Annotated in this window: 103 protein-coding genes, 2 pseudogenes, 2 riboswitches and 2 other annotated features (2 of these 109 cut by a window edge); of the genes and pseudogenes, 23 read left to right on the top strand and 82 right to left on the bottom strand. The window is 37.5% G+C overall.

The features are described from left to right. The 6 genes from AC4D4B_RS04885 to adhE form a co-directional block, all read right to left on the bottom strand. Positions 1-64, bottom strand: the 5' end (the start) of a protein-coding gene (locus tag AC4D4B_RS04885) for an HD-GYP domain-containing protein (RefSeq protein ID WP_490994785.1). The gene continues 1,049 nt to the left of window position 1, outside the view; 64 of the gene's 1,113 nt are visible here — the first part of the coding sequence; the start codon lies at positions 62-64; the stop codon falls past the left edge of the window. A gap of 181 nt (positions 65-245) precedes the next feature. After that, complete coding sequence (locus tag AC4D4B_RS04880) at positions 246-545, bottom strand: YunC family protein (protein WP_490994786.1); 300 nt, start codon at positions 543-545, stop codon at positions 246-248. Between the two features lie 64 nt (positions 546-609). Then, positions 610-1,977 carry a bifunctional metallophosphatase/5'-nucleotidase gene (locus AC4D4B_RS04875; protein WP_490999308.1) on the bottom strand — a complete coding sequence of 456 codons (1,368 nt, stop codon included), beginning with the start codon at positions 1,975-1,977 and terminating at the stop codon, positions 610-612. 10 nt (positions 1,978-1,987) lie between these two features. Then, the gene (locus AC4D4B_RS04870) at positions 1,988-2,812 is read right to left on the bottom strand and encodes a sulfite exporter TauE/SafE family protein (protein WP_490995193.1); all 825 of its coding nucleotides are present in this window, start codon (positions 2,810-2,812) and stop codon (positions 1,988-1,990) included. 248 nt (positions 2,813-3,060) lie between these two features. Continuing rightward, entirely contained in the window at positions 3,061-3,906 is an 846-nt protein-coding gene (locus AC4D4B_RS04865) for a DUF72 domain-containing protein (RefSeq protein WP_490994788.1), read from the bottom strand. Positions 3,907-4,046: 140 nt separating this feature from the next. After that, entirely contained in the window at positions 4,047-6,650 is a 2,604-nt protein-coding gene (gene adhE / locus AC4D4B_RS04860) for a bifunctional acetaldehyde-CoA/alcohol dehydrogenase (RefSeq protein WP_490999307.1), read from the bottom strand. Between the two features lie 363 nt (positions 6,651-7,013). Between adhE and AC4D4B_RS04855 the strand changes: the two genes are divergently transcribed. Further along, a complete protein-coding gene (locus tag AC4D4B_RS04855; RefSeq protein ID WP_066106511.1) occupies positions 7,014-7,319 on the top strand; it encodes a c-type cytochrome in 306 nt (101 codons plus the stop codon). Positions 7,320-7,417: 98 nt separating this feature from the next. Here the strand turns inward: AC4D4B_RS04855 and AC4D4B_RS04850 are convergent, their stop codons facing one another. From AC4D4B_RS04850 to AC4D4B_RS04780, 15 genes are all read right to left on the bottom strand, one after another. Continuing rightward, on the bottom strand, positions 7,418-8,299 hold the full coding sequence (locus AC4D4B_RS04850) for a mechanosensitive ion channel family protein (protein WP_490999306.1): 882 nt from the start codon (positions 8,297-8,299) through the stop codon (positions 7,418-7,420). Positions 8,300-9,121: 822 nt separating this feature from the next. Then, positions 9,122-9,472: a DNA/RNA helicase domain-containing protein gene (locus AC4D4B_RS04845; RefSeq protein ID WP_490999305.1), complete on the bottom strand. Its 351-nt coding sequence runs from the start codon at positions 9,470-9,472 to the stop codon at positions 9,122-9,124. A 112-nt stretch (positions 9,473-9,584) separates the two neighbouring features. After that, positions 9,585-10,442 (bottom strand): HNH endonuclease, encoded by an 858-nt coding sequence (locus tag AC4D4B_RS04840; protein ID WP_490999304.1) that lies wholly within the window; start codon positions 10,440-10,442, stop codon positions 9,585-9,587. Between the two features lie 502 nt (positions 10,443-10,944). Then, complete coding sequence (locus AC4D4B_RS04835) at positions 10,945-11,136, bottom strand: hypothetical protein (RefSeq protein ID WP_490999303.1); 192 nt, start codon at positions 11,134-11,136, stop codon at positions 10,945-10,947. 278 nt (positions 11,137-11,414) lie between these two features. After that, positions 11,415-12,017 (bottom strand): Eco29kI family restriction endonuclease, encoded by a 603-nt coding sequence (locus tag AC4D4B_RS04830; RefSeq protein WP_490999302.1) that lies wholly within the window; start codon positions 12,015-12,017, stop codon positions 11,415-11,417. An 18-nt stretch (positions 12,018-12,035) separates the two neighbouring features. Further along, entirely contained in the window at positions 12,036-13,214 is a 1,179-nt protein-coding gene (locus AC4D4B_RS04825; RefSeq protein WP_490999301.1) for a DNA cytosine methyltransferase, read from the bottom strand. Positions 13,215-13,436: 222 nt separating this feature from the next. Continuing rightward, entirely contained in the window at positions 13,437-14,114 is a 678-nt protein-coding gene (locus AC4D4B_RS04820; RefSeq protein ID WP_490999300.1) for an endonuclease domain-containing protein, read from the bottom strand. Between the two features lie 222 nt (positions 14,115-14,336). Further along, the gene (locus tag AC4D4B_RS04815) at positions 14,337-14,651 is read right to left on the bottom strand and encodes a hypothetical protein (RefSeq protein WP_490999299.1); all 315 of its coding nucleotides are present in this window, start codon (positions 14,649-14,651) and stop codon (positions 14,337-14,339) included. 484 nt (positions 14,652-15,135) lie between these two features. After that, positions 15,136-15,534, bottom strand: coding sequence for a hypothetical protein (locus tag AC4D4B_RS04810; RefSeq protein WP_490999298.1), 399 nt, complete (start codon positions 15,532-15,534; stop codon positions 15,136-15,138). Positions 15,535-15,582: 48 nt separating this feature from the next. Continuing rightward, entirely contained in the window at positions 15,583-15,954 is a 372-nt protein-coding gene (locus AC4D4B_RS04805; RefSeq protein WP_490999297.1) for a hypothetical protein, read from the bottom strand. Positions 15,955-16,054: 100 nt separating this feature from the next. Continuing rightward, positions 16,055-16,276, bottom strand: a complete 222-nt coding sequence (locus AC4D4B_RS04800; protein WP_490999296.1) for a hypothetical protein — start codon at positions 16,274-16,276, stop codon at positions 16,055-16,057. A gap of 113 nt (positions 16,277-16,389) precedes the next feature. Then, complete coding sequence (locus AC4D4B_RS04795; RefSeq protein ID WP_490999368.1) at positions 16,390-16,917, bottom strand: ERCC4 domain-containing protein; 528 nt, start codon at positions 16,915-16,917, stop codon at positions 16,390-16,392. A gap of 398 nt (positions 16,918-17,315) precedes the next feature. Further along, on the bottom strand, positions 17,316-18,665 hold the full coding sequence (locus AC4D4B_RS04790) for a virulence-associated E family protein (protein WP_490999295.1): 1,350 nt from the start codon (positions 18,663-18,665) through the stop codon (positions 17,316-17,318). A 329-nt stretch (positions 18,666-18,994) separates the two neighbouring features. Next, entirely contained in the window at positions 18,995-19,255 is a 261-nt protein-coding gene (locus AC4D4B_RS04785; RefSeq protein ID WP_490999367.1) for a CHC2 zinc finger domain-containing protein, read from the bottom strand. 163 nt (positions 19,256-19,418) lie between these two features. Next, on the bottom strand, positions 19,419-19,721 hold the full coding sequence (locus AC4D4B_RS04780) for a helix-turn-helix domain-containing protein (RefSeq protein WP_490999294.1): 303 nt from the start codon (positions 19,719-19,721) through the stop codon (positions 19,419-19,421). 304 nt (positions 19,722-20,025) lie between these two features. On the opposite strand from AC4D4B_RS04780, the gene AC4D4B_RS04775 reads away from it, so the two are divergent. Continuing rightward, on the top strand, positions 20,026-21,003 hold the full coding sequence (locus tag AC4D4B_RS04775; RefSeq protein ID WP_490999293.1) for a hypothetical protein: 978 nt from the start codon (positions 20,026-20,028) through the stop codon (positions 21,001-21,003). A 63-nt stretch (positions 21,004-21,066) separates the two neighbouring features. Then, entirely contained in the window at positions 21,067-22,227 is a 1,161-nt protein-coding gene (locus AC4D4B_RS04770; protein WP_490999292.1) for a tyrosine-type recombinase/integrase, read from the top strand. Between the two features lie 88 nt (positions 22,228-22,315). On the opposite strand, the gene sufB is transcribed toward AC4D4B_RS04770, so the two are convergent. The 17 genes from sufB to AC4D4B_RS04685 all read right to left on the bottom strand — a co-directional run bounded on the left by sufB (position 22,316) and on the right by AC4D4B_RS04685 (position 40,242). Continuing rightward, on the bottom strand, positions 22,316-23,713 hold the full coding sequence (gene sufB / locus AC4D4B_RS04765; protein WP_490994792.1) for a Fe-S cluster assembly protein SufB: 1,398 nt from the start codon (positions 23,711-23,713) through the stop codon (positions 22,316-22,318). A gap of 64 nt (positions 23,714-23,777) precedes the next feature. Further along, positions 23,778-24,212: a Fe-S cluster assembly sulfur transfer protein SufU gene (gene sufU, locus AC4D4B_RS04760; protein ID WP_066106504.1), complete on the bottom strand. Its 435-nt coding sequence runs from the start codon at positions 24,210-24,212 to the stop codon at positions 23,778-23,780. Further along, positions 24,202-25,431 carry a cysteine desulfurase gene (locus AC4D4B_RS04755; protein ID WP_490999291.1) on the bottom strand — a complete coding sequence of 410 codons (1,230 nt, stop codon included), beginning with the start codon at positions 25,429-25,431 and terminating at the stop codon, positions 24,202-24,204. Before AC4D4B_RS04755 ends, sufU begins: the two co-directional genes overlap by 11 nt. Further along, a complete protein-coding gene (sufD, locus tag AC4D4B_RS04750; RefSeq protein WP_490999290.1) occupies positions 25,431-26,735 on the bottom strand; it encodes a Fe-S cluster assembly protein SufD in 1,305 nt (434 codons plus the stop codon). Before sufD ends, AC4D4B_RS04755 begins: the two co-directional genes overlap by 1 nt. 17 nt (positions 26,736-26,752) lie before the next feature. Then, positions 26,753-27,538 (bottom strand): Fe-S cluster assembly ATPase SufC, encoded by a 786-nt coding sequence (gene sufC, locus AC4D4B_RS04745; protein WP_490994795.1) that lies wholly within the window; start codon positions 27,536-27,538, stop codon positions 26,753-26,755. Positions 27,539-27,897: 359 nt separating this feature from the next. After that, positions 27,898-28,050, bottom strand: a complete 153-nt coding sequence (locus tag AC4D4B_RS04740; protein WP_175354290.1) for a YuzK family famiily protein — start codon at positions 28,048-28,050, stop codon at positions 27,898-27,900. Positions 28,051-28,345: 295 nt separating this feature from the next. Then, on the bottom strand, positions 28,346-29,179 hold the full coding sequence (locus AC4D4B_RS04735) for a MetQ/NlpA family ABC transporter substrate-binding protein (protein ID WP_490999289.1): 834 nt from the start codon (positions 29,177-29,179) through the stop codon (positions 28,346-28,348). Between the two features lie 12 nt (positions 29,180-29,191). Further along, positions 29,192-29,860 (bottom strand): methionine ABC transporter permease, encoded by a 669-nt coding sequence (locus tag AC4D4B_RS04730; protein ID WP_490994797.1) that lies wholly within the window; start codon positions 29,858-29,860, stop codon positions 29,192-29,194. Continuing rightward, positions 29,857-30,888, bottom strand: a complete 1,032-nt coding sequence (locus AC4D4B_RS04725) for a methionine ABC transporter ATP-binding protein (protein WP_066106481.1) — start codon at positions 30,886-30,888, stop codon at positions 29,857-29,859. The genes AC4D4B_RS04730 and AC4D4B_RS04725 overlap by 4 nt, the downstream gene beginning before the upstream one ends. Before the next feature lie 113 nt (positions 30,889-31,001). Beyond that, positions 31,002-31,114: riboswitch (SAM riboswitch) on the bottom strand. Between the two features lie 95 nt (positions 31,115-31,209). Next, a complete protein-coding gene (locus tag AC4D4B_RS04720; RefSeq protein WP_490999288.1) occupies positions 31,210-32,529 on the bottom strand; it encodes an O-acetylhomoserine aminocarboxypropyltransferase/cysteine synthase family protein in 1,320 nt (439 codons plus the stop codon). Between the two features lie 88 nt (positions 32,530-32,617). After that, a riboswitch (SAM riboswitch) is annotated at positions 32,618-32,726 on the bottom strand. A 286-nt stretch (positions 32,727-33,012) separates the two neighbouring features. Continuing rightward, a complete protein-coding gene (locus AC4D4B_RS04715; RefSeq protein ID WP_490994799.1) occupies positions 33,013-33,294 on the bottom strand; it encodes a thioredoxin family protein in 282 nt (93 codons plus the stop codon). Continuing rightward, the gene (locus tag AC4D4B_RS04710; RefSeq protein WP_490994800.1) at positions 33,269-33,664 is read right to left on the bottom strand and encodes a toprim domain-containing protein; all 396 of its coding nucleotides are present in this window, start codon (positions 33,662-33,664) and stop codon (positions 33,269-33,271) included. The genes AC4D4B_RS04715 and AC4D4B_RS04710 overlap by 26 nt, the downstream gene beginning before the upstream one ends. Positions 33,665-33,838: 174 nt before the next feature. Further along, a complete protein-coding gene (gene gcvH, locus AC4D4B_RS04705) occupies positions 33,839-34,222 on the bottom strand; it encodes a glycine cleavage system protein GcvH (RefSeq protein ID WP_490994801.1) in 384 nt (127 codons plus the stop codon). 72 nt (positions 34,223-34,294) lie between these two features. After that, complete coding sequence (locus AC4D4B_RS04700) at positions 34,295-34,678, bottom strand: arsenate reductase family protein (RefSeq protein ID WP_490999287.1); 384 nt, start codon at positions 34,676-34,678, stop codon at positions 34,295-34,297. 107 nt (positions 34,679-34,785) lie between these two features. Continuing rightward, positions 34,786-36,570: an acyl-CoA dehydrogenase FadE gene (locus AC4D4B_RS04695; RefSeq protein WP_490999286.1), complete on the bottom strand. Its 1,785-nt coding sequence runs from the start codon at positions 36,568-36,570 to the stop codon at positions 34,786-34,788. 65 nt (positions 36,571-36,635) lie between these two features. Then, on the bottom strand, positions 36,636-37,814 hold the full coding sequence (locus AC4D4B_RS04690) for an acetyl-CoA C-acetyltransferase (protein WP_490994804.1): 1,179 nt from the start codon (positions 37,812-37,814) through the stop codon (positions 36,636-36,638). 37 nt (positions 37,815-37,851) lie between these two features. Next, positions 37,852-40,242: a 3-hydroxyacyl-CoA dehydrogenase/enoyl-CoA hydratase family protein gene (locus tag AC4D4B_RS04685; RefSeq protein WP_490999285.1), complete on the bottom strand. Its 2,391-nt coding sequence runs from the start codon at positions 40,240-40,242 to the stop codon at positions 37,852-37,854. A 179-nt stretch (positions 40,243-40,421) separates the two neighbouring features. Between AC4D4B_RS04685 and AC4D4B_RS04680 the strand changes: the two genes are divergently transcribed. Further along, a complete protein-coding gene (locus tag AC4D4B_RS04680) occupies positions 40,422-40,550 on the top strand; it encodes a YuzL family protein (protein ID WP_490994806.1) in 129 nt (42 codons plus the stop codon). 101 nt (positions 40,551-40,651) lie between these two features. Here the strand turns inward: AC4D4B_RS04680 and arcC are convergent, their stop codons facing one another. The 5 genes from arcC to argR form a co-directional block, all read right to left on the bottom strand. Beyond that, on the bottom strand, positions 40,652-41,614 hold the full coding sequence (gene arcC / locus AC4D4B_RS04675) for a carbamate kinase (protein WP_490999284.1): 963 nt from the start codon (positions 41,612-41,614) through the stop codon (positions 40,652-40,654). A gap of 44 nt (positions 41,615-41,658) precedes the next feature. Continuing rightward, a complete protein-coding gene (gene arcD, locus AC4D4B_RS04670; protein WP_490999283.1) occupies positions 41,659-43,074 on the bottom strand; it encodes an arginine-ornithine antiporter in 1,416 nt (471 codons plus the stop codon). Positions 43,075-43,142: 68 nt separating this feature from the next. Next, entirely contained in the window at positions 43,143-44,153 is a 1,011-nt protein-coding gene (gene argF / locus AC4D4B_RS04665; protein WP_490999282.1) for an ornithine carbamoyltransferase, read from the bottom strand. 45 nt (positions 44,154-44,198) lie between these two features. After that, a complete protein-coding gene (arcA, locus tag AC4D4B_RS04660; protein WP_490994809.1) occupies positions 44,199-45,431 on the bottom strand; it encodes an arginine deiminase in 1,233 nt (410 codons plus the stop codon). Between the two features lie 230 nt (positions 45,432-45,661). Next, entirely contained in the window at positions 45,662-46,117 is a 456-nt protein-coding gene (argR, locus tag AC4D4B_RS04655; protein WP_490994810.1) for an arginine repressor, read from the bottom strand. Between the two features lie 143 nt (positions 46,118-46,260). Beyond that, positions 46,261-46,471 (top strand) — a binding site (T-box leader). 52 nt (positions 46,472-46,523) lie between these two features. On the opposite strand from argR, the gene argS reads away from it, so the two are divergent. Next, positions 46,524-48,209: an arginine--tRNA ligase gene (gene argS, locus AC4D4B_RS04650; RefSeq protein WP_490999281.1), complete on the top strand. Its 1,686-nt coding sequence runs from the start codon at positions 46,524-46,526 to the stop codon at positions 48,207-48,209. A gap of 85 nt (positions 48,210-48,294) precedes the next feature. Here argS and AC4D4B_RS04645 read toward each other — a convergent pair whose 3' ends face one another. The 4 genes from AC4D4B_RS04645 to rodA all read right to left on the bottom strand — a co-directional run bounded on the left by AC4D4B_RS04645 (position 48,295) and on the right by rodA (position 52,664). After that, a complete protein-coding gene (locus AC4D4B_RS04645) occupies positions 48,295-48,918 on the bottom strand; it encodes a hypothetical protein (RefSeq protein ID WP_490999280.1) in 624 nt (207 codons plus the stop codon). Between the two features lie 84 nt (positions 48,919-49,002). Continuing rightward, the gene (locus tag AC4D4B_RS04640; RefSeq protein ID WP_490994813.1) at positions 49,003-49,689 is read right to left on the bottom strand and encodes a Crp/Fnr family transcriptional regulator; all 687 of its coding nucleotides are present in this window, start codon (positions 49,687-49,689) and stop codon (positions 49,003-49,005) included. Between the two features lie 426 nt (positions 49,690-50,115). Continuing rightward, on the bottom strand, positions 50,116-51,243 hold the full coding sequence (locus AC4D4B_RS04635; protein ID WP_490999279.1) for a GGDEF domain-containing protein: 1,128 nt from the start codon (positions 51,241-51,243) through the stop codon (positions 50,116-50,118). A gap of 245 nt (positions 51,244-51,488) precedes the next feature. After that, positions 51,489-52,664 carry a rod shape-determining protein RodA gene (gene rodA, locus AC4D4B_RS04630; RefSeq protein ID WP_490999278.1) on the bottom strand — a complete coding sequence of 392 codons (1,176 nt, stop codon included), beginning with the start codon at positions 52,662-52,664 and terminating at the stop codon, positions 51,489-51,491. Between the two features lie 346 nt (positions 52,665-53,010). On the opposite strand from rodA, the gene AC4D4B_RS04625 reads away from it, so the two are divergent. Together AC4D4B_RS04625 and AC4D4B_RS04620 are read left to right on the top strand one after the other, a co-directional pair. After that, complete coding sequence (locus tag AC4D4B_RS04625) at positions 53,011-53,862, top strand: MBL fold metallo-hydrolase (protein WP_490999277.1); 852 nt, start codon at positions 53,011-53,013, stop codon at positions 53,860-53,862. Positions 53,863-54,504: 642 nt separating this feature from the next. Continuing rightward, positions 54,505-55,086 (top strand): YdcF family protein, encoded by a 582-nt coding sequence (locus AC4D4B_RS04620; RefSeq protein ID WP_490999276.1) that lies wholly within the window; start codon positions 54,505-54,507, stop codon positions 55,084-55,086. Between the two features lie 69 nt (positions 55,087-55,155). Here the strand turns inward: AC4D4B_RS04620 and AC4D4B_RS04615 are convergent, their stop codons facing one another. Continuing rightward, positions 55,156-55,668: an acyl-CoA thioesterase gene (locus AC4D4B_RS04615; RefSeq protein WP_066106417.1), complete on the bottom strand. Its 513-nt coding sequence runs from the start codon at positions 55,666-55,668 to the stop codon at positions 55,156-55,158. A 204-nt stretch (positions 55,669-55,872) separates the two neighbouring features. On the opposite strand from AC4D4B_RS04615, the gene AC4D4B_RS04610 reads away from it, so the two are divergent. Then, entirely contained in the window at positions 55,873-57,999 is a 2,127-nt protein-coding gene (locus AC4D4B_RS04610) for an MMPL family transporter (protein ID WP_490999275.1), read from the top strand. Between the two features lie 177 nt (positions 58,000-58,176). Further along, the gene (gene helD / locus AC4D4B_RS04605; RefSeq protein ID WP_490999274.1) at positions 58,177-60,510 is read left to right on the top strand and encodes an RNA polymerase recycling motor HelD; all 2,334 of its coding nucleotides are present in this window, start codon (positions 58,177-58,179) and stop codon (positions 60,508-60,510) included. Between the two features lie 56 nt (positions 60,511-60,566). Here the strand turns inward: helD and AC4D4B_RS04600 are convergent, their stop codons facing one another. The 7 genes and pseudogenes from AC4D4B_RS04600 to AC4D4B_RS04570 form a co-directional block, all read right to left on the bottom strand. Further along, complete coding sequence (locus AC4D4B_RS04600; protein WP_490994820.1) at positions 60,567-61,826, bottom strand: ATP-binding protein; 1,260 nt, start codon at positions 61,824-61,826, stop codon at positions 60,567-60,569. Between the two features lie 109 nt (positions 61,827-61,935). Further along, positions 61,936-64,149, bottom strand: coding sequence for an alpha-galactosidase (locus AC4D4B_RS04595; RefSeq protein ID WP_490999273.1), 2,214 nt, complete (start codon positions 64,147-64,149; stop codon positions 61,936-61,938). Positions 64,150-64,321: 172 nt separating this feature from the next. Next, positions 64,322-65,770, bottom strand: a complete 1,449-nt coding sequence (locus AC4D4B_RS04590) for a S1C family serine protease (protein WP_490999272.1) — start codon at positions 65,768-65,770, stop codon at positions 64,322-64,324. 563 nt (positions 65,771-66,333) lie between these two features. Then, positions 66,334-67,812, bottom strand: a complete 1,479-nt coding sequence (locus AC4D4B_RS04585) for a HAMP domain-containing sensor histidine kinase (protein WP_490999271.1) — start codon at positions 67,810-67,812, stop codon at positions 66,334-66,336. Then, on the bottom strand, positions 67,799-68,488 hold the full coding sequence (locus tag AC4D4B_RS04580) for a response regulator transcription factor (protein WP_490999270.1): 690 nt from the start codon (positions 68,486-68,488) through the stop codon (positions 67,799-67,801). Before AC4D4B_RS04580 ends, AC4D4B_RS04585 begins: the two co-directional genes overlap by 14 nt. An 83-nt stretch (positions 68,489-68,571) precedes the next feature. Next, a pseudogene (locus AC4D4B_RS04575) lies at positions 68,572-69,269 on the bottom strand (ABC transporter ATP-binding protein). A gap of 15 nt (positions 69,270-69,284) precedes the next feature. Continuing rightward, a pseudogene (locus AC4D4B_RS04570) lies at positions 69,285-69,385 on the bottom strand (hypothetical protein); the annotation flags it as partial. Positions 69,386-69,676: 291 nt separating this feature from the next. Here AC4D4B_RS04570 and AC4D4B_RS04565 point away from each other — a divergent pair. The 3 genes from AC4D4B_RS04565 (at position 69,677) to dnaN (ending at position 74,017) form a co-directional block, all read left to right on the top strand. Continuing rightward, the gene (locus AC4D4B_RS04565) at positions 69,677-70,843 is read left to right on the top strand and encodes an MFS transporter (protein ID WP_490999269.1); all 1,167 of its coding nucleotides are present in this window, start codon (positions 69,677-69,679) and stop codon (positions 70,841-70,843) included. A gap of 574 nt (positions 70,844-71,417) precedes the next feature. Further along, positions 71,418-72,620, top strand: coding sequence for an MFS transporter (locus AC4D4B_RS04560; protein ID WP_490999268.1), 1,203 nt, complete (start codon positions 71,418-71,420; stop codon positions 72,618-72,620). Positions 72,621-72,886: 266 nt separating this feature from the next. Continuing rightward, on the top strand, positions 72,887-74,017 hold the full coding sequence (dnaN, locus tag AC4D4B_RS04555) for a DNA polymerase III subunit beta (protein WP_490999267.1): 1,131 nt from the start codon (positions 72,887-72,889) through the stop codon (positions 74,015-74,017). Positions 74,018-74,073: 56 nt separating this feature from the next. Here dnaN and AC4D4B_RS04550 read toward each other — a convergent pair whose 3' ends face one another. Next, the gene (locus tag AC4D4B_RS04550) at positions 74,074-74,316 is read right to left on the bottom strand and encodes a YkuS family protein (protein ID WP_066106389.1); all 243 of its coding nucleotides are present in this window, start codon (positions 74,314-74,316) and stop codon (positions 74,074-74,076) included. A gap of 209 nt (positions 74,317-74,525) precedes the next feature. Between AC4D4B_RS04550 and AC4D4B_RS04545 the strand changes: the two genes are divergently transcribed. After that, entirely contained in the window at positions 74,526-74,804 is a 279-nt protein-coding gene (locus AC4D4B_RS04545; RefSeq protein ID WP_490994829.1) for an AbrB/MazE/SpoVT family DNA-binding domain-containing protein, read from the top strand. A 294-nt stretch (positions 74,805-75,098) separates the two neighbouring features. Here AC4D4B_RS04545 and AC4D4B_RS04540 read toward each other — a convergent pair whose 3' ends face one another. From AC4D4B_RS04540 to desA, 10 genes are all read right to left on the bottom strand, one after another. Next, positions 75,099-76,838, bottom strand: a complete 1,740-nt coding sequence (locus AC4D4B_RS04540) for a glycine betaine ABC transporter substrate-binding protein (RefSeq protein ID WP_490994830.1) — start codon at positions 76,836-76,838, stop codon at positions 75,099-75,101. Next, the gene (locus AC4D4B_RS04535) at positions 76,835-78,043 is read right to left on the bottom strand and encodes a quaternary amine ABC transporter ATP-binding protein (RefSeq protein WP_490994831.1); all 1,209 of its coding nucleotides are present in this window, start codon (positions 78,041-78,043) and stop codon (positions 76,835-76,837) included. Before AC4D4B_RS04535 ends, AC4D4B_RS04540 begins: the two co-directional genes overlap by 4 nt. A gap of 172 nt (positions 78,044-78,215) precedes the next feature. Then, positions 78,216-79,130 (bottom strand): UDP-N-acetylmuramate dehydrogenase, encoded by a 915-nt coding sequence (gene murB, locus AC4D4B_RS04530; RefSeq protein ID WP_490994832.1) that lies wholly within the window; start codon positions 79,128-79,130, stop codon positions 78,216-78,218. 313 nt (positions 79,131-79,443) lie between these two features. Next, positions 79,444-80,106 (bottom strand): amino acid ABC transporter permease, encoded by a 663-nt coding sequence (locus tag AC4D4B_RS04525; protein WP_490999266.1) that lies wholly within the window; start codon positions 80,104-80,106, stop codon positions 79,444-79,446. 12 nt (positions 80,107-80,118) lie between these two features. Further along, the gene (locus AC4D4B_RS04520) at positions 80,119-80,754 is read right to left on the bottom strand and encodes an amino acid ABC transporter permease (protein ID WP_490999366.1); all 636 of its coding nucleotides are present in this window, start codon (positions 80,752-80,754) and stop codon (positions 80,119-80,121) included. 62 nt (positions 80,755-80,816) lie between these two features. Beyond that, positions 80,817-81,626 carry a transporter substrate-binding domain-containing protein gene (locus tag AC4D4B_RS04515; RefSeq protein WP_490999265.1) on the bottom strand — a complete coding sequence of 270 codons (810 nt, stop codon included), beginning with the start codon at positions 81,624-81,626 and terminating at the stop codon, positions 80,817-80,819. A gap of 15 nt (positions 81,627-81,641) precedes the next feature. Next, positions 81,642-82,370, bottom strand: a complete 729-nt coding sequence (locus tag AC4D4B_RS04510; protein WP_490994835.1) for an amino acid ABC transporter ATP-binding protein — start codon at positions 82,368-82,370, stop codon at positions 81,642-81,644. Positions 82,371-82,865: 495 nt separating this feature from the next. Next, complete coding sequence (locus AC4D4B_RS04505; protein ID WP_490994836.1) at positions 82,866-83,465, bottom strand: response regulator; 600 nt, start codon at positions 83,463-83,465, stop codon at positions 82,866-82,868. Beyond that, entirely contained in the window at positions 83,462-84,595 is a 1,134-nt protein-coding gene (locus AC4D4B_RS04500; protein ID WP_490999264.1) for a sensor histidine kinase, read from the bottom strand. The genes AC4D4B_RS04505 and AC4D4B_RS04500 overlap by 4 nt, the downstream gene beginning before the upstream one ends. A 93-nt stretch (positions 84,596-84,688) precedes the next feature. After that, entirely contained in the window at positions 84,689-85,699 is a 1,011-nt protein-coding gene (gene desA, locus AC4D4B_RS04495; protein ID WP_490999263.1) for a Delta(5) desaturase DesA, read from the bottom strand. A 438-nt stretch (positions 85,700-86,137) separates the two neighbouring features. Between desA and rsgA the strand changes: the two genes are divergently transcribed. Together rsgA and AC4D4B_RS04485 are read left to right on the top strand one after the other, a co-directional pair. Next, positions 86,138-87,175 carry a ribosome small subunit-dependent GTPase A gene (rsgA, locus tag AC4D4B_RS04490; protein ID WP_490999365.1) on the top strand — a complete coding sequence of 346 codons (1,038 nt, stop codon included), beginning with the start codon at positions 86,138-86,140 and terminating at the stop codon, positions 87,173-87,175. Positions 87,176-88,213: 1,038 nt separating this feature from the next. Next, positions 88,214-88,858: a DUF4272 domain-containing protein gene (locus tag AC4D4B_RS04485; RefSeq protein ID WP_490999262.1), complete on the top strand. Its 645-nt coding sequence runs from the start codon at positions 88,214-88,216 to the stop codon at positions 88,856-88,858. A gap of 62 nt (positions 88,859-88,920) precedes the next feature. Here the strand turns inward: AC4D4B_RS04485 and AC4D4B_RS04480 are convergent, their stop codons facing one another. The 4 genes from AC4D4B_RS04480 to AC4D4B_RS04465 all read right to left on the bottom strand — a co-directional run bounded on the left by AC4D4B_RS04480 (position 88,921) and on the right by AC4D4B_RS04465 (position 92,961). Then, on the bottom strand, positions 88,921-89,829 hold the full coding sequence (locus AC4D4B_RS04480) for an SDR family oxidoreductase (protein WP_490999261.1): 909 nt from the start codon (positions 89,827-89,829) through the stop codon (positions 88,921-88,923). 167 nt (positions 89,830-89,996) lie between these two features. After that, positions 89,997-91,253, bottom strand: a complete 1,257-nt coding sequence (gene cypC, locus AC4D4B_RS04475; protein ID WP_490999260.1) for a CYP152 family fatty-acid peroxygenase CypC — start codon at positions 91,251-91,253, stop codon at positions 89,997-89,999. A gap of 147 nt (positions 91,254-91,400) precedes the next feature. After that, the gene (locus AC4D4B_RS04470) at positions 91,401-91,799 is read right to left on the bottom strand and encodes an acyl-CoA thioesterase (RefSeq protein WP_490999259.1); all 399 of its coding nucleotides are present in this window, start codon (positions 91,797-91,799) and stop codon (positions 91,401-91,403) included. Beyond that, positions 91,792-92,961 carry an iron-containing alcohol dehydrogenase gene (locus tag AC4D4B_RS04465; protein ID WP_490999258.1) on the bottom strand — a complete coding sequence of 390 codons (1,170 nt, stop codon included), beginning with the start codon at positions 92,959-92,961 and terminating at the stop codon, positions 91,792-91,794. Before AC4D4B_RS04465 ends, AC4D4B_RS04470 begins: the two co-directional genes overlap by 8 nt. A gap of 227 nt (positions 92,962-93,188) precedes the next feature. Here AC4D4B_RS04465 and AC4D4B_RS04460 point away from each other — a divergent pair, with 227 nt between their 5' ends. Further along, positions 93,189-94,016 (top strand): PRD domain-containing protein, encoded by an 828-nt coding sequence (locus AC4D4B_RS04460; RefSeq protein WP_490994845.1) that lies wholly within the window; start codon positions 93,189-93,191, stop codon positions 94,014-94,016. Positions 94,017-94,236: 220 nt separating this feature from the next. Here AC4D4B_RS04460 and nagE read toward each other — a convergent pair whose 3' ends face one another. From nagE to AC4D4B_RS04430, 6 genes are all read right to left on the bottom strand, one after another. Continuing rightward, a complete protein-coding gene (gene nagE / locus AC4D4B_RS04455) occupies positions 94,237-95,691 on the bottom strand; it encodes an N-acetylglucosamine-specific PTS transporter subunit IIBC (RefSeq protein ID WP_490994846.1) in 1,455 nt (484 codons plus the stop codon). 142 nt (positions 95,692-95,833) lie between these two features. Continuing rightward, positions 95,834-96,304, bottom strand: a complete 471-nt coding sequence (locus tag AC4D4B_RS04450) for a PTS sugar transporter subunit IIA (RefSeq protein ID WP_490999257.1) — start codon at positions 96,302-96,304, stop codon at positions 95,834-95,836. A 224-nt stretch (positions 96,305-96,528) separates the two neighbouring features. Then, a complete protein-coding gene (locus tag AC4D4B_RS04445) occupies positions 96,529-97,971 on the bottom strand; it encodes a PH domain-containing protein (protein WP_490999256.1) in 1,443 nt (480 codons plus the stop codon). Beyond that, positions 97,968-98,486 carry a PH domain-containing protein gene (locus AC4D4B_RS04440; protein WP_490999255.1) on the bottom strand — a complete coding sequence of 173 codons (519 nt, stop codon included), beginning with the start codon at positions 98,484-98,486 and terminating at the stop codon, positions 97,968-97,970. The genes AC4D4B_RS04445 and AC4D4B_RS04440 overlap by 4 nt, the downstream gene beginning before the upstream one ends. Before the next feature lie 156 nt (positions 98,487-98,642). Then, entirely contained in the window at positions 98,643-99,488 is an 846-nt protein-coding gene (locus AC4D4B_RS04435; RefSeq protein ID WP_490999254.1) for an aldose epimerase family protein, read from the bottom strand. Between the two features lie 138 nt (positions 99,489-99,626). Continuing rightward, positions 99,627-102,725, bottom strand: coding sequence for an efflux RND transporter permease subunit (locus tag AC4D4B_RS04430; protein WP_490999253.1), 3,099 nt, complete (start codon positions 102,723-102,725; stop codon positions 99,627-99,629). Positions 102,726-102,836: 111 nt separating this feature from the next. On the opposite strand from AC4D4B_RS04430, the gene AC4D4B_RS04425 reads away from it, so the two are divergent. Then, a complete protein-coding gene (locus AC4D4B_RS04425; RefSeq protein ID WP_490999252.1) occupies positions 102,837-103,673 on the top strand; it encodes a TetR/AcrR family transcriptional regulator in 837 nt (278 codons plus the stop codon). 174 nt (positions 103,674-103,847) lie between these two features. Beyond that, the gene (locus AC4D4B_RS04420; RefSeq protein WP_490999251.1) at positions 103,848-104,480 is read left to right on the top strand and encodes a YesL family protein; all 633 of its coding nucleotides are present in this window, start codon (positions 103,848-103,850) and stop codon (positions 104,478-104,480) included. 138 nt (positions 104,481-104,618) lie between these two features. On the opposite strand, the gene AC4D4B_RS04415 is transcribed toward AC4D4B_RS04420, so the two are convergent. From AC4D4B_RS04415 to AC4D4B_RS04405, 3 genes are all read right to left on the bottom strand, one after another. After that, positions 104,619-105,440 carry a carbohydrate ABC transporter permease gene (locus tag AC4D4B_RS04415; RefSeq protein ID WP_490994854.1) on the bottom strand — a complete coding sequence of 274 codons (822 nt, stop codon included), beginning with the start codon at positions 105,438-105,440 and terminating at the stop codon, positions 104,619-104,621. Positions 105,441-105,456: 16 nt separating this feature from the next. Continuing rightward, the gene (locus tag AC4D4B_RS04410) at positions 105,457-106,335 is read right to left on the bottom strand and encodes a carbohydrate ABC transporter permease (protein WP_066106306.1); all 879 of its coding nucleotides are present in this window, start codon (positions 106,333-106,335) and stop codon (positions 105,457-105,459) included. 70 nt (positions 106,336-106,405) lie between these two features. Beyond that, entirely contained in the window at positions 106,406-107,701 is a 1,296-nt protein-coding gene (locus AC4D4B_RS04405) for an extracellular solute-binding protein (protein WP_490994855.1), read from the bottom strand. 138 nt (positions 107,702-107,839) lie between these two features. On the opposite strand from AC4D4B_RS04405, the gene AC4D4B_RS04400 reads away from it, so the two are divergent. The 4 genes from AC4D4B_RS04400 to AC4D4B_RS04385 all read left to right on the top strand — a co-directional run bounded on the left by AC4D4B_RS04400 (position 107,840) and on the right by AC4D4B_RS04385 (position 112,346). Then, positions 107,840-109,039, top strand: coding sequence for an ROK family transcriptional regulator (locus AC4D4B_RS04400; protein ID WP_490994856.1), 1,200 nt, complete (start codon positions 107,840-107,842; stop codon positions 109,037-109,039). A gap of 77 nt (positions 109,040-109,116) precedes the next feature. Then, entirely contained in the window at positions 109,117-110,721 is a 1,605-nt protein-coding gene (locus AC4D4B_RS04395; RefSeq protein ID WP_490999250.1) for a glycoside hydrolase family 43 protein, read from the top strand. A gap of 153 nt (positions 110,722-110,874) precedes the next feature. Further along, a complete protein-coding gene (locus AC4D4B_RS04390) occupies positions 110,875-111,555 on the top strand; it encodes a hypothetical protein (protein WP_490999249.1) in 681 nt (226 codons plus the stop codon). Between the two features lie 152 nt (positions 111,556-111,707). After that, on the top strand, positions 111,708-112,346 hold the full coding sequence (locus tag AC4D4B_RS04385) for a hypothetical protein (protein ID WP_490999248.1): 639 nt from the start codon (positions 111,708-111,710) through the stop codon (positions 112,344-112,346). 167 nt (positions 112,347-112,513) lie between these two features. On the opposite strand, the gene AC4D4B_RS04380 is transcribed toward AC4D4B_RS04385, so the two are convergent. Continuing rightward, positions 112,514-113,362 (bottom strand): SAM hydrolase/SAM-dependent halogenase family protein, encoded by an 849-nt coding sequence (locus tag AC4D4B_RS04380; protein WP_490999364.1) that lies wholly within the window; start codon positions 113,360-113,362, stop codon positions 112,514-112,516. A gap of 47 nt (positions 113,363-113,409) precedes the next feature. Further along, positions 113,410-113,684 (bottom strand) — a binding site (T-box leader). 152 nt (positions 113,685-113,836) lie between these two features. Between AC4D4B_RS04380 and AC4D4B_RS04375 the strand changes: the two genes are divergently transcribed. After that, positions 113,837-114,211 (top strand): aldo/keto reductase, encoded by a 375-nt coding sequence (locus AC4D4B_RS04375; protein WP_490999247.1) that lies wholly within the window; start codon positions 113,837-113,839, stop codon positions 114,209-114,211. A gap of 245 nt (positions 114,212-114,456) precedes the next feature. Here AC4D4B_RS04375 and AC4D4B_RS04370 read toward each other — a convergent pair whose 3' ends face one another. Continuing rightward, positions 114,457-115,095, bottom strand: a complete 639-nt coding sequence (locus AC4D4B_RS04370) for a hypothetical protein (protein ID WP_490999246.1) — start codon at positions 115,093-115,095, stop codon at positions 114,457-114,459. Further along, positions 115,095-115,343, bottom strand: partial view of a hypothetical protein gene (locus AC4D4B_RS04365; RefSeq protein WP_490999245.1) — the end only. 255 nt of this gene lie beyond the right edge of the window; the window shows 249 of its 504 coding nt (coding positions 256-504); the start codon falls outside the window, past its right edge — the gene reads right to left on this strand; its stop codon occupies positions 115,095-115,097. The genes AC4D4B_RS04370 and AC4D4B_RS04365 overlap by 1 nt, the downstream gene beginning before the upstream one ends.

Genomic DNA, 115,343 nt, shown 5'->3' with positions numbered 1-115,343 from the left:
TATCAACGATTGGCTTTCCTAGAACGGCACCCGAAGTTAAATAAGCTGTCTGAACGATTCTCATTTTTATACCTCTGTTTAGGAAAAGATTTAATGTCTATAATTTGACATCTTATCCTATATTATAACAGATTAAGTTGAAATTATTTTCAAATTTTGGAATTTATTATAAAAACTTGTTTGTTAATCACACTATTCCATTAGTTGGTTAACATAAGAAAAGAGCATCCCCCTTAGGAGTTGCTCTACATAAATTGGATCGCATCTTTTCCAAGCATTCCTGGAAAAATCCCTCTTCTTTTGGCTTCTTCCGTTACTGATTCGAGCGGAGCATTCAATAATTCCTCCAGGGTACGTACACCTACCGCTCTTCCGGCAATAATCCTACGTTCGTTGAGCCTTTCATTCAATAACCCAATATCCAGTGCTCCGCACATAATATATCCCTTCTGTCCGGCAATTGCCAGTAGAGATGTCTTTGGAAGCTGTACACTCACACCCTTATATAATTTGCCGTCTATTTCAAAGGGCACCAATTCAATCATGAGCACCACCCCTTATTCCAGTACCATTCATAAAGTATATGGCTGTTCACCCTAAAAAATGCCGTCAAGATGCAAGCTGCGCTAATTTCCAGGCAAGAATATCTCGAAGAAATTCTGGCATCAAATAGGTTTTGTTCTCAACCTCTCTGACTTCCGGAAAAAGATGGCCAAACGTAAACATATCAGGAATGGCCACCCTGTACAGCTCATGTGTATGAATTTGTTTACCATTATGTAACCAACAGCTCTGATTATCCCTATCTATCAATTGAACACCATCATAAACAAATGACCCCATTATTTTCCCCCTAAAGCCTAGACCCTTTACTTGCAGATGAGGCCATTCGGGATTACGGGTCAGGTTTAAAATTTGTATTAATTTTTCTCCTGTAATGGTTAATATACATGGATTAATTGGGTGAGGACAAATTTTGTGGATATCATATTTAGTCACATCTTTAGCATCCAAACCATCCAATAGTAGACCTGAATTTAATAAGGCGATGTCCACTTCACACCATTCCTTCAACCCTTGACAAAGTAATTTAGGAAGATCCGAATCATGAAACCAATCTGTTTTTAACGGCTTTTCTAGAGTTAGTATCGTTTCATTGAGAGTTGTCTTTCCGATTTCGTGCAGTTTATCTGCCATTTTCTGATCCGCTACTGTTAATCCATCCGCTCTCATATCTATAAGACTGGCCCGAGTAGAAATGAATCCTTTATCTATTGTTAATTCAACATGGCCTACATACATTCCATATTTACCTGCGCAACATAAAAGAGTTTGATTAATCCTTTTACCACTATGCAGAATATGATGGGTATGCCCTCCAATAATCAGAGAAATTTCCGGATGTTTGGCTGCGATTATTTCATCACTTGGTAAGCCTAAGTGAGATAATAAAATTATGATATCTGCTTTTCCCTTTAGTTCATTTACAATACGTTCGACTTCACTGAATGGATCTGTGATGGACCACCCAAGGAGATGATACAATTCAGCAAATGGGGCTGTTACACCAAAAAAAGCAATACGCCTTCCTTTCGGTGTTACCCTAATATAATATGGCATAGCCCAGCTAGGTCTGCTTCCATCAGGTTTATAAAGATTGGCCACGGTAACTGGAAATTCGGCTTCCTCATATAACTGATCCAATTCATCATGGGGTAATGTAATTCCCTCGTTATTGCCAATCGTTGCACCGTTTATGCCCGCTTCATTTAGTAATTGAATATTTCCTTTTCCCATTGTACCTTCCGTAAAAGGATGAAATCGGTCAACATGATCGCCTATATCGAGCTTAAACACAATATCTCCGGCTTCCTCATAAGCCGCCTGCTGATCATTCATATATGTCACAATTTTATTCCAATGCTCAAAATGACTATGTATATCATTTATATGAAATAAATGAATGGTTTCCTTCATATTCCCACCTCTAAATTAACGCTTGTACCCCTTCCCAGATCAATTTTATGCCAACTACCACAAGCATGATTCTGAGTGCGATGACCAAGGTTGTACTTTTCATTTTCGTATTTACATAGGCACCCAGTTTTGCTCCAATATATCCACCTGGTATTAGCGCCAACGCATAAAGCCAAATGACATGGCCTTGAAAAATATGGCTGATGGATCCAATAATGGAAGAGAAGAATATTAACAGCATCGATGTCCCGACAGCGACATGGGGAGGAAAATGGAACGCAATCAACATAACCGGTACCATCAAAGAGCCTCCGCCTATCCCAAATAAAGAAGAAAGAAAGCCGACCGCAAAAGAGAGCAAAATAGCGCTACTTTTTTTGTAGCCATATTGATGCTCAAATCCTTCCTTATCTATGTATGTACGTGTAACCATCCCGTTAAAATTCTTCTTTTTTGGCTTCAGTTTATTTCTGACCATAAGGAGAAAGGACATGAAAACCATCAGGATACCAAACAGGATATTAAAGGCATCCACATTTAAATAGGAATTGGCCCATCCTCCAATCAAACTGCCTGGCGCAATTCCAATCAAAAATAAATATGCACTTTTATAATCCACAGTCTTCTGCTTTAAATAAGCAAGAGTAGAAGACAGCCCCGTAAAAATCAGGGTGAACAGAGAAGTACCCACTGCCATTTGGGGGCTGAGGGTACCAAGGATTCCACCTGATAAAAATAATAGAATCGGAACGATGATAATACCTCCACCCAATCCAACAAGGGCACCGAAAAAGCCGGCTGCTAACCCCACAATTATTAATAGAATATAACTCATATAATCCGCCTTCCAATGATTCAATAAATAAAGAGTCAAAGCTGCTTGATTATAGCTCATCGCTTGTTTATGTCATCCATACCGCTTTGTGTTATGGTGGCGAAAAAATTGCCCAGGCATCTGCCTAATAAATTCCTCGCGATGTTCCCACCATTCGCCGGAGGCTTCTAACTTGATTCTGACGAAGTTTGAACTTAATACATTCCTCTCACAACCTACCAGAGGTGGGAGACTTCTGCTGAATCAAGTTAAAACAAATCCATTTGTCTCGGATTTAAATCTTGATAGCTTATCCCAAGCATTTGTTGAAATTGCTTTGCATTACCAGCGGCGTCTCCACCGGAATTATTGTTAAATAAGACAATAATATCCCTTGTATCCTTTGCTAACTCCTGGATTCTCATTCTCCATTCAAGCAGCTCTTCTTCATTGTATTTATATAAATACCGAACTTCGCGCCAATTTGCATCATTCGGTTTATTCCAGCCATACACATTTCTTCCATGCATCCGCACAAGCGTAAGTTCAGAATCTGTTGCAACTGGTACAGTTGGGATTGACCCCTCGCCTGCTTGCGGTTCATCCACAATCGAATGAATCCACCCTTCTTCTTTCATAAAGGACAAGGTTGCTTCACGATATTTCTCACTAAACCATGATTGATTTCTGAATTCCAATGCCACCCTACAATCGCCCATCATTTCCTTGCAATACCTTAAATAACTAACATTTTCTTTTTTACAATCAAACCATGGGGGAAATTGAAACAAAACCAAGGCCAGCTTATTCGCATCAATGTACGGTTTTAATGAATCCGTAAAAGCATGGAACATGTCTTTTTTTGATTCAAAGGGGATATCGCCACGCTGATGGCCTGTCATTCCTTGATAGGCTTTGACTATAAATTTAAAAGAATCCGGTGTCTCTTTAACCCATTTCTCAGCGTTCCTAATCGGCTGTACTGCGTAAAAGGAGGCATCAACTTCCACTACCGGAAAATGGCTGCTGTACTCAGCCAGCTTATCTTTAGGCTTAATAGTTGAAGGATAAAGGGTATCATGATCACCCCAACCGGTTACACCAATATAAATCATAAAGGATCTCCTCCTACGTCATATAATAGCATACGAATACAGATCCTTGGTGATTGGTGCTCCTATGTTTTGGAGGAAGACATTTTAATCCTATATACAAAAAAGACGGCACATTCCATGCCGTCTTTTGTACCAAAGAATTAAACTCCCTTGTACGCTTCTCTTAAGATTTCTTCCAGTTCACTGATTAGAGGTAATTTTGGATTGGCAGTTGTACATTGATCTTCAAATGCACGCTCTGCTAATATTTTTACATTTTCCTCAAATCTTTCTTCAGTGATTCCTTGTCCTTTAATGCTCATATCGATTTCCAACGATTTACCCAGCTCAGTGACAGCCTCTATTAATGACTGAACCCCTTCTTCAGTTGTGCTTGCAGGTAATCCCAGCATTCTGGCTATTTGAGCATATCGCTCATCCGCACAGTAGTATTCATATTTAGGGAAGAGCGCATGTTTTCTTGGACGAATGGCATTGTAACGAATAACATGCGGCATAAGAATCGCATTAGAGCGGCCATGCGGGATATGGAATTCAGCTCCAATTTTATGTGCCAGGCTGTGATTAATACCAAGGAAGGCATTGGAGAAGGCCATCCCTGCCATACAGGATGCATTGTGCATTTTCTCACGAGCTTCCTCATTCGCTCCGTCATGGTAAGCTGTTTTTAAATTATTAAAGACTAGTTCAATAGCTTTTAAGGCTAAACCATCTGTATAATCATTTGCCATTACAGATACATAAGCCTCAATGGCATGTGTTAAAACGTCCATCCCTGTATCAGCTGTGATATTTTTAGGAACAGTCATGACAAACTGGGAATCCAGGATTGCTACATCCGGTGTTAAGGCATAGTCAGCCAACGGATACTTTACATTTGTTTCTTTATCCGTAATAACCGCAAATGGCGTTACTTCAGAACCAGTACCGGAAGTGGTCGGGATGGCAACAAATTGAGCTTTTTCACCTAAGTCAGGATATTTATACGTACGTTTCCTGATATCAATGAATTTTTGTTTAATGTTAAAGAATGATGTTTCCGGTTGTTCATAGAATAACCACATGCCCTTAGCTGCATCCAGTGCAGAGCCACCGCCCAAGGCGACAATTACATCCGGCTCAAAGCTATGCATTAATTTAGCACCCTTGAACACTGTCTCATCAGATGGATCCGGCTCAACATCTGCAAACATTTCGATTGCTTCAATCCCTTTATTTTTCCATAAATATTCTTTAACAATATCCACATAACCAAGGCTTACCATACCTGGATCCGTTACAATAAAGGCACGTTTGATTCTTCTCATTTTTGCTAGATACTGTGTGGAATATTTCTCAAAATAAATTTTTGGCGGCAATTTAAACCATTGCATATTATTACGACGCTGTGTCATCTTCTTCACGTTAATCAAGTGAGTAGCTGATACATTCTCAGAAACTGAGTTATTTCCATAAGAGCCACAGCCAAGTGTTAAGGATGGAATGAAGGCATTATAGATATCACCAATTCCGCCTTGAGCAGATGGCGAATTTACAATAATACGACAAGCTTTCATTTTTATTCCGTATTCTCGTTGGATTTGTTCATCTGTGCTATGAATAACAGCCGAGTGTCCAAGACCACCTAAGTTCAGCATATCCATACATGCACCAAAGCCCTCTTCCGTAGATTTAACACGGATACACGCCAATACCGGACTTAATTTTTCACGAGATAAAGGATATTGTGGACCTGCACCTTCAATTTCGGCAATTATTATTTTTGTATGCTCAGGTACCTTAATTCCAGCCATTTCGGCTATTTCATTAGCAGATTTCCCAACAATATGAGCATTAACAGCACATGATTTTTCATCAATCACAAGACGTTCAAGTTTCTTTAATTCTTTATCATTTACAAAATAGCAGTTATTTTTTATAAACTCTTGTTTAACCTCTTCATAGATTTGATCATCTACAATAATAGCTTGCTCAGAGGCGCAGATCATGCCGTTATCAAAAGACTTCGATAAAATAACATCATTGACTGCACGTTTTACTTTAGCTGACTTTTCAATATAACAAGGTACGTTACCAGGACCAACACCGAGTGCTGGCTTACCTGTAGAGTAAGCTGATTTAACCATTCCTGCTCCGCCTGTCGCAAGCACTAATGCGATATCTTTATGATTCATTAATTGCTTTGTAGCTTCAATCGATGGGTGCTCAATCCATTGAATACATCCTTTAGGAGCACCTGCAGCTACGGCTGCATCATGCAGGATTTGCGCCGCCTTCTTGGAGCATTGCTGTGCTGATGGATGGAAAGCAAATATAATTGGATTACGTGTCTTAATAGAAATTAAAGCTTTAAACATAGTAGTAGAAGTTGGATTCGTAACTGGTGTGACACCTGCAACAATTCCGACAGGCTCTGCAATTTCCATAACACCTGTTTGTTGATCTTCACGAATGACACCAACCGTTTTATCGTATTTAATGTTGTGCCAAATATATTCCGTTGCAAACATGTTTTTAGTACATTTATCCTCATAAATCCCTCTGCCAGTCTCTTCAACCGCCATTTTAGCTAAAAGCATATGTTGATCAAGACCAGCAATTGCCATTTGATGAACAATCTCATCGATTTTTTCTTGATCAAATGTCTCAAATGTATGCAAGGCCGATTTTCCATTTTCGATTAACTCTTCAATCATCTCAGATACTTTTAGGACTTCTTCTATTTTTTCTTCTTTAACAGCCATTTCAATTTCCTCCTTATAGAAAACCTAGTGTTGGTCGTAAATAGTCCCACAGGGATAAAACACGTCCCTATTAGCCAAAAAAATTATTGAACATCCTATCTGACAATTTAATTTTATCAGATTATTTAAAATTAGTCTGTAAACAAATTGTGAACACCTTCACCTTATTATTTGTGAAATACTTCACATACTTATTATATGCCTGCTTTATGTAATTGTCTAATTGTTATCATTATTTTTTTGATTTTGATTCCTTTGTCATAGATCCATTTTTATGGGATTGACAGATAAGTCTTTATATTGACAAAATAATAAACTCAAGTAAAGTAATTCTTAAATAGAACTGAAGGGAGAATGATTCCTATGTACAAAAAAGCCCTCTTACTGGCAGGCTTAGTTTTTTCTTTAACTGCATGCTCTTCTGGTAATGAAGAAGAATCGCAAAAACCACTAACAGAAGAAGAAAAAATATATGCCAATAACTGTGCTTCCTGCCATGGCAATGCTTTAGAAGGATATGCCGGACCAAAGCTTGAGGATATCGGAAATAGTATGAGTAAGGATGAAATCCTGGATATAATCAATAACGGTGCGAAAGGAATGCCTGCAGGAATAATCAAAGGCGAGGATGCAGAGAAAGTTGCGGCATGGCTTGCTGAGAAAAAGTAGAGTAGAGATTTAAAGAGAGATATGGAATCAATGGTTTATGGTTTAATGAAAATTAAACAGCACTAAGAAATGCCGTTACCACTACGTAACGGCATTTCTTAGTGTTCTATATAATCCTTTTGTCTATCTTGTACGGCAAATTGTTGCGATGCTAAACCAATACGATTTTCATACATTTTCTGCGCCATAACTTTCTTAGCCATTTGAGCTGCTTCCATATAGTACTCATCGCTTACTGTAGCTTTGATTGAAAATCGTAAGCCATACGGACTGCTATCTAATGAAGATAAGCCATGAACTTGATAGGGTTCGAGATATTCTCCGTTTAAATCAGTTTTGAGATAATGGATTTGCTTTTGGTTGAGTTCATCACATACCTCAGCAAGTAACTCTTCTATTTTTGCAGGATTCTCTTGGAAACTAACAATTACGCTTTCAAAAATTCTTCTCCTTTCAACATTTCCGTTTTCTACTTTGCGAATTTCACCATTTGGAACTGTCATTAGTTTTCCGTTAAGTAATCGGATTTTCACCACTCTAAATCCCATATCCTCTACTGTCCCACCATCTATTTCCCCATTTACGTGGACAAAATCCCCTCGCTGAAATTGTTTTTCGAATATCATAAAAAACCCTGCCAGAAGATCAGTCATAATTTTTTGGGCACCCAGTCCAACTACAATTCCTACCACTCCGCCGGCAACCAGTATATTTTTGATATCCACGAAGGGTTTAATCATAGCAAGAATAATAATAAAGAAACCCAAATAATTAGACGTGTTGCGTACTACAGATTCAATTGTTTGTTCCTTTTTCTCACTCAAAAAATTTGTATGCTTAAAGAACTTGTGAAGAATAAACCTGACGAGATAAATCAAAGCATAGGTGATGATAACAGTGTATAGGATCGTTAGTCCATAACTTTTGAGCTGAGGCCAATCAATGTTGAATTTATTTTGTAACCTATTTAAAAGATCCATTTCCATCCCCCATAAAAACTAGAATAGTATGAAGATTACTAAATACTACTAAATATCCCGTCGATATCCAAGTGATATTAATGCTTTCTTTAAAAAATCATACTTCAAGTGTACCTACCTTTCTGATATCTTTACTACCTCTTTCCTGCAGTGTAGGTGGGGCATAGCTGTGGTATAGGTGGACTATAGGTGACTTCCTCCGCCTTCCTCACACCTTTCCCCCGGTATAGGCGGGGCATAGCTGCGCTATAGGTGGACTATAGATGGCTTCCTACACCTTTGTCTCACCTTTCCTGCACCCTTCCCCCGGTAAAGGTGGGGCACAGCAGCGGCATAGGTGGACTATAGTGATTCCCTTCATCTTTGGAGACGAAAAAAAAGAATCCGAAAATAAATTCGGATTCTTAATATAGTGGAAATTGTTGTATCAGTATTAACCGATAGAACCTTCCATCTCAAATTTAATTAAACGTTGTTGAAATGGAACGAAATGATTAAAAAAATGGGCACAAAACTTTAATATAAAGCCATTTCATCAAATAATATAAAATCCTTTATAATTTCATTCAGGCACGAAAACGGCACCACATCGGCATGAAATTCGTCGTAACAAATAAATTTCCAAACATAATAATGTACTTTAAAGCATATTTTTAGGTTTTTTCATTAAGCATTATTATAATGAAGAAACTATTAATAAATTGATTAATGTAAAGCCCGATTTATCGGGCTTCTTATGTTTCGAAAAAACTGGATAATACACAATTATATATATTTAGTAATCAAGCGGTAATCAAATTTTACATTATGTCAATCAAGTACTTATTTAATCTCCAATATATCTTTCATAAACTTCTTAAAGCAGCATTTTTCCAGAATCCATATCCCTTCAATCCCTCTAAAAATCATAATATATTGAATATTTAAGTCAAATGAGGTAAACTCTTGTGCATTTTCCGGGCTTTCATCATCTTTGGAGAACTTGCCGTTTACATTATGAAAATTCTCTGGATTACCGAATAACCGACCCTTTGTGTCGACTTGAAAATCATTGCCGATTAAAATACCGACTTTATTCAAATCGATTGCCTGATATGCGAAGACGGAGCCAATATAATCATCAGCCTCGGCTTCCTCTAAAAAAGCCAATTTTCTTAAGTAGAATTCCATCATAAATCTGAATGATTCAATAACAAAAGATTTTTTTGTACAAAGGTCAAACCATTAAAAACATCTTTTACAATACTAAAAAACGGCTCAATAAATTGTTAAGCCCTTTTTAAAATTATAATTCATACCATCTTTGATATTTAGTTGCCGGTAGGCTTGGGTTACCACTTTTTTTAGAATTACATTCTTTACATAATAACTGAATGTTTGATACATCATTAAAACCATATAAGTTTAACGGGACAATATGGTCATAATTTTCCCTATTATCGAGCGAGATATAGCCACTTAAATCTTTACCACAATTTACACACATTCCCCTATCCCTAAAAAATACTGCTTTTTCTACCCATTTAGGGATATTCACCCGATTCAATTTAAAATTAGGTCTTACAATATCATGTAAATCGTCTTCAATAACAGCGTTTTTTGCCATTTCAACTCCATCGCACAATTCTAAATAAGATGCAAAAAACTTATTAAATTCTTGTAAAAATTCTCTATTTAAAAATAAGATATAAAACACATCTTCACTTAACAATTCGATAATCTTATAATAATCATTCAAAGAAAATAAGTATTCATAGTATTCTTCAAAATGTTCATTGTTTAAAATTTCATCCTTAGAATTCTTCCACCAATCCACAAAGCTTAAATGTTCCATTTCGTATACACGAAATGCTTGCTCAAGCGGTGTAATATATATTGGATTACCAAAATCAAAGTTAGTTGTGTCACGACAAGCAGTAACAGTTAATTTAGAAGATTCTTCTCTAAATAATGAATCAATTACAAAGTCTAAAAATTCATGTAGATTACTCTTTTTCCTAAAAGGCTGTACAAAACCTAGAATTCCATAATTCCCAAAAATTGACTCGAAACTTGTTAAGTAGTCAAAAGGATTTTTAATGATACCTTGCACAATATTAGAATAATAATATGTACCAAAATATTTCATATTAATATATGCCATAAATAAAAAACCTGCCTATTTTAAAATAATAAGAACCAAATAAGAAATCAGAACTTTTTTATAAATAAATAATATTTTGAATACAATGTTTCTCACTGGTTTTGTAATCCTGTTTCGAAGATTTTATTGGACAACAAATCATTTTACAATTGTAATGATTCCAATGGCAAAAAAGTGATTATATTACCTGTTCGGAATCTAATCCAAGTAGGTTTCCCCCATTAATAACATAAGTCCGGTGCTTTCTTTCATATTAATATCTCCTCGATTTAATTTATTTTCACTTTCAATTTAGCAGATAGTGAAATTAAATAATGTCAAAGAAAATCTTAAATTTCTTTTAAAATTTTTATTAAAAAAGAAAGCGCTCAATTCGCTTTCTTTGAATAAATCTTTTCCTCGTCCTCATAAATGGCCTTGACCTTAAATTCACATACCTGATCAAAATTATAAATGTGGGTGAAGGTCATTATATTTTAGTGTTCTGCCCATCTAATTCTATTCAGTAAAAACTCCAGGGATACATTGAGGTTTTTTCATGTAAGAAGGCTTCATAATAAATATTTGCGATATGATTGTTTGCCCGCGCAATGTGATTATGCATAATCACATATAAAGTAGTCTCCTCAGTTTCATCAAGATAAACTTGCTGCAGGTCTCTGGATTTGTTTTCTATAATTTCCGCTAACTTCATCAAAACACTCCTTTTGAGTAGATACGAGCCTTTTTGATAAATATCGCAAGACATTGGATTGACAATATAGTTTCCAGAAATGAATTTTGATTTAGAATGGCAAGTTAGAGTGATGGAAGTCATGCAGTTTTTTAATTGTATATAAAACATTAATAAAATCAAGTATGACTTTGTAAACCAACACCAAATCAACAAGAACTAATAAAAAAACTCTCCATTGTTTCGAAAAAGAGATTTATTTCTTAATGACTTAACTACCAATATCAAGTGTTTTAAAATCATATTCTGCTGTAATAATTATTGATTATTTGAATTAGCTCCTCTTCTGTTTTTCTTCCACCAGTTAGTTTATCTGCCCATGCTCTACCAGAGTGGAGGGAATCCCAAGGTGAAAGTGCTTGTCCATATCTACCCTTACCTGGGTTATGATTCCCAAACCCAGGTAAAACTGTGTTCCATAAAGGTTGAAAATGGGCTATCAATCTACTTTCAATAGATGGTATTATCCCAACAGCTTCAAAATCATCAATGATTAAGTATGTATACAAAAAATCGTTAATATCAAGATTAATAGCATATTCAATTGACTTTTTATGCTCTTTTAATCTATGTACAAGATTTCCGCTTTCTCCTATTTTCACTTGTCCCATCCGTGCACCAGCAGGAATTGCTTTACCGACATAAATAGGATTTTGAGTGTCTTTCCTGTAATATGTATTGTCATTTCCGACGAAAAAAATTGCGTATACTCCAAACCCCTTAAACCCATGTGTTTCAACATTTTTAAGATCATATTTACTAAGTGTACCTATTTGATTTATAGCTTTACTAAGCAATCCCTTTAATTCACTAACATCAACAATATGATTATCGGAAAACAAAAAAAACACCTCCTACGGTCAAATTATACCACAGGAGGTTCTTTTTTTCAGTGAGACCTTTATTGAACTCGCTAAAACACAAGCTAACTTAACTGGAACTGCATTGCCAATCTGCCTCATACTTTCAGTCCATGAGTTTGGGAATAAATAGTCTTCAGGAAAAGTTTGCATTATTGCCGCTTCTCTAGTAGTAAAATAACGAGGTTGTCCATTATCATCAATCAACATATTTTCACCACCAGGAACACCATGATCCCCAGCCTTCAAAGTTTTGGATGGCAAATCAAGTGGACTGCCTGTATGACCTGGATAGACTTTTGCTCCATCCCTAAATTCATGATTAGGTAAGTTATGTGATTCTCTTGGGTCTGGAACATCTTTTAATGCATCACGCACAGTTACCCAAGGCTTCTCGAAAGGATAACCTTTCTTGATAAGCCTTTCTACCATTTTAGGGTTTATTTGAATATTATCCATTGGTATTTTATGCTTTTTCCAATAATCATTTTCAACATATTTAGACCATTCTAAAGCATGTTTTGAATGCGTTGGAACAGGAAAATCCCAAGATGAATTAATATCACTTCTAAAAGCTACAATAAAGAATCGTTCCCTTTTTTGGGCAACTCCATAATCAGCTGCATTTAGTAACGCTGTTTTAACATTGTAAGTAATTCCTTCTGGAACAAGCAAATTCTTAGACACTTGTTCATCATAATCGCGTAATACTTCCAGATGTTCAAACCAACTATAATATGTGTTAACATAATCAGGATATTTAATTTGAAGAACTATATAGTCCAAATAATCTTTAAATTTTTTTCTCGTTAATCCTTTAACATTTTCTATTAGGACGGCCTTAGGTCTGATTTCTCGAATTGCTCTTATCATCTGAGGGAACATATCACGCTCATCCAAGAAACCTTGATGTTTCCCTCCATTTGAAAATGGTTGGCAAGGTGGCCCGCCCGCCAATAAATCAATTCTATCTTCATATTTTGTAAAATCAAAATCTCTTACATCTTGTTGGGATAAATTCCAATCTTTAACAAAGGGCATTCCATTCTTCTGATTGAACCTAATTGTTTCACATGCATTGTTATCTCTTTCTATAACTGCCAAATGCTTAAAACCAGCTTGAGTAACACCCATTGCTAGTCCACCAGCCCCAACAAAAAGTTCTAGCGATGTATGCATTTAAAAAGAATCTCCTTTAATTACTCTTAGTATGTTGTTGTTTGAACTAATTGGGGATAAAAGACATAAAGACTTTAATCATTTTATCATAATTTGAATAAATATAGTGCTGGTTATTTTTTATTAGTGATTTTATTCATAAAGTATTGCATTCTTCCAGCTTTAATTATTTAGAACCTAGGCTTGAATCGGCAATTACGAATTAAATTATTATTTATTTCCTTAACCTTTTCTTTGTATTTCCTTGATTTTATTTAGGATTTTACTAGAACATCCTTCTAAATCAAAATTAATTTCGTTTTCCCACAAAAACATAAAATTGTAACCAAGTTCAGTAAGGTATTGTATTTTCCGTTTATCGTTTTCTAAGTTTTTTTTCACTTGTTCAGGAATGCCCTTTTTCGCTCTTTTTTCCATAACCTCCTTATTCCAGTGCCAATAATCTCCGTAGCACTCAAGGACGAGATTATATTCTGGCAGGTAAAAATCTGGAACCCAATAATCAACCTGATGTTGATGAATATACTTCAACTCCAATCTGTCAAGTAGTTCCAGTAGCTTATATTCAATTGATGATATGGAAATGGAATCCCTTTGCATGAGTTTTTCAACCGATAAGGCTCTTTTTAGTTCTTTTGGTTTTTCTAAACCATATTTTATGCATGCTTTTGATACGGTTGTTTTGCCTACATTTAATTCCTCTGCAATATCACTCAAGCTTTTATTAAGTCCGAGATACTGGTATTCTAACCACTTTTTATCTTTCAATAGTCTTGTATTTTCCTGGTTTTTGGCGCCTGCCAAACCTACACATCTTTTCCTTATACCAAAATCTGAAGCAATTTTATTTATGGAGCCATAAGTCATGCCAAAAATTCCTCCTACTTCTTTATAGGACATATTCCGAACAATTAGCATCTCATATAACCATTCTTTGTCATAATACAGCTTTGTTTCCCTTATGTTCTTTTGGTGATAAGTATTTCGGCAATCATTACTACAATAATGAAACTTGTCTCTTTCAATTCTTGATGGATTTAAAAGATAAGGTCTTTTACACCCCTCACAATTTACAATTTGACTTGGATTTTTATTTTTTGGAATTACATTTTCCTTCTTAATTCAAAATTTTTTTAATTTTCTAAGGATGGTCCCTTTTTCCACGCCGAGTTCCTTTGCAATTTCTCGCGAAGTCTTATCTTCAGTTATGTATTTGTAAAACAGCCAATCTTTATTGGACAACTTTTCAGCAACTTTTTGATCAATCTGATAATAAGTACTTTTTAAGCCAAACTTCTCTTTCCAGTAATTGATAGTATCAAATGAAACCTTGCAAAATTCTGCTACTTCTTTAGCATTCTTTGTTTTAAACTGTTCTGTCAACCAGTCTTTATTCTTATATAATTTTTCCGGAGTTCTATCATTAGTGTTACACAATTGACATCCTCCTATTAAAAACTTTATTATTAAATTATCGGAATTATCAAAATTTAATTTTATATATATTATCATATTTTTGAGTAGTTGTTAATAAAATTTAAACCGCATAACAACGGATTAAATGTATAAATCTATATGATTACTGGGAGTATAATGTAATTTAATGGATGCAAATTTCTATTTTCATGTTCTTCGTCATAATCATATCTTAAGTATCTGCCAGATACTATCTTCATTTGGTTGCATATCAAAACTCTCTAAAATTCTCGTCACATCAAAATCTAAATCTAAAAGGCCCAAATCCTCATTATCATAAAAAATCTTATTACAGTATGGTTAACCCCGCTTATTATTACATCCGTAGTAGAATCATAAATAAAAGGATTGTTCTTTTCAGGATCTATCCCAACATTAAAAGGAAAGTTGAAGGAAAATATCTTATTTTCAATAACAAAAAATAACCGTTTTATTTTATCAATTCTTAAGACTTTATCAGTGTTTTTATTACTGCAACTGTAGGATCTTGTATTTGCTTCTCTTCAACTTTAACTGGTAGTTCATGAATTAATCCGTCTATAAGGTTTTCTATGAAGCAGTAACGAAGAAATGCTCTCCCAAAAATGATTTTTATAAGAATAGGCTTATGAGCCTGGAGTTTGAAAACTGTTAAAACAGGTTCCTTTTCGTGCGGTTTAATCGCCCTGGCTTCCAAATATTGATAAGTCGCTTTTAAATTTTCATGCCAAATATCAATATCAATGTTTTGCCTTAGCTCTAAATCTCCTCCGACAATCTTGATAATAGAATTCCGATATTTATAGGTTCTTTCTGGGCAAAGCTCACAATAACGGATACATGCCTTTTTAACCGCTCTTTCCAAGATTCTTTTGAATCTTTCCCTTTCGGCTTCAAGCTATACTCCAGTTGATTAAGTCTGGCTCTCAAACTCATTAAAGATACCCTCCCATTTTTCCTCATTAATTTCTTCTGTAAAATCCTTTCCCTCCATCCAATCAACTATTTTTACCGCTAAAAGCTTTTGGTTCTTCTCTATGTGAAATTTTGAAGGCTTACTAATTGGCTCCAGGCTTTCCGAAAGGCTTTCAACCTTCTTTTCTGCTTGCTCAATTTCGCCCGAATCTCCTATATATAGAGCCATCACATAAGCGGCAACGGCTTCCCGGTATTCCTCATAATCAAAAACCAACAAATCATTTCTATTCGGCTTATATCTTTCAGAAGATGCCATGGAATCCGGCAGCTGTCCTTCAATAGCCTTTAACCTAGCTTTTATACTCATTGTGAAAGGCTCCTTTTTCGGATTAAAAAAACTCCTATTATTTTGATTCAAAAACAACGCTGGTTCCTTGCTATGATTGAATTAAATCGGGTTGCAAAAGTCATTCATCCTTCTTTAACATTTCCTCAATTTTATCCATCCTATCAGACAAATCGCCCAATTCCATAGATTTCAAGGCGGTATTTGATAATGTGGCTATGGTTTTCGCCTTGTCTATCGTCATTTCTCCATCCTGGAGCAGAATATTAATGACTTTACCTAACATTCTTCTAATGTCCTGTGGCTTATTGAATCGCAAGTTTTTGCTGAAATACTCATTCATACTCTCACTCCTTTTTTCATAAACTCGAAAAATGCTTATATATCAAGGCTTACACGACTTTTAGTTATACATAACGGGTTAAAAAACCGCTTTAAAGTGACAACATGAAAAATTCATTTCAATAGATTTCTAAACAAATAGTAAAAGTGATAGTAAATATAATTCCCGGCTGTTTGCGGAGAAATAAAAACTGCCTGGAATCCGTATCGGGTTTCAAAGGATTTCAAGGAAGCTAACAAAGCCTTTACGTTGTACTGGCTCCTATAATCGCCCCTCACTATCTTCTCGTACCCTTCCGAATCCTCAATCATAAGGACAAAAGCAGAATCTTTGGCGCGGATTAATTCGTTTTCAAATCGGGTCCGCTCCTTTATGGAGCTGGCTAATTCATCCACACTGTTTTTTCTTTCAATGGCTGCGGTTAAGTAAATATCCCGGTATATCCCTAATGCTCCATTCCTGGGCAGATACGCGGAATAATCGCCATAATCAAGTTTCCTTTCCTGATGAGGAACCTTCCGGGAATTAAGGTATTTCAAAATATGCTCGTTCCTATGCTCCCTGGAATCAACGAGAATAACGATTGAGGAAAGCAGCTCCTTTAATTCTCTATCGGTAAAATTGTATTTAAATCCTTGCATTAACATAGGCTGACAACCCTTCATTTTAGATTGTAGCCATACCCCCCGGAACTTGCCCCCTCATCCTTCCCTATCACTAAAATTGTACATGCCTAGACATTGGACTAAAACATTGGCAGTTAAGAATTTTTAGGCGGACAGGTATAAAGATATCTGTCCGTTTATCTGGCCTTCCCCAAAACCTTTGCCACTCTAAGGCTCAAGGCTTATGCGGACAGAAAGACAGATAAAAAGCAAACATTCTTTAATTAGGGAATAAAATCCCTATAATAAGTTAATAAGTAAATTTTTCTTTTATTTATTAAGAATAATCTTTTAAAGAAAACATCTGTCTCATCTGTCCTCTAAACGCTGAACTTCTTGTAGCTCTATGGCTCCACCCCTCGGGACAGATAAAATCATTTGTCCCTCCTCCTGTATGTTGTCTGTTTACCGTATGAACCGAACTGCCTTCTACCGATACATTCCCACCCACGAGTATTTTTCAACGTAGCGTTAATTTCTCTTGCAATTGCTGAAGTAAACTCGTGTTTGAATCTGCCTAAAATATTTTCCCATACATGAATGGCACATGTTTCATTAAATTCAATTTTTTTTGTTCCTTTTAAATCTGGCTTTTCAACAAAACCTCGCTCCAGAGCTTGTTCGATTTCAGCGGAATATAGCCCCCTATCCGTATTTTCAAGCTGAACATTTTTCGCTTTTTCTTCAAGATGATTAGGAAGCTTTAATGGAGTGTTTTCTGATTCCATATCTTCATAGACTGATAAAGCTTCAGCCCAAATCTGGTCTACTTCAAAAGGAATATCTTTTTCAAACCAGCGACTTCTCACTTCAACAATCCACCATCTGCGCCCTCCTGTATCATCCTTCAAGGGCAAATCGTCATTGGTTGTTGCAACAAATATATTTTGTCTTTTAAACCGAATGGATCTCTTACCATAAGCGGGTCTATATTCATCCTCACTGGAAGTAATAAATTGTTTAATCCGCTTTTGGTCTCCTTTGCTGACTGCTGCCATTTCTCCCAATTCAATAATCCAGTTACCTTTCAGCTGGTCTTTGGCATCCTTGCCCCTCATATCATCCAATGAATCGGAAAACCAATCATTGTTTGCTGCCAATCTATGAAAGAAAGAGGATTTTCCGGCTCCCTGTTCACCTTTTAAGGTTAATATATAATCCATCTTGCAACCTGGCTGGAATACCCTTTTAACAGCTCCAACCAAAGCAAGCCTTGTCTGCATACGAACTAATTCAGTATCATCTGCATCAAAAAAATCAATCAGCAAAGAATCCAGTCTATTTTTGCCATCCCATTTGCCTCGGAGACTATTCAAATAATCCTGTATAGGATGAAATTGATTATTCATTATTATTTCGTTTATTCCATCCTCTATAATATTTTTTGAATGAATCCCATAATTGACTGAAAAATAATTCCTTAAGCAAGAATCATCTTGTTGAGTGATTTCCTTTGTATCATCTGCTCGCCTCCAAGGAACTTCACCTATGATTTCAGCGTTTTTGCTTAATAGATTATAAGCAAATCTGCCCTTTAAGTTTTCATCATTTTCTAAGATTAATAGAGTGTTGAAAGCATTACTTAAAATCTTGCCATTAGATGACGTTTGAAGCAGCTCCCGCCACTCCTCTTTTGTTTCTATCGGCACCGGACCTACGCCGGATTTATCCAAAAAAGGAATTTCACTTTTATACTTTTCAACGGCTGCTGCCCAACTACTCATGTATGTTCACCCCCTCTTTTTCAAGTTTATTAAGGATTAAGGGATAAATCCGCTGACCTACAAAATCATTAGCAGATATATAGTTTTCATTCCTGATTTCCGGCTCGTTTTCATCTATGTTTCCGGAAAATTATAAATTTTATCAAATCAGTTCAGAACCTCAACCGTTTTTATTTTTGCTCTTGCGCTTGCTTGTATATCTGCTTTGAGCTTATAAAAGAAATTGCGCATTTCAAGTTCTTACTTGCGAAAATCCCTTTCAAGCTTCCCTGACATCCTCCTGTGCGATTTTCTTAAGCTCTGGAGCGGCTTTCTGGAGCAAATTAAAATCATCTGCAATAAAAATAAGCTGCTCTTGCTTGGGAAACGTTTTTGATTAGGGAAACAAGGGGTACAATATCGCCCTTTCTCCCGCAACCAAAGCAATTAAAAAGGTTTTTGTCTGGAGTAATCGCAAAGCTTGCTGTTTTTTCGTTATGGAAAGGACATTGAATGAGCTTTGTTTTCCTTCCTTTAACGGCTGAAAGGTTTATCCCTAAATAATAATCAAGCCCCACTTCCAAGCTGATTGAATCTTTTACAAGCTGGATAACTTCATTGGTGTTAATTTTTTATAGCGGTTGTAACTTTTAGTCCACATCGGCTTGCTTCTCATTTGTCCAAATATCTATATATCGTTCAACCTCTTTACATGGAAAAAGCCAATAGCCCCCCACCCTATGAAACATTTTCCTTTCCCCTAACATAATGGATTTATATTTTGACAGCTCCTCCTTGTCTTCTAGTTTCAATAGACCACTGATTAATATACTCATTAACTTCTCTCCTATTGAATATCCATTTCTTTCCCACACGGATTTTCGGAAAATTAGGGTCATAAAGGAATAACTTTTCAATTGTAGGCCAGGAAAGATTTAAAGTCTGGCACAATTGCTTACTGTCTAAAAGCACAGTATCCATTTCGATTTTTTCCAGATGTTTTTGAATTTCCTTAAGATAAAGATCTTTTAAGCCCTCTTCATCTAATGTCAATTTGATTATTTGTTTTTCAGACATCCAAATCCCCTCTCTACTTTTCTAAAATATTTTCTTCCAATGTCGTAATTCAATCTATGTTTAAATATGCTTAGATTTTAATAACATAAAATTTTTTGCACCTCCCCCAAAACCACACAAAATAGTTAAAAAAGATTAATTTAATGTTGTTGGTTTTCTGAAAATACTGTACAATAAATCTAAAATTATATCAACACATAAAAATGATTAAAAAAATGTGTTTTATGTAGTTTTTTATCTATTAAATACTAAATATTTTATAAATTAATTATTTTAAGGGGTCTTTTAAAGGAGGAAACAACATATGAAAAAAAATTTTTTAGCCCAAATGGAAGTTCAGAATTCTGTCTATGCTTATGATGATTATCAATTGAAAGGGGAGTCATTCTTTTTAGAAGACAGCGAACTAAATGCAATTTTTTATGAAGGCTTTGCCCCAACTAAGGTTATTCCATTGCACAAGGAAATACCAATAAAGGATTTTTATTCAAAAGGTCAACTTTATGGGGAAAGCAAAAATGAAGAGGTTGAAATTATCATTGATGAAAGTAAAGCAAAACAATATAAAAATAAGGCTGCTTATATAATCGCAAACAAGGCAATAGTAACATCTAATAAAGATAGGCACTTAGACCGTTTATTTCCGAAAGAAAAAATTACAACAGAATATAGTATAAGCAAATTTGGCAGAGCTCTTTATACTGAATTGGCTAAAAGCGATTTCTCTTCTTATAAAGAAATAATAGACTTTTGTAAAACATGGGGGCTCCCTACTGGTGTTACAAGATCTATCCTCGAAGAAGACGTACAAAGAAATGATATTAATATTGTTTGGATGTCTCTTCACGATTTCTACACTAAGATTTATGAATATCAAAATGTTTTTTCTTACTTTAAAGCATTATGTACCAAAGATTTTTCTAAACTACCATCTAAACCGAAAAAAGGAGAATTTATAATAGATCATGCAGCAAGAATGTTAGCAGATAAACTCCAAAAAAATTCCATCTTCTCAATTAGACTAAAAGGACAAGAAGATAGCGTAATACCTGTCTCCGTATTTAAGGATTTATTTGAAGTAGCTTACTTCTATCTAACCTTATCTATCAATACCTCTGCAGAGATGAGAATTTGCGAGAACTGCGGGCATCTTTTTGAAGCATCACACAAACGCCAACGCTTTTGTTCGGTACTTCCTGGACGCAAAAGATCAAGTTGTGAAATGGCCTTTAATAATTTATTAAAAAAGCAAAAAAGCAAAGTGGATACCTTATCACGGTAACGTCCTCATTATGTAATAATTTGTTATTATTATCATTTCAGGGGTGGAAAGGAGATAGATTAGATGGCATCATTCAGAAAGTTACCAAGCGGAAAGTGGCAGGCCAGAGTATCGAGGGATGGAAAGGAAAGAAGCATCGGAACATTCCGTACAAAAAAAGAGGCTGAAATTGAGGCTTTTAAAGTTGAAGAACGGATATATTATGGTCAAACATTAAACGATAGAAATATGTTATTTGAAGAAGTAGCAAAGGAGTGGTTAGAGTATAAGAAAATAAATGTAAAAGAATCAACTTTTGTCCAACTCGAAGTAATTGTAAGAAATCATATTTTACCCACTTTTGGTTACATAAAAATCATGACAATTCGAAGAAAAGAAATAAAGAAATGGATTTCCAATTTCGGTGAATTTGATGAAAGAGGGAAAGAAAAATATTCATTTGGATCAAGACTAAAATATCTTTCAGTAATGAAAAGTATTTTACATTATGCTGTTCATGAACTGGAGGTCCTTGAAAAAAATCCTACAGATAAGTTAAAAGTTCCAGTTCAGGATAGTGTAGCTTTGAAAAAAGATGAAAAGGTGAAATATTTTAGCCTCGAAGAATTAAACAAATTATTGGATTTCATGAAAACATATAAGCATCAACGCTTCCAGGATTATCAGCTTTATTATATGCTTATTTACTTATTAAGCAAAACCGGCTTAAGAATTTCTGAGGCTTTAGCTTTAAGATGGGAAGATATTGATGGTGATAAGCTAACGATAAATAAACAAACAAGCCGTAATTATAATAACAAAGTACAATTAACAACACTAAAAAACGCTACTTCTTATCGAATAATTAAAATTGACCAAGATTTATTACGTGAATTAAAAAAGTTTAAGTTGAAACAAAATGAATTGATTTTAGGAATTTCAAGATTTCATAAAAACGAGGATGGCATTATTTTTCAAAATTATAATGGACAGTATTTAACACCTTCAATAATTCGCGAAGCGATCCGAGGTTACTGTAAAAAAGCAGGGGTAGAATATAAAGGCACACATGTTTTTAGACATACACATGCTGTTCTGCTACTTGAATCTGGCGCAAGCCTTAAATATGTATCAAATCGTTTGGGACATAAAACCATTAAAACTACAGCGGATATTTATCTTGATATCACTGAAAAAATTGAAGAAGACGAACTTCAAAAGTTCGCCCTCTACACTAAGAGATAATTTCATATCGGCACGAAATCGGCACGAAGAGAATTTCAAGAGTCATTTCAGTCCTTCAAACCTTTGGTATACAAAGGTTATATCTCTATTAACCGATAGAACCTTCCATCTCAAATTTAATTAATCTGTTCATTTCAACTGCATATTCCATTGGCAATTCTTTTGTGAATGGCTCAATGAATCCCATAACGATCATTTCTGTTGCTTCCTGTTCTGAGATACCGCGGCTCATTAGATAGAAGAGCTGCTCTTCAGATACTTTGGAAACTTTCGCTTCATGCTCAAGTGAGATATTATCATTGTGGATTTCATTGTATGGAATCGTATCAGAAGTTGATTGATTATCCATAATAAGCGTATCACACTCGATATTGGAGCGTGCTCCATCTGCCCTTTTACCAAAGTGTACAACCCCACGATAAGATACCTTACCACCATGCTGAGAAATGGATTTAGATACAATCGTAGAAGATGTATTTGGAGCTAAGTGAATCATTTTAGCACCTGCATCCTGGTGTTGACCTTTACCTGCAATAGCAATGGAAAGCGTCATACCACGGGCACCCTCACCGCGTAAAATACAAGCTGGATATTTCATGGTAAGCTTGGAGCCAATGTTTCCATCTACCCATTCCATTGTACCGTGAGCATCTACTACTGTACGTTTAGTAACAAGGTTATACACATTGTTTGCCCAGTTTTGGATTGTTGTGTAACGGCAATAAGCATTTTCTTTAACAATGATTTCAACAACAGCACTGTGAAGTGAATTTGTTGTATAAACAGGAGCAGTACAGCCTTCTACATAATGTACGGACGCATCTTTATCAACGATGATCAAAGTACGCTCAAACTGACCCATGTTTTCAGAGTTAATACGGAAATATGCTTGCAATGGTGTATCTACTTTAATACCTGGTGGCACATAGATAAATGATCCACCAGACCAAACTGCAGAGTTCAATGCAGCAAATTTATTATCAGATGGCGGAATTACTTTAGCAAAGTGTTCACGGAAAAGATCTTCATTTTCACGTAAAGCGGAATCTGTATCTTTGAATACGATTCCCATATCTTCTAAGTCTTCCTTCATGTTATGGTACACAACTTCAGATTCGTATTGAGCTGATACACCGGCTAGGTATTTTTGTTCAGCTTCAGGAATACCAAGTTTATCAAATGTACGTTTAATTTCCTCAGGAACTTCATCCCATGATTTCTCAGACTTCTCAGATGGTTTTACATAATACGTAATCTCATCAAAGTTTAATTCTGAAAGATTGCCTCCCCATTGTGGCATTGGCATGTTATAAAAATGTTCAAGAGACTTCAAGCGGAAGTCAAGCATCCATTGTGGTTCGTTCTTCATACGAGAGATTTCTTCAACAATCTCTTTAGTTAAACCGCGTTTAGAACGAAAGATGGAAACGTCCTTATCATGAAAGCCATATTTATAATCACCGATATCAGGCATTTTTTTAGCCATCGATCGCTTCCTCCTTCTTACTTAGTTTTAGCTGTCTTTACACTCTCAGCTAAAACATGTCATTTTAGTTTTCGTTAAGCCCTTTTTCCATAGCTTTCCAAGCAAGTGTCGCACACTTAATACGTGCTGGAAATTTACTCACACCTTGAAGGGCCTCTATATCACCAAGATCAAGATCGCCTTCGTCATATTCCTTGCCCTGTATCATGTTCGAAAATATACCAGCAAGCTTTAATGCTTCCTCACTGCTTTTGCCTTTGACGATTTGAGTCATCATGGAAGCTGATGACATAGAGATGGAACAACCTTCTCCATCAAACTTTGCATCTTGCACAATACCATCCTCTACTTTAAGTGTAAGATGAATACGATCTCCACAAGTAGGGTTATTCATATCTATCACAAGACTGCCGTCTTCCAGGCTTCCTTTATTGCGTGGATTTTTATAGTGATCCATGATCACTTGCCTGTAAAGGGTATCTAAATTATTAGAAGCCATTACTGAAATACTCCTTTGTTTTAACGAGTCCTTCGACTAAACGGTCGATATCTTGTTCTGTATTATATACATAAAAACTTGCTCTCGCCGTAGACGAAGCTTTTAACCATTTCATAAGCGGCTGTGCACAGTGGTGCCCGGCACGAATAGCTATTCCATCTGCATCCAGAACGGTAGCGACATCATGCGGATGAACATCCTCAAGGTTAAAAGTTACTACACCCGCTCTTGATTCCGGATTTTTAGGACCATAGATTTGGAGCCCATCTATACTTGATAATTTATCAAGTGCATAAGCAGCAAGCTTATGCTCATGCGCCTCTACATTATCAAGACCAATCTCATTCAAGAAATCAATTGCAGCTCCAAGTCCAATGGCACCTGCAATGATTGGAGTACCGCCTTCAAATTTCCAAGGCAGCTCTTTCCATGTAGAATCCTGCAACCCTACAAAATCAATCATCTCTCCGCCAAATTCAATCGGTTCCATATTCTCGAGGTATTCCTTTTTCCCATACATGACACCAATGCCAGTTGGTCCACACATTTTATGTGCAGAAAAGGCAAAGAAATCACAGTCAAGATCCTGAACATCCACTTTTAAATGCGGAGTGCTTTGCGCACCATCCACAACCATTACTGCTCCATTTTCATGAGCAATTTTCGCAATTTCTTTAACCGGATTGATGACGCCAAGCACATTCGATACGTGCATAACTGAAACGATTTTCGTGTTTGAAGTAATCACTTCTTTGACTGTTTCAAGTGAAATAGTACCGTCTTCTTCTAGCGGGATATATTTCAATGTCGCACCGGTTGCTTTAGCTACTTGCTGCCATGGAATAATATTACTATGATGTTCCATCATACTGATGACAATTTCATCACCAGCTTTTAGGTTTGCTTTCCCATAGCTGGCAGCAATTGTATTAATCGAAGTCGTTGTCCCTCTTGTAAAGACAACTTCTTCGATGGATTTCGCATTAATGAACTTTCTTACCTTTTCACGTGCTCCCTCATAAGCATCCGTGGCCATCGTTCCAAGTGTGTGAACACCACGGTGTACATTAGAGTTATACCGTTTGTAATACTCATCAATAGTCTGAATAACGGATATTGGCTTTTGCGAAGTTGCAGCACTGTCCAAATATACTAATGAATGACCATTGACTTTCTCATTTAAAATTGGGAAAAGTTCTTTAATATTCGTCGGAATCATTATTTAACTTTCCTTTCAATTACCTCAGTCAACTGCTTTTTAACAGCTTCAACAGGTAATTGATTTACTACTGGGGCAAGGAACCCATGGATAATTAAACGTTCTGCTTCTGTTTTACTAATCCCTCTGCTCATTAAATAATAAAGCTGAATTGGATCAACACGGCCTACAGAAGCTGCGTGTCCAGCTGTTACATCATCTTCATCAATTAACAGAATAGGGTTTGCATCCCCACGCGCTTTCGGGCTAAGCATTAATACTCTGGATTCCTGTACAGCATCAGCTTTAGTGGCACCATGTTCAATCTTACCGATCCCATTAAAAATGGAGGATGCTTCATCCTTCATAACACCGTGCTTCAGAATATATCCATTTGAGTTTTTACCAAAATGAACAACTTTAGTTGTAAAGTTTTGAGTTTGTTTACCAGTACCAACCACTACTGTTTTAGTATCTCCATATGAACCATTACCATGTAGGTTTGTAATATTCTCTGAAATAGTATTGCCATCGTTCATTAAGCCCAATGCCCATTCCACTCGTCCATCATTTCCTACATATGCATTACGGTTTACATAGGTTTTCATATCTTTTGATAATGTATCAACTGCACCATATTTAACAACTGCATTGTTGCCGACGATAACCTCGGAAATGATATTTCCAATAGTCTCTTTCCCGTCAACCAATGAAATATAGTTTTCAACGTACGTTACGGAGCTGCTCTCTTCAGCAACAACAAGTACGTGATTATATAATTCAGTCTCAGCATTATCAATCATGAAGATAGCTTGGATTGGTTCTTCAATAACCACATTGCGTGGGATATAAAGAAAAGCTCCACCATTAAAGAGTGCTGCATGCAAAGCTGTAAGCTTATTCGTTTTTACAGGGACACTTGTAGTCATGAAGTATTTTTGCAAAAGTTCAGGATGTTCTTTAGCAGCAGTCCTGATATCTGTAAAAATAACACCTTTATCTTTAAGTTCCTGAGATACTGTCAAATAAGCAGCTGTATTGTTTCGTTGTACATATAAACTTCTATTCTCATCTGGATTGATCAGCTTTTTCACGTCTTCAGCAAGTTCATCGATAGATGCAAATGTCTCGCTTGTAACGGAGTTCACTTTCATATCCTCTAATTTCCATTTATCAATCTTCGTTTTATCAGGTCTCGGCATAGGTAGCTCAGCTGAGGCAGAAAGGGCGTCTATACGGAAGCTTTCAAGCCAGGCAGGCTCACTATGTGCTTTTGAAAAAGAAGATACAACGTCTTTTTCGAGTAATGTAGTTTCGATTGTCATAACGATCCTCCTATTGCTTATGCTTCAATTCCTACTGTTTCGTCTTCAATACCTAATTCTTTTTTAATCCAGTCATATCCTTCTGCTTCCAAGCGTTGCGCTAGTTCTGCTCCACCGGATTTCACGATTTTACCTTGCATCATTACGTGAACATGATCTGGAGTAATGTAGTTCAATAAGCGTTGATAGTGAGTAATCATTAGGCAGCCAAAATCTTCGCTTCTCATTTGGTTAATTCCTTTGGAAACAACTTTCAGAGCATCGATATCTAAACCGGAGTCGATTTCATCAAGAATCGCAATGGCTGGTTGCAGCATTAATAATTGAAGGATTTCATTACGTTTCTTTTCACCGCCGGAAAAGCCTTCATTTAAATAACGTTGAGCCATATCTTGATCCATTTCTAATAGATCCATTTTTTTATCCATTTCTTTAATGAATTTCATTAAGGAAATTTCGTCTCCTTCTTCACGTTTACTGTTAATAGCAGAACGCATGAAGTCGGCATTAGTAACCCCAGTAATTTCACTTGGGTATTGCATTGCTAAAAATAGACCGGCACGAGCACGTTCGTCAACTTCCATTTCTAGAACATCTTCACCGTCCATTGTGATGGAACCACTTGTTACTTCATATTTTGGGTGACCCATGATAGCAGAAGACAATGTAGATTTTCCTGTACCATTTGGCCCCATAATTGCATGGATTTCTCCACCTTTAACTTCAAGGTTTACCCCTTTAAGAATCTCTTTACCTTCTATTGCAACATGTAAATCTTTAATTGTAAGAACTGAACCAGCCATTCTTATACCTCCAATATATAGTCATCTAAAGTTTTAGATTATTTCTATTCTCAATTTATTCTCATTACAATCTTATAACAAATCAAATCTAGATTCAACTTTTTGAAACGAGAGAATTACATAAAATGGACATAATATTTTAACATAATACTTAGCATTACTGACATTATAATGTTAATTTTCACGAAAGAAAAGAACCAGCATGATCTTTACCAACCAACCTAATTTTAAAGACGCCAGTATTATTTTCGCAGCTAGTTGAAAACATAAAAACAGGTAGAGGAGAAAACTAATTTTTCTTCCGCTACCTGTTTTTATGATTATCACTTTTAGAAATATTCACTTTATCACTGATTCATTTACCCATGGACTCTTCTATTCACATCATTTAAGATTTGATTACTCTTCATATAACTACGTTCACGCTTCTCTTCTACTTTCATACGCACTTCAAGATTCTGACTGTATACTTCATAGCCAACTCCATGTGCCTGCCTCATCGCTTTTTCCATTTCATCTGTTACTCTAAGCTGTAACTGATTGTCAAAGATAATGAATCATTCCTTTCCATTTATTATAATAAGGGTATCACTTTACAGAAGAACCCTCAAAGTCTATATACCACACTGAGCACATCTTAAAAGTGATATTGCGTATTTCTTCTAGGAAATCCTTGATTATCCTGAAAAATAATACCAGAGAAGAAAATGATTCATTGGAAAAGCATCTTATAATTGCTTTTAAAAACACCTATTTATATAGATGAAAAAGGTGCAGCTAAATGAATAGCTGCACCTTCCTTGTTTATTATTCATTTGATGGGATAACAGATCCTTTGTAGGTTTCATTAATGAAATCCTGGATTTCTTTAGAATGAAGAACTTCAACCAATGTTTTAATTTCATCCTTATCCTTGTCCTCGGATCTAACGGCAATAATGTTTACGTATGGGTTGTTATCAGCACTTTCCAATGCAATCGCATCTTCTGATGGTACAAGATCCGCTTCGATTGCATAGTTGGAATTAATCAGTACTGCATCGCCTTCGTCATTATTGTAAACCTGCGTAAGCATAGGTGCTTCAATATCCGTTTTAAACTTTAGTTTCTTCGGATTTTCTGCAATATCATCGACCGTTGCTGCTGTTTTATCAATGCCTTCTTTTAGCTTTATTAATCCTTCTGTTTCCAGCATAGATAGCATACGTCCATGGTCAGCTACTGAGCTGCTCATGATGATGCTTGCGCCTTTTGGAAGATCATCGAGGCTGTCATATTTTTTGGAGTAGACACCAATCGGTTCGATATGAATCCCACCTGCATTGGCGAAATCATAACCATTATCCTTCACTTGACTCTCAAAATAAGGGATGTGCTGGAAATAGTTAGCGTCAATTGAGCCATCTGCCAAAGCTTTATTCGGCATTACATAGTCTGTAAATACTTCAACTTCAAGTTTAATACCTTTTTCTTCCAGAAGAGATTCTGCTTTCTCCAGAATTTCCGCATGTGGAACATTTGAAGCACCAATTTTAATCGTTTTTAGCTCTTTGTCCCCGGAATTGGATTCATCACCTGAACCACCACAGGCTGCCAATAAAAGGGTTAATCCTAAAACAAGTATGAACGATAACTTTTTCACTTTGGTTCCTCCCTAGCGCTTATCTATTTTTCTTGTTATAAAATCTCCAATAAATTGGAGAATAAACACAATAATCAATACTAAAATAGTAGCAACAATCGTGACATCTGTCTGTCCTCGGCTAAACCCTTCCAAATAGGCAAGGTTTCCAAGTCCACCCGCACCAATCATACCGGCCATCGCTGTATAACCTACGAGCGCAATAGCCGTAACTGTGATACCAGAAACAAGCGCAGGCAGAGATTCTGGTATTAGCACCTTCCATATGATTGTAAAGGATGTAGCCCCCATCGATCTTGCTGCTTCGATTACACCTTTATCAATTTCACGCAATCCAATCTCAACCATTCGCGCATAGAATGGAGCAGCACCGATAATTAATGCTGGCAAAGCTGCATTAACACCGATAATACTTCCTACTAAAGCCTTTGTGAAAGGAATTAACAAGACGATTAAAATAATAAATGGAATGGAACGGAATATGTTAACGAAAGCACCTACGATTCCGTAAATCACTTTGTTTTCCCACATATTCCCCTTTGAGGTCAAGAATAATAGTAGACCCAATATAATTCCAAGGAAAAAAGTTGCGATTAATGAGACACCTGTCATATACAAGGTTTCCCATGTCTTTTCATAAATTCGTTCCCAAACTACATTTGGTAATAATGTTTCCATCATTCTGAAATCACCTCCACACCAATTTCCTGATTGTGGAGATAGTCAATTGCTTTTGCCACTTCAGCAGCATCACCGTCTACATGAATAAATAATGTTCCATAGGACCCGTGCTGAGTCTGCGATATTTTACCCTGCAATATGTTTACATTGATTTTGTAAGAGCGGATAACCTCTGATAAAACAGGGGTTTCAGCTGATTCACCAATAAAGGATAATTGCACAACTTTACCCGTCGGATATTCAGCAAGCAAATGCTCAATCGTCTCTTTCGTTTCTTCCGGCTCAGTCACTTGCTGGACAAATCGTTTAGTAATCGGAGCATTCGGTTTTTTAAATACATCAAGTACTTTTCCGCTCTCGACTACTTTCCCCATCTCCATCACAGCAACGCGGTGACAGATCTTACGAATAACATGCATTTCATGAGTAATTAATACGATTGTCAAGCCAAGCCTTTTATTTATATCAACGAGTAAATCCAAAATATCGTCTGTAGTCTGAGGATCAAGTGCTGATGTCGCCTCGTCACAGAGAAGAACCTGCGGATTGTTCGCTAATGCACGCGCTATACCGACTCGCTGTTTTTGACCGCCGCTTAACTGAGACGGATAAGCATTTTCACGGCCATCCAATCCTACCAGACTTACAAGCTCCTTCACTCTTTCTTTACGTACCTTGCTTGGTACCCCTGCAATTTCTAAAGGAAACTCTATATTTTCACTGACTGTCCTTGACCAGAGGAGATTAAAGTGTTGAAAAATCATACTTATTTCCATTCTGGCTTTTCTTAATTCAGCACCTTTTATAGCAGCCATATCTTTGCCTGCCACCAAGACACTTCCTTCTGTTGGCTTCTCTAAACCGTTCAGCATTCTAATGAGAGTACTTTTTCCCGCACCGCTGTACCCGATAATTCCAAAGATCTCGCCCTTTTCAATAGACAATGAGACTTGATCCACTGCTTTGACAGCTGATGAACGTTTAAATGTTCCTGAGAAGGTCTTCGATACATCACGTAATGTAATCATAAAATGTTCACCTGCTCTTTCTATCAACCTATAATTAAAGAATAACTTCAGTTAAACAAAAATGCCTTTCTGCGGAGGCAGAAAGGCATGATTAATTTATAACATGTTCCTTTCTCTCATCTCCCAGGATCTATTATCCTGTGTGAATTGGCACCTTTTCAATCATAAATGATTGCCGGTTGCCGGGCTTCAAAGGGCACAATCCCTCCACCTCTCTTGATAAGAGTACATAAACTATTCAATTAATTCTAACTGTCTGCTATCCTATCATGTTAAAGAAAGAACTGTCAACACCAAAGTCTGCATAGCATGTTCAATATGTTATTTCACAGCCGCCTCAGTGGAAGCTATACCTGTTGCTTTTTCAATCGCAAGCTCCAATTCTTCAATTAGATCTTCTGCATGTTCAATTCCAACAGACAGTCTGATTAAATCCTCCTGCACACCTGATGCTTTTAATCCCTCTTCACTTAGTTGCTGATGAGTCGTGCTTGCCGGATGGATAATTAGGCTCTTTGCATCTCCCACATTGGCCACATGGGACCACAGTTCAACGGAATCAATCAGTTTTTTACCTGCCTCGCGTCCACCCTTTATTCCAAAAACAACGACTGCTCCAGCACCTTTGGGTAAATATTTCTTCGTTTTTTCGTAATCAGGGTGATCTGAATCTCCTGGATACAAGACCCATGATACAGCCGGATGCTGTTTTAAATAATCAACTATTAATCTCGTATTGGCTATATGCTCCTTCATTCTCACATGCAGAGTTTCCAATCCGAGAATAAATTGAAAGGCATTGTACGGGCTTAAGGAAGGACCTAAATCTCTCAACAGCTGAACTCTAGCCTTCACAATAAATGCTGCTGCACCAATTGCTTCACTGTAAATCAGATCATGATAACTTGGATCCGGTTCTGTAAAGCCCGGAAATTTAGATGAATTCCAGTCAAACTTCCCTCCATCGACTATGACCCCACCTAATGTGGTTCCATTTCCAAGCAGCCATTTCGTAGCTGAGTGTACGACGATATCCGCTCCAAACTCAATCGGACGTGATAAATAAGGAGTAGCAAATGTATTATCAATGATTAATGGAATTCCAGCTTCATGAGCAATTTCCGCCACCCGTTCAATATCAAGAACCTGCAGGCTTGGATTTCCAATCGTTTCTCCAAAAATAGCTTTGGTCTTTGAAGTAATCGCTTCTCTAAAATTTTCCGGATCACTTGGATCCACGAACCTTACGTTAATACCATACTTAGGAAGAGTATTGGCAAATAAATTGTAGGTTCCGCCATATAGAGTGGATGCAGAGATAATTTCATCACCTGCTCCAGCAATATTTAGAATGGAGAGTGTTATAGCTGCAGCACCACTTGAAACAGCTAAAGCTCCAATACCACCTTCTAATTCGGCTATGCGTTCTTCGAATACACTTGAAGTGGGATTATGAATTCTAGTATAAATATAGCCAGATTCAGCTAATCCAAATAAATCCGCAGCATGATCTGTGTCTTTAAATAAATAAGCATTCGTCTGGTAAATCGGCACGCTTCTCGCTCCAGTTACCGAATCCTGCTGCAATCCTCCGTGTATACCTACTGTTTCAAACCGATACTTCTTTTCTTCATTTGCCATTCTACATCTCTCCATTTCATTTTAAGTAGAGAAGTGAGTAAATGAAAAAAACCTCTTCATATAAGAAGAGGCAGGCATTTTCCATCTCTCCTTATCTCCCGGATTTATTTGTATCCGCAGGAATTGGCACCGTGTATTATAAAAATACCGGTTGCCGGGCTTCAACGGGCCAGTCCCTCCACCTCTCTTGATAAGAACCAAGTATTAAGTTGTTAAAACTATAGCATATGGGGAAATTTGAGTCAACTGATTATTCTGAATTTTTAAATTATATATCAAGAGGCTTACCTTTGCTATATTTTATAAAAATCCGCCTGCAGTTAGCCACTCAGTAAACGTCTGATTAGTTATATTACAGGCTATTGGGGAGAATTCTACAATCTATTAAAACTTCTGTCATAGACAGCGTAAGATAAAAACAGCACCTTTAAGAGATTCTAGTTAAATATTGTATCGACATATTTCCTGAGAAATAAACTGCTCTTATTCTGTAATTCTCTTTAATTGATCTACAAGATAGGGAACTGAGTGGAAGGCATAGATTTTATCGATTGGCTGGTTATCCTTGATTAAAATGAGGCATGGTACACTTTGAATTTGATATTCTTCTGCAAGTTCCTTAGCATAGTTAAGATTGACTTTTTCCAAAGAGGCATTGGGGAGGACTTCCTTTGCAATATCAAGCATCTTGCCTGCTAATTGACACGTTCCGCAAAGAGGGGTAAATGTGTAGATTGCTTTATTTATCGTGGTTTGATTGTTCATTTTTTATTACATCCTTCATTTGTTTTAAAAATTCGGCTTTCACATCTATATTGGCTGCCAAAAGAACCATTGCTAGATGGTATCTTGGCGCGTTTGCTACTTCACGGTATGTACGATCAATATATATGTGAGATGCATTTGGCATCTCTCGTCTTAACTGTTTTCTCAGCTTTTCTCCAGATTCATCGGCATCAGCCAAAATATACACATCTCTCTGTTCAAGTTCGTCGACTAATTCATCCAGTTTCGATAAACTGATGGTTCCATTTGTACATCTTATATCGACAGGTTCATTAAGTACAGATTGTATTTTTTGGCGGTCGGTAGAACCTTCCACAATTATCACTTTCTCACTTTGAGCATCCCGCATGATTGATCACCTTTTATTAGGAGAGTACGTTCTATGTGATTGGACAAATGCCTTCGCCTTCGTCTTTTTCATTATATGTATCTTACCCTAACATAATGGAAAGTAACAATTGATTTAAAGCATATAAAAAGGAAAGAAGCTTACGAATGACCCAAAACTTCTTCCCTTTATTGACTACTCTTCTTTAGTCGCTGTTTCGTATTGGTCAGCATCCATTAATTCATCATATTCGCTGATTTCGGATGGTTCAACTACTACCATCCATGCTTTTTCATATGGAGATTCATTAACGTATTCTGGACTATCCGCTAATTCTTCATTTACTTCAACAACTGTCCCACTGATTGGCGCATATAATTCAGATACTGTCTTTACTGACTCTACACTGCCAAACGGTTCATTACGGGTCAATTGATCACCTATTTCCGGTAGCTCCACAAATACGATGTCTCCCAGTTCTTTTTGAGCAAAATCAGTTATTCCAATTCGAATCTTACCATCCTCTTGTTTAACCCATTCATGCTCAGCTGTATAACGTAATCCCGCTGGAATGCTCATGATTTAATCCCCCCAAAATGTATGTATGGTTCCTATTTATCATGACATCAAACTGGTTATTTGACAATTGTTTCATGCCCATATTTTCTGATAATTTTCCTCTTTGAATCCTACTGTAACTTTTTCTCCATCAAATGCAATTGGACGTTTGATCAGCATCCCATCTGATGCAAGCAGGGCTAGGCTCTCATCTTCAGACATTTCCTTAACTTTATCTTTCAACCCAAGTTCTCTGTATTTCATCCCACTTGTGTTAAAAAACTTCTGAAGAGGCAGTTCACTTTTCTGACAAATTGTTTCTAGCTCTTCTTTCGAAGGGGGATTTTGTGCTATATCAACTTCTTGATAGGATATTCCCTTCTCATCAAACCATTTCTTTGCCTTTCTGCATGTCCCACATTTAGGATACCAGTAAAATGTAATCATGTTTATCACCTCAATTGAAGCATACCACATTTTTTCATCTATCTTAAATGGTTATACTTCTGCTCTAGAGAAGGTAGTCAGTCTAGCATAGGAAAAGAAAAAGCCTGGTTTTCACCAGGCCTCCATCGCACAAAGGATTAAACAGTGTAACGCTCAGCATCAACTAATTTTTCTGCAGCTTCACGTTTAACTGCGATTACATTGATTGGTGTGAAACGTGTGAATTTACGTAAAGCTGATGTCATCATACGTAATGTATCACCAGTTTCTGTTGCCACTAATGTTTCTTTAGCATGCTTTTCGATTTCTCCAAATGCTTCCTGGCAGAAGATTTGAGTATAAAGCAGTTTTTGTTTGTTCTTTTCTAAGCCATCTTTTTTGATTGCTTTTTCTGTACGAAGAACAACTGATTCCATCGCATAGACGAAAGAAGCAATATCCGCAATATTAACAAGAATTTCTTGCTCTTTTTCCAGCTCAGCACCATATTTTTGCGCAGCCAATCCTGCTATCATAATACCAATCTTCTTAGCATTTTTCACAAGATGTTTTTCTTGATCAAGTGGCTCTGTACCTGGCTCTTCAGGCATTAGCATCATGAGCCCTTCAGAAAGTTCCTGTGCTTTTTGTAATAACGGCAATTCACCTTTTAAAGCTTTTTTCAGGAATGTACCTGGTACGAGCAGACGATTAATTTCGTTTGTCCCTTCAAATATACGGTTAATACGGGAATCACGGTACATTCTTTCAATTTCATACTCAGCCATAAATCCATAGCCTCCATGAAGTTGAACTGCTTCATCCACAACATAATCCAAAACCTCGGAAGCAAAGAACTTATTTAAGGAGCATTCGATTGCATATTCAGCAATTGATTTTGCTACTTCTTTCCCATCTTTGACTTCTTCATCACTTAGGCGGCTCATTCTTTCTTCGAATAAACCAACTGTCCTATATACAGAGCTTTCAGCTGCGTATATTTTGGAAGCCATTGTAGCGAGCTTTTCTTTTGTTAAATTAAAAGAAGAGATTGGTGTTTTAAACTGTTGACGTTGATTAGCATACGTAGCAGCTAATTCAAATCCTCGTTTGGAAGCACCGACAGCTCCCACTCCCAATTTATAACGGCCGATATTCAAGATATTAAAGGCAATCACATGGCCTCTTCCCGCTTCTCCCAATAGGTTCTCAACAGGTACTTCTGCATCCTCAAGAATTAATGTTCTGGTTGAGGAACTCTTAATTCCCATTTTCTTTTCTTCCGGTCCAGTAGAAACACCAGGATATTCTCTTTCTACGATAAATGCAGAGAATTTGTCGCCGTCGATTTTTGCATATACGACAAACACATCCGCAAATCCTGCATTTGTAATCCATTGTTTCTCACCATTTAAGACATAGTGAGTTCCTGCTTCATTCAATTTTGCTGTTGTCTTTGCACCAAGTGCATCAGAGCCTGAGCTTGGTTCTGTTAAAGCATAGGCTGCCAGCTTTTCACCTGTAGCCAATAATGGCAGGTACTTTTGTTTTTGTTCTTCGTTACCAAATAAAACGATTGGCAAGGAACCGATTCCAACATGTGCACCATGAGAAATTGAGAAGCCGCCTGCACGGGATAATCTTTCTGAAATAAGAGCGGAACTGACCTTATCCAAGCCTAATCCACCGTATTCCTCCGGTACATCAGCGCCCAATAGACCTAGTTCTCCAGCTTGTTTCAATAGTTTTACAGAACGGTCAAACTCATGATTCTCTAAATATTCCACCTGAGGCAATACTTCATTTACTAAATAATCCTCAGTCGTCTTCGCAATCATTTTATGCTCATCTGTATAATCCTCAGGTGTAAACATGTTTTCTGCTTCAATATCTTCAATTAAAAACGCTCCGCCTTTTAACACTTCTTCTGTTTGATTAGCCACTTTTCTTCCTCCTTATTTAGAGATGACTGGGCTATTGTCGCCAATCATCTCACCGCTCATAAATTTTATGCTAATAATTCAAATACTCCAGCCGCGCCCATTCCTCCGCCAATACACATCGTTACGATTCCAAACTGCTCATTTCGGCGTTTCATCTCGTGAAGGAGGCTCAATGTTAATTTAGCTCCAGTACACCCAAGCGGATGTCCTAATGCAATGGCACCGCCATTTACATTCACCCTCTCCTCATCCAATCCAAGCTGACGAATTACCTGAATGGATTGAGAAGCAAACGCTTCATTCAATTCGAATAATCCAATATCGGATAAACTTAAGCCTGCCAGCTTAAGAGCTTTAGGAATTGCTTCTACTGGTCCGATTCCCATAAGTTCCGGCGGCACTCCTGCGACTGCAAAAGAACGGAATTTTAAAAGTGGCTTGAAACCATCTGCCTCGGCTTTTTCCCGGTCCATCAGTAATACCGCCGCCGCTCCATCACTGGTTTGTGAAGCATTGCCGGCTGTAACTGTTCCCGTGAGTGAAAATGCAGGCCTCAGTTTAGCAAGCACTTCCGTTGTTGTCCCTTCTCGAACTCCTTCATCTGTTGTGAATTGTACGGATCGCTCTTTTAATTTATTGTCTGATCCTACTTGACGAAAAGTGACATCAACAGGAACGATTTCATCTTCAAATTTCCCATCTCGAATGGCCTGCGCAGCTTTTTGGTGACTGCGTACCGCAAAGGCATCCTGTTCCGCGCGGGTAATCCCAAATTTCTTAGCAACTTCTTCAGCCGTATGGCCCATACCCATATAGTATTCAGGAGCTGCTTCTGCCAGTTTGGAATTAGGACGGACTACATGTCCCATCATCGGAACCATACTCATCGATTCAACCCCACCGGAAATGACCGTTTCAGAATGTCCGAGCATAATTCGCTCTGCTCCATAAGCAATGGATTGCAGGCCTGATGAACAGTAACGGTTGATCGTAATAGCCGGTACATTGTATGGCAAACCTGCCAAGGCACCGATATTACGAGTCACATTGAGCCCTTGCTCTGCTTCAGGCATTGCGCATCCAAAGATCATATCATCAATTGGGCCATCGTAATTTTCTGCTCGTTTTAGCGTTTCCTTTACTACTAATGCACCTAAATCATCTGGTCGAACATTTGCTAGAGTTCCTTTTTTGGCTCTGCCAACCGGGGTTCTAGCTCCGGCTACAATCACTGCTTCTCTCATGCCCATCCTCCTCTTAATCAATCAAAATACGGATCTATTAATTGCGTAATGGTTTTCCTTTAACAAGCATATGCTGCATGCGCTGCTGTGTTTTTCCTTCCTGGACAAGGCTGATGAATGCTTCTCTTTCTAAATCAAGCAAATACTGTTCATCCACTTCTGTTCCATAAGGCACTTTACCGCCGGCTAAAACATAGGCAATTTTTTGGGCAATCTTCAAATCGTGCTCTGAAATATAGCCTGAATACAGCATGGATTGCGCTCCCAGTAACAGCGCCGCATAACCCGGTTCTCCTGATACCGGAATTTTTTTGCGCACCGGTGGCTTATAGCCAGTATCATGTAAAGCAATAACAGCTTGTTTCGCATCATATAACTGATGATCTGGATTAAAGCTGATTCCATCGTTACTATTGAGGAAGTTATTCTCTCTTGCTTCATCAGCGGAAGTAGATACTTGGGCAGTAGCGATCGTTTCAAACACTTTAATAGCCACTTTAGTAATATCAAAATCAATACCATTCGGTAAGCTATCCAGATGTTTAATATACAGCTCTTTATTTCCGCCTCCGCCAGGCAACAAGCCGACACCCGTCTCAACCAATCCTATATATGACTCAGATGATGCCTGAATTTTCGCGGCTGGCAGGCAAATTTCAGCTCCTCCGCCAAGCGTCATATTAAACGGCGCGGCAACAACCGGTTTACTGCTGTATTTGATATTCATCATCGCTTGCTGGAATTGACGTGTAATCATTTCTACATCAAATATATTGTCGTCCTGTACTTCCATTAAAATCATGGCCAGGTTAGCACCAACGCAGAAGTTTTTGCCCTGGTTTCCAATCACTAATCCTTTGTAGTTTTTATCTACTTCTTCAATTGCATAATTGATCATTTGAATAATATCAAAGCCAATCGCATTATTAGGAGAATGGAATTCAAGCAAAGCCACACCATCACCAATATCAATCAAGCTCGCACCGCTATTTTTCCTAATGACCCCTTTTTGCTTCTTAATCAACTTCAGATCTATGATTTTTTCGTTTACTTCAACCTCGTGATATTCCCCATTTGCATAATATAGGGTTCCATTATCACCTTCTTTATAGAAGGTTGTGTTACCGTTTTTAATCATTTGTGTGATCCATTCAGGAATATTGCGTCCTTCCTCCTGCATCCTGGCAACGGATTTCTCTAGGCCAATTGCATCCCAGGTTTCAAATGGTCCAAGCTGCCAACCGAATCCCCATTTCATGGCCTGATCGATTGCTACAATATCATCGGCAATGTCGCCAAGTAGTTCTGCTGAATAGAGTAAAGTAGGGCTGATTACATTCCATAGCAATTCACCGACACGATCTTTCGCATAAATAAGCGCTTTCAATTTTCTCGCGGCGCCTTTCTCCTGCTTTACCATATCAAGCGAAGGTGCTTTTAGCTTTTTACGCTCTACATATTCCAAAGTGGATGGGTCAAGCTCCAGTATTTCTTTCCCTTTTTTCAGGAAGAATCCCTGCCCTGACTTACTTCCCAACCAGCCGTTATCAAGCATCTTTTTCATAAATTCAGGTACTTCAAATACAGATTTTTCTTCCTCATTATCTACATTGTCATAAACATTTTTAGCTACATGTGCGAATGTATCCAGTCCCACTACATCCAGCGTACGGAACGTTGCGCTCTTTGGACGGCCAATTAAAGGACCAGTTACAGAATCCACTTCACCAACACTGTAGCCTCGCTCCATCATTTCACGAACAGTTACCAATAAACCGTAAGTTCCAATTCGATTGCCGATAAAATTCGGGGTATCTTTAGCGATTACAACCCCTTTTCCTAAAACATCTTCTCCAAATTGTTTCATCGCTTTAACAACTTCAGGCGATGTTGCTTCTGTCGGGATGATTTCCAATAGTTTTAAATATCTAGGTGGATTAAAGAAATGAGTGCCAAGGAAATGTTTGCGGAAATCCTCTGAACGTCCTTCCGCCATTGCCTCAATGGATATTCCGGATGTATTTGAACTGATAATACTGCCCGGCTTTCTATATTCGTCAATTTGTGAAAACACACTTTGCTTAATATCAAGTCTTTCAACAACGACCTCAATAATCCAGTCGCAATCATTTATTTTCGACAAATCGTCTTCAAAGTTTCCCGGCTCAATTAAAGATAAATTTTTCTTGGAGGTTAACGGTGCAGGTTTTTGTTTAAGTAGTTTTTGAATGGACATTTGCGCCAATCGATTACGGACTTGCTTGTCTTCAAGAGTTAGCCCCTTTTTTTCCTCATCCGCGGTAAGTTCTCTTGGAACAATATCCAATAGCTTAACCGGAATTCCAATGTTGGCTAAATGTGCTGCAATCCCTGAACCCATGACCCCTGATCCAAGTACAGCTACTTTTTTAATTTGAAGGTTCAACATTAAATCCCCCTTTAATTTGAATGAATACTCATTCATTTTTATGACAAAAAAATATGGAATAAAAATCCTACATCTATAACTATAAAAGATTTGCGAAAATTCCGCAATTAAAAAGCCAAAAAAATGGTAATTTGTTAGAAAGTTTTTATTTGGTCAAACTATTACTGGAGGTGAATTTAATGGCAAAGCTTAAAAAGAATCCAAGCAAAGAGGGAGTCAGCGCGGCAAGCGTAAAGGGCAATGCTGGTCCGCACCATGAAAAACATTTTAATAAAGTAAACAGCCAAAATAATCAGTTTAAAAAATAGTCTGCTCCCTGTTTTATAGTATGTTCAAGGCGTACCTTTGCGCTTCCATTAAACGCACATAAAATACCCCAAATCAATGATTTGGGGTATGCGTTTCATCATTATGCCATTACTGTCTCTTCCTGCATAGATATAATCGTTCCCGCATTTCCCTTCAATGCATCTAATGCTTTTTCGAGAGATGTAATAATAGTAGTACGGCCAGGTCTTGATTCTGCAAATTGAATAGCAGCTTCTACTTTAGGAAGCATACTGCCCGGTGCAAAATGACCGTCTTCAGCCAATGCCTTAATTTCATTGGTTGAAATAGATTCCAGCTTTTGCTGATTAGGCTGATTGTAGTTAATGTAGATATTGTCTACAGCAGTCAAAATAATTAATGAGTCCGCATCCACTAATTCTGCTAGCTTCTCAGAAGCAAAATCCTTATCGATTACTGCCTCAACACCAATCAACTCGTCGTCAGATTGCATAACTGGGATACCGCCTCCGCCTGTAGAAATAACAATCTTCCCGCTTTCCACAAGACTATTAATGCTCTTGTGCTCAAGGATGCTGACCGGTTTTGGTGAAGGAACGACTCTTCTCCAACCTCTGCCTGCATCTTCCTTAAAGGAAGCACCAGTCTCCTGGATCAATTTCATCGCTTCCTCTTCTGTATAAAAAGGACCAATCGGTTTTGTAGGATTCTTGAAGGCGCCATCGTTTTCATCAACTACGACCCTTGTTACAATGCCCACTACATCTTTATGAATTCCTCTTTTGCTTAGGGCTTTGTCCATGGCATTTTCCAACCAGTATCCAATCATACCTTGTGACATTGCACCGCAAGTATCAAGTGGCATTGCTGGATTTTTCTCTGAATCAGCCGCTTTTTGCTGAAGAAGGATATTTCCTACCTGTGGACCATTACCATGCGAAATGATGATATCCATTCCATTTTCAACAAGTGTTGCAAGCTGTTCTGCTGTCTTTTCAAGTGCCAGCTGTTGAGCCTTTGCACTGGCATCTCCGGATTGAATGGCATTACCGCCTAAAGCTATCACTACTTTTTTTCTTTCCATAGTTGATTCAATACCTCCAAAAATCAGTCTGTATTTAGAACTCATTAAATGGAAATAGTTCCATTGATCAATCCAACAATCGCCATACCGGCAAATACAACAAACGCTGCTGCAATAGCCAATTCTGTTTTCGTAAATACTTGTTTAATATTCGCTTCTTTCTGTACAGCTCTGTAAATCAGGATACCTGGTGCATATAAAAGCATAGTTAATAGTAAGTATCCAATACCGGCTGCATAAACCATCCAAACACCATATACACTTGCCACAATACCAACAATAATGTTTTTCACGCGATCTGCGGCAGTATCTTGTAAGGAATATTTCAATTGATAGAATGCTGTAAATGCATACGGAATTAAAATAGCTGAAGATGCCAATGAAAATGCAAAGTTATAAGCTTGCTCAGATACAAGGAATGTCAATAGGAACACTTGAATCAGACCATTTGTAATCCATAAAGAATTAGACGGAGCCCCATTTTTATTAACTTTTGCAAACCATTTAGGGAATAATTTATCCTTACCTGCTAAGTAAGGAATCTCGGATGCCAGCAATGTCCAGCCCAACCAAGCACCTAGGACAGAGACTATTAATCCAAGATTGATGAATGTTGCTCCCCATGGACCTACCATTTCTTCAAACACATATGCCATAGACGGATTAGCCAAACCGGCTACTTCTGCACGATTCATTGCACCGATAGACATAATATTAATTAATACGTAAATGATTAACGTACTAATCAAACCAATGACAGTCGCTTTACCAACATCCTTTTTGTCTTTCGCACGGCTGGATAAAACAACCGCTCCTTCAACCCCAATGAACACCCAAAGTGTTACAAGCATAGTGCTCTTTGTTTGGGACATAACATCACTAAATTTGAAGCCAGTACCAGTTCCCCAGAAATCGTCTAAGAAAATATCAGCATTAAAAGCAAAAATACCAATAATGATAAATAGGAAAATAGGAACTAGTTTTGCAATTGTTGTTATCGTATTTACAAGTGTTGCTGAATGAACTCCTCGTAAAACTAAAGCATGCACAGCCCATAGCAATACGCTGGCACCAATGATTGCAGCTATGTTTTGTCCACCTTCAAACATCGGAATAAAGTAACCAATGGAAGAGAACAGCAGTGTAGCGTATGCTACGTTACCTAACCATGCTGACAGCCAGTAACCCCACGCACTGTTGAATCCCATAAATTTACCGAATCCAGCTGAAGCATAGCTGTAAACCCCACCATCAAGATCCGGTCTTTTATCATTCAAGTTTTGGAAAGATAACGCTAACGCAACCATCCCTATTCCAGTAATTGTCCAACCAATAATAATCGCACCAGGAGAAGCTGCACCCGCCATATCTGAAGCAAGGTTAAATGCACCTCCACCAATCATGGAACCTACTACAATGGCAATTAAGGCAAACAAGCCAATCTTTTTATCTTCTGCCATTTTTCTTCACCTCTTAATTTGATAATGGTAGCAGGGAATTGTGTAGAACCAATTCCCTGCTCATCTACTTATTCAATATTTCCTAATGTCAATGCCATTACAGATTTAATCGTATGCATTCTGTTTTCTGCTTGATCAAATACTTTGGAATGCTTACTGCGGAAGACTTCATCTGTAACTTCCATTTCAGCTAATCCGTGCTCTTCATGAATCGTACGACCATAAGAAGTTTCTAAGTCATGGAATGCCGGTAAGCAGTGTAAGAAGATTACATTGTCATTTCCAGTCATTTTGATCATATCCATATTTACTTGATATGGAGCTAATAGAGCGATACGTTCTGCGAACTTGTCTTCTTCTCCCATGGATACCCAAACATCTGTGTAGATAACATCAGCGCCGGATACTGCCTCTTCAACGTTAGAAGTGATTGTTACACGGCCTTGGGACTCTTTTGCCAATTCCTTAGCAAGTTCTACGATAGATGCTTCCGGGAATAAAGATTCCGGTGAACAGATACGTACATCCATACCAACCTTCGCACCGCCAACAAGCAAGCTGTTTGCCACGTTGTTACGGCCATCCCCAACGTATACGAATTTAACGCCTTTTAAGTGACCAATATTTTCTTTTACTGTTAAGAAGTCCGCTAACGTTTGAGTTGGATGCCATAAGTCTGTAAGACCATTCCATACAGGAACTCCGGAGTGCTCCGCCAAAGATTCCACTTTTGCATGTTCAAAGCCACGGAATTCGATACCATCAAACATACGGCCCAAAACTTTTGCAGTATCTTCAATGGACTCTTTTTTTCCAAGTTGGATGTCGTCTTTTCCAAGATATTCAGGATGAGCACCTAAATCAGTACAAGCTACCGTAAAAGCACAACGTGTACGAGTGGATGGTTTTTCAAATAATAGGGCAATATTTTTGCCTTCCATATAACGGTGTGGAATACCTTGTTTTTTCTTTGCTTTCAACTCAGCTGCAAAGTCAATCATATGTAAGAATTCTTCTTCAGTGAAATCTCTTTCTGCTAAGAAGCTTCTTCCTTTAAGGTCTGGTCTTGTTTTAATCATTACTACTTACTCCTCCCACAAGATAACTTACTTTATTTATGTTGATTAAATATCTTCACGTACAAGCGGCATGCTCATGCAGCGTGGGCCCCCACGGCCACGAGACAATTCTGAGCTTTTGATTTCAATTACTTTTACACCATGTTTGCGTAAGCACTCATTTGAGATATAGTTACGGTCATATGTAACAACTACACCAGGTGCAATCGCCAATGTATTGGAACCATCATTCCACTGTTCACGTGGAGCTGCGATTTCATCTCCGTCACCGCAAAGGATGATTTCAAGTTCAGGCAAGTTAAGCACTTCTTTTAAAGCCTCTTTAATGTCAGTACGGTGTGTGATATTTACACTAAATTCATCTGCGCCTTTTTCTAGGATGTAAATATTCATTTTACCGCCAGGTCCCTGAATCATCGGATGCATTGTAAACTTGTTGTAATCTACCATTGTAAATACTGTATCCAGATGCATAAATGCGCGGCTTTTTGGTATTTCAATAGCTACTACTTTCTTAACTTTATCTTGTTTATTCAAGATGCTAAGCGCGAATTTTTCGATTGCTTTAGCAGATGTTCTAGCAGAAACACCGATTGCTACTACTTCTGGGCTTAATACAAGCTCATCTCCACCCTCAATTGGGTTATGGTAAGTACGATCAAGCCATACAGGAACATCTTTACCAGCAAAACGTGGATGATGCTTGATAATATATTCCATAAACATGGATTCTCTGCGTCTTGCAGGTTCGCGCATGTTATTAATCGTTAATCCATTTCCAATTGCGGCTGCCGGGTCACGAGTAAAATAAAGGTTTGGCATTGGATCTGTATAGAATGGATAATGGTCTTCCATCAATTCATACAAATGTGTTTTTTTGCTGATCTCCAGTTCATTTTTGCGGATACCGGACATAATTTTGTCAACCATGTCCTCATTTGAAAATGATAATAAATACTCTTTAAGATTTTCAAATGTACCCTGTACCTTTGCATTGCTTTCTTCAAGCATGCGGCTAACAAATTCCTCTTTCACTTCAGGATTTGTAAGAGATTCTGCAGCAAGCTTCTCAAGGTATAAAACTTCTATTCCTTGATCTCTTAGTGTATTAGCAAAATAATCGTGCTCTTCCTGAATAATCGGCAAATAAGGAATATCATCAAACAATAGTCTCTCCAGATATTCCGGAGTAAGATTTTCTACTTCTTTTCCGGGACGCTTTAACATTACAGTTTTTAAAGTGCCGATTTCAGAAGTAACATGAATTGGATTTGTCATATTGCCTTTCCTCCTGCACACCTTATTTTTCTTACATTTTTAGTGTAAAGGAACGAAAAAAAGAGATTTGTGATTTTTTACACACAAAAAATGTGTAAATCTTCACACAAATCTCTTTAAATAGAAAAGTTTATGTATGAATATTCAATTAATTATCTGTAATTTCCTATTATTTCGCATAACTATGTATATTTTTTTGCATATGATACTTGAAATATAAAAAATATTTCTTATAAATTTGCAATTGTTCTTAACCTTTCTTCCAGGGCCTCTGCTTGATGGATTGTACGGCAAATAATCATACAGGTATCATTCCCACATATAGTTGCCGCTTTCTCTTCCCACTCAAGTTCATCTAAAATTGCCCCAAATGAGTGAGCATGACCAGGTAATGCTTTTAGGATAATAAAATATTCTATTCTTTCAATATTTAATAATGCGTCTTGCATTTTTTTTCGTAGTTTCATTGTGTCATTGTACTTATGATCTCCGATAAATCCATACTTCGTCCCTCCGGTCTTAGATGGATATTTTACTAGGCTTAATTCCCGAATATCTCTTGAAATGGTAGCTTGGGTAATATGCAACCCTTGCTTAGATAATTCTTCGACCAGCTGTTCCTGAGTTTTGATTTCATTATTCTGAATTACCTGCTTAATAATAGCGAGTCTTTTTTCCTTATTCATAACAAAATACTCCTTTTACTAAGATCTATAATTCTATTTTATACTCATTTGTGTATAGATGAGCAATATATTCATGCAAAAGAATAATATGTATTGACTTTCTATTCGGAATTTCTATACTATTTGTATATAAATTAATAAAGATAATATTTATGATGAAGAATAGTACTTAAAATACAAATTATAGCGAGCCGGGAATAGTGAGAGCCTGGTATTATTGGTTTTAAGGAACGCGCTTCTGAAATGCTCATGCGAACATCTTTAGTAGTTTGGGCCGGACTTTTCCGTTATAAAGTTAAAGTGGTTCATTAGAACAAGCAGAGTGGTACCGCGGGTTTACAGCCCGTCTCTTAAAGATTTTTAAGAGACGGGCTTTTTTTATTATATTTTACTGGAGGCTGAGGATATGGATATAAAATTAGATGTAGCTTCTCATATGAATGAAGTACTAAACGGTGACTTAAATCTTGAAACATGCTTGTCTTTGGTCGAAATCCCAAAGAACAAAGAACATGGAGATTTGGCATTTCCCTGTTTTACTCTCGCAAAACTATGGAAGCAATCTCCACAGAAAATTGCAGTAACATTAGCTGACCAACTAAAGGATGAACGTTATGAGGATGTAAAAGCTATAGGACCATATGTTAACTTTTTCCTCGATAAAAAATTCATCAGTGAAAAAGTAATGAATGCGATATTAGCTGATCAACACCATTACGGCTCACTGTCTCTTGGAAATGGGGAAAATATCGCAATTGATATGTCTTCACCCAATATCGCCAAGCCCTTTTCGATGGGGCACCTTCGCTCCACAGTAATCGGAGCCTCTATAGCCAATATTGTTAAAAAATGCGGTTATACTCCCGTTAAAATTAATCATATTGGTGATTGGGGCACTCAATTTGGAAAATTAATTGTAGCCTATAAAGCATGGGGAAATGAAGAAAAAGTTAAAAAGAGTCCCATCAGCGAACTTTTAAAGTTATATATTACTTTTCATGAAAAAGCTGAAATAGAACCTGAGCTAGAGCAACAGGGACGTGACTGGTTCAAAAAGCTGGAGGATGGGGACGAAGAAGCCACGAAATTATGGGAATGGTTCAGAGATGAATCCCTGAAGGAATTCGAGATAATATATGATCTGCTGGGCATTCAATTCGACTCTTTTAATGGGGAAGCTTTTTATAATGATAAGATGGCAGAGGTTATAGAAATAATTGAGAATAGTGGCCTGCTTGTAGAAGATCAAGGTGCCCTGGTAGTCAAATTAGAGAAAGAGGGATTAACACCTTGCTTAATCAAAAAATCCGATGGCGCGACTCTTTATGTAACACGAGATTTATCAGCTGCTTTATACCGTCATCGTACCTACGATTTTGCCAAGGCTGTATATGTAGTCGGAAATGAACAATCCTTACATTTTAAACAGCTTAAAGCTGTTTTAAAGAAACTTGGATTTGACTGGGCTGACGACATTTCACATGTACCATTCGGAATGATTATGAAAGACGGCAAAAAAATGTCGACCCGTAAAGGAAGAGTTGTCCTCCTCGAGGAAGTGCTGGCCGAATCAATCGAGCTTGCTCGTAAAAATATTGAAAATAAAAATCCTGATTTAAATAACAAAGATGAGGTTGCAAGACAAGTCGGTGTAGGAGCAGTTATATTCAATGATTTGAAAAATGACCGTATGAATAATATTGAATTCTCGCTCGAGGACATCCTAAAGTTCGAAGGTGAAACCGGTCCCTATTTACAATATACAAATGCTCGTGCCCATTCGATTCTTAGAAAGGCATCCACTCCTACGAGTGCTTCAGCAGGCTTAAGTGATGAATATAGCTTTGATATTGTAAAGCATTTGCTGGCCTTTCCATCCGTGATTGAGCGGGCTTTCGAAAAAATGGAGCCATCCGTTATTGCTAAATACTTGATTGACTTGGCTCAATCCTTTAATCGCTATTATGGACATATACGCATATTGGAGAATGACAGTGAATTGCAAAATCGCTTGGCTTTAATAAAATCAATTACCATTGTTCTTGAAGAAGGTATGCATTTATTAGGAATGGAAGCACCGCAGGAAATGTAATCTTAACTAACCTAAAAACAAATCGGAGAACCGTTTACCATAGAAACAGTTCTCCGATATATTTTCCTTATTTTTGTTCAGTCCATTATGATTGTATTGTAAATTCAGGTACCCCTTCGAAAACGGCTAATTCGTCGGCTGTAAATTGGACTCTAATCTCCTTTTTTTCATGAACCTGTAAATAAGCTGTTACCTGTTTTTCTTTCTTTACAGAATCGGAAACAGGAAAATGCAACGTTACCTGCTGTGATTGATGCTCATAATTTTGCAGTATAATTTTGCATTCATACAGATTACCTTCATCCTGCTCTTCCATTGTACATTCGCTTTCCAAATATTCTATAGCATTAGCTCCATTCTCAGCAGCATAAATATACGTTTTGGCAGAAGTACTTAATAGACTATTAATTACAAAAGGAATAGCAAACAATAAGACAACCAAGAATACCGGTTCAAATTGCGTATATTTCTTTAAAATCCGGGGATGCTCCATAGATAGCCATTTCAAAAATAACAAGATTCCGCTGACCTGAATGATAATGGATACAATCCAAACATAAGAGATTCCAATCTCGGCTGTAACAGGAATAGAGTACGCTTGAAACAGTTGATGGCCTATAGTTTCATCCTGACCGGGCCATTTCAGTTGTAATACTAACCCCCAAATAAATATAACTGCTCCCAGTGTATGATAGGAAGTTTTGACCACATTACCCCTCCATCCCTTCAGTTTAATATTCCTATTATAGTAGGGAGATGGAGAGATTTTCAATTAATCAGTTCATAAATTCCCTCATATAACCTCTTCTTCAAAATATTCAGGTTTATGAATATGGAGCATTCGATCCTTTATAGACAAAATCTGGTCCTTCTTTAATTTATTTACGACCATACTTACGGTTTCTCTGGAGGTTCCGGACATAACAGAAATTTTGGTTGTTGTAATTGGGCAATTAATACGAATGACCCCCGATTCTTCTTCACCCAAATCATTCATTAAATAATCAATGGTATTCAACACTCTTACATGTGCACTCGGGGTCATAACATTTTTAACTCGATTTTCTTGTACCGCAAGTAATTCATTGACTTGCAGGATTACTTTTTTAAGAAGTGTAGAGTTTTTTGATACAATACTTTCGAATGCATCTGCCACCATATAGAAAACCCGAATATCAGTTTCTGCGACGGCACTATGATTGTAGTCCTCATTTTTAAATAAGCCCATATAAGGAAAGACTGTATTCTTTTTAACGTAACTTGTATATAATAAGCTACCCTGCTGATTCGATTTTTCAAGCATTACAAAGCCATCAATTAATATATATATCCTGAGTCTCGGATCTCCTTCAAAAAATAGATATTGACCCTTCTTATATGTTCTTTCATATATAAAAGGCTCCAGTTCCTTTATCTCTTTTTCTGATAAGCACGAAAATAGGTCAACTTGTCTTAATAATTGAATTGCTTTTGCTTTCATTCGAACACCCACTTATATGTATTGTTCAGTTTCTATCAATTCTTCTATTAAATTCAGCTTGCAAACAAGATATGTTTTGAGCTGATAACAATCTAAAAATCCCTTTAAGGCAAGATTCTACTTAACCTTATTTCACTCCATTGACATTTAGATTATTTTACAAACATACCTGATGCTGATCGATTGGGCCTCATCCTTGCAGGAATATAGTATAAGGCCGAGTAACCGGACGGATCATTTACTTGCATGCAGTTACTATTCTATTAATATCAAAAGCAAAATATCTCTTTTTTTATTTTATCAAAAAATTATATTAAAATAATTAAAAGTAGATAAAAAAACAAAAAAGTATGTATTTTTAATAAATTTATTATTAAAATTCATACTTTTATCACTCTATCCATTTTTATTTAATTGGAACTTCATCTACACTCTCGCAACACTACTTATTTTTTCCTGATTCAATTCAATATTTGCTTCTTCTATAAGAATAGAGTGATCTAAATTGTCTGTCGCTACCCGTGTAGACACTCCCATAAATACAGTAAAATCATTTATATTGGATGCTAATTTATTATCAACTGTCAGCTGAATAAGCCCATTTCTTAATTCAGCTTGCCTCTCTCTAATTTGTTTACCAAATAGTCCTGAAAAGATGACAGCAAATCGGCTGCCCTCTATATGAGTTACAACTCCCTCTCCGTCCACTGCCTCGCATAATTTTTTAGATACTTCCATTAATACATGGTCACTATAGGAAAATTCCTGATCTCTCCTATACTCCTTCATATAATCAATCTCGATTAAATATAATGTAACTGGTGTTCCAGACTTTTTAGATTCAAGCCAAACCTCAGTTAAGTAAGAATTAAAATAGCGTCGATTTGGGATATTTAAAATATAATCCGTGAATGACATTTGCCGTAATTGTTCATTTTTTTCATTCAATAGTTTTATTGAATTATATTGGTCAGTTATCTCATTGAATACGAGTACAACTGCTTCTATATGTTTATCTGCATTTAAAACAGGATTGGCACTAACTTCGAGCCAAATAGGCTTTTGAAATTTGAAATTTTTTATGCCGATAACTTCTTTTTCAACCGGTTTACACGTATTTAATGATACCGATATTGGGATATCATTTTTATGTATTAGATTTCCATGTCTGTCTACGAGTCCCCATAGACCATCAATCAATGATACAGAAGAAGCACTTTCAGTTGCTATTCCAAGGATCTCACCTCCAACTCGATTTATGTCAATTATTTTCCCCTTGGAATCACTGATAATGATTCCATATAAAATCGAATTAATAGATTGTCCCCTCTCCTTATCACCCACGTTTATTGGCTGTCTGGATATGTAATAGGATTGAAGACTAATAACAAAAATCAATATACCAGAGAGAAGGATTGTTCCAAATTCCAAATGTTCATAATCAAATAGGATTACTATAAAATTCAGGCCTAATAACAAGAGAAACAGAGTGAGAAATACCGGATAATATCCTATAAATAAACCCGGCAATTTCCCATATAACTTTTGTCTCATTCATTCACCTTTTCTTTACATATTATTTATATAATTCGCACTTATGTAGTTTTATATGACTATCTCTTTATTATAAAACAAAAAATAACAATAACTGCCATGTAACATATTCTTAAACTAAATATAAAATAGTAATTTATCATTCATTAAAAATATATATTTTGAGAGCCATAATTAGTTGTTATTAAACAAAAAATACCCCCTGCTGATTCAAACTCAGCAAGAGGTATTCAATGTTAATTTCCTTATGAAGATGTAGAAAACATGTATTTCTTATGATGGTATCTTATGCTGAATATTAATCCGAGCGCCATCATATTGCCGAGCAATGAGCTTCCCCCATAGCTTAAAAATGGTAAAGGAATACCGGTAATCGGCAGCAAGCCGATCGTCATCCCAATATTTTCAAACACATGGAAAGTCAGCATACAGATTACACCAACACAAATATAGGTATTAAAATCATTTTTAGTTTCAAGTCCAATTTTTGTCATGTTATAGATCAATAAGAAGAATAAGCTGATGACAATGCTTGAACCAAGAAATCCGTATTCCTCTCCAATGACAGCAAATATGAAATCTGTGTGACCTTCTGGCAAGTAAACCTCCCTATTCGCAAATCCCTTACCGGATGTGGTCCCGGAACCAATTGCTAATAGCGATTTGATTAACTGGTACCCTTCAGAAGAAGTATAGTTATACGGATCAAGCCATGCATAGATACGCCCAAATTGATACTGTTTAACATGGAAATATTTCTCCATAATATTTGGATGCCATACAACGAGGTAAAAAATAACTCCAACTAACAGTGTACCACCGCCAAATATCGGTAAAAGTAATTTCCAAGTGATACCCGATACAAAAATCATCCCAACCATAATCGCAATCATGACAAGAGAAGTACCCAAATCGGGCTGTTTCATGACAAGCAAAATCGGAATAGCTGTAGTAATTACGATTTTACATAAAAGGATAAAGTCGGTTTGAAGTGTTTTAATCCGATGCTTCAGATGATGATTTTGGATAAGAGCCGCCAACGCCAAAATTAGAAATACCTTCATAAATTCCGATGGCTGAATTGAACCAATACCAGGAAATCTAAACCAGCTTTTTGCTCCATTGACAACTGGAGCGATACTTGTTGGTGCAATTATAATGGTCATCAATAGAAATAAGCCAAAGAAATATAAATACCAGCTCATTTTTTTCATTTGGTCAGCATCAAATCTCATGATCACAAATGCAAGGCTGATTCCTACGATATACCAGACAATTTGCTTTACAAGAAAGTTTTCGGAGGCATATTGACCTGTCGTTTGTGCACTATATATAGCCATACAGCTTGTTATAAAAAGCAAAAATACAATAAATAGAAGACCATAATCTATTCTCGACGTGAAATTTTTATTGTTAGACATGATAAACCACCATATTCATTACTAGTTAGGCCAGTAGCCATTTTCTTTATTATACTTGAACAAGATAAAATCACAACTGACACGGCATCAAGAATATAATTCCTGAAAAAGATAATTATACATATAAATCGTTATCAATTCCACTTTCTACAATACAGTCCTTCTTTAAACTATTTTTAATGGATTCTTATTGTACCAGTTTTATAGATTTGAACTAAAAAAGCAAACATTCGCATCTGCTAGAAAGCTTAAACCCGCTAATTTTTTCTATTTTCATGATTAGTGTTAATGAGAAAAGTAATAAGGGTACATACTACTAAAGAGCTGACTAAAGGAGTGATCTTTTATGGAACATAAATCTAAACAAACATTCCGTCATACATATATTCCTTTAACTTCCTCTACAAGCGGAATGGGTATTGAGGTAAAAGAAGATATTTATGTCCTGAATACGCAAATTGTCAATGTGACACTGGCTGGTCTTCCTAATCAAGAAAATTTTGTTCTGATTGATGCCGGTATGCCTAAAGCAGATGACGAAATTATTGAAGCAGTAAACAAACGGTTTGGTGAAGATAGTATGCCAAAAGCGATTATTTTAACACATGGCCACTTTGACCATGTTGGTGCACTTGAGGAATTACTGGATAAGTGGGATGTGCCTGTATATGCACATGAGCTGGAAATCCCTTATTTAACCGGACAAAAGAATTATCCTGAACCTGACTATAAAGCAGAGGGCGGACTTGTTCCTGATATTGCCCGATTCTTCCCTAATCACGGCATTGATCTCGGCAATAAAGTGCAACCTCTTCCTGCTGATGGGAGTGTTCCTGAAATGCCTGGCTGGAGATGGATCCATACGCCCGGGCATACACCAGGACATATTTCATTATACCGAGAAGAAGATGGCTTCTTGATTGCCGGAGATGCATTTGTTGGAGTAAAACAGGAATCCCTTTATAAAGTTCTTACTCAAAAACAAGAAATCAGCGGTCCACCGCGTTATTTCACAACAGATTGGACAGCCGCAAAGGTTTCAGTCATACAGTTAAATCAGCTAAATCCAAACTTTGCTGTAACAGGTCATGGTCTCCCTCTCCTTGAGGAATACTTAAAAAAAGAGCTTAACATCCTGGCATCCAATTTTGATGAGATGGCCATTCCGAAACACAGTATTTACAAGCAGGAAGAATAGGCACTTATTTTAATACCGGATATCCATCTTGATCCCTCTTTAGACAATCGAGAATGTCCTGTTAAAATCACCTTCTATAAAAACAAAAAAGAGATCAGATGGTTTCTCTACCTCTAATCTCTTTTTTCATTTCCCTATTTCCGTAATCGAAGGATCCTTCAGTTAACATACAAAGAGACTCAATCATAAACAGCTGAAAAATTCGAAATACCTTTGTCATCGTTTACTAATAAAATACGAATCAGCTGATTGTGCAGGTTCCGTATTCTAACATTACAAGAAACTCAACTGTATATTTCATTTCTCTATCCCTGTATCCTCTATCATATCCCTTTACATAATCTGTAAGATTAAAATGATTCGCATTCTTTATCCTGCGATTACATTTAATTTTAAGGATATATAACTCTTTTACTTTGTTCGCCTTCTCGAGTGACTTACCTCTACGAAACAAACACATTGATTGAGCCTCTTTATAGGTTAAAACTTTGTATATGATCCTTCTGCTTTAATAATAACTCATATCCCAATCAAATAAATGCATATATTTTGAACTTTTTGTTAATATTACCTTTTCATTTTACAAATTCATCCATATTTCCTATATGATTATCTTAGAAATATGAAAAGGAGCTGTCAAAGATGAAAAGGAAGCTATACATAAGTTTTACAGCTATTATAATCATCATACTTATTTACATATCCATCCTTCAATTTAATATGTTTCGCTACGCTAATCAAGAACAGGAGGAAACAATTGATTATATTATTGTACTCGGTGCAAGAGTAAAAGGTGAAACACCATCACTGTCACTAAAGTACCGTATTGATGCTGCAGCTGATTTTTTAATAAATCATCCTAAATGTATTGCAATCCTATCCGGTGGTCAGGGAGATGGTGAGGATATTTCTGAAGCTGAGGCAATGAAAAGAGGATTAGAGGAATACGGTATACCAAGCAACAGATTAATCCTGGAAGATGCTTCGACAAACACGAAAGAAAATATATCATTTTCGAAAGAACTGATACCAAACCACCTAAATTCTGGTGCCGTTGTAACAAATGATTACCACCTCTATCGAACAATCAAAATAGCTGAGAAACTAGATTTAAAATTAACTGGGATTCCAGCTAAAACACCTAAAATTTCAAGGCTGAAGTCACATGTGAGGGAGTACGCGGCTATAACGTCCTATAGACTAAAAAAAGATATTAGCTGGTGATTGGTATCAAAAAAAGAAATGTAGATCATGGCTGTCCCATTTTCTGCATTTCTTTTTAATAACATCTTGTTATTCCCACGGTCTTTTTGTTGTGATATATTCAGCAAGCTCCTTACTTTGGATACGATGCAGTTTTCGTTTAGCAGCACGAATGCTCCCTGTCTCATTCAGTTTCTTCTCTTCCTCGGTTTCAGGGACGATGGTTGGAACACGACATGGCCTTCCTCCTTCATCCAGTGCAACAAATGTAAGAAATGCTGTTGCTGCAATTTTACGTTCTCCGCTCATTAAATTTTCAGCAATTACCTTTACAAATACCTCCATAGAGCTCTTGCCAGTATAGGTCACATACGACTCCAAACATACAGAGTCCCGGGTTGTAATGGGATTTAGAAAATCTACAGAATCAGTTGAGGCCGTAACCACCGTTTTACGGCTATGTCTCGTCGCTGAAAGTGAAGCTGTCATATCAATATCACTCATTAACTTTCCGCCAAATAATGTATTATGATCGTTTACATCGCTCGGAAATATACGGTTTGTTTTTACAATTCTTGTTTCACTGCATGTCTTTGTTTCCAAGTTGTTACCTTCTTTCCTTCTATACGCTCATTTATTCTTTTTATATCTTACTATATGGAATGTTTCAACCAATACGATTCAGTGTGCAGACAATATTGATACATTTTAAGGAATCATCAAATTTGATAAATTGTTGTATAAATTATTTAATTAAATTATGGTATGCGTATAATTCCCATAACCTTTCCTGAAGGAGGAATTTAATTGAAGAGATTATTAGCCGCACTAACAGATAGGGTTACTACTAAACGCGGCATGTGGATAACATTAATTGCATGGTTAGTGGTGACCTTAGGATTATTCTTATTTGCACCAAGTGCCAAAGATTATGATGTGTCGAGTATACAAACATTACCTGATGATGCAAAATCCGTTATTGCTAACGAAGAACTGAACAAATACTTTAAAGATGATCAGGGAGTCCCAGCTCTTTTAGTATTCTCGACTGAGTCAGGCAAAGCAGACACGCAGACAATAAGTCAGGCGATGGATGTGATTATTAAGGAAGATATAAAAGGAGTTAAGGAAGCTGTTCCTTTTTCTTCACTGCCTCCACAGGCACAGGCACAATTTTTATCAAAGGATGAAACAACAGCTGTTATACCGCTTAATTTTGAAAGCTCACTTGAGTCAAAAGAAATTCAAGCTGGCATTGAGGATATCTATTCTGCAGTAGAAGACACCACTGCTGACATGACATTCAAGATTACTGGACCGGCGGGAATTGCCGCTGATACATTGGGCTTATTTTCAAAAGCCGACCTTGTCTTATTATTTTCAACAGTTGGATTGATTTTAGTCCTGCTAATTGTTATTTATCGTTCCCCGTTATTAGCACTGATTCCACTTTTGGCTGCTGGTTTTGTATATATAGTGGTAGATCAGGTGCTGGGAATTATGGGGAAAGCTGGTTTGGAAATGAGCACGCAATCTCTCTCCATTATGACCATTCTCTTATTTGCAGCCGTGATAGATTATTCTCTATTCGTTTTTGCACGATATCGAGAAGAACTGAAACGTTATACCAGCAAGCATGAAGCAATGAGTTTGGCGATGAGAGAAACAGGCGAACCTGTTTTCTTCTCAGGCGGGACAGTTTTGGCCGCCATGCTTGTCCTATTCATGGCTAAAAATGGGGATTATCAAAGCTTTGCACCTACTTTTGCCACCACGATGTTTATCATCATGATTGCATCCGTGACACTCGTTCCGGCTTTATTTACCCTATTTGGCCGAAAATCCTTTTGGCCTAAGATCCCTCAGGTTGGGGAAAGTAATCAAACAAAAGCTACGTTCTGGTCCAGAACTGCAAACTTTGTTACCACCAAGCCTTTAATGGCTGGAGGAATTGTCTTTGCTATTCTGCTTATCTCTTCCTTAAACATTTTTAATATAAAATATGAATTTGATACAGTAAAAGGATTCCCAGAGGATATGCAATCTCGTGAAGGCTATGAGATTGTGGAAGAAAAGTTCGATAAAGGTGACTTGGCACCCACAACCGTTTTACTTAAATCTGAACAATCTATTTCAAAGGACCAAAGCGAAAAACTTGCAAAAACACTTGAAGAACAAAATCTGGTAGCAAGTATTCGCCAATCAGGTGCTACTGAAGATGGAAAAGCACTACAGTACAGTCTTTCATTTTCAGAAAGTCCATATGCATTAGAATCCTTAGATGCTTTAGAGTCCATACGAGACAAATCAGATACGCTCTTAAAAGAAGCAGACATTGAAGGGGAGCTATACTTCGCTGGAGAAACTGCTACAAAAGTGGACGATCGAACCATTAATGATCGGGATATTATCGTGATTGTCATTGCAGAAACATTACTCATTTTAGTTCTACTGTTTGTTTTGACCAAATCGTTCAAGATGCCTATTTATATGATGGGAACGATTTTGCTATCCTTCCTGGCAGCTCTAGGTCTTGGAACATTTTTAACAGATATCCTATTTGGCATTGATGCTATTAACACCCGTGTACCGCTATATGCTTTCGTATTCCTTGTAGCACTGGGTATCGATTATAATATTATTTTAATATCCAGATACAAAGAAGAACGCGAAAAGCACCCTGTTAAAAAAGCTGTGGAAATCGCGGTGGCCAATACAGGCGGTGTCATTTCCTCCGCAGGAATCATTCTTGCGGCCACATTCGCTGTATTAATGACACAGCCCATTGCCGTTTTATTTGTTTTTGGTTTTATTGTAGCAATAGGCATTATATTGGATACATTCCTTGTAAGAGGCCTATTACTCCCTTCTCTAATCCTGTTCTTTGAAAAGGATGCAGACCAGCAGAAAGAAGTTCATTCAACTAAACTATAATTTAACCCACCAATACCCGGTATTGATGACAGGATTTAAATGTCACCGATATCGGGTATTGATATTTTATAGTTTGGAAAAGAATAATTTGATTCGTCTTTCATTAAATTCACGAGAATCATCCATTATAGAAAGGATGACTGCGTATTGATATCCGAATCAATGGGAGGACAGGATATGACCGAACAAAATTATGCTAAACACGAGGAAGAACAACGACTATCAACCATTACCAGGATTATTGAGGACAAAGCCAATAAGCTGAACCAATCATCAGGTGGACTTAAAGATGAAGTCATTCATATTCGCAAAACCTTTTGGGAAGATGTCACCGTCAATATGGACAATGTGGAGGATGCTGTCGAAACACTGGCGAGCATAAAACAGCAATCTGAATTACTGTCAGAAAGAGAAAGAACCCAACATCAGATTACGAAGCAACTTAAAACACTGGACCTACTTAAAGACTCCCCTTATTTCGGCAGGATTGATTTTCATGAAGACGGTGAGGAACAAATAGATCAAGTCTATATTGGAATTGCTTCTCTAATGGATCAGAACAATGAAAATTTCCTGATCTATGATTGGCGTGCCCCAATCTCGAGTCTATACTATGACCACTCGCCCGGACCTGCTGAATATCAAACACTCGAAGGGTCCATCACGGGTACGATGGAGCTAAAGAGACAATATATCATCAAAAATGGAAAGCTTAAAAGTATGTTTGATACCGGCTTAACAATAGGAGATGAACTCTTAAAAGAAGTTCTTGGCACCCGTGCGGATAATCAAATGAAGAATATTGTCGCCACGATTCAAAAAGAGCAAAATAAAATTATTCGTAATGTACAAAGTAAGTATTTGGTCGTCCAGGGTGTGGCCGGAAGCGGTAAAACTTCGGCTGCCCTTCAGCGCGTGGCTTTTTTACTATATCGTTATTTTGGGAAAATCAAATCAGATCATATCTTATTATTTTCTCCAAATCCCCTATTCAACAGCTATATAGCCACTGTTCTGCCTAATTTAGGTGAAGAAAACATGCAACAAATTACTTTTCAGGATTATATCGAAAAGTATGTAGGTAACGAATTTGATATCGAGGATCCTTTTCAACAAATGGAATACGTATTGAAAAATGAACAGGATGAATATTATCAGGCCCGACTTGAAGGAATTCGTTTTAAGTCCCACTTGCAGTATAAACAAATGATTGATGCCTATATTGACCATCTCAGTCGACAGGATTTAAAATTTAAAACCATTACTTTTCGCGGTGAAATACTTATTTCATCAAGTGAGATTGCGGAATACTTTTACTCTCTCGATGGTGGGGGCCCTATCCAGCTTCGTATGCAGACTGTGAAGGATTGGCTCTTACAAAAACTGAATCAAATAGAAAAACTCGAATATAAAAAAGAATGGGTAGAAGATGAATTAGAGTTACTTGAAACAGATGAATATACCGAGACTTATTTGGAGATTCAGGCAAGAGATCGCTTGTCAGAGGACACATTTAATGATTTTGAACACGAGAAAGATGAATTGGCAAAAAAATTAGTTCGTAAATATTTTAATCCAATAAAAAAAGCCATTAAAAATCTAAAATTTATCCATGTAAAAGCTATCTATATGAACTTCTTCCTTAATGGCTATAAATATATCAATGATGCTGATTATCCTAAAATATGGCCAAAGATTTGTGATTACACCTTAGACAAATGCAAGCAAAACCAATTAGCCAATGAAGATGCAACAGCTTATATTTATTTAAAGGCACAATTGGAGGGACGAAAAACCAATAATGTTATCCGGCATTTATTTATTGACGAGGCACAGGATTATTCGCCATTTCAATTTGCTGTTCTCAAACAACTTTTTCCAAATAGCAAAATGACCATTTTAGGCGACTTTAATCAGGCTATTTATGCTCATTCGATGAATGCACCAACCCTTCTGTCTAATGAGCTGTATGAGTCAGAGAGCTTTGAGAAGATGGTTCTGACAAAGAGCTACCGATCAACCCGTCAAATTGTTGACTTTACGAAGGAAATTCTCAGCAATGTCCAAATTGAACCATTTAATAGAACTGGGCCAAAACCTACGATAAAAATCGTTAATAACATTTCAGAACGGATCCAGGAAATAATGAATCTAATCGCTTCTTTGGAGAACGCTGGCCATCAAACCATTGCGATTATATGTAAAACAGAAGAAGAAACTCAGAATGCCTACGTAGAATTATCAAGAGATCTTGATATCCAGCTCATGCAAAAAAACACCTATTCGTATAATAAGGGAATATTAATCCTGCCTTCCTATTTATCGAAAGGAATTGAATTCGATGCTGTCATTATTTTTGATGCATCAAAAGAAACCTATAACCGTGAATTGGAGCGAAAGTTATTCTATACGGCTTGTACAAGAGCTATGCACGAACTCTATCTGTTTAACAGTGATGAAATGAGTCCATTTCTTGATGCGATACCGCCTGATTTGTACCATGTTGATTGAAGGCATAAAAAGACCTGAATGGTATAATCCATTCAGGTCTCTTTATGCAGTTATTTTTATTCATGTCCCGGTAAATAGATGGTAAAGGCTGTCCCTTCACCAGGCTTGCTTTTTACACGGATTGACCCTTTCATCGAATCTATTATCCGATATACCGCCATCATTCCAAGGCCTGTTCCTTCTACCCCTTTTGTTGAATAATAAGGCTCACCCAAACGCTTTAATTGTTCATTGGTCATACCAATACCCGTATCTATAATATGTATATCTACACCTTTTCTCTTATTATCCGTGGTGATTGTAAGAGAGCCCCCATGACCCATTGATTCGATTCCATTTTTTAAGATATTAACGAAACATTGCTGGAATAATTGCTTTTCTCCTCTCACTATAAAGGAAGCCACTTCAATCTGAATACGTACATTTCGCATAGTGGCTAACGGCTGAACAATATCAGCTACTTTATTCAACTCTGTTTGAATATTGATATCTTCTTTACTGTTAATATGCGGCTTGGCAAATGCCAGAAAATCTTTAATAATACTATCAGCGCGGTCCAATTCGGATAGTGCAATATCAATATACTGCTCTTTCTTTTCCTTCGTAAGATTCTCATCACTTCTTAATAGTTGTAAAAATCCTTTCGTTGCTGTTAATGGATTACGAACTTCATGTGAAATTGAGGCAGCTAAATGACTGACAGACTGCATCTTTTCCGTATCAATCAATTTACTTTTAAAATTCCTATTTTTCTCCAGCCTTTCTATTGAAAAAACAAGCCAGACCATTCCAGTTATATACAAGAAAACATACAAAACTTGATTTATTAGTTTAACGTCATTAATTGTTATAATTGTGAAAGTCGCCATAATAGCCAAAGAGGAAATAAGCGCCGTTACAAAGGAGGCGACTAAACGCTGTCTGGTCATTAATTTGACGTATTGCTTTCTCATAACCATGGCAGAGAATAGGACAAACAAGCCTGAAAAAAAGTGAAACCATTCAAATGAAGAGGTGTAAAGGATTGAAGCAGTAAGTGTCAGCGTATATAAACTGATACCAATCGCGTAACCACCATAAAAGATACCGATGACAACGGATATAGAACTATAATTCATGATCTGAATGCCTGGAGGTGATTCAGCAGTGAAGAATAAAATATTAATAAGAATCGCAATCGCTTGACCAATTCCAACGATTAAAGGATTAATTACTCCAAGTACCCCATATTTAACATGCCAAAAGTAAATGAATTGAATAATAATCAGAATGATAAATAGATTAATAAATAAATTTGCAATGAATTCACTTGTCATCTAATTCTCCTTCTAAATACATCTATACCTTGAAGTTTAGAGGAAAATATATCCAAAGTAAATTATTATTTTCTTGAATTCTCATCATATTAATCTAAACTCATAAAAGCTAGGCCTCTATATTATTTATCTTTTCGTAACCTTCAAAGGCAAACCTCCAAAACATACTGCAATAATCCCCCTTCATTTCCGGGATAGAAAGCCCTGCATACATTAATTCATCTCCACCATATATTAAGGATGTATGGGTATCGAGGTATTCTTTTTCGGTATCTAACCCCCTGAGCCTCAGAATATGAAACGGTTCTGCAGGCTGTGCCATCATTCTGAAATACATCACAACCGTTTCAGATAAATCTTGACTGACAAATTGCCAAGCTGCCTGATTTCCTGCAAATGGGCTAAGTAATCGATAATACGTGCCAAATTGTATAATCGGACGGATTTCCTTATACAAGGAAATCTGGTCTTTAATCATTTTCTTTTCTAATTGACTCAGTTTGGAAAAATCCAGCTCATATCCTAGATTTCCTGACATAGCAACATGTCCACGCATGATTAAAGAAGTGTGACGATGCACCTGATGGTTTGGACTTGCTGACACATGAGCTCCCATTGTCACCGGCGGATACACAAGGCTTGTTCCGTGCTGGATTTTCAACCTTGAGACAGCATCTGTATTGTCACTCGTCCACACTTGAGGCATATAAAACAGCATTCCTGGATCATATCTTCCCCCTCCCCCCGAACAACTCTCAAATAAGACCGTTGGATGGCGGGTAGTCAACACCTCTAATATATAATAGAGTCCCAGAATGTAGCGATGCCCTGTTTCTCTTTGGCGTTCTATAGGCAAAGCAAGTGACCCCACTTCCGTCATATGTCGATTCATATCCCACTTCACATAACTAATAGGAGCAGATAATAAGACATTCGAAACCGATTCAATAATGTACTCGCATACCTCGGCTCTTGTTAGATCAAGGACCAATTGATGACGTCCTAATGATTTCGGGCGATTGTAGACTTGAATGCACCAATCGGGATGATTTCGATATAAGTCACTTTCCATAGATACCATTTCCGGTTCAAACCAAAGTCCAAATTTCATCCCAAGCTGATTAATTTGCTCTGCCAGCGTTTTTAACCCTCCAGATAATTTTTGCTTATTTACATACCAATCTCCAAGAGAAGTTTTGGCGTTGTTACGTTTTCCAAACCATCCATCATCCAGGACAAATAATTCAATCCCAAGCTCCTTGCCTTCCAGTGCAAGCAGTAAAAGCTTATCAGTGTTAAATTTAAAATAAGTAGCTTCCCAGTTATTCAACAAAACTGGCCGCAGACAATCTCTGTACTGCCCTCTCGCCAATCGAAAACGATATAATTCATGATAAGTTCTCGACATGTCACTGAAACCCTTATAAGAATAAACCATAACGACTTCCGGTGTTTGAAAGATTTCTCCACTCCCCAAATGCCAACTAAAGTTAAAGGGATTAATACCAATGGAAAGGCGCGTGGTTTCATACTGATCAACCTCAGCCTGTGCTATAAAATTCCCACTATAAACCAGGCTGAACCCGTATACTTCTCCATACTCTTCATTTGTATCTGGCTTTGCCAGGCACATAAAGGGATTATGCTGATGACTGCTGGCCCCACGTCTGCTCTCGATTAGATGACTTCCGGCTGTTAAACGTTTTCTGGATAGATTACATTCATTCGCATGTGCGCCATATAAAGTGAGCAAATCAAATTCGCTTTCCCTAAAATCAACAGAAGCACTCATGGCTTTAAGTATACTCACGGGGTTATCTCCATGATTTATAAACCGGACTGACCGAGTGATCACATTGGATTGCTCGTATGTACTATACGTCAATATCGCCTGAAGCCCCGTTTGATTATCCATAAGGGTAAAATCTATAGAGGTTGCTTCCTCTTCTTCTTCAATGTACGTAGCAGGTAATCCGGTTAATTTTCGTTTCCCCTTATATATGTGAAAATGTTTATATTTTAAATCAGTAACGGCTGAACCATCCGAAAATTGAACTTGATAGGCCGGCGTACGAAAATCAGTGTTGTTTGCTGGATATTCCTGAGGCAACGTATCAAGGGAAAACGTTCTGTCAAACCCTTCTGGTTGTGGAGAGAACAATCGGTACTTAAACTGTAATTGATTGCTTTCATTCACATCCTTGATCCTTTTCCCCCAATATAAATGAGACAGATATGCTTGATGATAAATTTTTATCACATAGCTCATTTCACCAGCTTGCAAATGGAATATTTTCCGTTTAGGACAGTACGACACTCCCATTTTGGTCTCCCTCATGTCTTTTTCTTCTATATATATGTACACGAAAATACCAACTTGCTCATAAATGCGAAAAAAAGAAGCCTTAAAATAAGGCTTCAAAGCGAAATCTTCATCTATTTAAATAATGTCTTCTACCCAAGGGGGCAAGGCAGTCGACAGTTATTCTCAGTTATTATTTCTCCGTTACTGTAACAGATACGGTTTTCTCCACTCCATTTCGATAAAGCTTGATTTTGACCTTATCTCCATTTGCAGCATTAGAATACAAGTATTTTCTGAACTCCCCAAGTGTAGTGACTTCCGCATCATTGATTGCCACTACCACGTCCTTAGCCTCTATACCTGCTTCAGCAGCGGGAGAACCGGTTTCCACCTGAGTTACTAACACTCCACTTGTTATCTCGGAAGGAAGATTCAATTGTTGCTGCAATACATATTGAGGTATTTCGGATATAGATTGCAAGCCTACACCAATATATGGACGTTGTACTTTTCCATCGGCAAGAAGGTCATTGACAATATCTGAAACATCCTTACTTGGAATAGCAAACCCTATTCCCTCAACCTCTTCAGATGATATTTTCATACTGTTGATACCGATAACTTGTCCGTCGGAATTGACAAGCGCTCCGCCACTGTTCCCAGGGTTTATAGCTGCATCCGTTTGGATTGCGTCCATATCCCATTCACCAGCTGATGTGGCAACCGTTACTGTCCGCTGTAATCCGCTGATAATTCCCTGGGTTACGGACCCTGAGAAGTCAAGGCCCAAAGGGTTACCTATTGCCAATACCGGTTCACCAACACTTAGCTTTTCAGAGTCTCCGAATTCAGCTACTTTTGTCACTTTGCTTCCATCAATTTTTAATACAGCCAAGTCTGTTAATGGATCTGTTCCAACCAGTTCAGCCGTTATCCTTGTGCCTTCTGACAAGGACACCTCAATAGTATCTGCATTCTCAATAACATGATTATTGGTCACAATAAATGCATCTTTTCCCGATTTTTTGAAAATAACCCCAGAACCAGTCCCGCTCTCCTGGCTGTTATTGGACTCCTCATTGATTGTTGGTTGGCGGTAGTCATAATAATTAGTTGAGTTTTGTATATTCACAATACCTACAACCGCAGGAGAAACCTCCTCAATCATTTGAATTAGTTCAGAGGTTGTTTTCGTAGAGTCTACAATCTTCAGGCCATCCTCATCATTTACCTTATCATTTGTAGCAATGGCTGTTTTAACAGGTCCATCATCACCTGGCAGTACGCCTGATAAATCAACAAAACCTAAGTAAGAACCTGCTCCAAGTGCCACCATTCCACCAAGAATCGCGGTAATGACTGGTGTCAGCCATCTGGACCTTTTTTTCTTCTCCCTTGTAGATTTACCCTCTGCTTGATCATCAGATGCTTGAAGCGGTTGTACTTCTAAGTGTTCATTATTTTCATCTGTCATATCTTCTTCCTTGGCAGAGCTTAATTCATGATATCCACGATATGAAATAAATTCTGTTTCAATATCTTTCTCATTCGGTAATACAGGAATTTGATTTTTATCCTGATTAGCAGTATCTATTGGTTTATCAAAATTATCATAATCACGGCGATTATTGTTTTCCATCCAAATTCCTCTCCTCATTCATTAAACTGTCTATTTAATATATTACGATAATTGTAGAATAATTGCATTTCTGCTCTTCTCACTATCTAATTTACTAACTGTATGTGTCAACAAAATGTCAAAATCTTTTCTCCTCTTAAAAAATTTAAAAGCTGCCTGTTCTTTGGCAGCTTTCTAACATATTGATCTTGTTTTGGGTCTACAGGATGTAGGTCATGAAGACATTGCCACACGACGTGGCGGTCTTAGTCTTCGTTCCTTAAAATAAGGCTCTTCAGCATTATGTATAATCCGGCCTCGCCTCCTAGCTCCTCGAGGTCATAAGGATAGCCACTACGGGAGAAAAGAGCATCTCCCTGCGGACTCTCCTTATGCTTGTCGGAGCTGGACAGTCGCCTCAGCACTAGATGCAATCCGGCTTCAACGGCTAGAAGCTCAGGACATAAGCATAGTCTCTACGGGAGGCCAACACGACGTTGGTCACAAAGACGTTGCCACACGATGTGGCGGTCTTAGTCTTTGTTCCTTAATCCCCTCGAGCCTCTGTCTTATGCTCCTCGCTTCTAGGCAAGCCGTTTCAGCACTATAGTGAACGTTGTACCTTTTTCATTGCTTTTCGTTAATACTAAATCTCCATCCATTGCGTTGGCGAGCATTCTGCTGAATGGGAGGCCTAGTCCTAGACCGCGGATTTTGTATTTTTTATCTTCTCCTCGATAAAAACGTTCAAATATTAAATCCTGCTCGGCAAGCGGTATCCCCGAACCGCTGTCCTGTACATCGATTGCGACATGATCCTCATCATATTTATAAATACGGACCTCTATCGTTCCCTCTCCCTGAATAGCATGCTTGGAATTATTCAAGAGATTAATCATAATTTGCTGCAATCGCAGAGGATCCGCCGATACGATCATATCTTCTTTTGGCTGTTGTACAGTAACCTTTACGAGTTGGTCATCCTGCACAATATCCCATTGGTAAATCATTTCATTAATGACCTCTCCAATTTTTATAGACTCTCTATTAACAGGAATGGCATTGGCCGTAAAGGAGTTGAACTCCAATAAGTCTCCCACCATTTTTTGCATACGAGTCGTTTCCTGTAAGGATATGGCCAGAAACTCTTTTGCTTCTTCCCCTGTGACAACTCCATCATTAACGGCTTGAAGCAAACCGCTAATGGATGTTACAGGCGTTTTCAATTCATGCGTAACACCTGCCAGCAATTCGGCTCGCATAGCTTCCAGCTGCTCTAATTTAATCGCCATTTCCTTAAAGGAATGGACTAAATCATAAACTTCCTGTTCATTTACCTCTTCAATAAGTTCAATATTATAATTTCCTTTTTGAACCTGCTTAGCTGCTTCAGCTACATTCTCAATCGGCTTAACCAGTCTTTTGGATAAAAAGTAAATAGCAACCCATCCGAGCAAGGCCAAACTTAAAATCATAATCAAAAGTAATTTGTATTCCTGATCTACTGCAGTTAACTCATCCTCAGATTGCATAACAACAATCCAACTAATTACCGTATCATTCACAATCATAGGCCGCTTAACCAGATAATAATCTCTGCCACCAATATTGTTTAATTGTTTTACTTCATCCTTACTATTAAGCAGTGCAGTTGAAAATGAAGATACATTAAGGTGATTACTTGAACGATTCTCAATCACTATTTTTCCATTTACATCCACCACATAAATGGACGGATTGCCGCTGACCTCTAATAATTTTTTTCGATTGGCAAAAACCTCTGGATTCTGCTCTGTTTGAATATCAGTTCCAACCGTCTGATCCAGTATTCGCGCTGCTACTTCCTCAGCCAAATATTTATTAATATCCAGGTTCTTATTAAGAGTGGATTGCCTGATAATGATTCCTGTAAGAAATCCTATGACGATAAGTCCAATAAACAGGGTAACCAGATATCGTGTCGTCCAGTATTTCAACAAACTGACACGTTTAGTCGGATGGTTCTTCTTTTTTAGACCTAAGCGCTTAAGAAAATCCATTTGCAGTTTATTATTTTTTTTCATAGACACTTAATTGATACCCCAATCCTCGCAGAGTTTTAATTTCTCCTTCAGATGCAGGCCAGTTTTGCAGAGACTTTCTCAGCCTTTTAATAGACAAATCTACAGCCCGGTCACTGCCGTCGTAATCCATCCCCCATACATGATCAATTAATTGATCTCTCGTAAATAATTGATTAGGATTTTGCGCCAAGAAGATGAGCAGTGAGAGATCGCGCGGTGTTAAGTCAAGCTCTACTCCATTTAATGTGACGTTATGAGCTTTCATATTAATGCACAGCGCGCCAAACTGTTTCTTTTCCTTATCATCAATGACCTGTCCAGATCTTCTCAATACTGCCTGGACACGGGCAACCACTTCGTCTCCAATGAAGGGTTTAGTGATATAGTCGTCAGCTCCATCATTCAAGCCTGCAAGCTTATAATTAATATCACCAAGTGCCGTGAGCATAATAACAGGGCATGCGCTTTTCGTACGAATTTCTTTTAATATATCCCATCCACTCATACCTGGAAGCATAACATCGAGCAAAACAAGATTCGGTTTAAACTCCTCAAATTTAGCGATGGCTTCACCACCTGTAAATACTTGTTCAACTTCGTAGTTTACTTTCTTCAAGTATGCCTTTAAAACCTGGCTGATGGCTTTTTCATCTTCTACAATCATGATTTTTTGCATCTTCCTTACTCACTCCTCGATGATTAAAAGATAGGACAAAAATCCCCGATATAACTCGGAGATTTTCATTAAACAAAATTCACTTATTGGTTCGAATGTTCGCTTATATTATTAACAATCGTTATTTGGCCTTTAGAAAGGCGAATTGTTTGATCTGCAATGTCAGCAATATGCTGATCATGCGTAACGATGAAGACACATTTATTTTCCTCATGTGCCAGCTGCATAAATAACTTAATGATGTCTTGAGCGGTATCCTCATCGAGGTTTCCAGTCGGTTCATCTGCTACAATTAAATCTGATTTACACAAAGGGCTCGTGCAATGGAGACACGTTGCTGCTGACCGCCACTCAGTGTGAGCACCTTTTGTCCAGCCTGCTTTTCATCGATGCCCACTTTTCTAAGCATCTCGAGTGCATACTGTTTTTTGTCCTTAACCTTATTTCCGGTAATCTCCATCGCTGTAGTGACATTTTGTAACGCAGTCATATAGGGCAGTAAATCATAGGATTGGAAGACAATCGAAACATATTTATTTCGAAACGTGGTGTATCCAATTTTTCTTATATCTTTTCCTTCGTATAATACCTGTCCATCCTTAGGAGCATCCAGCGCACTCGCCAAAGCGAGAAGCGTAGTTTTTCCTGAACCGGAAGGACCCACAATTGCATAAAATAATCCTTTATTAAAAGAAACATTAATTTTCTTTACTATATCATGCTGTTTATTATTATGTCTGTACCAATAACTTAAATCCTTAAACTCCAATAATGCGCTCATTTACGGTTCCTACTCAGATAAAACAAGCACACAGATAACCGTGAATACAACTAACTGTAGAATGCTCTTTCCTTTTCTGGCCTCACACTTAAAAATGCCCTTTTTATAAAGTTCATCTTTTTCATCCTTTCTGACAATCTATACCGGGTAAATCCTTTAGAAAATCTTTTCTATAAAAAATCTTACGACCATAATGTGTCGATGAAATGTCAAACAAAATTAAAAATATTTGTGTAGGCGAAACTATTATATTTGTATGAAAAGCTTTACAATTGACGTTAGAAATGTTGATTATGTACAGTTGAAAAGAATATAACTATTAATATAACCGCTTGATACATAGATTTTTTATACTTCATAGACACATAATGATCTAGGCATTTTGAGCGGTTTTAGAGGAGACACTCATGGAAAATAAAAAAATATTGCCCGTCCTATTCCTGGTCATGTTTTTAGTGATGGTTGGCTTCGGGATTATCATTCCGGTCCTTCCATTTTTAGCAGAAGAAGTTGGCGGCACACCTACTCAACTTGGCTTACTAATGGCAGTTTATTCGTTAATGCAATTAATTTTCGCTCCAATTTGGGGGAAAATATCGGATCGAATCGGCAGAAAACCAGTCATGTTAATCGGTATATTTGGTTTGGCCCTATCATTCTTCATCATGGCCATCGCCGACTCATTATGGTTAATGTTTATGGCACGGATCATTGGTGGTATCCTTTCCTCAGCGAATATGCCAACTACGATGGCCTATGTTGCGGATATTACGACTGAAGAAGATCGTGGAAAAGGAATGGGGATTATAGGAGCAGCGACCGGGTTAGGCTTTATCTTCGGACCGGCCATTGGTGGAATTCTTTCAAAATCCAGCTTAAATACGCCTTTCTTAATTGCCGGAATCCTCTCTACTTTGACGTTCTTATTAGTACTTATTGTTCTTAAGGAATCCTTAACATCTGAACAATTAGGAAAACAAAGCTCAGGCAACAAATCGATGTGGATGAATTTTCGCGGTGCTGCTTCTATTCTGTTTGTGCTTCAATGCGTCGTATCTTTGTCTATGGCTGGTCTTGAAGCCACTTTTGCATATTTTGCCGCTAATAAAGCTGGAATTGATACGGTCCAATTAGGGTATATCTTTATGATCATGGGATTTGGCAGCGCGATTGTGCAGGGAGGACTCATTGGAATTATGACGAAGAAATGGGGAGAAGGCCGAGTCATTCAAATCGGGCTAATCGTATCAATCATCGGGTTTATACTAATTCTATTTACCAATAGCTTCTGGACCGCAACAATCTTCATCACCATCTTTGGTTTAGGCAATGGCCTTATTCGTCCAGCTGTCACTGCATTGCTGACAAAGACCACATCAGGAGGACACGGCAGCTCAACCGGACTACTTTCATCCTTTGATTCCCTTGGCAGGATCATAGGCCCTCCACTTGGAGGTCTACTGTATTCATTCGCCGTTGGGCTCCCTTATATTTCAGGAGCTATTCTGACTGTAGGCGCATTATTGCTTTATCAGGTTTACCATGCTCAGGCAAGAAAAGTTCAAGCTTTATAAAATAATAGTATTGAAGCCTCCGATTTTCTCCATCGGAGGCTTTTTTTGTTTTATAAGGACAATCTTACGCGCTATGGGGAGGCGTTGGCTGGTTTTCCCCTCGATTCGGCTGGATTCTCCCTGCTATCCGCCGGATTATTCATCTAATCGGCTGAATTCTGCCTCTTTCCCGCTGGAATGTTGCTGAATCAGCTGGTTCCATTCTATTACTCTCCTTAAAATATCCTAATCATCAGTTTCCTTTCCGCTATTTCACTTGCAATCTAGATTCGGTCTATATTTAGGAGGAATTTTGAGTGAATTATAGAATATAGGTATATCATAACTAACATTTTACAAATGTACGATTCAGGATTGAGAACCTTATAAACCCTGCATATAACCATATACAGATTGAATAATAATACCAGCTTGGCCAGCCATAATTTTTACCCAATTAAAATTAAATCTTGATAAATCTATTCCCCCAAGATTTATCTATTTATGAATGTGAGGAATACTTTTCATGAATAATCCAATTTAATTCCCCCATTGAATCGAATTAATGGATCGAGAAAAATGGGGGATATTTTAAATGAATAAAAATTTCAATTTACTGCTTACAGGTCAATCGCTGGCCAATATAGGTGACATCTTATATACAGTGAGCATAATCAGTCTAATATTTACTTTGACAGGCTCAGCAACTGCGGCTTCCTTTGTACCATTTACGATTACATCCTGTATGTTTATATCCAGTCTATTGACGCCTTTATTATTTGGAAAAGTTAGCTTAAAGTGGTTGATGACCTTTTCACAGATAGGCAAAACCATTTTACTTATGATTTTAGGTATTTTGTTAATAGGAATATCGGAAGCTGATTTTCATTGGTTATTTCTACCTATCGGATTGATTGCATTTCTTGATGGGTGTGCAAATCCAATCAGGCAAACGCTGATTCCCCACTATGTGAACTCCGAACAACTGTTAAAGGCAAATGGAATCAGTGAATCAGTCACCCAGCTTGTCCAAACCATTATGTGGTTTGCAGGAAGTTTATTTTTGGTCATTCTGAGTTATCAACAGTTGATATGGATTGTGGGATGCCTATTTGGTCTAGCGAGTATTTTGCTCTCTTTTTTAGAAAATGTCTCTAGCGAACAACCAATCAATCAGGGTGGACGATTAGTACAGGTTCAAAAAGGCTGGAAAACTGTTTCTACAACGCCAATATTGAGACAGATTATTAAGATAGATATCCTTGAGACAATTGCAGGTACTGTTTGGATTGCAGCGATTGTTTTAGTATTTGTGGACGATGCTTTAAAAAGTGGTGCAGAATGGTGGGGATTTATTAATGGTGCTTACTTCTTCGGTTTAATAGCTGGTAGCATCTATTGTGTAAAATATTCCTCCTTCATTGGAAACAGATTAGGAAATGTTATTCTTTTAAATACGTTCATGACATGCCTGCTCACAGTACTATTTAGCATAACCAGCATTCCTATTATCGCCTTATGTCTATCTCTGTGGATAGGGGTTTTTGGGCAAATAAAAAACATACCCCAGCAAACAATTATTCAATCGAGTGTTTCAAAGGATGAATTATCAACCGTCTATACATCCCTAGGGGCAGCCTCTACTGGTGTTTTTGGCATCTCTTCATTACTCATGGGAGTACTGGCAGATTTAATGGGTGTTAGATTTGTTTTTCTGACCTCAGGCCTGTTACTTGCCTTGAGCAGTATCATAATCTTTAAACACAAACATTTATTTATACAAAATATTACGCAATAACTAATTGACGTGCGGAGTTTCTGGAGGACATCCAGTGCCCGCACTTTTTTTGAAAAAGGATGAAATGGCATGAAATCCATCAAGTACAGATGATTCCTACCGAGATCTATTAAGGGATTAAATTGTTAGCGGGAAGCCATTACTTAATTTATCCAATCTTAATGGCTATTAAGTTAACCAGAAGGATTCATGCTGAAAGAAGGAATATGATTCTTTTTGGAGAATTGAATATACATGAAACTAATTATGGACTTGGGAGACTTCTAATGGAATTTACAATAAGTAAAGATTATTTCAACGAGGCATTATCCGATGTTAGCAGGGCAGTTACTACAAAATCGCTTTTACCAATTCTAACAGGCATAAAGTTGGTCGCTAAGGAGGATTGTTTAATTCTGATTGGCAGTAATTCCAATATTGCAATAGAAAAAATAATTCCTTTAGAAATGAACGGTATCCGGATATTAAACGTAGATGAAACTGGCAGCGCAGTTCTTCCAGCTAAATATTTATGTGAAGTTGTAAAAAAATTATCTGATGATATTCATATAAAGATATCCGGAAATAACGTAGCTGAAATTCAATCTGATGAAGTCATGGTATACCTTAATGGATTTAATCCTGGCAAGTATCCCAATTACCCTTCAATAGAGACAAACCATTTTATACAGATACACAGCTCTGCCTTAATGGAAATCATCAAACAAACTACATTTGCAGTCTCCAAAAGTGAAACAAGACCTGTTCTAACTGGTGTGAATATGTCGTTTAAAGAGAATAAGCTAACCTGTGTGGCAACCAATTCCCATCGACTGGCTTTAAGGAAAGTACCAATAAACTCACAAATTGAAGCTTCTTTCATTGTTCCTGGTGCCAGCCTTACTGAGCTCACAAAACTAATGAATAATGAAAAAGATCTTATACATATTTACATATTAGACAATTATATCGTATTCAAATCGTCGACTACCTCATTATATTCCAGACTTATTGAAGGTAATTTCCCTGGCATCTCTAAACTTATACCAGCCGATTCGAAAACTGTCATGATATTAGATACAGTAAAGTTATTAAAGGGGATAGATCGGGCTCGGCTGTTTGCAAGTGAATGGAAAAATAACAATATATTGATTGAAATGATAGATGGTAAACAAATCAAGATTGCATCAAACGCAACAGACATGGGGAAAATTGAAGAAATAATGGATGTCAATATGGTTCAAGGTGAAATTAATTTAAGTATATCTCTTGATGGAGAATTTCTACTCGATGCTTTAAAAGCCATAAAAGAAAAAGAAGTAAAATTAAGTTTTGGCGGATCCTTAAGACCCGTCTTGATTGAACCAGTTAACAATCCGTCTCATCTTCACCTTATATCCCCTGTACGATCGTATTGATGAATCTATTTCTTTGAAAAAAATAACGGCTGCTTGTACACGGCAGCCGTTATTTTTTATTGAATTCTGTTTTCAACTGCCTGACATACTTCCTCAGCAGTAAGACCATCAGCGTTGATCACTGAAGCTTTCGTTGCTGTATCCTGCATACCCATTACGTTAATATCCAGGCCGGATACAACACAGCAGTCACACCCTTGTGTGTCATTTTCCTGTTTTAATTCGATTACATTATGCCCTTTATCACGTAAAGCTTGTTGAACGTCTGATAAAGATTGCTCCACTCCAATTTTAGCCATAACATCCACCTCCTTCTTCTGTAAATTGTCCATTGATGCAACAATTTATACCAAAAATGCAGAAGGTCAAACAAAATATTGGCATATATGTATTAATATTCCTGATATAGCATTTAGTATTACAATCTTGTTAATATTTGAGCAAAACTATTTACTTATAACCAATTTAATACTATTATTCTATAAAAAGGAAGAAAAGTGGTGTAATAATGAAGTCAACTGGGATTGTTAGAAAAGTCGATGAACTCGGTAGAATTGTACTGCCGATTGAACTTAGAAGAACTCTTGACATTAACATAAAAGATTCTATAGAGATTTTTACGGATGAAGACAAAATTATCCTGCAAAAATATACACCTGGTAAGGCATGTGCCATTACAGGTGAAGTCAGCAATCAGAATATTTCATTAGCCAATGGAAAGATTGTGTTAAGTCAGGAAGGATTACGAATACTACATTCAGAACTAAATCGGATGAGTGAAAGGTAAAAGGCGATTTTTCATCACCTTTTACCTCGAATTCAAGAGACTTTTATACTTACGTTAATATATTTAAATTCTTGAATAATAAATAGGCCTTGATTAGTTTAAGTTGAGGAATAACTGGCCGTGCCAAAAAGGAATAACGTTAATGAAAGATTAAAATCCTTTGAGGCACCGAGTTATTCTAATCCTTTCTGCAGCCTTCCCACTTCTAATGCAGGTAAAATAAAAAGCATGAGTCCAGTACAGTACCGAACTCATGCCCTAAATTATTTGCAAAACAATATGTCATTCAATCATTTATTCTTTCACTAAATCCTCAATTGAATCTATATCCATATAAGCAGGAACAACCAGTCCACTCTTGGCACCTTTTAGATTTGGACCCAGGTCAATTAAATCTTCTTTATACTTATCATAGTAGGCTTTATGAGTCATTGGCAGCCAAGCCGCAACCATGGCATCTGCTTTTTGGTTGGCAATTGATGCATACATCGGTCCGACTTCTACCTGCTTTAGTTCAGGACTATACCCATGCATTTTTAATACTTCACCAATAACATTTGTTGATGCAATCTCTGACTCCCAGGCAACATAGATCAGACTAATACTTTGTCCTTCTCCCTTTTCTGCACCTGTCAGCCATTGATCCACCTTATTTGGATTTTTGTCAATCCATTTAGCAGCTGCCTCTTTTGGTGTCATTCCTTTTTCCATGTCCACCATTACTTCTTCCATATCAGCTGGAGTCCAGTAAAATTGATCTAAGATTTGTTCTGCTCCAGGCAACTCTTCTTTCAAGCCTTTTCGGACCAATGTATTAATATTTTCACTATCACCATATACATTCTTAGGATCATCCAAATATTTCAAATCGTATTTTTGAAACTTCCAATGTGGTGTCCAACCTGTCAGAATAATCGGATCCTGATTATCGTAAGATTTTTGAAGCTCAGCAACCATAGCAGCAGATGATCCTTCTTGTAAAGTCCAGTCTGCTTCCAGTTCATATTTCTTCAACACTTCTTCAGTTGCTGACATAATTCCCGCTCCAGGCTCGATGCCAACGATTTTATAATCTACCTGATTACCTACATAGGAACTATCTTGAGTACCTTTTTCTGCAGACGAAGATATCGCAATATAGGCATATCCTCCAAGAAAGACTAAGATAATGAAACCATAAACCCATTTCTTAGAAATAACTCTTTCATATACTGGGGTTCTGAGGTTTTGCGATACTCTATCCAAAATAATTGCAATGATAACAAGTGCTAATCCAGCTTCGAATCCTTCACCTACTGCTATTTGTGAAACGGCACGGTATACCTCGGCTCCCAATCCAGGCGCACCAACAAGAGATGCCATAACCACCATGGATAAAGAAAGCATAATACTTTGGTTAATTCCGGCCATTATCGTCGAAACAGCTAATGGTAATTGGACCTTTGTGATTTTCTGCCACGTGGTGGAACCAAAGGCTTGTGAAGCTTCTATTAAGTCTCCCGGAACCTCCCTGATCCCTAAATTCGTCATTCGAATCGTCGGTGCAACAGCAAAGATGAAGGAAGCCACGATTCCGGGAACAACTCCAATTCCAAAGAAAAGGATGGCAGGAATCAGATAAACGAAGCCTGGCATTGTTTGCATAAAATCCAGGATTGGCATAATTATTCTCTTTACAACATTGCTTTGTGAAGCCCAAATACCAATCGGAACTCCCACAATTATTGTAATCAGTACAGATGCCAAAACTAATGCCAATGTTTGAATCATAGCATCCCATAATCCTAAATTATCAATCAATAATAATCCTATAAACGTTAATAATGCCATGCCCCAATTATTTGTATATAAAACTAGCAGAGTAACCAGGATAATTAGCAGAATGGAAGGTCCTAAACCCAATACCTCTACACTTGTATCAATAATAGTTTGAATAAATATCGAAATCCAATTAAACAGTGGTCCACATACTTCTGTTACCCATTCTACAAAACGGTCAACTCCAGAAGCTATTGGTAATTTTTCTAGGTTCATTGACTTTCCTCCTTATCTTGGAGTACATCTTTGTTGCCAGCCAATGCTCCAATGACAACACCACGTACAAGAACACCCTTCAATCTGTTAGCTTCATCAACGATTGCTAACGGAATTTGTGCATTTGCCATATCGTCGAGCAAATCAGATAGAATAGTATTTTCCAATGCTGTTGGCACTTCTTTTGTCATGACCTCTTCTATAGGGATTTTCTTAAGTATAGCTTCTCTTGCCTGGTCGGCAGAGAGCGCCCCAAGCAGTATCTGTTTGCGGTCGACGATAAATATACTGGAGTATCCCCTGTCCTTCATAATTTGTAGGGCAACACGAGGACCTCTGTCAATTGTAATACGTTCCGCCCGAGTCATAATCGAAGACGCAGTAAGAACATGTGACAAATCGATTCCTTCAATAAATCGTTCAACATAATCATTGGCAGGATTCATCATGATTTCCTCAGGAGTTCCCACTTGAATTACCTTACCATCACGCATCAAGGCGATCCGGTCACCTATTCTTAAAGCTTCATCCAAATCATGTGTAATAAACACAATTGTTTTTTTGTAATTATCCTGGATTTCCAGCAGCTCATCCTGCATGCTTTTGCGGATAAGAGGATCAAGGGCACTAAACGCCTCATCCATAAGAACAATATCTGTATCACTGGCCAAAGCCCTCGCCAGTCCAACACGCTGTTGCATCCCGCCGCTCAATTGGGATGGATATTGATCTTCATATCCTTTTAGGCCAACTACTTCCAGTGATTCCATTGCCTTCTGTTTTCGTTCCTGTTCAGGTATTTTTTGAATTTCCAATCCATACTCTGTATTCTCCAGGATAGTTTTATGAGGGAATAGGGCGAAGTTTTGAAACACCATACTAATTTTCTTTCTTCTAGTTTCACGCAATTCAGCCGGTGACATGTTGACTATATTCTCATTATCAATCAAAATCTCACCGGATGTCGGGGCAATTAGACGGTTTAACATTCGAATCAACGTGGATTTCCCACTCCCCGATAAACCCATAACAACAAAAATTTCTCCTTCATAGATATCAAGATTGGCATCATTAACCCCAATCGTACATCCTGTCTTCTTTAAGATATCTTTTTTTGAAGAGCCTTGCTTTAATAATTCAAGTGCAGATTGTGGAGACTTTCCAAATACTTTTACAACATTTTTTATACTTATTTTTGGTTGCAAACAACCACTCCTTCTATGTATTTTTTTGAATAAAACCATTTTTCCCTACTTATTACTATATCCTATTTAGTGAAAATTTAAACTTTTTTGCTCTTTTATACTCTTTTACATAAGAATTAACACTAAAAAAGCCCCTCTTTTATGAGGGGCCCGACATTCTATTTATTCAATTTTATTCTTCTTCACCAATTATTTTTACTTCTGTTTCCAGGCTGACGCCAAAATTAGCTTTAACCGTGTCCTGAACATGCTTAATCAGCGCCAGATAGTCAGTAGCAGTAGCATCGCCAGTATTAATGATGAACCCAGCATGCTTTGTAGATACCTGTGCTCCACCAATTTGAGCTCCTTGCAAACCGCTATCCTGAATCAATTTACCCGCAAAATAGCCCGGTGGACGTTTAAAAACACTTCCACAGGAAGGATACTCAAGCGGTTGCTTGGACTCCCTTAAAAAGGTTAACTCATCCATTTTTTCTTTAATTACTTTTACATCTCCAGGTACCGGGGCAAAACGAGCTTCTAAAACGATATAGTTTTGCTTGGCAATCAAACTGCTGCGGTAAGTAAGCTCCATCTCATCTTTCGTTAATGTAAGAAGCTCACCCTTCTCATTTAACACGATAGCTGACTCAATCACCTGTGAAATTTCCCCACCGTAGGCACCAGCATTCATATACACAGCTCCACCGACTGAACCAGGGATTCCGCATGCAAACTCAAGTCCCGTCAGCTTCTGTTCTAGAGCAAAGCGGGATACATCAATAATGGTTGCACCGCTCTGGGCAATAATCTTCCCATCTTCCATATAAATCTTATCTAAATGATTTAGAATCAGGACAATTCCTCTAATTCCACCATCTCTAATGATTAAATTCGATCCATTTCCTAAAATCGTCAACGGAATATCATTCTTATGTGCATAAAGGATCGTATTTTGAACCTCTTCATAGGTTGTAGGCAACACCAGAAAGTCTGCATTCCCACCCGTTTTAGTAAATGTATATTCACGTAAAGGTTCATCCTGTTTAATATGTTCTGCCTGAATAATCTGCTGCAATTCTTCAATTGTTTTTTGTTTATTCATACTCTCAACCTTCTGAATTTATATTTGTCATATCTTATTATATACATGATTCACTCTGGGAAATCACTGCAAATGGTTGGAAATCGCTAAAATCACATTCATGAGTAAAACGATATTCCCGTTAGTGAGATTTCTTATAGAAAACCTCATTGACTATCATACTATAAATATGCCCTATAAAAAAATAGTATATCTATACAAAGATACATCGAGTTAATTAAATGAACCATTTTTCTTTATGTATATGACATCTACCTAAACTAATGTGCAAAAAAGCACCATCCCTCCTTAAGGATGATGCTGAATACACGATCTACGCCCTTTTAATCTCTAATCTTCTGGCAACTAAGGATAAACCATAATTAACCACAAAATACATTAGTGCTACGAGAATCAGGATTGGGTAAATATAATTCCCATTTTGCGCGTAAACGGTTTGTCCATGATGCGTCAATTCAGGCAATGCAATAACTACAGCTAATGATGTATCTTTTAATAATGAAATAAACTGACTGACAATAGGCGGAACCATGTTACGCAAGGCCTGGGGCAAAATAATATGAGTGAGAGTCTGAATATAATTCAAACCCGATGAACGTGCTGCCTCTATGTGACCTTTAGGAACCGAGTTTAGACCGCTTCGAATAATTTCTGAGATCATGGCAGATTCAAAAATCGTTAATGCCATGATGGCCGCAGTCGTTACACTCATATTTAAGGACCAGCCTCTGCTTGGATCCTGTAATCCAAAATAAACAAAGAAAATAATAAGGATTAGTGGCAGATTTCGAATCGTTTCTACTATAACCGCCACAACCTTTGATAACAATGGTATCTTAGCATAACGGATGATTCCTAATATCCCCCCGATAATAAAACTAAGGATAATAGAAATTACAGCAACCTTTAGCGTAACAAGAAATCCATCTACTAAAAATTTAAGATTATCGGGCGTATATGCTCCTGCAAAATCCATGATTACGCCTCCTTACGAGCTTTTTTCCAGGTGTTTTTCTAAATACCCAACACCTAAACTGAGTGGAATGGTTATAACCAGATAGAATAAAGCAACAAAAATATAAACATCAAACACAACAAACGTATTAGAAGAAATCAAATCTGCCTGATACATTAACTCACCACCCGCAATGACAGCCAGAATGGATGAGTTTTTAACTAAATTGATAAATTGATTGCCTAATGGAGGAATTACAACTTTTATAGCCTGAGGCAAGACAATCATTCTCATAGCCTGCCCATAGGTCAAACCTGATGAACGGGCTGCTTCCATTTGCCCTTTGTGAATGGATAGAATCCCTGCTCGAATGGCCTCAGCTATAAAGGCAGCCGTATAAATCGTTAATGCTAAGGAACCTGCTGCAAAGCCCGGCAGTTTTGCCCCATAATAAAAGATAAATGCAATGATCAATAAGGGGATATTTCGTACAAATTCAACATAAGCGGTCCCAATCCAATTTAATGGCTTGAACGGCGCAATTCTCATGACTGCAATAAATGCCCCTAAAAAAAAGCTTCCTACGAGGGCTAATAAACTTATTTGTATCGTCTTTAGAAAACCCTCTATATACATATCCATATTTTCTGCGAGTAAAGAAAAATCCAGCAATTGATTCACTCCTCTTAATCAATCAGGATGAGCATGTTTGCCCATCCTGATTGGAGAAATTATTTATTTTCGATCCATTTATTAAATATCTCATCGTAAGTTCCGTTATCTTTAATTGTTTTTAGAGCTTTATTTAATTCATCCACTAATTCTGTATTTCCTTTTTTAACAGCGATTCCATATGGCTCTTCCGTAAATTGTCCGCCAACTAATTCATACGAAGGATCTTCATCAACCATTCCATACAGGATAGCATCATCCGTTGTTAAAGCATCTCCTTGTCCGGATTTAAGTGCTGTAAAAGCTTCTGCATAGTTTTCATATTGCAGAACTTCTGCATCCGGTGCTTTTTCAGCTATATTGATAGCAGAAGTAGAACCTTTAACAGCAAGAACTTTAGTACCTGCTTTTAAATCATCAATGCTTTTAATTTTGCTTCCCTTTTTGACAAGCAATGATTGACCTGCTTCAAAATAAACATCTGTGAAATCTACTTCTTTTTTACGTTCCTCTGTAATGGTCATAGTGGCAACAACAGCGTCAATCTTTCCATTCTGTAGCAGCGGCACACGCGTTTTAGAAGTCACTTCTACGAACTCTACTTTATTTTCATCCCCGATTACCTCTTTAGCCAGTGCTTTTGCAATGTCTATATCAAAGCCTTCTACTTTACCAGTGCTTGTATTTTTCAATCCAAACAAACGAGTATCATTTTTCACGCCAAATACGATTTTATCTTTATCCTTTATTTTTTCCAGACCGCTTTCAGACGATCCTCCGGTTGTTTCTTCTTTACTGCCGCAGGCTGCCAACATGAATACAGCAATGATTGAGAGTATTGATACCTTCCAAAACTTTTTTAATAACATTCTTTTTCCCCCTTATTAATGATTTAAAATACGGCTTAAGAACGAACGAGCCCTTTCTTCCTGTGGATTCGTAAAGAATTCAGCCGGTGTGGATTCTTCTAAGATTTTTCCTTCATCCATAAAGACAATACGATTAGCAACCTCTTTCGCAAAGCCCATTTCATGCGTGACGACTACCATTGTCATACCTTCCTTCGCCAGCGCTTTCATAACATCCAATACTTCACCAATCATCTCAGGATCGAGAGCGGAGGTTGGTTCATCAAAAAGCATAACTTCCGGATTCATCGCTAATCCTCTTGCAATAGCTACACGTTGTTGCTGCCCGCCGGAAAGCTGGGCAGGATATGCATTTGCCTTATCAGGAATCCCTACTTTTTCAAGATATAGTTTTGCGGTCTTTACAGCTTCCTCTTCAGATTTACCCAACACTTTCATAGGAGCCAATGTTATATTTTGAAGAACTGTTTTATGAGGATATAAATAAAAATGCTGAAATACCATACCGATATCACGACGAAGTTCGTTGATATTTGTCTTTTTATCCGTCACCGAAATACCATTTACTTTTAAAGTACCGCTATTAATCGCTTCGAGACGATTAATACATCTGAGCATCGTACTTTTACCTGATCCCGAAGGACCAATTACGACTACTACTTCTCCCTTTTCAATTTCTAGATTTATATCTTTTAGAACATGAAAATCACCAAAATACTTATTTACATGATCAAAGACAATCAAAATACTTCCCCCCTGCTGATATTTGCGGCAATATTTTATATTTTCTGATATTATATGGACTACTTAGAATTATATGTATATAAAGTTTGTCCGTCAATAAAATTAAAACAGCGATTTCCGTTTTTGGGATAATTTTACTGAGAAAAGGTCTATAAAATAACCTCCTATTATCATTGAAATATACTATTTTATTATCTGAAAATATGTTTAAGTACGTAGTGGTTTAATCATTCTAATAGAATTTATTGAAGTAGCAAATTCATCTCGTCTGGATGTAAAACTTGCTGTACTAAGAAGTATCATACTCTGAGGTAATAGAAATGTAGATCTAAAGATGTTTAAAAGGAATATTTCCTCCGATAAATGAAAAAGCAAAATAGGAACATGTTACTACATTTGTTCAATCCTATTTTACCTATATTTCATCATATAATTTAGATTTTACTGGTATTTTATAACATTATCAATCATATTTTTTAAAAATTAAAACATATTCTACTTAAACCAGCCTTTTTCTTTAAATCGAGAGATAGCTTCTATTCGATTATTGACGTCCAGTTTATCAAGTATGACAGAGATATAGTTTCGAACCGTCCCTGTTGTTATAAATAGTTGATTGGCAATTTCCTTCGTATTTTTCCCATCTGCAATTAAGCCCAAAACCTGTTGCTCACGTTCCGTGAGAGGGTTTTCCTCTTCATATATCATGTCAACCAGTTCTGGTGCATAAATACGTCGTCCATCTATAATAACCCTGATAGAGTTGGCCAGTTCTTCACTCGGACTGTCCTTTAACAGATACCCGCGTACATCCGCTTTTCGTGCCCTTTCAAAATAGCCTGACCTCGCAAAGGTTGTAAGTATAATTACTTTGCATGCGCTTCCTTTTAATTCTTCTGCGACATCGAGTCCACTTTTACCAGGCATTTCTATATCCATCACACAAACATCCGGCTTATGCTGTTTGATCATAGATATAGCTTCCTCTCCATTTTTCGCTTTACCAACCACCGTCATATCTGGTTCTAAATCTAACAATGCGCCTAGTGCACCAAGCAGCATTCTTTGATCTTCAGCTATTACGATTTTAATCATGCCATTACCTCCTGTTGAACGTTCCGCTCTATCAGTGGAATTTTAAAAATTAACTCTGTTCCTGAATTAACGCGAATATCAAGGCTTCCATTCACAAATTCAAGCCGCTCCCTCATTCCCTTTAAGCCATTCCCTTTACCCATTTCTTTTTCAACAATTCCTGTTCCATTATCCTGAATAATCATTGTTATTTCTGTATGCGTTTTTTTTATATCTAGTCTGCATTCATTGGCCCTGCTATGCTTCACGATATTAGTGATAGCTTCCTTTAAACACATGCTCAATACATTTTCCACAAGCAGCGGAATCTTCTGGATACTCTCTTCTCCTTCAACATAAAATTCCATTTGAGCAGCTCTCAGTATTTGCTTGATACGGATCAATTCATCCTCCATTTTGGTGCCTCTCATATCAGCTACAATTTCACGCACTTCTTTTAATGCTGTTCTTGCAGTCACTTGAATATCTTTCAATTCATTCTTTGCCTGCTCCGGATTTATTTGTACCAGCTTACCGGCCAAATCACTTTTCAGTCCGATCAACGAGAGTTTCTGACCAAGAATATCATGTAAGTCCCTTGCAATTCGCTGGCGTTCCTGAAGCTTAACTAAATCTGATATTTGTTTGTGAGCATCTTTCAGCTCAGCCTCCAGCCTTTCTCTTTTGTGAATATTATAGGAGCTCAGCGGCAGTAAAATGACACCAATTACACATATTAAAATAAAAGGAAATTGTGAAAAGAAGAGTGGATTCTGAGTAATGAATCCCCAATTAACCGTAATCACTGTGCCTCCAACATGAATACCATATAAAATAAAGAAACCTACCTTATTCTCAACAGTTCCAATATAATAAGCCAGAAAGAGTGAAAAATAAACAAATCCAAAAATTAATGACATAGCTATACAAATTGCCATTTGGATTCCTACCCAGAAATAAATAAATCCACCTTTTGAATTAGCTGAAATACGATTACTTATAAAAAATGACAGAATAAGAATGATTCCTAACACAATCATAAAAATGGATTTTGCATGAAAAATAAAATAGAAAGGGAGGATACTAAATACGAGCCAAATATATAGATTCAGTCCTTTATTAGTTGGGAATAACTGATTCAAAGCATTCAATTGTTGTCTCCCCCTTCATTAATTTTACTCCAGCATATACCAGTAAATAAAAAAAATACAGTAAATATACTGTATTTTTTTGTAACATCTAAATTATGACTTTGCCTTACCAGCACGACCATTTATGTCTTTAAAACTCACAAAGCCTTTACCTTTTTCATCCCATAGACGAAAACGGATTGCCTTTAAACTAGAAGATATCGTAATGGTTGTAGCTTGCTGCAAAGGAGCAGTCTCATTATGGACTTTTTCAAGATGATAATTTGGTACTCTTGGACTTAAATGATGAACATGATGAAAACCTATATTCCCTGTTACCCATTGAAGAACTCTTGGAAGCTTATAATAAGAGCTTCCGTCGATTGCCGCTTTTACATAGTCCCAATCTTTTTCTTCCTCAAAATATGAATCTTCAAATTGATGCTGTACATAAAATAACCAGATTCCCAGAGCACCTGCAATAAACAAGATCGGCAATTGAATTAATAAAAATTCCTTCCATCCGATTAGCAAGCACATAGACGCATAAATGACGACGATAGATAGATTGGTAATGTACGTGTTTATGCGTTCTTTTCTTCTGGCACCTTTACGATTGAAACGATTTGTAACTAAAAATAAATAGATTGGACCTAACCCAAACATGACAATTGGATTCCGATATAGTCGATATATTAACTTTTCCTTAAACGAGGCCATCTTGTATTCCTCGACAGTCATGATCCAAATATCTCCGGTTCCACGCTTATTCAAATTACTGCTTGTCGCATGGTGAATGGAATGACTTCTTTTCCATTGTTCATATGGAAACATAGTAATAACTCCAGTTATCGTCCCTAAAATGTCGTTCCATTTCCTGTTTTTAAAGAAGGATTGATGGCAGCAATCATGGAAGATAATAAACAATCTAATAACAAAACCGGATGTAAGTACCGCAAAAAACAATGTCAGCCAATACGAAATCTCCAGGCTTTGATAGGCAGCAAACCAAAGAAATAAAAATGGAATAAATGTATTTAGAATTTGTTTTACGCTTGATTTTGTATTCGCCTTTTCATAGGGAGCAATTTGTTTTCTTAAGGATATATTCTTCTCCTTGGACATTTAATTCACCTCTATAACAATATTTATTCTTAATGTTATAGAATAGTTCAACTCCAAACTAGTCATAAACGTCAATAGGTGAACATGACATATGTCATATACAAACATTTTAGAATAAACTGAATAATTCATTTGCAAATCATACAAAATTAAACTATAGTTAATGTAATCACTTACACAAAGGAGGAATGTATTATGGAAACTCAAATCATAAACATCGTTTCTGTCAATTTCATATCACAGCCCTCTGGTAAGGATGCATAAAATTCCTTTTATTTTAACATGATTGAATTTGCATATTTCCATGGGCTGTGTGCGGTCCATGGTTTTTTATTTGTCTGATCTGTCTATAACACAGAACCGACATGAAGGAGACCAACGTATTTTTTGGTCTCCTTTTTATTTTGCAATCAAAACAATCATTTGGAGGAATTTAAATTGAATTTAAAACAATTAGGCTGGAATCAACACTTTGAAGAAGCTTTCAAACAATATAGCAATAAAGAATACACAGTAGGCCGTGTAGCTTTAGAGCATAAAGGCATGTATCGTGTTTTCTCAGCAGATGGTAATCTTTTAGCTGAAGTTACAGGCAAAATGCGTCATGAAGCAAAGGAAAGCTCAGATTTTCCTGCAGTCGGTGATTGGGTTGCCATCACTTCCCGAAAAGAGGAGCAAAAAGCAACCATCCACGCCGTATTACCAAGAAAAAGTAAATTCTCAAGAAAGAAGGCTGGAGTGACTACTGAAGAGCAACTTGTCGCAGCCAATATCGATACCATTTTCTTAGTCAATGCACTTAATACCGATTTTAATATGCGCAGGCTGGAACGTTACTTATTAATGGCTTGGGAAAGCGGAGCAAATCCTGTCATTATTTTAAGCAAATCTGATTTATGTGATGATGTTGATCAAAAAATCAGAGAAGTAGAGGCAGTCGCATTAGGTGTACCCATTCATCCTATCAGTGCGGAAAATAGGATGGGTTTAGAGCAATTAGACCCTTATATCCAAGAAGGTAAGACGGTTGCTTTACTTGGTTCATCTGGTACCGGTAAATCAACATTAACAAATGTCCTTTATGGCGAAAGCATCCTGGAGGTTAAATCCATTCGGGAAGATGACGATAAAGGAAGACACACAACTACACACCGAGAACTAGTTATCCTTAATGGAGGAGGTATCATAATTGATACTCCTGGAATGAGGGAATTACAATTATGGGAAGCCGACGAGGGAATCAGTCATAGTTTCACTGATATAGAAGAATTAGCCGCACAATGTAAATTTACAGATTGTAAACACAAAACCGAACCAAGTTGCGCAGTACAGGAGGCACTATCCAATAAAACGCTGAGTAAAGAACGATTTGCCAGCTACCTAAAACTCCAACGCGAACTCGCCTACCTAAACCGAAAAGAAAACCAACGCGCCGCACTAGCGGAAAAAGCTAAATGGAAGAAGATAAAAAGATGAAGGGCCTTGCTCAGCTCCGACAAGCATAAGAGGAGTCACGTAGGGAGGCGCTCTTCCCTCCCGTAGTGGCTACACTTATGTCTCGAGGAGCTAGGCCCTGAATCTGGATTAAACAAAAGGCTGAAGGGCCTTGCTCAGGAGCGAGGAGCATAAGACAAAGGCATGAAGGGGATGGGTCTCCCCCGCAGTGCCTTTGCTTATGTCCCGAGCTCCTAGGCCCTGAAGCTGGATTAAAACAAAAGGCTGAAACGACTGGGTTAAGGATCGAAGACTAAATTCGCCACGTCCTGTGGCAACGTCTTCGTGACCTACATCCTGTAGGCCCGCGACAAGCATAAGACAAATACTCGAAGGGAGGGTTCTTCTCCCGCAGAGTATTTGCTTATGACTCGAGCTCCTAGGAGTTGAAGCTGGATTAAGCAAAAAGCCGAAACAACTGGATTATGGTACGAAGACTAAGTTTGCCGCATCCATGGCCCAAAGTACGCAAAATACTGCGTGCTTTTTCTTTTGTGTCCATCTATCTTTCCTGGCAAACTGAGTGAACTGCCCACTCAAATCAAACCTCTCTTATACAAACCCTCTTACATAAAAAAATTACAAAAATCTCCTCTCAGTGCAGAATATTCAATCATTTAACCAAAATATGTTAAAATCATCTTGATAAAATGATTATCCGTAAAAAGCTGAGACGACTGTTCAGGAGCGACAAGCATAAGACAAATACTCGAAGGGAATGGGTTAAAGAACAAAGACTAAAAACGCCACATCGTGTGGCAACGTCTTTGTGACCAACATCCTGTTGGCCTCCGTAGAGTATTTGCTTATGACTCGAGCTCCTAGGAGCCGAAGCTGGATTAAGGAAAAAGCTGAGACGGCTTGCCCAGAAGCGAGGAGCATAAGACAGGAGCTCGGAGGGAGGTGTCTTTCCCTCCTGTAGAGTTCATGCTTATGTCCTGAGCTTCTAGCCGTCGAAGCTAGATTAAAACGTATTTATAAGATAAAAGGCGGGCCTTTGTACAGAAAGAGGAGATTTAAATGAATAGTCCTATAGGAAGAAAAAAGCGGACAGAAAAATTATTAAAAGAGATGGGAATCCCAATAAATACACACTTACATACATTAGAAAGTGCAAATAGACTGCGCTTTAAAGAGATTGAACAGGTGATTGACCGAATTATTACCATCACTATAGTATCGGCTAAAGGCAGTGGTGCACCCGATGAAACGATTGACGAATTTTTAGAGAGTTACAATGCGAAAGAATTATTTTCTCCTGAGGAAAAAGAGTTTATTGAGAACGAAGAACCTGACCAGGACGAATATAACACCTACTCCTGGAAAATTGAATGTAACTCTGCCCTTTTATGGGCCATCAATCTGATACCCGATCTTCCATTCCCACATACTTTATCCGATGTAGAAACACTTTATGACCTTGTATTGCATTCTACTAAGGAAGAGCTATTGGAACGGGCTGCCTATCGAGACAAAAATGAAATACTGGATGCACTCGATCTTTTGTACAGACTTCATTGGGCTATTGCCGAAACTCGTATGAATAATAAAGAATTTCCAATTGAAATTAGTCCCGGTGTTGTTTACGAGAGAAGATATGCTCTAAATTGGATGATTAATATCTTGGATGAGGAATGGGACGATATATCAATGGATACAATCTAATCCTTAACTATATTCGATTAATTCAGATGGGGATTCCATGGCTTGCAGTTCGTCACTACTTGTTACGAACTTACCATATCCCCTCCATTTGGATGGAGGATTTGCCCCGACATATAGCTCGAATCATCTGATGCTAAAAATACATAGCTGGGGGCAATTTCAAATGGTTGGCCTGCTCGCTTCATCGGTACCTCAGGAGTTAATGTTCCAAAAGTCTTTACCTCTTCGGCTGAAAATGAGGACGGAATCAGTGGTGTCCAAATTGGTCCTGGAGCTACACCATTTACCCGAATCCCCTTTTTTATTAAAGAAAGAGAAAGCGAACGTGTAAATGTAACAACCGCACCCTTCGTTGCTGAATAATCCAATAGTTTAGGATGACCATTATATGCTGTGACGGAAGCCGTATTGATAATAGAAGACCCACGCTGGAGATGTGGCAGGACAGCCTTCACCATGAAAAAATAGGAATAAATATTCGTACGAAATGTTAAATCAAGTTGTTCCTCCGTAATATCCTCAATCCGTTTTTGAACAAACTGTACAGCATGATTATTTACCAAAATATCGATCTTTCCAAATTCGTCCAAACATTGACGAACGGCAGCCACTGACATATCCTCATGTATAAGATTTCCACATATAAGCAGGCATTTAACCCCCAGCTTCTCAATCCTTTCTTTTGTTTCCTCGGCATCTTCATGCTCATACAAATATACAATAGCAATATTCGCGCCCTCTTTCGCAAAGGCATAGGCGACCGCTCTGCCAATACCTGAATCTCCGCCTGTAATAAGAGCAGTCTTCCTCACCAGCTTTCCGCTCCCTTTGTAATATGGATTTTCAGATATAGGTCTGGGGGTCATTACATATTCCAAGCCCGGATGCTGGTTTTGATGTTGAGGAGGAAAAGCAATTGGCACATCCTTACAATACCTTTCCTTCCTTAAATGCTTATAGTATGGATACATATAATTCAGACCTCCCGAATTTTAGCCTCCCTACTATGCGTATAGCAGAAAAGCGTCCCATATGCGCCCTTAGGTTATATATTTATTAAAATAGATCATCAGGAGACGGGAGAATTCCTATAATTCCTTTAGCACATAAAAAGACACCCATTCTGGGCGCCCTTCATTTAAGTACTTTTTACGTTTTGGATGATAAATCCACTTTTTGGATAGGTTGGAATTCTGGTCTTACTGATTGTTAAGTCCTGTTCGGGTACTTCATAATCAATATCTTTTACTAGAAAATCAACAGTTGTTTGCAAAATCTTGACGGTCGCCCATTCCCCTGCACAACGGTGTCCCTTATCATAATCTCCTCCGCCTTGCGGAATAAAGGCAAATGGACTGTCCTTCCATTCTCTAAATCGCTCAACCTTAAATGTATCTGGATCATCCCAAAGATCAGGATGATGATTGGTTCCATATAGATCCAAAAGAACCAATGTTCCTTTTTTGAACGGATATTCATTCCAATAAAAGTCTTTGCGGATTCTGGCTCCTAAAAATGGTGCAAAAGGATAATAGCGACGTACTTCTTGTACAAACATTTTATTGTACACTTCATTATTGGTTTTCAATAATTTACGTACCTCCGGATAATCATGCATCGCTATAGCACAGAATACAACAAAATAACAATTAGCCACCACAGGTCGAATGATATTAATTAATTCGACCGCAGCCAATTCCGGTTCCAGCAATTCACCATTCAAATCACGATGATTAGCTATAATCGATAAAGCAGTACCTGGCTCAGCGCTTAGCTTCCCATCCCGTACTTGTCCAATAATATCAGCAACCCACTTATCTGAATCTCTTCTTGCCCATCTGCCTTTTTGGTATCTTGGACCCACTCCACCAATAGAATCGACTAAATTAAACATTTCTTCTGCTCTCTTTTTTACTTCCTTTTCTTTTATCGGAACCCCAGCCCACTCACAGGCGATCCTGTAGAGAACTTGTTTAGCCTCTTCCATTAAAATCACTTTTTTACTCTTTTCCCATATTGGGATAACCGACATCCATTGCTTTTTTGTGATTTCCTGGAGTTTGTCCAAACTTTGGTGTGTCATTATCGACATGAACATTCCTTTACGATGTCGGTGTTCTTCTTCATCCAGCGTTTGTACACCATTTTTACCAAAAAGAGATTTCTGAATTCTCATTGGAATTGCCGGTTTACGAATAAATCGATCTTCGTCATAAAAAGCTCTTCCAGCTTCCTCTCCTGACATGCAAATAACCTTCTGTCCCAGAAGGCGAGTCTGAAATATGTCTGAATTGAATTGTTTTCGCCTGTTAGAAATAAATTCATACCCTTCTGATAATAGGGTGAGGGTGTTATCAACGGTTTTTTCGCGAGGAATTTCTTTTATACCTTTCATATCAACAGCTCCTCATATATAGTCCATAATAAAACAGGATACCCCTCAGAACAGTATATAAACATAATATTCATGCAAGTCCTATCCGGTTCTTTATCAACTAACTACCTTAATAGAAATAAGACTTACGTATCCGTAAGTCTCTAATCATCTTTCAATATATACATGCTCAGAAAGTTCAAGTTTTAAATGTTTCGGTATAGGTTCTGTTTTCTGAGTCTCCAAATTAAAATTAACATATACTGCTGTCCCTTTGGCACAAACCTGACCATTCTGGTGAATCTCCTCATACAGCTCCAAGCTTGTATTCCCAATGCGTTTAACCCATGTGTAAACATCGACATTTGTACCGAAATATATTTGTCTACTATAATCTATATTCATATTTAGAATAATCATTTTCCAGTTCTGAAATGAGTGATCAGGAGTAAACAGTTTAAAAATCGGGTTCCTTGCTGCTTCAAACCAAATGGGAATCGTCGTATTATTAACATGGCCAATGCCATCTGTTTCAGAAACTCTCGGTTCGATTGTTTTCTTATACATACCGGCCTCCTGTCCTCCTACTCAAAGGCACTCCTTTATAGGCATGCTGATAAATGTTCAATATATCAGCCTTATTTAAAGGCAGCGGACTTCTGGCCAGCAGTCTTGTCTGTTTGTTCGCATCATCGGTCAATCCTACCAACGAAGCTTCCTTCACACCATATTCCTTCAATGTGACAGGCAATCCAACGTCCTCTATCAATTGATGAAACACCTCGAATGGCGACTGCTTTTCATCTCCCAGTATCGTTACTAGCTGATTCATTTTGTCCTGGCAATTTTCCTTTATATAGTCCATTACATAAGGCAGCAATACAGCGTTCGATTCCCCATGGGGCAGTTTGTATTGGCTTCCCAGTGGATACGCAAGTGCATGGACACCGGCTACACCTGCATTGTAAAAGGCCAAGCCAGCCAGATAACTCCCATGGCTCATTGCTGATCTTGCTTCCAGATTATCACCATTTTTTACAGCCCTGCGGATTGCCCCTCCAATAAGCTTAATGGCTTGAAGAGCAATTCCATCCGTCACATCATTCGCTTGGACTGAAAGATATGATTCTACTGCATGTGTCAAAGCATCCACACCGGTAGCAGCCGTAATTCGTCTTGGCACAGAAACCGTCAGCTTTGGATCGACAATTGCCAGATCAGACAACAAATACTTATGGGTAATGACATCTTTTGTTCCTTCAAGCGATAGCACGGCAATGTCCGTCACTTCACTTCCAGTCCCCGAGGTGGTCGGGATTAATATTTTTGGTTTCCCTTTATGGAGGATGGATTTTTCCCCATTTAAATTTAAGTAGTCGGCAACATCCCCTTCATTGTCAGATATGACCGCGGCCAGCTTAGCTAAATCCAATACCGATCCTCCGCCAATACCAACAATACAATCAAAATCTTCTCCTCTTGCAAACTCAACCAATCGTTGAGCACAAGCAAGCGTCGGCTCTGGCTCCACATCCGTGTAAATTTCAACTTTGTATTTTGATTGTAATGGAGTCACATAAGGTGTAAGCAATCCAATATCAAGTAATAATTGGTCAGTGATCAGCAGGATTTTATTAGTTTTCATAGATTGCAAACCTTCATCCAGTCTCTCCATTGAACCCCAGCCAATAAAAGTTTCCCCCGGAAACTTAATAGTAGACAACGCCATGACAACCTCCTTTTATCTATTAATAACTCATTTCTGAGAATCTAATGACTTCTTTTACATACTTCGTTATAAACGATCTATTTCCTGTTATTTTTTCCAACAATGACACCACTTTCTTCTAATTTAATATAAATTTTACATCTATTAGCTATTTTAATATGATAGAAGTAACTACATTCCCATCGATAAAAAAATAATGAGCCAAGGGTTTCAGGAGGTGAAGATACATGAAAATCAAGAAAGTCCTTAATAATAATGCCGCGATTGTCATGGATGAAAATCAGGAAAAAATCGCGCTTGGTCCTGGAATTGCATTTAATAAAGGGAAGAACGATATCATCAACAGGAATAAAATCGATAAATTGTTTGTTATCAAAAACAGTGACCATTTTGATCAGCTTTTACCCCAAATCCCCAATGAGCATATGATTCTAACACAGGAAATTATTCAGTATGCTGAGGATTGCCTTCACGTAAAATTAAATCCCCATATCTTTATTGCTCTCGCAGATCATCTTACGTTTGCGATTGAACGCCATGAAGATGGTATATTTATAAAAAATAAACTTATCCCCGAGATAAGAGTTTTATATAAAAAGGAGTTTGACATAGGCATTTGGGCAATCAATCATGTTAAGGAGAAAATAGGTATACAAATGCCCATAGATGAAGCTGCCTTTATCGCACTCCATCTGCATACGGCATCTATTCCATCTGGAAATTTGCAAGTTTCCTTACGTCAAACTTCTATTATTAATGAAATTGTTCAGATGATCCGGGACTATTTTTCTATCAGCTTAGATGAAACTGGACTTTCCTACGAGCGCTTAATAACTCATTTCCGCTATACCCTGTATAGAATCGATGAAAATCCTGAGCGAACAACAATGGATGAAGAGATGCTGCTCATGATAAGCAATAAGTTTCCTTCCTCCTATCATTGTGCTAAAACAATCGCAGAACATCTTTCTACACAGCATGGCATACATCTTCCTTCTGAGGAAATTGGGTATATTACCATTCATATTGAGAGATTGCAAGGCAGAAAGGGATGAATTTGTTATTCATGCTGATAGCTTAGACCCCTTCTCTCCCATGAATGAGCTTGTAATAATAAAAAAGCTCTTTCCATATTGACTGGAAGGAGCTTTCGCTTGAGTTACTTTAAATTATAGGCTGTTTTTAGATGCCTTCAAAAGATGAAGCAAAGGTGCCAATTTAATAGTAACCATTTGAAATTCTATAATTGTATCTTTCATTAAAGACGATAATGAACTAGTTCTTCACTATTTTTTTTAATTCATCAGCAACAAATTGAACATTTGTACCGACGATAACCTGCAGACTTTCCCTTCCGGTTATCTTAATACCAGGTACACCAGTCGATTTAATTTTATTTTGATCAACCGCATCCATGTTTTTGACTTCCAATCTAAGGCGAGTTGCACAATTATCAACAGAAACGATATTTTCTTTACCGCCCAATCCTGTATAAATCTCAGCAGCTAAACTGGCATATTTATTTTCAATAGAGGCCGCTGCAGCTTTCATCCCATTTGCCTCATTCTCCAATTCTTCTCCTCTTCCAGGGGTATTAAGATTAAATTTCACAATAATGAATCGGAACAAGAAATAATAAATGACTGCAAAAATTAATCCCTGGACAATCAGCATATAAGGCTGATTAGCGAGCGGTAATTGGAAACTTAGGAGAAAGTCTATCAATCCAGCACTGAATCCAAACCCCGCTGTCCAATGAAAAGTGGCGGCAACCGCCAGCGAAATTCCTGTCAATACAGCATGGACTAAGTATAATAATGGAGCTGCAAACATAAAAGCAAACTCAAGAGGTTCCGTCACACCTGTAAAAAATGCAGCAAAGCCTGCAGCAAGCATTAAGGAAGCAATCTGTTTCTTATGTTTTGTTTTCGCCGTATGGTACATAGCCAGTCCAGCAGCAGGTAACCCAAACATCATTACCGGGAAGAATCCGGCCTGATACATTCCAGTTACACCTTTCACACCTTCACCTTTCCAGAAGTTACTGATATCATTGATGCCCGCAACATCAAACCAGAATACTTGGTTTAACGCATGGTGTAAACCGGTTGGTATTAGTAATCGATTAAAGAATCCGTAAAGACCGGCACCTACGGCTCCCAATTTAGAGATACCTTCACCAAATGAAATCAGGGCTGTATAAACAGGAGGCCATACAAATAGTAGAACGAGAGAGACAACCAGCATAGTTAAGGCTGTCATAATCGGTACCAAACGTTTACCACTAAAGAAAGCCAATGCATCCGGAAGCTTGACATGGCTGAATCTGTTATACATGGAAGATGCTATAATACCTGATATGATTCCGACAAATGCATTTTTGATTTTATCAAAGCCTGGAGCTACATTTTCTACCTCAATCCCCTTTAACATCGCAACCGTCTCGGGTGCCAGCAAGGTTGTTACAACCAAAAAGGCGACTAAGCCACTTAAAGCAGCTGAACCATCCCGATCCTTTGACATTCCAAGCGCAACACCGACTGCAAACAGGATTGCAATATTGTCAATAATTGATGATCCGGCTTTGATTAAGAAGGCTGCCACAGGACTTTCAGCACCCCAGCCACCCGGGTCAATCCAATAACCAAGTCCCATCAAAATAGCAGCAGCAGGCAAAACTGCGACAGGCAACATTAACGAGCCGCCCAGCCTTTGTATATACTTCTTCACTTTACTCCCTCCGCTTCTTTTAATTAGTGAGCTAGACTACGCTTTCAAGCCATACATTTGACCAGATTTTGAAAACGTTTTCAAAATAATGCACTTTCCTAAAGTTCTCATCACCTCCTTTCATGTATAATAAAAAATAGTTTTAGATTGTCATAATAACCGTTTCACCTTGTGTACACGTTCCCTTACTGCCGTAGGTAATTTCCTTATCGCTATTCATCACTATAATTGGAGTAACCGTACTTTCAACTCGCTCCCCTAAATACGCCCAATCCACCTCTATCAACAATTGTCCAGCTCTCACCTGTTCTCCTTCTATAACGGAAGGCTGAAATCCTTCTCCATTTAAGGCAACGGTTTCAAGACCAATATGAATTAAGACCTCAATACCAGATTTACTGCGGATCGCAATGGCATGTTTGGTTGGAGCAATCATGATAACCTCTCCATTAAAAGGCGCATATACATCGCCGCCTGAAGGCTGAATTGCAATACCTTCTCCCATCATTTTTTGGCTGAATACTGGATCAGGAACCTCTTCAATTGAAATAACCGTACCATTTAATGGTGCCATCAAATTATTCTCTTTCTTCTTAAAAAAATTAAATGCCATTCTTAATTGCTCCTCTCTGTCTATAGATATGATTTGTATTTAGAAATTAATCTTCAAACTGTCCTATTGAACAAAAAAGGCATGGCGGAATTAGAAATAGGTTATTTCTAACCTATTACTTTACCACCATGCCTGAAGAGTATCAGTTACATGTGAGACAGATAATATTTCTATTTCCATAGTATCATTTTCCCCATGTAAATTACAGGGAAATTTGTATACCCTTACAATCTTTTTATATTTACACTAGTCTTATACCATTCATGAAATTCCACAACGACTTCCTTCGGTACATCAGGTAAAGAGGTAATCACAACCGGCTTGGAGCGATTGGTGAATTCCAGTGTAGCCACGTTAAATTTACGCTGCAGCCATGAATATTTACTCACGGTTTTCTGGATATTCTTACGTTTGGTTAAAAAGGTTTCTGTAATTAAACCGCCATTTCGTACCTGGATGAATGCATCTTTTTGCAAATAGCTTGTAAATTTATAATTAAGGAAGCGGAGAATCAGCTCAATTACGAATACACCTATTGCCAACCAAATCCAGTCTTTCTTGAAAAAAAAGAGACCGATTAAAGCAGCAATCGTCCAGTAATATGGGCGAATGAGCCTTAGCCATAATACATGCTTCGGTAAATGATTCATCTCTTCTTCAATATGATAATCTGGCAATAATTCATTCGTTAATGAATAGGCTTCATGCTTTGGCAGAAATGGGTAAAGTGAACTAATCTCCTCTTCACTACTCTCTGTTTGGCCGGCACTTACTACCTTGACCTCGGCCATTCCCAGAAGACGCTTGATTAAAGACTGTTTAATCGTGATTGCCTGAACCCTGCTTTTTTGAATGGAAAAAGTGTTTCTGTTTAACACTCCTTTAGAAATATAAATCCTTTGATTATCACCGGCTATTTCATAATTTCCATACTTGAGGACAGTTTGGATATATCCTATTCCAAAAGAAAGAAGAAGCGCAATTACAATCAACGGAACCAATAAACCTAAGTGATTCATAAAGTAGGTAAACACTGCTTTAGTGGATTCCTCTACATTAAAAAAATCATCAATATTTGAGTAAACAGCTGCCAGAAGCGGGAAAATAGCTAGAAAACTGAATGATGTCAGTGCAGCTTTTAAGTTATCTTTTTGAGTCGAGCGGAAGTAGATCTGCTTTTCAATGACTTCTTCTTCTTTTGCTTCATCTAACCGATTGGAATTCTTCCTGTATACTAAATCAAGGATGCGATCCGCTTCCTCTGAACTAACAGCCTCAAAGATTAGAGTCGATTCGTCATCCGTAGTCCCGGTTTCAAGTTTAATCGTTGTTAGCCCAAGCAGCTTATGGATAAAGTTTGTTTGAATATGATGGTCCTGAATTCGCTCATAGGTTGTTGTACGCAGCTTTTTAACAAACACCCCTTCATGAAGAACGATCGCTTCTTCGTTCAATTCATAGGTATTTGAATACCATTTTAAAGGAATGTATATAAGGGCCCAAGCAACAACAGCCCAAAATGCATATCGCGCCCATACAACCCAACCGGTCTCTGTACCAGCATTTAAAATAAATAAAAAGATGATAATAAATAAAAGACTTTTAATAAATGAAACAATTTCTATAAGAATCCAGGCAGGATGTTGTCTTTTCTTAGATTGATTCATAGCTTCTGCTCCATCCCTATTTCATCAAGGTCTTTCACCTTCGCGAAAATTGCAATTTGCTCCCGTAAAGCGATCGCTTGTTCAGAAGGTATGGCTGGAATCGTATGATTTGTAGTTGTCGTTCCTATTTCAACATCATAAAGCTGATACTTTCGTAAGAAAGGGCCTTGATGTGTCGATACATATTCTACTTTTGCCATCGGAATCACAATGTGCTCCACGATAAAATGGCCACGCTTCAATTGAACGTATTCCTCGTCAATCTCGTATCTCCAGGTTTTATGTTTATAATAAGGCTCGAAAAGAATAGAATAGATTGCCGAGAGTACAGTTAAACCAATAAGTACAATTAATCCATATGTAATCCATATCTTCCAATCATACATTTCTGAAAGATACCATAATACTCCTAATATAAGAATGGTAATCCCGTGTCCCATGCTATTGGACAGCCTCCAAACCAATATACTATCCTTCGATATTCTCTGCGTCGGTTCTTGAATCTCTAAATACATTGCTCCACATCCCTGCCTATCTTTTCCTATCTATACGTGAAGATAGATATTTACTCTGTAATGCTCCTATCCCTTATTTCGACAAAAAACCTTCTATTCCTTTTAATCAAACAAAAAACCCGGTAACTAGTCTTACCGAGTTGTATCCTTTCAGGGTTATCCCAGCTTGATTGAGATACTGCATTTAGCCTGTAACTCTTCGTTTGCAGGTAAACGAACAACACCTTCTTTTTGATCAAATCCATTAGGAAGTGCCATCCATGGTTCAAGACATACATATTGATCCGGCCGTTCTGACCACACAACAATAGTAGTAAAATCGTTGCTATACTCTACTTCTATAGTGTCTTGATTATTACTTAGTCTGGATATCCCTTCAGATACCGGACTGAAATTCTTAGCATCCTGAATAAGTAAATCTTTTAGGTTTTCTTCGTACTTTTTTGTTATGCCATCTTCATTATCAACATATTGAGTTGCTGGAATTTCATAACGACTGTTTGAATGATTCGCATTAAAATAAGGGTGAAAACCAGCATAGAATGGCATGGTTTCTGATGATAAATTTTTGTAGGTTTGGTAGATACTTAGTTTTCCGTCTTCCAATTTATACGTAAATTCTAGAGAAAAATGAAAAGGGTATTGTTTAAAGCTTTCTTCATCATCCTGCAGTTGTAAAGTAGCCCAATTTGAAGCTTGATCGATTACTTTCCAAGCTTTATTCCGGGCAAATCCATGCTGTCGCATTGTATATGTATGTCCGTTTAATTGATATTCATTATTTGGTAATGGGCCGCAGATTGGAAACAGAACCGGGTTTCCTCCACGGATATTTTTTGCTGGATCCGCAAACGTTTCCTCTTGTAAATATAAAATGTCCTTTCCATGAAGAGTTAGCTGAATTAAGATGCCCCCTCTTTCCGGACATAAAACCGCTCTTGAATCTGTGGCTTTTTCCGTAAGAACGATTACGTTATAACCCGCTATTACTTCCATCGTCATTCCGTTCACTCCTTAAACCTAAATTGATTTATATTTGTGAATTATACCACAATTCATACTCATATTGATTAATGGCTAGACAAAAAAACACAGTTTCGTTAGCAAACTAGATTGCTAGGAAACTGTGTTTTTAGTTATTTAGTCTTCTACTATATCCTTACGATTCTTCTTAAGCATTTTAGAAAGTACCTCATAAACAATCGGTACTACTACTAAAGTTAATAGCGTGGAACTAATCAAACCGCCAATAACGGTAATAGCCAGGTCTTTTGAAACAAGACCTCCACCGCCGCCATCACCGAGTGCCATTGGTATCATTGCACCAATTGTAGCAATAGCAGTCATGAGAATTGGACGCAATCTTGTTGCTCCAGCCTCAAGAATGGCTTCACGCATCTTCATTCCTTCACGTTCCATGTGAATGATACGGTCAACTAACACGATGGCATTTGTAACAACAATACCAATTAACATTAACAGACCCATCATAACAGATACAGAAATGGTTTGATCAGTTAGATATAATCCAACAAATGAACCTATTACTGCAAATGGCAAGGAGAACAGAATGGCAAACGGAGCCAATCCTTCACGGAATGTGACAACTAGGATAAAGTAGACAATCGCAACTGCTGCAATCATGGCCACTCCTAGCTGCGTAAATGTCTCAGTCATATCTGCTGCAACGCCGGCAACTCCTGTCGTTACACCCTTAGGTAAATCGAGTTTATCTACTTCTTCATCTGCTGCAGTTGAAGCCTTGGATACATCTTCACCGATAATGGTTGCAGACACAGTCGCATAATACTCACCTTCGGAACGAGCTAATGTGTTGAGTGTTGTGCCTTCTTCAACTTTCACTAACTCGGATAAAGGCATTGCCGTACCCTGTGCAGTTGGTATTGGCGTTTTCAGTAAGTCATCCATTGATTTCGGATCAGCTTTCGCTTCACGTTGAACGACTACCTCTATATCATTGCCATCATTTTCAACTGTCGTTAATACTTCTTTTTGATCAGATGCATTTAGTGCCATAACAATTTGGCCAGTAGTTAAACCATATTGCAGGACATCCGCCTGATCTACATTTAATACATGCTCTACATATGGATCCTCAGCATCCGAAGTCACATCTTCTACTTCATCCACATTACCGAGAGCACCTTCCACTTGTTTTACAGCATCCTGCAGATCATCCAAGTCCTTACTGTAAATCGTGTAGCTTACTTCATTGGATGACATGCCGCCCATAGCCGCAAAGTCTTGCAGCTTCCATTCACCTGATTGGCCGATATTAAGTAGATATTCTTCAACTTCTTCTTTTGCCTCACTGAAGTTTTCCATATCAGGATCAAAGATGAGGAACATTAATGCTCCGCCAGCACCGCCTCCCATAGCCATAGACGCTGCCATATCAGCAGAATCAGAATCGTTTACGGATAACTGGATTATATCTATATCTTTCCGGTCCATTAATTTCTCTTCGACTTGCTCAATGTTTTTCAATGTATCTTCCTGTAACTCACCAGTAGCTGGTGTGTACGTAATATACATTGTTTTCTCTTCCTGTGATCCCATAAAGCTGAATCCAATTAACGGTGTTAAGGCTATTGAACCAACTAGCAGAACAACAGCGATAATGGAGGTGATGATTTTATGGTTCAGCACCTTCGCCAATACACCTTTATACCATAATGCTAGTTTACCTACTTCTTTATGCTGACCTTCTTTTCTGTCACCATATATTCCTTTTCTGAATAAGAAGTGAGATAGTGCCGGAACAATTGTAATGGCCACGATTAACGATGCAATCAAGGCAAATGACATTGTTAGGGCAAATGGCATGAACAATTCTCCTACCATACCACCAATAAAGACCATTGGGGCAAATACTGCGATTGTTACTAATGTTGAAGACAATATCGGCTTGAACATTTCAAGCGTTGCTTCACGAATTAGCGCACGTCCTCTAAGCTTCTCTTCTTTCAAATGCATTCTTCGATAAATATTTTCCACCACGACAATGGAGTCATCAATTACCCGCCCAATCGCAACCGTAATCGCACCAAGTGTCATGATATTTAATGTAATATCCATCCAATTCAAGAGCAGTAATGCCATGAAAATGGATACTGGTATGGAGATAATGGATATAATCGTAGATTTAATATCTCGTAAAAATAACAAGATAACTAGAATTGCAATTAATCCGCCAAATAAAGCTTTTTCTATCATTGTAAATACAGAGTCTTCAATTGGTTTACCCTGATCAAGCGTAACATCAATCTTCAATCCATCGATTGCTTTTTCTTGATCATCAATTAAATCTTTTACAGCATTCACGACTGTCACGGTATTTGCTTCTTGTCCTTTAACGATTTGAATCGCAATGGCATCCTTACCGTTTGTACGTGAAACAGATTCCACTTTACCAACTTTTTTAATTTCTGCAATGTCACTTAATTTTACAAATGGCGTTGGGTTTTCCGCAGACGGTGTAACTGGAATGACCATGTTTTTCAGGTCATCAACCGTTTTAAGTTTACCATCTACATAAACCGCTTCTTCGCCTTCCTCAAACTCATAGAGACCAAGTGAAAGCTCCATATCGCTTGCCTGGATCATTTCCTTCACTTTGTCTTCAGTCAGTCCCAATTGCTTCATCTTTTCCTGATCGTAACTGAAGTTCACTTCTTCTATATGCTGCCCTGTGATAGTTGCAGAAGCTACACCATCAATATCTTCAATTTTAGGCAGAATTGTATCTTCAACAGTTGAGGTTAAATCTACAATGTCCTCTTCCCCGCTGCTGATGGATAAAGAAAGAATTGGCATCATATTCATACTGATTGCCATGATGGATGGTTCTTCAGCATCCTCCGGCATTTTTACTGCATCAATCGCAGATTCCAGCTGACGTTTTTTCTCATCCATATCTACCCCATACTCATACTCTACCTGAACCTGAGATACACTGGATGATGAATTGGAATATACGGCATTGACATCTTCAAGTCCTTCTATCGCCTTCTCCATTGGAATGGAGACTTCATTCATTACTTGCTCTGGAGCAGCACCTGGATATACACCCATAACAATTAAGTATGGAATAGATATATCTGGAATAGACTCCATTTTCATTCTTGTGCCTGAATAGATTCCTGAGGCTGTAATAATAATCGTTAATAGCCACACAGCCAGTTTATTTCCTAAAACAAAGTTGACTAACCCCTTCACCCTTACACCTTCCTTTTACTAAAAAGATTCTAACAATTGACTCAATTCCTACATTTATTTATAATAATGACTGGTTGGTCAGATGTCAACTAAATGAACAGGAGTGTCGGCATGGTTAAAAAACAATTAATAATGGAAAAGGCTTTTGAGCTTTTCGCAAAAAATGGGATTGAAGCAACATCTGTTCAACAAATAACGGAGGTCTGCGGAATCTCAAAAGGCGCATTCTATCTATCATATAAGTCGAAGGATGAATTAGTGTTTGCACTGATTGATTACTTTCTGAGTGATATGGCAGCCAATATTGAACAATCGGTCAGTGAATCTAATCCAGACCATTCACTGCTTTATCATTTTTATTTTAATATTTTTAGTTCGTATCAAAGCCATTCTAACTTTGCAAAGGTTTTAATAACAGAACAATTTACCTCCTGTAGTATGGAACTATTTGAACAGTTAGCAAAATATGACCAATTTATGAATTCTATCATATTCACTATAGTTGACCGACAATTTCCAAATGTGGATGATTCGATGCGGCCAGATTTGGTTTATACGATTAAAAGTTTCTCTAAACTATATGCAGAGCTATTTTTCATATCAAATTATCCTTTTGAGCTTAATATTCTTTGCAATTCTTTAGTTGAAAAAGTAACCATTCTAGCCAATCAAGCAACCATTCCGCTAATTTCAGCAGAATATTTAACCTATACAAGCTCAAAATCAATCATTCCTACCAAGGGAGAACTGGCTGATCTGCTTACGGCAAAAAAGGATGAAATATCAGATCTAACCGTACAGCAATCATTAGAGCTATTAAAAGATGATTTATTGAACCCCCAATATCCAGGAGTCATCATTCAAGGCCTACTAAAAAACTTAAAGGCAAATTCCCACACTAAATGGACTGCTTATTTATATGAAACATATTTGGAGACATTACAATAAATTTTAGTAACCGCAATTATTCATTAATCCCAAACACAGAGATGCTTGGGATTTTTATTTTAGGTATTGATTTATGAAATGTTCTAATTATTCCATTTATGTTTATTACACCCTGCCGATATTGCAGTATAATATATAGAATAAGAGGGTTTCACCAAGGAGGGGTTTTCATAATTGAAGGATTTAGGAAACAGCCTTTATACCATATTGGAATGGGTTATGAGGTTTGCTTATGTAAATATCTTATGGTTTTTATTTACGATGGTCGGTGTAATTGTTTTAGGGATATACCCCGCTACTACAGCCATGTTTTCTGTAATGAGAGAATGGTTAAGAGGGAATTCAGATGTACCTGTGTTCCATACTTTTTGGTCCTATTACAAAAAAGACTTTTGGAAAAGTAATCATTTAGGAATTTATACATCCATTATCTTTTTATTGATAGGTATTGATCTTTTTTACATACAGAGTGAGGCAAGCAAGCTTATGACCTGGACTCATATCCCGATATTTGCTTGTATTCTATTTTTTATCTTCTTACTGTTTTACCTATTTCCAGTGTTCGCTCATTATGATTTACCGGTACGATCCATTTATAAACAAGCGTTTTTCATTATGTTAATTAGCCCGATTCAAATCATCATGATGGTCATTTGCCTTGTTGCATTTTCAATCATCTCGTTCATCTTCCCTGCACTTGCATTTATTTTTGGTTTAAGCTTTTATTCCTTTATTACTTCATGGCTAGCCTCCTCCTCTTTCAAACGTTTAGAGGCAAACAACAAAATAAAACAAACTGATTTATAACTCTATCAGTTAATTAAAAACAAAGCACAAATGCTCCCTTATCGCACTTGTGCTTTTATTGATTTCATTGAATAAATTCCATAACCATAAAAACGACATACTCCCCATGCCAGGTGTATGTCGCTTTGGATTATCCTATTATCCTTTTACTGCGCTAGCTGATAATCCTTCAATTACTTTATTACTGAAGAAAATAAAGGCAAGCAATAATGGTAGGAAACTGATAATTAATGTGGCACCGATGGCACCCCAGTCAGTCATATACTGTCCAATAAAATTCTGAATGCCGACTGTTAAGGTTTTATATTTATCAGAGCTGATAAATGTATTAACAAAAACGAATTCATTCCAATTGTAAATCATATTGATGATAACTGTAGTTGACATAATAGGCATGGACATGGGCAGAACAATTCGGAAAAACATCCGGTTGATTGAGCTTCCATCTATGATCGCAGCCTCTTCAATTTCTCTTGGCAATGTAGTATAGAAGCCAAGCAGAATCATCATAGTAATTGGCAAATTATAAGCCGTATAGGTAAGAACAATCGACCATGGATTATCAATTAAGTTCACGTTCAAAAACATATTAAACAAAGGAATTAACGCTGAATGAATCGGAATCATCAACCCGATCATAAATAATCCTAATACAAGTTTACTGTATTTCCAGTGCATTCTTGTAATTGCATAAGTTGCCATACTTGCAAAAAGAACCGTTAAAACGATGGCAACACCTGTAATCCAAATACTATTAAAAAAGTATAATCCTATGCCACCATCCCAAACCTTCAAATAGTTTTCCCATCTAAATTCGGAGGGAAGAGCAAATGGCGAACCCGCAAATATCTCCTGATTGCTCTTTAATGAAAACAGGAAAAGCCAAATAATTGGGAACACCTGAAAGACCGCAACCACTGTCAAACAAATATATAACACTATTTTTCCAAAACGAGCCATTCTTTTCCTCTCCTATCTAATATTGGATTTCTTCCTTGGATGCAGTCAGTTTATTGATAATAAACGTCACAATTAACGTAATGACGAGTAACAGGAAGCCAATTGCACTGCCGTAACCAAAATTAGAGGATGAGAAAGCCAGCTTATACATATAGGATGCCATTACTTCACTGGATCCGTTCGGACCTCCACCTGTCATAACATAAATAAGATCGAAATATTTAAGTGAACCAACAATAGCCAGTACAATTGTAACTTTTACAACTCCCATGATCAGCGGCAATTTAATCTTCATGGCAATCTGCCATGGAGTAGCACCGTCTATTTTTGCTGCTTCAATTAAAGATTCAGGTATATTTTTTAGGGCTGCATAATAAATCAAGATATAAAATCCAGCATACTGCCATAGGATGGGGATAAAAATAGCATATAAAACGATAGATGTATCAGATAACCATAAAGGTGGATTTTCAACCCCAAACCAAACCAATATCGTATTTAATATTCCGTTCGATGGATTGAACACTTTAATCCAAAGCTGCGCAATAGCCACTGAAGATAGCAGCATAGGAATCAAATAAATTTTCCTTAATAAATTTGCCCCTTTTATTTTGGAAGCAAGAATGAGAGATATAGCTAAATAGATAACTAAACTCAATGTTGAAAAGATAGCCAGTAAAATGGAATGCCAGGCACTATCCCAAAATTTCGCGTCCTGGATTGCATTTATATAGTTCTCCAAACCAATAAACTTCATGGCTCCAATGCCATCCCAATCCATAAGCCCATAATAACCTGTCAAAATAAGCGGGATAAAAATCAGTACACTGACCAATAACAAAGCCGGCAGAATATACATAGCTATAATCCACTTATTGGACATCACCTTATTCATAAAAACCACCTCATCTGTATGTAGGAAAAGGATTCATCGTATCAGGATGAATCCTTTTTCCTTTGTCGTTTTACTTTGAAGAAAGCGCCTTTTCATGCTCTTTTGCAAATTTCTCTGGAGTTGTTTCCTTGCCGAATAAAGCTTGAATTTGATCTAAGTGAACCTGTGCTGCATCGGAGCTTAATTGTACATCCGCATATAAGGTAATATTAGTTGCTTTATTTAATTTCCCTAAAACATCTACATACATTTGCGGCAAATCAAGCTTCTCAGCATCAATTTTAGTAGCTGGTATTACGCCGGCATCCGTGACAGATTTTTCTCCCCACTGCTGAACAAAGTAAGATACGAAATCCTTCGCCTCTTCTTTTACTTTAGAGTCCTCAGAAACAAACAATCCAACTCCAGGTCCACCAACATAACTGTTCATATCCCCTTTTCCATCAACAGATGGGAAGTCAAAGAAACCAACCTGATCTTTAAATTCCTGAGGTACATCCGGATTTGTTGTGTAGTTTGGCAAATCCCATGTAGCAATTAGATACATAGCGGCTTGGCTGTTCATGAACATACTTTTTGCTTCTTCATCAGATAAACCGTTGAATCCGTTTACAAATCCATTTGCATCAACTAATTCCTGTACTTTTTCAGCGGCAGATACAAGCGCTGGATCTTCGAAAGAACCTGAACGATCAATGGCACCTTTCAATGCTTCAGTCCCGCCAATTCGATCCGCTAAATACATATACCATAATGAACCAGTCCATTTATCCTTATTACCTAGTGCAATTGGCTCAACTCCATTTTTATCAAGAGTTTTTGCGGCCTTTACTAACTCATCAAATGTTTTTGGAGCTTCTAAGCCATTATCCTTAAACATTTTCTTATTATAGAAGACAGAGGCTATATTAAGTTCCAGTGGCAGACCGTACGTTTTACCATCGATTTGGTAAGCTTCCGAAGTACCAGCTACAAAAGAATCCTTTAAATCTCCTTCTAGAATGTCATCCAGTGGCGCAAACTTTTTGCCTTCCACATATGGTTGAAGGTATCCTGCTGACCATGTCATTCCCACATCAGGAAGTTCATTGGAAGCAGATAAAACTTTAATCTTATCCTTGTATTGTTCATTGCTAAGTACTTCAAGCTCAACCTTAACATCCTTATGTTCCTTCTCATAATCCGCAACGATTTTCTGAACAATTTCATGATGTTGTTTAGAGCTTCCTTCCGGCCATAGGTGCATAAACTTAACAACTTTCTTTCCATCACTGTTTGACTTTTCGGTTTCTGACGAACATCCCGCTAGAACTAAAAATAAGGCCAAGAACCCAGCAAGAAAAGAAAACGCTTTCTTTTTACGCATAATTAAACCCCCAATAGTTAATTTGACTTACTAGTAAACTTAAATTTAGAATATCATGGAAAACTTTGTTTGTCTACTAGATAAACAAAGTATTAGATGTTACTATTATAGTAAATGTGATAGAAATGAGGCGGACCATTGAAAACGTATAATCAACAGGTTGTTAAAAAAGAAAATAAGTCTTTGGTCATGCATGTCATTAAAGAATCTCCTCCTTTATCACGAACAGATGTGGCCAATAAAACCGGCCTTAATAAAGGAACAGTCTCTTCATTGGTTTCCGAGCTTATAGAGGAACAGCTCGTATCTGAATCCGGACCCGGCAAATCTAACGGGGGCAGACGGCCAGTTATGTTATTATTCAATGAAAATGCAGGCTATTCCATAGGAATTGATCTTGGAGTTAACTATATTTTAGGAATCGTGACTAACCTGCAGGGGAAAATCCACAAAGAAAAACTGATAAAATTCCAGGAACTAACCTATGAAGATATTAAAAAAAGACTGTATGAAATGATTGATTGTATGGTTGCTTCCATACCTGATTCGCCATATGGTTTAGTCGGGATTGGTATTGGTGTACCAGGCACGGTCGATACAACCGGAAGAATTTTAATGGCTCCTAATCTAAATTGGAAAAACATCGATTTAAAAAATATGGTCGCAAAAAAATACTGTGTACCTGTTACAGTTGAGAATGAAGCGAACTGTGGGGCATATGGCGAAAAAAATTTTGGTGTCGGAATAAATTTCACCAACATGATATACATCAGTATTGGATTTGGAATCGGAGGCGGCTTAATCCTGGATAACCAACTTTATCAGGGTAATAATGGACTTTCAGGGGAGCTCGGTCACATGACGATTGAAAGAAACGGAGAGAAATGCCGGTGCGGAGACCATGGATGCTGGGAATTATATGCATCAGAGAGATCCCTGGTCAGTCAGGCGAAGCTCATGATGAATGATCCCACCATTACACTCGAACACTTAATTGATCTTGCCGAAAATGAAGACCCTACAGCAATTGAATTATTCAGTGATATAGGGAAATCGATTGGGATTGGCATTAATAATATCATTAATATTTTTAACCCTAATCAAGTTATTCTTGGCAATCGCCTGGCCGCCTGTAAAAAATGGATTCACTCTTCCTTAGTAGATACCATAAAAAATCATTCACTGTCTAATCATCAAAAGAACTTACATATTCAATATTCAAGTCTAGCGAGTCATTCATGCGCTTTGGGCGTAGCTGCTTTTTCAACTGAACATTTCTTAAATAACGATTTGTATCATCAAAGTATTCAAACCTATCCATTGGTGGATCAATATTAGCTGCTTTCTTTGCTGACATAATCAAATTTCATATTTATGAAAGCGCTTCTATTTTTATATATTAAGGAGGATACAAAATGAAAATTCAAAACCCTATTTTAACTGGCTTTAACCCTGATCCAAGTATTTGCAGACGTGACGAAGATTATTATATTGCCGTTTCTACGTTTGAGTGGTTCCCGGGAGTAGGTATTTATCACTCTAAGGATTTAAAAAATTGGTCATTAGTTTCTCGTCCATTAAATCGATTAAGCCAATTAAATATGATGGGAAATCCTGATTCAGGCGGTATCTGGGCTCCTGCTCTCTCCTACCATGATGGGAAGTTCTGGCTCATTTATACGGATGTTAAGGTGACAGGCGGACAGTGGAAAGACAGCCATAATTATCTCAGTACCTGCGAAACGATTGATGGCGAATGGTCTGATCCAATCCATCTTAATAGCTCTGGCTTTGATCCATCTTTATTTCATGATGCTGACGGCAAGAAATATCTTGTGAATATGGTCTGGGATCATCGTCTTGGAAACCATAGTTTCTATGGAATTGTACTTCAGGAATATAGTGTAGAAGAGAAAAAGTTAGTTGGAGATAAAAAAGTAATCTTTAAAGGGACCGACATCAAACTGACAGAAGCTCCGCACTTATATAAATGGAATGGATACTATTATCTATTAACGGCCGAGGGTGGAACAAAATATGATCACCAGGCAACCATTGCCCGCTCCAAAACGATTGATGGACCATATGAAGTACATCCGGAAAATCCGTTAATTACATCGTTTCCTTATCCAAGAAATCCATTACAAAAAGCGGGCCATGCTTCTATCGTTCACACTCATACAGATGAATGGTTTTTAGTCCATTTAACCGGACGCCCTCTTCCTAAAGAGAATCAGGCATTACTGGATCCAAGGGGATTTTGTCCGCTCGGACGTGAAACAGCCATTCAACGATTAACATGGGAGAACGATTGGCCATATGTAGTGGGCGGTAATCAGCCTTCTCTTGAAATAGAAGGTCCTAAGATGGAGGAAGTAAAATGGGAAAAAGACTACCCTGAAAAAGATGATTTTAACGAGAAATCATTGAATATTAACTTCCAAACTTTACGGATTCCGTTAGGAGATCATCTCTCATTGGAAGACAAACCAGGTCATTTACGCTTGTACGGTAAAGAATCACTCACTTCAAAATTCACACAGGCTTTTGTAGCAAGACGCTGGCAGCATTTTAACTTTACAGCAGAAACTAAATTGGCTTTTAACCCGGACACTTTCCAGCAGGCTGCCGGCTTAGTAAACTATTACAACACAGAAAATTGGAGCGCCCTTCAGCTTACATGGCACGAAGAGAAAGGTAGAGTTCTAGATTTAAGCGTTTGTGATAATTTCACCTTTGATCGACCATTGAGAGGTAATGAAATTCCGGTACCGGATGAAGTCGAATATGTTTATATACGTTCCGAAGTCCAAACAAACACGTATCACTACTCCTATTCATTCGACGGAGAAGCTTGGACACAAATCCCGGTAACCTTATACTCTTATAAACTATCGGATGATTATATCCGCGGAGGAGGATTCTTTACTGGAGCATTTGTAGGCATGCAGTGCCAGGATACATCTGGAGAAAGCAAGCCTGCGGATTTTGATTACTTTACTTATAAGGTCAATGAATAATTTTCGTAGGGGTAAAATAGACTGCTTTAGCTTAAGAGGGGATATCCAGACCGGATATCCTCTTTTCTCATGTATAAATGCATCGTATGCAAATTTCCTATGTTTAAGTCCTTACTATTTTAGGAAAGGTATAGGATAACGAGGAGGTTTCTGATGGATACATTTTTGTATATACTGTTTGCTTGTTTTTATGCCGGCTTGCTCATTATGATGCTTCAATCCATAAAAAAGAGCGGTGTTAGCATAGTATCGAATGTATTGATTCTGGTTATTGTACCGCTCATCTATGATAATGCCATCCTTGGCATTGGAAAGTGGATTGGCGAGGGGAAAGTTTTGGAGATTTTGAGTGCGGCTCGTTTCTGGATGCATGCGATTTTTACACCGTTGTTAATTATGTTTTCCTGGGATGTACTTAAACGTGCTGGGGTCAAGTGGGCGAATACAACCTCAGCCTTACTTATTACAGTTACCTTTACACTAATTGCTTTTTTGATAGAACTATTTACAGTTGTGTGGGATCTCTCACTAAAGGCAGAAAAAAGCTATGGAATTCTAAGCTATACTTCAACCAGTTCCCCTCAAGGACCGCCAATCATGATTTTAATGGTCACCATGGCTATCCTTGTCTCATCCATTATTCTTTGGAAAAGAACAGGTTGGTATTGGATGTTTGTTGGGACCGCACTTATGATTATCGGAAGTATGGTCAAGATCCCAATTGAAAGCGGCGCAATCACCAATACGTTTGAGTTAATCTTACTCATCTCTCTTGTATTTACAAAAAGATATCAGGATCGTTATCAGGGCGAAAAAAGACTGGCTCCCGGTTAAATATCCAAGGAGACCAAGCCAATGAAAGTCAGCTTGGTCTCTTTAAAGCTCTATTTCTTATTAGGTTAAACTCCATTTATGATAAATAACAGATGCGCATTTAAAGGAAATATAAGACAATAAAATAAATCATAGTTATTGGAGGAGTTCATTTGGATTGGCTAGAACCTTTTTATGGAGACCTTTTTGTTGATGAAGAAGTGGACAGCCTACCACTTTTTAGATCCAAATTCATTGATGGTAATGGAATACAAAAACACTATTCCATTCTGACGCAATTTTTCCTACTATTAAGCGCACAGTTGAGAGATAGCGTTACTTATTTTCCGATAAAAAACGACCTTATCAAGGATAAGGAGCTGCGAGAAATCATCCTGCACTTCGATGAGCGAAAAGTATTTCTGATGAATGATAAACCGATTGAGGTCATGTTGGCTAAGCCCAATGATGATTCTTTAAAACATTTCATGTCTAATCCTATAAATCCTGTTATTAGGAGCCTTTTTCCGCAAAGTAAACAACTTCAACAAGTTCAGTACTCACCTTCAAATCCGTACAGAGTAATTCCAGAATATATCGACTCCTACAAAGACAAGGAGTTCGATGAAGTACTAGCCTATTTAAAAGCCAACACAGAAACCCCTTCATTTGGTTTTCAACTCTCAAATTGGATTCTGAATGATTCCCTTAAAGATTCTCACGCTCTGCGTTATTTCTCTCATCACACACAAACCCTTTGTCTGTGGATAGACGAATCAAAAAGAATTAACTCCATCGAAATGCAATTTTAGCATTAGCTGAAAGCAGTATATCAAAACAGATCAACACTATCAGTAAAATATGTAACCTAAGTTAAACCAATGCCTATACAACACACTCATCAAGCTTTAAAATGCATAAGAAATATCATTCGATGTAATTTGGAATGCCAGAAGGAAGGTAAACAACCCTTCCTCAATTATGGTGTTTTACGAATAGTAATGCGCCAATTACTGCCCGTACTAATGTGATAAGTATCAGCAAATGATTTCTGATTGAGAGCCAGCCCCAGATTATCAAGCGAATTAACATAAAGAATGGCTTCCTCTAATGCACTGTCTGCAAAAGATCTGCCATATACAACCTCTTCCTCATACCACACTGTTCCATCCTTTTCAATTTGAACCCAGACCCTATCTCCCAGTGAAATTTCCAGTTCCCTAAACAGCTCTCGCGAAATATTCGTCCACAGATTCCCAAACCGAATATCAAGAATTTCAATAATGCCCGTAATCTTATGATCATGTATGTATGCCTCATAAAGAGGTAGCTCAATAAGGGAATCAACAGAAATTTCCGGCCCCACTTCCTCAAAACTGATAACCCCAGCCGCAATCCTTGCCCCTGTATACGCATAAACATCACGCCCATGGAAAGTGTAGGATTCTCCTGAACGCGGCAAACGATTTACCTTCTCGTCTATCACTCTTGCTTCCGTGATGCCAATTTTATTTTTGATATGGGATAGGGTACCGTTATCAGGTGTGACCACATAGTGTCCACCAGAGGTCTTGGCAACGATGCTTCGGCGATCGCACCCTACACCCGGATCAACTACCGATACAAACACAGTTCCTTCCGGCCAATATAAGATAGCCTGCAATAGACGGTATGAGCCTTCCCATATATTAAACGTTGGAATATCATGCGTATTGTTACTAATCTTTAAAGAAGGATCAACAGAAAGCGCCACTCCATACATAGCACTTACAGCCCCATCACTTAATCCAAAATCTGATTGAAAAACTAATAAACGTTTCAACTTCATCCCACCCATTTCTTTGTCCAAAATAAAAAACACCACGTCCTTACCATGATAAGGACGTGGTGACTTCACGTGGTTCCACCTTAATTCACTGCTTACTCACATAAACAGCCTTCGTAAGTGCAAAAACGACTCAACGTTTCCTACACTCTGGTATGGATAACGAGTACCAAATCTCGCCGAAACCTACTCATATACTAAATTATACTTTCAGCACGAGGCTCAGAGGCCATTTTCAATAATGGTACTTCCCGCTCCTTTTCAGCTTCCGAAGCTCTCTAAAAGGGAAATATCCAGAATTTACTCTTCTCTTCAACGCCTTTTTGAATATTTAAAATAATTAAATTATAAAGAGGTTGAGTATATTTTGTCAATAGCCATTATCAAAAACTATAACCGATAAAAATAAAAGCACTCCCTGCTTTTCCTTCCTCAGGTAGATTCTACTGAAAGGAATTTTCATATTATCTTTATCTCATGATTGCTAATGGGATGGAAGTGAATATGCAGACAGAAGGCGCGGTCGAGAGAGATGGTAGTGTCCTTGATTATTGCAGACTCAATGATATAACCATTCAGGCTTGGTCACCTTTTCAATTTGGTTTCTTTATCGGTAATTTTGATAAGTTCCCTGAATTGAACCAAACCCTCGAGCAATTAGGTGAGAAATACGAGACTACACCAAGCGCCATTGCAGCAACTTGGATCTTGCGGCATCCAGTGAATATTCAATTGATTGCGGGCACAACCAACCGTATGCGGATGGCCGATATTATCAAAGGCAGCGAAATACAGCTCAGCCGTGAGGAATGGTATCGTCTTTATTTGAACAGCAGTCACATCCAGCCTTAAGGCTTTAGTAAAGGACTTTTTTTGAGCATAACCTATTAAATTATTGGTTGTGAAGGATTGATTTCCATGAGTAAAGAATAATCAAGTATATGAAATATCCTCATACGGCAATCCAGCTTTTGGGGATGATTATTCTGCAGGCGGAATTTATGTGGATGGCGGAAAGAATATAACTATAGATCCCATGTAAAAAGGATAATCTCAATAGATTATCCTTTTTATATAAAAAAATATGAAATATTACTTTAGTAATTTTCTAAGATACCATTAGTTACTTCTAAAAAGTATTCGAATGTATTATTAGCTTTAATTAATTCATCATATAATAAATTTAATCTATTTCCATTCCCACCATCTTCCGGATCATTCGGTTGTCCTGGATTTGTATCTGAATCTGTTTGATTATTGCTATCTTGAGAACCACTGGATGAATGATCATCATTAGTACCACTATTACTTTGGGTATTCTCCCCAGTATTACTATCTAATAAACCATTCCCATTATCGGTAGTTTGATTATCAATATCTTGAGAACCACCCGGTTGATTATCACTACCGTTATTACCTTGCATATTATTTCCAGCACCATTCACTAAACCATCTTTATTATTATTTTGATTAGTGCTGTCTTGAGCTCCACTTGATAATTTATCACTATTAGTAGTTTGATTATGATCTGTATTATTACCTTGGTCTAGATTGTCTTCGTTATCTTTTCCCTCATCTTTTATTACTTCAGTTGTAACGTCTTGTTCATCTTTAGAATCTTCATTTATTGAGCAAGATTTAACTAAAAATACAAGAGCTAGTAACAACACTAGTATCATTACTATTAATAAATTTCTTTTCTTAGAGCCGTTATGAGATGATTGATTATTTTCCATTATTCTACCTCTGATTTTTCGCTAGATTGAGGGGTTTTTTCTTGATCAACCTTATTAGACTCTAAGCTTTCTATTTGTTCTTCTAATGCTTTAATATAGTCTGCTTGTTTTTTATTTTCTTTTTCTTGAAGTACTTTTTTGGACTCCAAGTCTGTTATCTCTTGTTGTAAATCGTTTATATGATCTGCTTGTTTTTTATTTTCTTCTTCTTGCTTATTTAAATCCTCTCTTAAACTCTCAACCTTTGA

The sequence above is a fragment of the Pradoshia sp. Z6_59 genome, assembly GCF_058267515.1.
Note: the sequence above shows the minus strand (reverse complement) of the source record. Positions and strands in the feature narration are given on the sequence as shown.

Coding starts and splice junctions, on each gene's coding strand:
- AC4D4B_RS04395 (WP_490999250.1), top strand. CDS start 109,117: ATGAAAATTCAAAACCCTATTTTAACTGGCTTTAACCCTGATCCAAGT.
- AC4D4B_RS04380 (WP_490999364.1), bottom strand. CDS start 113,362: ATGAAGTTGAAACGTTTATTAGTTTTTCAATCAGATTTTGGATTAAGT.
- AC4D4B_RS04835 (WP_490999303.1), bottom strand. CDS start 11,136: ATGAAGTTAGCGGAAATTATAGAAAACAAATCCAGAGACCTGCAGCAA.
- AC4D4B_RS04820 (WP_490999300.1), bottom strand. CDS start 14,114: ATGTCCTATAAAGAAGTAGGAGGAATTTTTGGCATGACTTATGGCTCC.
- desA (WP_490999263.1), bottom strand. CDS start 85,699: ATGTCCAAGGAGAAGAATATATCCTTAAGAAAACAAATTGCTCCCTAT.
- sufU (WP_066106504.1), bottom strand. CDS start 24,212: ATGGCTTCTAATAATTTAGATACCCTTTACAGGCAAGTGATCATGGAT.
- AC4D4B_RS04515 (WP_490999265.1), bottom strand. CDS start 81,626: ATGTTATTAAAAAAGTTTTGGAAGGTATCAATACTCTCAATCATTGCT.
- helD (WP_490999274.1), top strand. CDS start 58,177: ATGACCGAACAAAATTATGCTAAACACGAGGAAGAACAACGACTATCA.
- argR (WP_490994810.1), bottom strand. CDS start 46,117: ATGAATAAGGAAAAAAGACTCGCTATTATTAAGCAGGTAATTCAGAAT.
- AC4D4B_RS04625 (WP_490999277.1), top strand. CDS start 53,011: ATGGAACATAAATCTAAACAAACATTCCGTCATACATATATTCCTTTA.
- AC4D4B_RS04770 (WP_490999292.1), top strand. CDS start 21,067: ATGGCATCATTCAGAAAGTTACCAAGCGGAAAGTGGCAGGCCAGAGTA.
- AC4D4B_RS04565 (WP_490999269.1), top strand. CDS start 69,677: ATGGAAAATAAAAAAATATTGCCCGTCCTATTCCTGGTCATGTTTTTA.
- AC4D4B_RS04595 (WP_490999273.1), bottom strand. CDS start 64,149: ATGGGAGTGTCGTACTGTCCTAAACGGAAAATATTCCATTTGCAAGCT.
- AC4D4B_RS04875 (WP_490999308.1), bottom strand. CDS start 1,977: ATGAAGGAAACCATTCATTTATTTCATATAAATGATATACATAGTCAT.
- AC4D4B_RS04840 (WP_490999304.1), bottom strand. CDS start 10,442: ATGGCATATATTAATATGAAATATTTTGGTACATATTATTATTCTAAT.
- AC4D4B_RS04410 (WP_066106306.1), bottom strand. CDS start 106,335: ATGAATAAGGTGATGTCCAATAAGTGGATTATAGCTATGTATATTCTG.
- argS (WP_490999281.1), top strand. CDS start 46,524: ATGGATATAAAATTAGATGTAGCTTCTCATATGAATGAAGTACTAAAC.
- AC4D4B_RS04685 (WP_490999285.1), bottom strand. CDS start 40,242: ATGTTGAACCTTCAAATTAAAAAAGTAGCTGTACTTGGATCAGGGGTC.
- AC4D4B_RS04850 (WP_490999306.1), bottom strand. CDS start 8,299: ATGGATCTTTTAAATAGGTTACAAAATAAATTCAACATTGATTGGCCT.
- AC4D4B_RS04825 (WP_490999301.1), bottom strand. CDS start 13,214: ATGCATACATCGCTAGAACTTTTTGTTGGGGCTGGTGGACTAGCAATG.
- AC4D4B_RS04415 (WP_490994854.1), bottom strand. CDS start 105,440: ATGGCTCGTTTTGGAAAAATAGTGTTATATATTTGTTTGACAGTGGTT.
- AC4D4B_RS04775 (WP_490999293.1), top strand. CDS start 20,026: ATGAAAAAAAATTTTTTAGCCCAAATGGAAGTTCAGAATTCTGTCTAT.
- AC4D4B_RS04525 (WP_490999266.1), bottom strand. CDS start 80,106: ATGGATTTTGCAGGAGCATATACGCCCGATAATCTTAAATTTTTAGTA.
- AC4D4B_RS04465 (WP_490999258.1), bottom strand. CDS start 92,961: ATGGCGTTGTCTACTATTAAGTTTCCGGGGGAAACTTTTATTGGCTGG.
- AC4D4B_RS04550 (WP_066106389.1), bottom strand. CDS start 74,316: ATGGCTAAAATTGGAGTGGAGCAATCTTTATCAGACGTTCAACAAGCT.
- adhE (WP_490999307.1), bottom strand. CDS start 6,650: ATGGCTGTTAAAGAAGAAAAAATAGAAGAAGTCCTAAAAGTATCTGAG.
- AC4D4B_RS04600 (WP_490994820.1), bottom strand. CDS start 61,826: ATGACAAGTGAATTCATTGCAAATTTATTTATTAATCTATTTATCATT.
- sufC (WP_490994795.1), bottom strand. CDS start 27,538: ATGGCTGGTTCAGTTCTTACAATTAAAGATTTACATGTTGCAATAGAA.
- AC4D4B_RS04780 (WP_490999294.1), bottom strand. CDS start 19,721: ATGTCTGAAAAACAAATAATCAAATTGACATTAGATGAAGAGGGCTTA.
- AC4D4B_RS04435 (WP_490999254.1), bottom strand. CDS start 99,488: ATGACGATGGAAGTAATAGCGGGTTATAACGTAATCGTTCTTACGGAA.
- AC4D4B_RS04845 (WP_490999305.1), bottom strand. CDS start 9,472: ATGATGGAATTCTACTTAAGAAAATTGGCTTTTTTAGAGGAAGCCGAG.
- gcvH (WP_490994801.1), bottom strand. CDS start 34,222: ATGAGCATTCCAGCGGGATTACGTTATACAGCTGAGCATGAATGGGTT.
- dnaN (WP_490999267.1), top strand. CDS start 72,887: ATGGAATTTACAATAAGTAAAGATTATTTCAACGAGGCATTATCCGAT.
- AC4D4B_RS04440 (WP_490999255.1), bottom strand. CDS start 98,486: ATGTATTTAGAGATTCAAGAACCGACGCAGAGAATATCGAAGGATAGT.
- AC4D4B_RS04635 (WP_490999279.1), bottom strand. CDS start 51,243: ATGAGACAAAAGTTATATGGGAAATTGCCGGGTTTATTTATAGGATAT.
- arcC (WP_490999284.1), bottom strand. CDS start 41,614: ATGGAAAGAAAAAAAGTAGTGATAGCTTTAGGCGGTAATGCCATTCAA.
- AC4D4B_RS04730 (WP_490994797.1), bottom strand. CDS start 29,860: ATGATGGAAACATTATTACCAAATGTAGTTTGGGAACGAATTTATGAA.
- arcD (WP_490999283.1), bottom strand. CDS start 43,074: ATGGCAGAAGATAAAAAGATTGGCTTGTTTGCCTTAATTGCCATTGTA.
- AC4D4B_RS04790 (WP_490999295.1), bottom strand. CDS start 18,665: ATGAGTAGTTGGGCAGCAGCCGTTGAAAAGTATAAAAGTGAAATTCCT.
- AC4D4B_RS04580 (WP_490999270.1), bottom strand. CDS start 68,488: ATGCAAAAAATCATGATTGTAGAAGATGAAAAAGCCATCAGCCAGGTT.
- arcA (WP_490994809.1), bottom strand. CDS start 45,431: ATGACAAATCCAATTCATGTTACTTCTGAAATCGGCACTTTAAAAACT.
- AC4D4B_RS04740 (WP_175354290.1), bottom strand. CDS start 28,050: ATGGAAAAAGCGATGAGGCAGGCACATGGAGTTGGCTATGAAGTATAC.
- AC4D4B_RS04800 (WP_490999296.1), bottom strand. CDS start 16,276: ATGAATGAGTATTTCAGCAAAAACTTGCGATTCAATAAGCCACAGGAC.
- AC4D4B_RS04405 (WP_490994855.1), bottom strand. CDS start 107,701: ATGCGTAAAAAGAAAGCGTTTTCTTTTCTTGCTGGGTTCTTGGCCTTA.
- AC4D4B_RS04870 (WP_490995193.1), bottom strand. CDS start 2,812: ATGAGTTATATTCTATTAATAATTGTGGGGTTAGCAGCCGGCTTTTTC.
- AC4D4B_RS04755 (WP_490999291.1), bottom strand. CDS start 25,431: ATGATTCCGACGAATATTAAAGAACTTTTCCCAATTTTAAATGAGAAA.
- AC4D4B_RS04545 (WP_490994829.1), top strand. CDS start 74,526: ATGAAGTCAACTGGGATTGTTAGAAAAGTCGATGAACTCGGTAGAATT.
- AC4D4B_RS04795 (WP_490999368.1), bottom strand. CDS start 16,917: ATGCAAGGATTTAAATACAATTTTACCGATAGAGAATTAAAGGAGCTG.
- AC4D4B_RS04805 (WP_490999297.1), bottom strand. CDS start 15,954: ATGAGTATAAAAGCTAGGTTAAAGGCTATTGAAGGACAGCTGCCGGAT.
- AC4D4B_RS04680 (WP_490994806.1), top strand. CDS start 40,422: ATGGCAAAGCTTAAAAAGAATCCAAGCAAAGAGGGAGTCAGCGCGGCA.
- AC4D4B_RS04560 (WP_490999268.1), top strand. CDS start 71,418: ATGAATAAAAATTTCAATTTACTGCTTACAGGTCAATCGCTGGCCAAT.
- murB (WP_490994832.1), bottom strand. CDS start 79,130: ATGAATAAACAAAAAACAATTGAAGAATTGCAGCAGATTATTCAGGCA.
- sufB (WP_490994792.1), bottom strand. CDS start 23,713: ATGGCTAAAAAAATGCCTGATATCGGTGATTATAAATATGGCTTTCAT.
- AC4D4B_RS04445 (WP_490999256.1), bottom strand. CDS start 97,971: ATGAATCAATCTAAGAAAAGACAACATCCTGCCTGGATTCTTATAGAA.
- AC4D4B_RS04690 (WP_490994804.1), bottom strand. CDS start 37,814: ATGAGAGAAGCAGTGATTGTAGCCGGAGCTAGAACCCCGGTTGGCAGA.
- AC4D4B_RS04480 (WP_490999261.1), bottom strand. CDS start 89,829: ATGTATCCATACTATAAGCATTTAAGGAAGGAAAGGTATTGTAAGGAT.
- AC4D4B_RS04865 (WP_490994788.1), bottom strand. CDS start 3,906: ATGATTTATATTGGTGTAACCGGTTGGGGTGATCATGATACCCTTTAT.
- AC4D4B_RS04375 (WP_490999247.1), top strand. CDS start 113,837: ATGATTGCTAATGGGATGGAAGTGAATATGCAGACAGAAGGCGCGGTC.
- rodA (WP_490999278.1), bottom strand. CDS start 52,664: ATGTCTAACAATAAAAATTTCACGTCGAGAATAGATTATGGTCTTCTA.
- AC4D4B_RS04505 (WP_490994836.1), bottom strand. CDS start 83,465: ATGATTAAAATCGTAATAGCTGAAGATCAAAGAATGCTGCTTGGTGCA.
- argF (WP_490999282.1), bottom strand. CDS start 44,153: ATGATTAAAACAAGACCAGACCTTAAAGGAAGAAGCTTCTTAGCAGAA.
- AC4D4B_RS04485 (WP_490999262.1), top strand. CDS start 88,214: ATGAATAGTCCTATAGGAAGAAAAAAGCGGACAGAAAAATTATTAAAA.
- AC4D4B_RS04700 (WP_490999287.1), bottom strand. CDS start 34,678: ATGTGGTATGCTTCAATTGAGGTGATAAACATGATTACATTTTACTGG.
- cypC (WP_490999260.1), bottom strand. CDS start 91,253: ATGAAAGGTATAAAAGAAATTCCTCGCGAAAAAACCGTTGATAACACC.
- AC4D4B_RS04855 (WP_066106511.1), top strand. CDS start 7,014: ATGTACAAAAAAGCCCTCTTACTGGCAGGCTTAGTTTTTTCTTTAACT.
- AC4D4B_RS04370 (WP_490999246.1), bottom strand. CDS start 115,095: ATGGAAAATAATCAATCATCTCATAACGGCTCTAAGAAAAGAAATTTA.
- AC4D4B_RS04880 (WP_490994786.1), bottom strand. CDS start 545: ATGATTGAATTGGTGCCCTTTGAAATAGACGGCAAATTATATAAGGGT.
- AC4D4B_RS04590 (WP_490999272.1), bottom strand. CDS start 65,770: ATGGAAAACAATAATCGCCGTGATTATGATAATTTTGATAAACCAATA.
- AC4D4B_RS04725 (WP_066106481.1), bottom strand. CDS start 30,888: ATGATTACATTACGTGATGTATCGAAGACCTTCTCAGGAACATTTAAA.
- AC4D4B_RS04640 (WP_490994813.1), bottom strand. CDS start 49,689: ATGAAAGCAAAAGCAATTCAATTATTAAGACAAGTTGACCTATTTTCG.
- AC4D4B_RS04710 (WP_490994800.1), bottom strand. CDS start 33,664: ATGCGGGATGCTCAAAGTGAGAAAGTGATAATTGTGGAAGGTTCTACC.
- sufD (WP_490999290.1), bottom strand. CDS start 26,735: ATGACAATCGAAACTACATTACTCGAAAAAGACGTTGTATCTTCTTTT.
- AC4D4B_RS04425 (WP_490999252.1), top strand. CDS start 102,837: ATGGTTAAAAAACAATTAATAATGGAAAAGGCTTTTGAGCTTTTCGCA.
- AC4D4B_RS04620 (WP_490999276.1), top strand. CDS start 54,505: ATGAAAAGGAAGCTATACATAAGTTTTACAGCTATTATAATCATCATA.
- AC4D4B_RS04715 (WP_490994799.1), bottom strand. CDS start 33,294: ATGAACAATCAAACCACGATAAATAAAGCAATCTACACATTTACCCCT.
- AC4D4B_RS04450 (WP_490999257.1), bottom strand. CDS start 96,304: ATGGCATTTAATTTTTTTAAGAAGAAAGAGAATAATTTGATGGCACCA.
- AC4D4B_RS04720 (WP_490999288.1), bottom strand. CDS start 32,529: ATGGCAAATGAAGAAAAGAAGTATCGGTTTGAAACAGTAGGTATACAC.
- AC4D4B_RS04460 (WP_490994845.1), top strand. CDS start 93,189: ATGAAAATCAAGAAAGTCCTTAATAATAATGCCGCGATTGTCATGGAT.
- AC4D4B_RS04390 (WP_490999249.1), top strand. CDS start 110,875: ATGGATACATTTTTGTATATACTGTTTGCTTGTTTTTATGCCGGCTTG.
- AC4D4B_RS04470 (WP_490999259.1), bottom strand. CDS start 91,799: ATGTATAAGAAAACAATCGAACCGAGAGTTTCTGAAACAGATGGCATT.
- AC4D4B_RS04540 (WP_490994830.1), bottom strand. CDS start 76,838: ATGAACCTAGAAAAATTACCAATAGCTTCTGGAGTTGACCGTTTTGTA.
- AC4D4B_RS04585 (WP_490999271.1), bottom strand. CDS start 67,812: ATGAAAAAAAATAATAAACTGCAAATGGATTTTCTTAAGCGCTTAGGT.